Here is a 115,343-nt window from a genome sequence, read left to right as displayed (position 1 = left end):
AAAAGACAGGCGAAACGATTTTGATGCGTGTCAAAGAAGGTTCGGATGACTACCGTTATTTCCCGGAACCGGATCTTGTCGACATTCATATCGATGATGAGTGGAAAGAACGTATCAGAAAGACGATTCCTTTATTGCCGGATGCACTGAAAAAGAAGTATATCGAAGATTATAAACTGCCTGAATACGATGCAGAAATCTTAACTTTACGAAAAGAAACTTCAGACTTCTTTAATGAAATGGTTGAAAGCCACGGTGCGGATGCGAAGCTTGCATCGAACTGGGTGATGGGCAACGTCAATGAGTATTTGAATAAAAACCAGGTTGAACTTGCAGATGTCGAATTGACGCCGAAAAATCTGACAGATATGATTGCTCTGATCGAAGACGGCACCATCTCGAGCAAGCAGGCGAAAAAAGTATTCACTGAACTGGTTAAAAATGGCGGAGATGCTAAAAAGGTCGTCAAAGACCTGGGTATGGAACAGATTTCCGACCCTGCAGTACTGACTGAAATGGTCACTGAAGTGCTGGACGATAATCCGCAGTCTGTCGAAGACTATAAAAACGGTAAAGACCGCGCAATCGGATTTTTAGTCGGACAGATCATGAAAAAATCCAAAGGCCAGGCCAACCCTAAAATGGTCAACCAAATTTTAATAGAAGAGATTGGCAAAAGATATCATGCTAAATGACAGACTCTGTTGATGAGTCTGTCTTTTTATTTTATGAAATATACTTTCAGGGGAGGTGTGGAGATGAAGACTGAGGATCATATAAAAAAGTTCGACAGACAGGTGGATGTATATGTACGGATGCGGGATAACGATAAATTTTCTAAATACCGCAGCAGATTATTCCATAAGGCTTCAGGAGATGTACTGGAAGTCGGGGTCGGAACCGGCTTGAATTTCCCGTATTTTAATGAAGTGGAAAAACTGACCGCAGTGGATTTCAGTGAACCGATGATTGCGGAAGCGGAAAAAGAGGCGGTAAAATATCCATTTCCAGCCGACTTCATCCGGGTAGACGCAGAAGATGCAGAATTCGAGGATGATTCATTTGATACGATCGTTTCTTCATTAAGTTTCTGCTCATACAATCATCCTGTGGAATTGTTGAACAAATTCAATCTGTGGTGCAAAGAGGGTGGCAGAATATTATTGTTTGAGCATGGTCTCGTTAAAAATAAAGTGCTCCAGACAGTGCAGAAGGCAGTCGATCCGCTGACGATGAGTGCGATCGGCTGCCATCAGAACAGAGATATTGAGGCACTCGCAGAAAGTTCCGATCTTAAAATAGTGGAGGTCAAAAGGTACGTGCTTGGAGCGCTTTATTTAATTGAGGCAAAACCGCTGAAATGAGAGGGGGATAAGTTGACAGAAAATTTAGATTCAATTAGAATATATTTGACGTATACTGTAAGCGCATACAACGATGAATATACTATAACCCATACGCCAAAAACGAACAATAGACCATTAGGAGGTTTAACATGGCTGGAAACCGTGGAGTTGTTTATCAAGGTAAGGGCATTGTAGAAGTGAAGGATATCGATTATCCGGATTTAGTTTTGCGCGAAGGACCTGGTGTTCCGAAATCCAACGTCGGACGGAAGTGTGAACACGGGGTGGTATTAAAAGTCATTACAACGAATATCTGTGGCAGTGACCAGCATATGGTCCGGGGCAGAACGACGGCGCCTGAAGGACTCGTGCTGGGACATGAAATTACAGGAGAAGTTGTTGAAGTGGGAAGAGATGTCGAATTCGTCAAAAAAGGCGACATCGCCTCTGTTCCGTTCAATATCGCATGTGGACGCTGTGTCATGTGCCGTGAACAAAAGACGCATATCTGTCTGAACGTCAACCCTGAAAGACCGGGCGGCGCATACGGCTACGTAGATATGGGCGGCTGGGTAGGCGGCCAGTCGGAATATGTCATGGTACCTTATGCAGACTTCCAGCTGCTGGTATTCCCGGACCGTGACCAGGCGATGGAGAAAATTCTTGATTTGACGATGTTATCGGATATTTTCCCGACAGGCTATCATGGTGCAGTGTCTGCAGGTGTTAAAACCGGTTCAACCGTATATGTTGCCGGCGCAGGTCCTGTAGGGCTCGCAGCCGCACACTCGGCACAGCTGCTCGGTGCTTCTGTCGTCATTGTCGGAGATATGCAGGAGGAACGTCTGAAACAGGCGGAGAGCTTCGGTTGTGAGACGGTCAACCTGGCCATGCATGACAATCTCGGCGAGCAGATTGAACAGATTTTAGGCGAACCGATCGTCGACTGTTCCATCGATGCGGTCGGTTTTGAAGCATCCGGACACGGCGAAGGTGCAGAAGAACAACCGGCTGTCGTGCTGAATACGATCATGGACGTTACAAAAGCAGGCGGCAGTCTCGGTATTCCGGGGCTTTACGTCACAGAAGACCCGGGGGCGGCCGACGAAGACGCCAAGACCGGCTCGTTGAAAGTGAGATTCGGACAGGGCTGGGCGAAAGCACATACATTCGTCACCGGCCAGACACCGGCGATGCTGTACAACAGAGACCTGATGAAAGCCATATTGTCAGGCAGAGCCAATATCGCGAAAGCCGTGAACGCCACAGTCATCGGACTCGACGACGCACCACAAGGCTACAGCGACTTTGACAAAGGTGCTTCCAAAAAGTTTATCATCGACCCGCACGGCTCATTGAAATAAAAACCGATACATGAATGACCGGGCCCGGCATCTCAAGATGCCGGGTTTTTTGGTGCCGTCGTTTAACTGCTTAATTCGGTCACTCAGCGCTCCCAGTGACCGACAACCCGCTTAATTCAGTCACCCAGCGCTCTCAGTGACCGACAACCCGCTTAATTCAGTCACTCAGCATCCCCAGTGACCGACAAACCGCTGAATTCGGTCACTCAGCGTTCCCAGTGACTGACAACCCACATAATTCAGTCACTCAGCGCTCCCAGTGACCGACAACCCGCTTAATTCAGTCACTCAGCATCCCCAGTGACCGACAACCCGCTTAATTCAGTCACCCAGCACTCCCAGTGACTGACAAACCACATAATTCAGTCACTCAGCGCTCCCAGTGACCGATAAACTGCTTAATTCAGTCACTCAGCATCCCCAGTGACCGACAAACCGCTTCATTCAGTCACTCAGCGCTCTCAGTGACCGACAACCGCTTTAAACTCCAATCCAAAACAAAAACTGCCGGGCATGCGCCCGGCAGTTCATAAATCTTATTCACTTATTAAAAAGCTGTGGATGTTAGCGATAACTTCGTCTTCAACGTCGCTTGTCATGACATCGTTGTCGTAGTCGTAATATTCATCTTCGACGCTGACTTCCTGGTTGTCGATGTAGTAATAGTCGTTTTCGGTGAAGTAGGCTGCATCCTCATCCAATACATTCGCCAGGTTTTCGTGTTCATGAACGTTCGCGTTTCCTAAAAGAATCACAACTTTGTCACTGTTATACAAATTCATGTAGGCTGTCGTCAATGCATCCACATCACGTTCCGGGAGTACTTCGTCATTGTAGTCCATGATCTGCAGCGCATCGATTATGACGGCGTCGCTGTTGTCATTGACGCTTAATTCATTTAGAGTGGTGGTGTTACTCGATATATCGAGTGTGTTGAACTGAATTGTGTCCGTATCGAACCGGTCTTCCAGATTGGTCATGAAATCTTCTGTGTAATAGCCCGGCAGTAAAACGTCAACAATCAGTGTTTCGTTGTTTTCAACAGCCTGATTGTACAATTCATTCAGGTTTTCCTGGTTGAACGAAATCTGGCTTTCATCTTCTGAAGGTTCCGGGTTTTCTTCTTCGGTATCGGCTGTTTCGTTTTCATCGTCTGCATTTTCACTTTCATCATCGGCTGCATCGCTTGTGGCATCTGTGTCTACGTTGTCTGCTGTCTCATCTGAAGTGTCTGTTTCATTCATCAGAGAAGCTTGTTCTGTGGATGGGTTCATCGCAAAGTTGACATATAACCCACCGGCAAATAAGATTAAAGCTACAATCAATAATACCTTTTTCATAGAGGCCTCCAAAAAATCATGTATATTATTCATAACATTCTGTGTTATAATATGACAAATATAGAAGATATCATTCTATATTATACACTATTTTTTTGGTTTGATAATATATAGGAATGATTAATTATGAATGAATATTATAAAATGGCAAAAGCGCATTACATGGAAGCGTCCATGCAGATGCTTGAGCATTTCAAAAAGAATGTCATAGAGCTGCATCATATAGGATCCACGAGCATCAAAAATCTTAACAGTTCCAAAGGTATCGATGTCCTTGTTATACTTAAGACGGTTACAGAAGTTTCCGAGCTGAAGGATATTCTGATCGCGGAAGGTTATTACGTGGTCCACGAGTTCAACGATTTCTTTGAGGAGGAGTCTGTTTTTCACGGGAAATTTGGCGACTGCGACGTGAATTTCATCTTCATGTCCGACCGGGATAAAAAATCCGAAATACTGCTCTGCAAAGAACTGCTGCTTGAAAATGATGAGTATCTGGATGATTTTCAGAAGTTAAAACAACTACATAATGACTCCATTATCGATAACGATGAATATCATCAAAGAAAAACGGAATTTTTCTCATCATTATTAAAGAAGGCAAAGGACTTTAACATTGTTTAAATTTCTGGCTGCGATTAATCTGATCTTGATATTTACAATGCTGTTCCTTTCGACAACGGATCATACATCGCTCACAAAAGGCGTACAGCTCATTGTTTTCATATTAAGTGTCTATTTATTATTTAATTATTCTAAAAAGAGCAGGAGAAAGAAATGAAAACTGCGAGAATTATTTATAACCCAACATCAGGACGTGAAACATTTAAAACCGGACTGGCGGATGTTTTGATCCAGCTGGAGAAAAACGGTTATATAGCGAGCGCCCATGCGACAACAAAAGGCGGGGACGCAACAAAAGCGGCACAGACAGCATGTGAAATCGGTTTTGATCTTATCATTGCTGTCGGCGGTGACGGCACGGTCAATGAAGTGCTGAACGGGATGGCTGATTTTGAAGAGCGTCCTGTTTTAGGCATCATACCGATGGGCACCGTGAACGACTTTGCATCGGCACTTTATATCGATAATGAAATTGAATCGGCTGTGGACACTATCGTCAACGGCCGGACGATGTTTATCGATATCGGCAAGATGAACAGCAAGTATTTCATGAACATCGCCGGCGGCGGGAAAATCACTGCGGTCTCGTATGAGGCACCGAGCAAGCTGAAGGCGGTCATCGGCACCCTCGCCTATTATGTGAAGGGCATCGAGCTGCTGCCGCAGATTACAAGCACGAACATCAGAATCGAATATGACAAAAATGTGTTCGAAGGCGAAGTCATGCTGTTTTTGATCGGCCTGACAAATTCCATCGGCGGATTTGACAAACTTGTGCCCGATGCAAAATTCAACGACGGCGAGTTCTCCCTGCTTTTTGTTGAAAAAGTGAGCATTCTTGAGCTTGGCCGCATCATGACGATGGCTTCAAGAGGCGAGCACCTGAACCATGACAAAGTGCACTATGCAAAAGCGAGCGATATCAGAGTATCATCGTACGATGATGTGCAGCTTAATCTCGACGGCGAGTTCGGCGGCGTACTGCCGGCACGCTTCGTCAACTACCAGCAGCACGTCGCTTTTCGCGTGCCTGAAAAGTTTTATGAAGAACAAATGCATAATTGATGATATGGACAACACAGTGATATTTCACTGTGTTGTTTAGTATTTAATCTACAGGAGGGTAATATGAAGCTCACTATTTTCGCGACGACAGACGTCCACGGCGCCATCTATCCATATAACTACTTTGACCGTCATCCCGTCAACCACGGCCTGATCAATTTAAAATCATATATCGAGCAGTATAAAAAAGAGCATCCTGACGAGATTGTGCTGACAGTGGATAATGGTGATCTGCTCCAGGGGGATGTGTGGAGTGATTATGACGTCGCTCACAGCAGTGCACCGCTGATTGCGGGAATTCTGAACGACATGTACGACGTGATCGGCCTCGGCAACCATGAATTTAATTTTGGGCTGGATTACTTGAATGACATTTACGGCAAGGTGGATATCCCGGTCATCAATTCCAATATTGATTTTCTGGACAATCCATTGAAAGATAAGATCGACAGACATGCGATCATTCCATGCGACACGCCGGACGGCAGGCTCGACGTCGGCTTTGTCAGTGCCGTGCCGACACAGATCATGAAATGGGATAAATATAATCTTGAAGGCAATGTGGAAGTGTCATCGATGAAGGAGTCGATTGACGCGGAAGTGCAGGTGCTGAAGGAGAACGGGGCGGACCTTGTGATTCTGCTGTCGCATTCCGGGATGAGCCGGGCGAAGGAAGATATGGAGCGGTTCGGTGAAAACCAGACGTTTTTAATGACGTTCCTTAAAGACATCGACGGCATCGTCTTCGGCCATACACACGAACTGTTTCCGCATGACGGCTATGAAATCGATGTGAGCACGCTCGATATCGTCAAAGGCACGGTGAACGGCGTACCGATGGTGCAGCCGGGTGTGCAGGCGAGCCATCTCGGCAAGCTGACTCTTGAAATCGATATGAACGAAGGCGCCCTGATTACAGATTCCAAGGCCCAGCTGATCGATGCCGAATCGATTGAACTCACGCCGGAATACTTATCCCGCTATGAAACTCAGCATAATGAAGTGCTCAAATATTTGAGCACTGAATTCGGGGAAATAAAAACCCCGTGGCACTCTTATTTTTCAAGGGTCGCGCCGTCATATTCAGTGCAGGCTGTGGCTGAAGCGGTGAAAGCATACACTTTTAAGATCGAAGATGACATCGATCTGCCGGATCTGCCTGTCCTTGCATTTTCTTCTGCAGTCAAGTCCGGACGCGACGGGGCGACAGATTTCACAGTAATTGAAAAAGGGACGCTCACTTTGAGCGATGCCATCGATATTTATAAGCATGCCAACAGTTTCATGATCATCAAGGTGACGGGGGATATACTGACGGAATGGCTCGAGTGGGCTGCCTCACAGTTTACATCGGATAAAGACGAAAATATCCTCTCGCCGAACCGTTCGCGTGCGGGTTTCCCCGGATATAACTTCGATGTGTTCGTCGATCTGGAGTATACGATTGATATTTCACAGCCACCGAGATACTCAAGTTCAGCCAAAAAGATCAGCGATTCAAAGCGGATCGTTTCGGTCACATATAATGGCAGGGAAGTCAGGTCGGATGATGAGTTCATCGTCCCGGCACACAATTACCGTGTGGCGTATACACCGTTTTTAAGAGATCAGGAAATACTGCACGAATCGGATAAGTCGATACGCGACATCGTCATAGAGTACATGAAATCTGAACCGGCGTTTGAACTGAAAAACCCGATAACGGTCATACCTTCCGGCAGATATTACTTTATTACCGCGACAAAGGCGCGTGATTACATCAAAGATGAACCGATCAGGCATATCAGAACGATGGACGATGGTTTCAGCTGGTACGAAATTGAAATGTAAGAGGGATATAAATGACACAACCCGTTAAGAATGAATATTATACAAGTACAGTATTGGATTATACGCACCAGGGACTCGGCGTAGTGAAGATCGACAACTATCCGATTTTTGTCCAGGACGTGCTGAAAGATGAAAAGATAGAGTTCAAAGTGATCAAGGCGAATAAAAAGTTTGGCTACGGCAAGATGACAAAGCTGATTGAACCGGCGGCAGAACGCATTGTTCCGCCTTGTGAATACTATTATCAGTGCGGCGGCTGCCAGATACAGCCGCTCAGCTACAATGAGCAGCAAGGGTTCAAAAAAGGCACGGTCGAGGCAAACATCAACCGCCAGGCGAAACTCGGTGTGGACGTGCACGATACGATTGGCATGGCATCACCGGACCATTACCGCAACAAATCACAGATTCCGGTGCAAAAAGTGGACGGGGAACTGAAGCTCGGGCTGTACAGGCCGAGAAGCCATGACATCATTGATATCAAACACTGCATGATTCAAAAGAATATTCATAACGACATTATGAATGATGTCCGTGAGCTGCTTAAAATGTTCAATATTTCCATTTATGATGAACGCAGGCATAAAGGGCTGCTCCGTCATCTGATCATCCGTTCGAACCATGATGATTCTGAAGTCCAGGTGGGCTTTATTACGAACGGTCATAAAAATCCGTTCGGCGATATCATCAAGATACTGGTCGAAAAATTCCCGGTGATTACGAGCGTCGTCCAGAATATCAATATGGACAAGACGAATGTCATTTACGGTTCAAAGACGAAAGTGCTGCACGGTGCTGAATACATCACTGATGAGCTGCTCGGCAAAAAGTTCAATATCCGTTCGCGTTCCTTTTATCAGGTGAACCATGAACAGACGGAAAAACTTTATACGGAAGCCCTGAAAATTGCTGACCTGAAAGGTGACGAGACGATCATCGATACGTACTGCGGCATCGGAACCATCGGCCAGGTGGCGGCGGACCATGTGAAGAAAATCATCGGCATCGAAGTCGTCGACTCGGCAGTGGAAGACGCACGTGAGAACGCGAAACTGAACGGCATCGATAATGCGGAATATCATCTGGGCAAATCCGAAGTCGTTATGAAACAGCTGGTGGCAGACGGGGTGAAGCCGGACGTGGTATTTGTCGACCCGCCGAGAAAAGGCTGCCACCAGGACTTCCTCGACAGCCTGGTTGAAGTCGCGCCGGAAAAAATCGTCTATATTTCATGCAACCCGAGCACGCTGCAGCGGGATCTGAAGATTTTGCATGAACAGGGCGGATATTCCGTCAGCCCTGTCACACCGGTCGACCTGTTCCCGCAGACGAACCATGTGGAAGCTGTGACGATGCTGACGAAAGATTGACTGATAAAGGTTGAAGTATCCGGATATCATCGGTATATTGGAACCATAAACCGAATACGTTCCTGCTGGGGGCAGTCTGAAAGGCTTGAGAAGTACCCTTTGAACCTGAACCGGTTAATACCGGCGTAGGGAAGTGGATGAATTTATTGTTGAATGAAGATCATATCAATATATAAAAGCATCAATCCCTTTCCTCCTTCAGTCGGAACAACAAACAGGAGGAATTTTTTTATGCGTTTTTCAGAACAGTTGAGAGAAAAGACTAAAAGCAGCTGGGATAAGAGCCTGAACCATCCGTTTGTAAGAGGAATTGCAGAAGGTGGCCTGCCGCTTGAAACTTTCAAAAATTACATCATGCAGGATATCTACTATTTGAAGCATTACGGGAAAGTCCACGCATTCGCAGCTGCGCATGCGGATGACTTCAGTGTTTCTGCGAGTCTGGCCGAAAAAGCGAAGAACACCGCAGAAGCGGAGCTGACCGTCCATAAGGAACATGCGGAAATATTGAATATCACTGATGAAGATATCGAAAACTTCAAACCGGCGCCGACTGCCTATGCCTATACGTCACATTTGTACAGGGCATCGTTATCCGGCAGCCTCGCCCAGATTATCGCAGCGATACTGCCGTGCTACTGGCTGTATGCGGATATCGGGATGAAGTATAAAGACGCGGATCCCGACGAGGAAATTTACCGCAACTGGATTGGAATGTATGCGAGTGACTGGTTCCAGGAATCGACTCAGGAAATGATCGATCTGATGGATAACCTGGCAGACAAAGCCGGTGAAGATGAAAAGAACAGAATCACCGAACAGTTTGTGATTGCTAAAGATTATGAACTGTCGTTTTGGGAGATGTCATATACCTTTGAGAAGTGGCTGTCGGAAGCGTAATATATGTTTTATCCTTCTGTATGGAGGGAACATGTATGTAAAGCGTATACAATGAAGAGTCTTTTCATTAGAACACAGAAACGCAACTTGAAGAGGGGGCAAAATTTTATGTCTGTAAGAAAAGATATCAGGCGCATTAACGAAAAAGAGGACGATCTCGGTGTACTGACGTTATATTTGAACACGGATGCAAGCAACCCGGATTTGAATAGCGGCGAGTGGAAAATCCACTTGAAAAACGAGATTAAAGAGATGAAGAACTATGCGGATAATACGGCTCAGGAAGATGAGAAGAAAGCTTTGAAAAAACTGCTTAAGAGAATCGAGGACCGGGTAGGCGAGCTGCAGATGGAACTGCAGAAAGGTCTGATGATCACGGCTTCGGCCGATGAACAGCTGTGGGAGGAAAAAATTCTCCAGGTACCGGTCACAACGACACTGCACTGGGAGAAAATACCTGCCACGGGGCAGCTGCAGGCAATGGTCCAGAAGTATCCGAAAGCGGCAGTCATCGTGCTTCAGCAGATGGATGCGCGTTTTATAGAAACGGAACTCGGTTCCATCATTGATGAACTCACTTTCAGCTGGGATTTGAACCGTGAAGACTGGCTGGATTACTCAAGCGGAGCATCTGTCGGCTCAAGGGGTTCCAACCAGGATCATTTCGAACGCCGTTTCGATGAAAATAAAAACCGCTGGTATAAAAATCTCGCGCCGAGACTCGGCAAGGAGATCAAAGACCGCGGTCTGGAAGGCGCGTACCTTGTCGGCAGCAATGAACTGGTGCCAGACCTTGAAGAGCACATGCATGAAGGACACCTGCTCGGCGTACTGACAAAGAATATCGGCATGAAACCGAATCATGAAATAGTCAATGAGATATATCAGGATCTAATTTGATATAAATTGCAATACCTCATTAATACAGACAGGCACCCCGGATTGACCACGGGTGTCTGATTTTTATTTTTAAATCCACCAAAATACAAGGACACCTACAAAGAAACCGAAAATTGAATGGCTCGCTGTCCAATTAAACCAGGAAATCCAGTCTTCATGATCCGGCGGTATCGGGGTCAGGGCGCTCAGGAAATACAAAATGCCGCCGCCAAGTGAAAAAACAAAAATATAAGGCCAGATCGCAAATTCAAGATTAAAAGGAATCAGCAGGTAAAATAAAACCACTGCGCTGGAAATGCATGTTACATAATGAAATATCAACCCTGTGATTTTTTTATCTGCCCACTGTTTAAGGATGGGGATGTAATCCATATTATACAGCAGGATCTCAGCCTTATTGCCTGTAGCCAGACGGACGATCCTCATGACCAGCCCTAAAATGAACCCCGAGATCGCACCGATGAGTATAAGCAGTACAAACGTCTCCATCACATCACTCCCAAAAAATTATTGTCACTTTTTATTTCCTTACCCTCCTAAAACATGCTGAAATCATTTATTTTTTAAATTGATGATTAAAAATGCACACAAAGCGGGTATATAACATTAATCAGGAATGGAGGATGAAAATTATGGCTAATAAGGAAAAGAAGTTATTGAAAAAAGCATGGCAGGAAACGAAGTCGCTCAATGACGGCGAAGTGTTCCTGGTGAAGGATCTGTTCAAAGGTTACAAATGGAACAGGATGCCGACTGAAGAAAGAACGGCACTCGGCAGAATGTTCCTTGAAAAGGCGAACAGCAAAAAGTCAGTCGAAGTGATAGATAAATCGACATCAAACCAGCAACAGTATAAGAAAAAAGGTTAGTATGGAAGAAGGGGTGGCGACACCCCTTTTTTCTTATAGGAAAGTTGGGATTGAATGAAATTCATCGGGATCGATCTCGCATGGACTTATAAAAATGAAACGGGTATCTGTGTGCTGGATGACACCGGCGGGGTAGAATACCTGGATTCAAAAGTCTACTCGAATGAAGATATAGTGGACGTTATAAAACAGCATCACACTGAAAATCTGACCATCGCCGTCGATGCACCGCTTGTTGTACCGAATGATGGCGGTTCACGGGGCGCAGAAGGCGAGATGATGCGGGCGATGATCAACGGGCAGCGTCTCCGGGCCTTCAACGCAAACCGGAACTATTTCACAAAAGTATTCGGGGAAATACGCGGGGAGACACTGATGCACATGATCCAGAGTGAAATTCCGGCTATACAAATCGGATTCGACAAAAGGAAATCATGTATCGTTGAAACATTTCCGACAGGCATCGTGCTCGGACTGTTTCCAGAAGCGGCCCCGATCAAATATAAGATAAAACCAAAAACGACATTTGATGAAACAAAATCAGAAATGGAGCGTCTCTTCACCATATTTGATAAACTTGAACATAAAGATAGGATTATCTCCGGACTGATGCCGAAAATTGATGATGAAGCGGCAACCAAAAAGGCGCATAAACATCTGGAAGATAAGATTGATGCATTTCTGTGTGCCTTCGGAATGTATTCAATTTACGGCGGGCATGCTTCAGACATAATGTTCGGCACAGTGGACAAGGGTTTTATCGTCATACCGGACCGTGCGATGGAGTAAAATTTTATATTCAAATCCTTCTTTCAACGGAAGGATTTTTTATTGCTGAAAATAAACCCTCATGCTATACTACCTATCGGTAGGTAGCCAAAAGAAAGAGGATAAAATTATGACACAGGAGACATCAATCTTTAAAAATAAAACGTTCATGCTGCTGCTTCTGGCAGGTATCTTTGCCGTGACAGGGTTCAGCATGTTTCTGACGACAACATCGTGGTATATCATCCGGACGCTCGACATGCCGGATATGCTCGGCCTGGTGCTCATCGTCATCACCGTACCGAGGCTCGTAATGATGATCTACGGCGGGGTGCTCGCAGACAATTATAAAAAGTCGACGATCATGTTCGGTACGAACATTGTCCAGGCGCTGCTGCTCGGGCTGATCACAATATTCATCTTTACTGATTACATGACGCTCGGCTGGTTCCTGGTGTTCGGCGGCCTGTTCGGCATGCTGGATGCATTTTTCGGACCGGCGAGTACATCGATGATCCCTAAAATTGTCGAGCGCAGGCAGCTGCAGAAAGCGAATGCGTATTTCCAGGGTGTGGACCAGATTTCATTCCTCCTCGGCCCCGTACTTGCCGGGGTGATCATGGAATTCGGTTCGGTGACGATGAGTTTTTTCACTGCCTTCATACTGGTCATATTATCGGCGATATTCGTTTTCCCGCCGCTGATCAAAGAAGGACCGGTTGAAAATACTGTCAGACAGACACCGCTTCAGAATTTCTCTGAAGGGTTCAACTATGTCAGGAAGTCCAACTTTCTGATCATCGGCATCATCGTGCTGGTGACGCTGAACTTCTTCGTGTTCGGCACACTGCACATCGCGGTGCCGTTTTTAACGGATCTTTACGGCGGTACACCGATCAACCTGAGCATCATGGAAATGAGCCTCAGTCTCGGAATGCTGGTCGGGACCGTTGTCCTCGGCAGCTATTACATTAAAAGGAAAGGCCGGACAGCGCTCTACGGGCTTCTCATCACACTGGTCATCTACATCGTCTTCAGCTTTATAGAAAGCCTCGCGATATTACCGGTACTGCTCTTCATGATCGGGCTGGCGATGGCATTCGTCTTCATCCCGTTCTTCACCGCAACACAGGAAATTACCGAAAACAGGATGATGGGCAGAGTCATGAGCCTGATATTTCTCGCCATGAATGGCTTCGATCCGATCGCATATGCGATTGTCAGCACCATGACATCCGCCGGCATATCGATACAGCTGGTGCTGCTCGGATTCGGGACGATCGGCATGATCATTGCACTGATCATATTATTCAAGGCAAAAGGATTCCAGAAACTTGAAACTTAAGGAGTGTGCGCATTGAGTACCAAAGATAAAATTTTAACAGTCAGCAAATCACATTTCGCACAGAACGGCTACGAAGGCACGACGATGTCGATGATCGCAGAAGACGTCGGCATCAGAAAACCGTCGCTGTACTCCCATTACAGCAGCAAGTCGGATATATTCAAAGACGTCCTGACATTCGAATTCGACTCGTACCTTTCATTTGTCAGAGAGATTTTAAGCGATAAAAACCAGTCCGCCGTTGAAAAGTTGTCGACACTTTTCATAGAGCATCTGCCGCGTGATGAAAAGAAGGAAATGGACAATGAATTCTACTACCGGTTCATCAAATATCCACCGGTGGAAATTGAAGAATACACCCTCAGCCATTACCGGGAGATGGAACGAACAATGTTTCAGATGTTTGACGCCGTGGTGAAGGAAGGTAAGGAAGAAGGGGACATTGATGCTTCGCTGTCCAGCCGCCAGATCTACGACACGTACTTTATCATGATTGACGGAATTGATACGATGAAAGGGCTGTACAGTTTTGAACATGTCAAAAAAAGCAGTGAAAATGTCTGGCAGGTTTTCTACCGGGGAATAAAAGCCTGAATCGGTTATAATGGAATCAACACAGCAATAGGAGGAACAAGATGAATTCGATTACGTTAATGGATGCATATGCGATAGAGAATTTGAGAAGTTACGGCTACAGTAATGATCAGATTCTGTCGAAGGTGCAGGCGAAAGATATTGAAGAATTTAAAAAGGTGAAAGACAATCTCGATTTCAGTCTGCTGATCGATATGGACGAGTCCGTCGGGCTCGGGACACTGCTTGAAGACGGCTATAAGGTCAAGTTTCTGACGTTCAACGGACTGAAAAACCTGATTAAATTGAAATTCGGTAAAATTGCCGAAGAAGATTACAAGGTGGATGGATATACTTTATCCGGACTGAAGCTGGATGACAGCCAGGCGCTCGATCTCGGCAATGCCTTGTCGGCGAACTGGCAGATGATTGAAACTGAGGGCGGCTACAAAGTACAACCGGTAAAATAATTCATTTCAAGGAGGATTTATTTCATGAAAGCAGTATATCATCAAGGTGAACAGAGTTTAAAAGGCGTGAAATATGGCGAAGTTGAAGTTGACGAATTAAAAGAAACGGATGTCAAAGTGAGATTGAAGACGGCGGGTCTGAACCACAGAGATCTGTTCATACCGGCACGTCACGATGAAAATGACCCGGCACTCGTGCTCGGTTCAGACGGAGCGGGCATTGTCGAGGAAGTCGGCAGCGGTGTCGGCAGTGTCAAAGCCGGCGACGAAGTGATCATCAACCCTTCATTGGGCTGGCCGGCAAATGACGTGGCACCGCCGGAAGGCTTTGAAATTGTCGGATTCCCGTTCAACGGTACATTTTCAGAGTACATCGTCCTGCCGGCGGAAAACGTGCTGCCGAAGCCCGGACATCTGAACTTCGAGGAAGCAGGCGTCCTCGCACTGTCCGCAATGACGGCGTACAGGGCTTTATTTACAAGAGCGCAGGTGAAAGAGGGCATGACGGTGCTGATCCCTGGTGCGACCGGCGGTGCCGGCACATTCCTGCTGCAATTCGCAAAAGCTGCAGGCGCAGAAGTATTCGTGACTTCCCGTTCGGCTGAAAAACGTGAGGCGGCACTCGAACTTGGCGCGGATAAGGCGTTTGACAGTGAGTCGGACTGGAACGAAGCGCTGGACGGCGAGAAAGTTGACGTCGTCATTGAGAGCGTCGGAGCGGTGACATTCAACAAATCCGTCGACCAGCTGAAGCGCGGCGGCACATTAGTCGCATTCGGTGCATCCGCAGGTGACACGGTTGACTTCAACCTCCGTAAATTCTTCTACGGCCAGTACAATCTACTCGGATCGACGATGGCGAGCACGGAAGAACTGGAAGAAATGCTCGAATTCATCGGGAAACACGATATCAAGCCGGTCATGGATAAGAGCTTTCCGCTGGATGAGTTCGAAGCGGCATTCGAAAGACTCGAAAAAGCGGGCATGATGGGTAAAATCGTGTTTACGATATAAAATTTAGTTTGGCACAGGAGCAGGAGCCCTTTCAGTGAGGTTCCTGTTTTTGTCTTTGTTTGGAAGTCTGCTGTGCAGATAGCGTGAACAGCATCTGTATCTGCACGGCAACAGGTCTGAAATGTGCAGATAGCATGGAAAGCATCTGTATCTACACGGAAACGGGTCTGGAATGTACAGATAGGACTAAAATATATCTCAACTAAACGGCTGCCTGCTCACCTGAGCCTGAAAAACAAGCCAAGTGAGCAGGCACCAGCAAAAATTGCTCACTCAGCCTGAAAATCGAAGCCAAGTGAGCAGCCAAGCAGTTTATTTTTCACGAATCTCCAATGAATATTTCAGCTGGGAGATTATCATAATGACACCGATCAGAATGATGGAGAATATTTGTGATTCACCCGTAATGATCGAGTAGAAAATGAGCAGGATGATGCCGGTGAACAGGGCGACCTGCATCAGATTGTATGACTTGTACAATCCGTTCAAAATGATGTGGCGCTCTCCTTCATCACTCGCAGCGAGGAGTTTCTCGGCATAATCTTTATCTCCTGCTTTGGGGAGGTCCCTGTCCGGGTAGAGTTTTCGCATAATACCGGAACTTTTAATGGCGAGCCATACGGTGAACAGGTAAACAATTCCCGCTGCCGCAACCAGAATCAGGCTGGTCTCGAGGACGATGAGGATTGCTACAGCTATCGCAGCCGATATGAGCGAAAATGTGTTCGCGACCTGAAGGTCGTTGAACTTGTTGTAACGATAGATATCATAGGCATCCATGTCCATATATTTCGTGTAGTCGCCTGAAACCGTCATGAGCGTCCTGTACATATAAATACTGACAACAATCATAATGATCGATAACAGAAGGGCAGCTATCCCAATCCAGAAGTATATCTCATCCATCCGGAAACCGTCGTTTCTGACTGCGATTGCACTGACTGAGAGTCCTGTAATTGCGCCTAATATGGCATACATCAATAATCTCAATATACGTTTCATCTTATAATTCCTCCTCTTCGAAAATAAAAATCTCCTCAATCGGCTCATCAAATATTTTTGCCAGACGTTTTGCTATCAACAGTGAGGGGATGTAGTCTTCACGCTCAATCAGGCTGATCGTCTGTCTCGAAACTTTCGCAAGTTTTGCAAGCTCCGTCTGATTGAGCCGTTCTCTTGCACGGAGTTCACGAAGTCTTGTTTTCATGACAATCATCCTTTTCCGTTTCAATTTTCCTGATTCCAAAAATGACGGCTGCAATGGCACCCATCCAGAACACGTGTGCATCTGCCAATAAAGGGATGATAAGCAGCGCTGCGGCCATGATCAAAAAAGTGTAGTCGATATGATAATTTCCAAATTTCATTGTCAACCCCTCCATTCATTCGAAGTGTAACATAAAGTTTTCATAATGACAAATATAATTGTCAAAATGACGCTTATAATTGAATAATGTCTATGTTTAAATAATAAGCCTATATTGACAGAACTATTTGAAAATGGTTTAATCATCTTGAAAACGCTTTCCTATGAAAGTGGTGTATCGCTGTAAGTACTTTACAATCAGGAATGTTTATCACTTTAAAAAGAGAGGTGTACCGTGACAGAAAAGAAAGGTTTTGTAGCTAAAGCGCTTGATATCATTGAACGCATCGGCAACAAGCTGCCGGATCCGTTCGTCCTGTTCGTCCTGCTTGCGGTATTCATGATTCTTCTGTCGTACATATTCAGCGTGGCAGGTGCTTCGGTCGTCCATCCGGGTACAGGGGAAGAACTGCCCATACAGAATCTCCTGTCCGGAGAGGGTCTGCAGTTCATTCTCACTTCCATGCTTGAAAACTTTACAGGGTTTGCGCCGCTTGGACTGGTTCTTGCGATGATGCTCGGTATCGGTCTTGCAGAAAAAGTGGGTCTCTTGGATTATGCCTTCCGTAAGTCGATACTCAAATCACCGCCGGCACTCTTGACTTATACATTGGTATTTGTCGGAATCATGGGGAACATTGCATCTGATGCAGCGATGGTCATCATTCCGCCGCTTGGTGCACTGGTTTTCTACAAAGTCGGCAGACATCCGCTTGCAGGGCTTGCCGCCGGTTATGCCGGTGCGGGTGCGGGTTTCACTGCGAACCTGTTCGTCGCAGGTACGGACGCGCTTCTAGCGGGTATATCCACAGAAGCGGCAGCGATCATTGATGACACGATGGTCGTGACACCGGTGGACAACTGGTACTTTAATATTGCGTCTGTGTTCGTACTGACAATCGTCGGTGGACTGCTGACCTCAAAACTTGTTGAGCCAAGGCTCGGTAAGTATAAAGGGGATGAAGTGGAAGATGCCGATACAGAATAGCTGCCCAATGCAAAAAAAGGATTTTTCGCAGCAGCCGGTGCCGGTCTGTTGTACTGGGTGATCATTTTCGGTGTCATCATGATGCCGGGCAGTCCGCTCAGGGGTGAAGGGGGCACCATTGTGCCATCGCCGTTCCTTGATGGCATCGTACCGATCATACTGTTCTTCTTCATCATCATCGGCGTGGTCTTCGGTATCGTTACCGGCAAGGTGAAATCCGGTAAAGATGTGACGCATTACATGACAGAATCCATTAAGGATCTGGCGGGATATATTGTACTTGTATTCGCAATCGCTCAGTTTATTGCCTACTTTACATGGTCCAATCTCGGCACATGGATTGCTGTGAACGGGGCAGAATTTCTGCAGGACATAGAATTTACAGGATTTGGCCTTGTTGTCGGCTATATACTTCTTACATCCCTGCTGAACTTCCTGATCACATCAGGTTCAGCCAAGTGGGCGATCGAGGCGCCGATATTTGTGCCGATGTTCATGCAGCTCGGCTATCATCCGGGATTCACCCAGGTGGCATACCGTATCGGGGACTCTTCGGTGAATATCATCACCCCGTTGTTTCCGTACATGGTCATCGTCCTTGCGTTCATGCAGCGCTACGATAAAAATGCAAGCATCGGTACATACATCTCACTGATGCTGCCGTATTCCATCGCGTTCCTTATCACATGGATCATAATGCTCGCGATTTTCTACTTCACAGGACTGCCTTACGGTCCGGGTGTCGGAACTTACCTTGAAGGCGGACAATAATCCATATAATATTAGAAAAATGGGGGCGTCCGCCCTGTAAGGATATATCAGATAATCTGATATATACCATTGCTAAAAAGATACAAAGGGGATGCAGGATGTCCATAAAAGAAACGATTCAAACATCCAGTGGCCAATTCGAGATATTGAAGAAGAAGAGAAATTTAAGGCGTTTATTGCGAGTACAATTTAAAAGGGGAGGACGATCATGAAAGCGTTGCTGGTCATTGATGTACAGAAAGGGTTTTTGGAAGGAAGAGAAGTGCTGGTGGATAAAATCAGCCGGCTCATGCAGTATTTCAAAATGAATGACGACAAGGTCATTGCATTCCAACATATTGATGAAGACGCCGGGAGTCCGATTGAAAAGGGGACAGAAGGTGCGGAAATACCTGATGAGATACTGGAACATACAGATGAACTTTTGGAAAAGCGTTATCCGATTTCATTCAAAGAGACAGATCTGGATAAAATTTTGAAAGAGTACGGTATCGATGAAGTATACATCACTGGTTTCAATATGGAGTTCTGCATTTTATTCACATCGATTGCTGCAGCGGACCGGGGATATAAAGTCACTGTCATAGAGGATTTGTGCGGTACGGAGAATGACGGGGGCACTTATGAAATGGACGGCCTGGATATTGTTGATTTTATAGGCACGGTCATCGACTGGTCGGGAGTGATAGAGAATAAGTATCTGGAAGAAACTGAGTTTCGTATATAAATGTAAAACCGGAAAATCCGTCCTGGATTTTCCGGTTTCCTTTTCAGTCTATATTCCTTTTACCGCTTCATTCACATCCGTATCGCCGTGATTGATATCGAACGACTTATTGATGGCATTATCGTGGTCGAGTGCGGCGACAATCACATTGGCCACATCTTCACGCGGGATTTCAAGCTTGTCATCGCTTTTTTCAAGCCGGTCGGTGACATGGACTTTTCTTGTGCCCGGTTCATTCAACAACAGTGGCGGCCGGATCACTGTATAATCGAGCCCTGAGTTTTCGAGCCATACATCGGCATAATGTTTTGCTGCATAGTAGTAGCCGCCTGTTGACGGTTCGTTCGTACCATATGACCAGAATTCACGTCTGTTCGAATAAAGTGCGCTGACGATGACGTAACGTTTGATGCCGGCATTTTTTGCGGCTTCAATTGATTTGACGGCACCGTCAAGGTCGACCATCGCAGTTTTGTCCGCGCCGGTCTTGCCGCCGGAGCCGGCTGAAAATACGACGGCTTCGACGTTTTCCATCGCTTTCTCCATGTCTTCGATCGAACCTTCAAGGTCGATGAAGCGGGATTTTATACCATCATTTTCATAAGCCTGCTTCTGATCTTCCTTGCGGACGCCTGCAATGACATCATGCGCTGCGTGATCCTTCAGTTTATCAACGACAATCCGGCCGATCTGGCCGTTTGCTCCGATTACTAGAACTTTCATCATACCGCTCCTTATCATATTTTATTATCATTCATTTAATATGTTAAAGACATGAAAGTGTAAGTTCAACTTATAAGCACCACTTCGGAAGTATATGCAGAATGAGTTTAGTTCAACCGTCCAGAGGGTATTTATTATAAATGTAAGGTCATTTAAACATTAAAATTACCGAATAATATAAATCAGGAGATGTATATAAATGGGTAACTCAAACTTGAACAATCCACGCGAGATGTATCATACGGGTAAATTCCCGGATCAGGAGCAGGGTACACCGGCGCTTCAGAGCAAGATGGATCCGGTGCCGGATTGTGGAGAAGAATCCTATAAAGGTCATAACCGTCTGGAAGGGCGTAATGCCTTAATCACTGGCGGCGATTCAGGTATCGGCCGTGCGGCGGCAATCGCCTATGCACGTGAAGGTGCGAATGTGGCCGTTCATTTCCTTCCAGGCGAAGAGGAAGACGCCAATGAAGTAAAAGAACTGATTGAAAAAGAAGGCAGAAAAGCATTGCTGCTGCCATATGATTTACGTGAAGACAAGGCAGCGAGTGAAATTGTAGATAAAACGGTCGAAGAATTCGGCGCACTCGATATTCTTGTGCTGAATGCGGCGCAGCAGATTGCGCAGACCGAACTTAAAGATATCTCTATCAAGCAAGTGGAGGATACGTTTAAAGTGAACATCATCAGCATGTTCGAAACGGTCAAAGCTGCGGAGCAACATCTGGAACCGGGCAGTGCGATTGTGATGACATCATCAGTCAACAACTTCGACCCGAGTCCGGCGATGATGGACTATGCGGCGACAAATGGCGCTGTCGGTAACCTGACAGTATCACTGTCCAAATACTTTTCCGAAAAAGGCGTCCGTGTAAACGGCGTGGCACCGGGACCAATCTGGACGCCGCTTCAGATGGATAACGGCCAGCCGGAAGGTAAAATTCCTGAATTCGGCCAGGCGACGCCGCTCGGACGTGCAGGTCAGCCTGTGGAACTCGCGCCGACGTACGTGTTGCTTGCTTCAGACGAAGGCAGCTATATTACAGGACAAATATTTGGAATTACAGGCGGTATGCCGACAGATCTATAAAAGTAATGAAAAAGCACCTCAATATTGAGGTGCTTTTTTCGTACATACATATAGAGTTAACGGATGTTCGTTTTCTGATCGAAGCTCTGTTGGAGCGCTATCGGCGCTTCGAAATGAGATCGAAGCGGCGTTAAGAAAATAAAAACCTTATCCTTTTAAAAAGTCATTCTCAATTTCGTTTTTACGTACCTCGCGTTTGAACAGATACTCGCCGTTACGCACCGAGGACAGTACTTCTGCACGTTCACGCACGGCTTCGTAGGCATCAAAGGCATCGAGCACGATGAAGTTTGCAGGTTTACCCGCTTCAACACCGTAACCGCCGTAATCTTCATCGATTCTCATGACGCCGGCACCGTTCACCGTAATCAGATCGAGTGACTTATTGATCTCGTCAATATGCGTGTAGTGGGCGAGGTGGATGCCGTTATCGAGAATATTCATCATATTGCCGTTGCCGAGCGGATACCAGTAGTCGGCGATTGAATCCTGGGCGAATGCAACGGTATTGCCGTTTTCAAGCAGTTCCTTCACGCGTGTCAGGCCGCGGCGTTTCGGATAGTTGTCGCCGCGTCCCTGCAGGTGGGCGTTCTCGGTTGGACACGAAATAAAATTGATCTTCGACGCTTTGAAGAGACCCATCATTTTATTTGCATATGAATTTTCAACGGCGCCGAAACTGCATGTATGTGAAGCGGTCGTCTTTTCACCGTAGTCTTTTTCCATGACAAGGGCGTTGAGAACTTCTAAAAACCGGCTGTTCGGGTCGTCGTTTTCATCACAGTGGATGTCGATCATCACATCAAACTCGAGTGCAAAATCGACAATGCGTCTCAGTGACTCGACGCCGTGTTCATACGAAATTTCGAAATGCGGGATGCCGCCGACGACGTCCGCGCCCATTTCAAGCGCCTTGCGCACGAGCGCTTCGCCGCCTTCATAACGGAAGAAACCTTCCTGCGGGAAAGCGACAAGCTGCAGCGTGACGATATCCTTCAGTTCCTCGCGCAGTTTGATGAGGGCCTTCATGCCCGTCAGGTCCGGGTCCGTCACATCGACATGTGTGCGGATATACTGCACGCCGTGGCCCACTTCCTTGCGGATGCCCTCGAGTGCGCGTTCGCGGACTTTTTCTTCGGTCAGCTCTTTTTTATTGTCACTCCAGAGCTGAATGCCTTCGAATAAAGTCCCGGAAATGTTGGCATTGCCTTCACCGAGGCCGGAGAAGATATAATCGAGGTGCAGATGCGGATCGACATAGGGCGGAAGGACCAGCCTGCCCTCGAGATCGATCACCTCATCCGCTTCTCCAAGATCATTGCCGATAGCCTTGAAGCGGCCGTCTTCGACCAGAATCTCAGTCGATTCAGCGTCGCCGAATATATTTGCATTAACAAACTTCTTCATATAATTGACTCCTTTTAAATGGTAAATGATCTACAACGCTATTATATCAGAGGACAATTTCATCAGTGTGAATAAGACCATGCTATAATTTTAAAGCGTATTTGGATATAATGGATGAAACTGAAGGGGGATGAGACGGTGAAGTATTTCTTACTGTCCATACTGCTGTCGATTGAACTGACCGGATGTACGGCGGTGGGGCAGTCAGGTGTGGAAGAGATGGATGTGAACGAACTGGACAACGAGCTTAAGGAGTATATAGAGACCGAAGAGGTCAATAATATCATGCATGTCGAAGCGGAAGACGGCAACAGCGACTATGTCGTATTTTATGCACCCGGCGCGACAGAACTGACAGCGGAAGAAACGGATGACGGATTTCTGGATATAAAGATGGATAAGCCCGATGATGCACAGGACGAAATCCTTCATGTCTATGAACTGAGTATAGGAAACGATATCGAGACGCTCAGGTATTATATCAACGATACTGAAACCCATGTCGAAGCACTGATCAAATAAAAAGGTCACCGGAGGAATAAATCCGGTGACCTTTTACTTTATACATATGTAAAAATGAATGATATATAATACAATAACTATAATCACACCGGATTTTGAGGGGAGGCAGTGAAATCATGACCGAGTACGGAGATTACATCACATTATTCAACCTGGACCATATCATTTACATCATTGGACTGATTATTATCGGTGCCGCGCTTTTCATAAAAAGGGATACCGTGAAAGAACACCGACGGAAAATCACTGTGGTGATACTGATCGTCAGCATCTTCCAGCAGATTCTTCTGTACAGCTCATATTACTTCATTCTGGATTTCGACCTCGGCGAATCACTGCCGCTGCAGATCAGCCGCGTCAACACGATACTCGGCATCATCTTCCTGATTACGGGAAACGACAAAGTCTTCCGGGTGCTGGCACTGTTCGGACTGTTTGCATACTTGAGCTTCCTGTACCCGAGCCGGGTGTACGGCATCACTCATCCGATCGGCTGGAGCTTCTCATCAACCATGCCGTCACACTGCTGCTGCCGTTCTACGGCATCATCGCCTATAATATGAAAATAAAAACCATGGACAGCCTGAAAGTTTTCCCATGGTTTGTGATGTACGTTGCCGTCGCTTATTTCGTCAATATGCTGACGGACGGCAATTACTTCTATTTGAAACATAAGCCGATTTTTGCCTCGCTGCACGACATTTTCTACATACCGGTATCGCTATTGTTCACTTATGTGCTGTTTCTATTAGGGGAATGGATGTACAAAAAAGTGCAGAAAAAAGTTGCGGGTGCCGGAATCGCATGACTGAGAGTAAAATGAGTGGATCGTGCGGAAAATGCAGTTGTATTCGTACGATCCAGCACAAAAGCACTTATGACGTGCGTTTTTAGTGGATGAATCCGCACGATGGCCTCGCTATTGAGTCAAATCATGTGAATCATGACCTGATCATCGCACGACCTCAATCAAGCATTGCAACATCGTGCAAACGCTCAAACTAAAATAACGGACAGAGTCAATACTGAGCTATTTTTTACATAGATAAATAATTCTGAGTCATATTGATACACTCTTCAATCACAGGTTCCGGACAATTTCAATATGAAAATCGAGTTTACAAAGTCCTATTATTAGGGTATGATATCCGAGTCTTTATTTTAAAGTAGGAGAATAATCAATGAGCAGACATAAAAATATATTGAATAATATAGAATCCATAGGCAATAAACTTCCGCATCCGGTGACGATTTTCCTGTTGTTCACACTGGCAGTGATAGTGATTTCCCACATTCTGTACTTACTTGATGTCAGCGTCAGTTTTACAGGAGTGAACAGCGAGACCGGCAACAGGGAGGAGATGGATGTCAGTGCGATCAGTCTTTTGACGGGTGACGGCATCGCGTACATTTTTACATCAGTTACGGAAAACTTTACATCTTTCGTTGCACTCGGTCCGGTACTGGTCGCCATGCTCGGTGTCGGGGTGGCTGAAAAAAGTGGCTATATCAGTGCACTCATGACCAATACCGTCACGAAGGCACCGAAAAAATTCGTCACACCGATCGTCGTTTTCATGGGTGTCATGAGCAACGTTGCTGCATCCGTCGGCTATGTTGTTCTCGTACCGCTCGGAGCAATCATTTTTCTCGGATTCAGAAGGCACCCTCTAGCAGGACTTGCTGCGGCATTTGCCGGGGTTGCCGGCGGGTACTCCGCCAACCTGCTGATCGGTACGAACGATCCTTTGCTTGCGGGCATTACGACTGAATCTGCGGCGATACTTGATGCCAATTATATCGTCAATGCGACGGACAACTGGTACTTCATGGTCGCTTCGACGTTCCTTGTCGCCATCTTCGGTACACTGATCACAGATAAGATCGTTGAACCGCGCCTCGGTGAGTACGAAGGGTTCAATGAATTCGACGATACTGAAAACGGCATCGATGCCACACAGAAAAAAGCGCTGCGTTATGCAAACATATCAGCACTTTTAACAGTCATCGGCATACTTGCACTTGTCGCCTGGCCGGGTGCGCCACTGCTCGGTGAGGATAACAACATCATCGGTTCCCCGTTCATTTCTTCCATCATATTCATCATGATGCTGATCTTTTTAATTCCGGGCATCGTCTATGGTGCCGTCGTCGGCAAAGTCAGAAATGACAAAGATGTCGTTGAACTGATGGATGGTTCCATCGCGACGATGGCGGGGTTCATCGTATTGATATTTTTCGCGGCGCAGTTTGTCGCGTTCTTCAATTATTCAAATCTCGGAACGATCATTGCGGTAAGCGGGGCGGGCCTGCTTGAAGCACTGAATATCAACAGCTATGTCATCCTTGTGTTATTCATCTTCATCGCTGCAGTCATCAACTTGTTCATCGCCGCCGATTCGGCCAAGTGGGCGATCATGGCACCGATTTTTGTGCCGATGTTCATGCAGCTCGGCATTGCGCCGGAAATTTCACAGATTGCATACAGGGTGGGGGATTCATCGACGAATATCATCTCTCCGCTCATGCCGTTCTTTCCGCTGGTTGTCGCATTTACACAAAGATACGGTAAAGAGTACGGCATAGGGACGGTAATATCACTGATGCTGCCTTACTCTGTCATTTTCATCATTAGCTGGAGCATACTGTTTGTCGTATGGCTGCTGCTCGGCATACCGGTCGGTCCGGGCACATCAATTGCATATTAATATCAGGAACCGTGGGAATGAAACTCCTGCGGTTTTTATTTGTCCGAATTGCCAATATCAACAATATTTAAATTTTAGCAAATAATTAGAAAATTATATTGGTAATAACCATTAGTTGTGGTAAAGTGTTAAATATAATATGTAAAGGCTTTCTATTATAATTATGGAAAGTTCTGTATATATAAAAATTATATAGGGGGAAAACAAATGAGAAAATATTTAATGCTCTCATTGATGGGTGTGCTGATTTTAGTGCTCGCGGCATGTGCAGATGATTCTGATGTCGATGAGCAGGCTGCAGAAGACGGTGGGGACGACGGTGCTGCAACCGAAGAATCAGCTTCCGGTGATATTGTTGTGGCCATGCAGGATGATGCTGTATCACTGGACCCGCACGGCAGTAACGACTCTGCATCTTCACAGGTCCGCCAGAATATTTACGAAAGTCTCGTATCCCAGGATACTGACATGGAACTGGTGCCGGGACTTGCTGAAGAGTGGGAATCTGTTGAAGAAGACGTCTGGAATTTCAAATTGAGAGAAGGCACGACATTCCACAGCGGTGAGGAGTTTACTGCCGAAGATGTCAAAGCGACACTTGAAAGAGTGAGCGATGAAGCGGTGGCTTCAGAAGTGGCATTCCTGTTTGAAATGATTACGGAAGTTGAAGTCGTGGGGGATTACGAAGTCAACATCCATACCGAATATCCATTCGCGCCGCTGCCAAGCCATTTGGCGCATAACACAGGCGGTATCATGAGCAAGTCAATAATTGATGAAGACTACCAGAACGCTTTGGATGAAGCGGGCGTCGACATGACTGCTGATGAGTACTATGAACTCCGTGCAGAAGGCGGCGGTGAATATGAAGAAGTGATGGATCAGATTTCTGAAAATGTCGGTAATGTCATCGCTTCGAATCCCGACGGTACGGACCACGGCATGCTTGAAAACCGTGAACCCGGCCAGGAGACTGTTCTGACGAAGTTTGAGGACTTCCAGGGCGGTGAAAGAAACTTTGACTCGATTACATTCCGTGTCATTCCGGAAGTGAGTGCAAGACTTGCCGAGCTTGAAACAGGCGGCATCCAGGTTGCACACAACATTGATGCTTCCAACGCGAACCGTGTTACAGAAGGTGAGAACACTGAACTGATCGAGCAGGAATCACTGCGTACGGATTACCTTGGATTCAATGTTCAAAAAGAACCTTTCGATGATGTGAAAGTCAGACAGGCGATTGCGCATGCAATTGACAGAGAAGCAATTGTTGAAGGTGTGTATGAAGGAATGGGTATTTCTGCAACACACCCGATTCCGCCGGATGTCTGGGGTTATGACGACAGCCTGGAAGGGCAGCAGTTTGATATGGAAAGAGCACAGGAATTACTTGCTGAAAGTGATTATCCTGACGGATTCTCAGCCGAACTATGGGTGAGAGATGACCAGATGATCGTTGATACGGCACTTTATATCCAGGAAAGCTTAAGCGAACTGGGTATTGATTTATCAGTTGAACGTATGGAATGGGGCGCGTTCCTGGACAGAACCGGCCAGGGCGACCAGGAAATGTATCTGCTTGGCTGGACGACTGTAACAGCGGATGCTGACTATGGGCTGTATGCACTTCACCATTCAGACAACTTCGGTGCAGTCGGCAACCGTTCTTTCTTTGGAAATGACGAATTGGATGAAGCACTGGATAACGGCAGAACCGAATCTGATGAAGATGCCCGTGCAGATGCTTATTCCACTGCACAGGAAATCATCACTGAGGAAGCACCGATTGCACCAATCGTGCATTCGAACTTCTCAATCGGTGTGGATACTTCACAGGTTGAAGGTGTCGAACTCGATGCACTTGGTGACGTGCGTCTGGAAAATGTTACATTCAATGAGTAATACAGTGAAAATTTCATTATAATAGCAATCCGCAGCCGAGGATTTTTAAAACCTGACTGCGGGTTTTATTATAAATTAAAAAGTACAGGTGGTGTCGGTGTGAAGAGTGATGCGCATTTATATGCAAAAATTTCGAATGAAATCAGACATCAGATTGACAGCGGCAAATATCTGAGCGGAGACAGACTGCCGCCGGAACGAAAACTGTGCGAAGAATTCGGTGTCAGCCGCATAACGATCAGACAGGCACTGGATACGCTCGAAGACTTAAATATCATCGCAAGGAAGCAGGGGAAAGGCACCTACATACTGCCGTTTGAATACGGACGGCTGCCTGAAATAATCTCCAGGTTTACAGAAGGGGTAGAGAATCCTGAGACGAGACTGCTGGACTTGACACGCATGAATTCAGATATGTACATACAACAAAAAATGGGATTGGCAGTCGATACACCGATTTATAAACTTTCGAGATTAACGATGGCAGACGGGCGGCCTTTACTATTGGAATATAGTTTTATACCTTATACCGTCGCGCCGGATCTGGACAAGTTCAACTTTGGAAAACTGTCATTGTATCAAGTGCTGGAACAGTATTATTCGGTCAAAATCGACCATGCATTTGAAACACTCAATCCAATTTCCCTGAATAAAAAAGACGCCGCACTGCTTGAAAAGCCGGAAGATACAGTTGCGATGAACCTGGAGAGATTTGCCTGCGCAAATGACCGGGTGATTGAGTTCACCAGCAGTCTTATGGCTGATGATGAATATAAATATACGGTGGATTTGATATAGTGAGAACTTTAAGTTTGCATGAAGATTCATATTGATTGTAAATAGTATACTACCGGCCGAAGTCTGCTTTATAAAAAATGAATTAGATGAATATATATAAATGATAGTTTATCCTAGAATAGACAAAATTATTAAGGGGATGAAGTATGATTGAAGAAGTAATCGAACAACTGGTAAGTCAGCAGTCTACAAAGAATATCTCTTACGTCATCGAGCATGAGGATGAAGTGATCCAGTATCAGGAAAATAAAATCTACCGTTCGGCGAGTGTCATCAAAATTCCGCTTTGTCTGGCAGCGTTGAAAAAGGCGCATGAAGCGGGCAGGAATGATCTCATGATTGTGAAGGATAAAGTGGATGGATCAGGTGTCCTTTATTCGCTGAATGATGTGGAAGTCCTGCCGGTGAGAGATGTCGTCGTGCTTGCGATGATTGTGTCGGATAATACCGCGTCCAATATGCTGATGGACTATGTCGGTTTCGATAAATTGGCTGAATGGTTCAAAGAGTGGGGCATCAATGACTCGGCGCTGGAGCGCCATTTCATGGACATGTCGGGTGATACATCGAAGATGTATAACATCGCGACCGCAAAGGATATGATGACGGCGCTCAATCTTGTTTACGAAGAAAATGATTTCCTACCTCAGGAAGTGCGGGAGGATATGCAGAAGCATATGCGGGATTCACAGTTCAACGACCGCGTCGGCGGGGCACTGAATGACGGCGGAGATGAAGATCATATCACGGTATCCAACAAGACAGGCACCATCAACAACCTTGAACATGATATCGGTGTCTTCCAGTCGAAGGACAAGACGGTGAAGTTTTCAGTGCTGTCTTCAGAATGGAACAGTAACCTGGAAGCGAGGCATTTTCTGAATGACCTGGGTAAAGTGCTGCTGTCATATTTTGAATGACAAAAGAGGCTGCTTTGCAGCCTCTTTTTACTTTTTAGGCATTTCATGCAAATAATTCCATCCACAGACCGGCAATCTAATTCAAAATATTCCTGATGAACTGCCCGACTAACCTGACCGCTACAAATATGAGTTCAATGGATGCATCAATTATGCCGCTCCTGTTCAGGTTTTTCTTCTGCTTCTTTTCAGGTTCCAAAAGTAAATCCCTCTCTTCAAAGACATCTGTAATTCTTATTACTATCAATTTAACACATCAGAATCAAATAAGACCACCCATCAGGGTGGTCTTTATTTTACTGCTCGACCGGTTCTATCTCAAACCCGAAAGCTGCACCATTTCTGTTTTCATCGGTTGCGCCTGTGTAGGTGCCGTCTTCCTGATTGTACATGATACTGTTCACGTTACCGATCGGTGCAGGTTCTTCCGTAAATCCGTGACCCATGTCGTTGAGTTCTGAAATAATATCTTCAGAAATGCCTTCTTCATATGAATAGTTGTCAGGTCCGTTTGTGAATATTCTCGGTTCGTTCAATGCGTCTTCAAGGGGCAGATCATATTCATACGTGTTCAAAATCGTCTGGAGTACGGATGTGATGATCGTCTGTCCGCCCGGTGAGCCGACGGTCAATACCGGCTGTCCGTCATTGAAGACGATGGTCGGCGTCATGCTGCTGAGCGGGCGTTTATTTGGCTGGACTTCGTTCGCACCGCCGGGTTCTGCATCAAAGTCCGTCAGTTCGTTGTTGAGCATAAATCCATATTCCGGAACCATGATGCCTGAACCGAATACCTGCTCGATCGTCGTAGTGTATGATACCACGTTGACGTACTGGTCAATGACGGAGTAGTGTGTCGTCTGGCCGTCGACTTTGTCGCCCGGCTGCTCTACGGCACCTTTTCTTTCAAAACCTTCCTGGTAAGGCGTGACATCTCCCGCTTCCGGTTCTCCGATGACGGAATCGAGACTGATCAGATCGCGTCTTTCATCAAGATAGTCCGGGTGAAGGAGTCCTTCTATCGGCACGTCGACGAATTCAGGGTCACCTGCGTATTCTGCCCTGTCCGCATATGCGAGATGCATCGTTTCTGCATAGAGGTGGTATTTCTCAACAGACTGGATATCATATTGTGATAAGTCGAAGCCATCCAGAATGCCGAGCATCTGAAGGAGGAATATTCCGCCCGAACTCGGCGGCGGCATCGTTGCGATATCGTAATCTTTATACTGGCCCCAGACCGGTTCGTCTACTGTCACATCATACCCTTGCATATCCTCCTTCGTCATCGTGCCGTCAAACTCCTGAACAGTATTTGCGAGGGCATCGGCAATTTCACCATTATAGAAATAATCCGTGCCGTTCTCACTGATCAAACTTAATGTATTTGCAAGGTCTTCCTGGACGAGCATATCCCCTTCAGAAAGCGGTGCACCGTCATTGAAGAAGACTTCACTTGCTGCGCTTCTTTCGAGTTTTTCTGCATTTTCTTCGATCTGATAGGCCATGAAGTCGTCTATCGGGAAACCTTCTTCTGCAAGTGCGATAGCCGGAGCAATCAGCTCAGGCATTGCGATTGTACCCCACATATCATGACTGGTCTGAAGGCCTGCCGGTGTCCCCGGAACACCGACCGAGTTGCCGTGAATGACGCGGTCCTCAAATTCCATCGCTTCACCGTCATCCTTTAAAAACATATCCGGTTCGGCGCCGGCAGGTGCGCGCTCCCTGCTGTTGATGATCGTCGTTTCTTCTGTGTTTGCATCATATACCATCATGAAGCCGCCGCCCCCGATGCCTGACATCATCGGTTCGGTCACTGTCAGCGCGTACTGCATGGCAATCGCAGCATCCACTGCATTACCCCCTTCATTCAATATATCGAGTCCGACTTCCGACGCGAGCGGGTGGGCGGAAACCACCATCCCATCATTTGCTGTAGCGATATTGTTCTCTGTGCCATAATCCGGTTCAAACGACGCTGCGTACAAGCCTTGTGACAAAGTGACAACCGTCAACAATAAAACACCAAACATTATGCTAATACGTCTGAGCAAAGATTTCATAGTACATGCCCCCCTTATAGTAGTTTAATGTGTACTCGAGTCTTAAATACTGGAAGTTCCGTCTAATTCAATATTTCTGCGTCGTCTTTAAAGCTGGTTACGTCCGGCACAAACAATATCTAAATTTTCAGATATCATTAATGTAATAATACCATAAGGCATGAAAGACATAAAGAACTATTACGGGATTCGTAATAAAAAGATGATCTCCTCATATGAAATATTTAATGTTAAAGCCTATGCCGGATGATAGAATATACATACTATAAAAAATTAGGAGCGTGCATATGAACCAGCAAAGTAAGATGATCGGTGCAGTGGCAAATTTCAAGCAGTTGGATAAGGCAGTGAAGTACAAGGATAAACTGGCATGTGTTTTCGTTCTTTTCGGCAATATCAGCAATATCAAAATGATTGTAGACCAGTTGAAAGAAGAGGGGATTGAATGCTATATCCACATAGAAAAGATTGAAAGCCTGAAAGTGGATGACTATGCTTTTAAATTCATCAGAAACAATGTAGGCGCGGACGGCATAGTCACGACAAAAGCCGGTTATATAAAAAAGGCGAAAAATGTTGGCTTGAAAGTGGTACAGAGATCATTCGTCGTTGATAACAGAATGAAGGAAATGGTGCTTGATGGACTGAAGAGACAGCAGCCTGATTACCTTGAAATCATGCCGGCCATCACCTCTTATCTGATTCCGGAGATAAAGAAGGAACATGATATCGATATTATCGCCGGTGGTCTGGTCGATGATATGAAAGTTTTTAACGAAGCGGTGTCGGACGGTGCTTCATTGGTTTCCACTTCAAATGTTGAGATATGGAAACAATACTTTAACAATGATTTATAATAAATTAACCGTAAATTTACAAACCGCTGATATAGTTATAATTGAAAAGTGAATAGGAAACGGTGCGCTAGAGAGACCGGTATTGGTTAATGCTGCCAATACCGGTCTCTTTATTTTGAAGAAAGGAGGATTATTTTATAGAGCACTGCACTTTAATATCTTACTGGAGGATTATTGCGGTGAATGATGTATTGATTTTTGATATGGACGGTACACTTTATCACACTGATAATTTTGTCGGCGAATACATAGAGATGCTGACAGATGAAGTCGGTATACAGCAGAAAATGAAAAACGACTATCGTTCAATAATGGAAGAGTTCTCATCTGAAGAATTGGAACATTTTCATAAGGATGATATGCCCCTCGGAGATGTCTGGCAGATTGTCAGATTCATTTCATCGAAACAGGACATTGCCATCGATTATCAATTTGATGTCTTTCTGAAAATCAGGGAGAAGATGGTAGAAGAAAAAATGATTGAAGTGGATGACAAGCTGATCCATACAATTAAACAGCTGAAAAATCCAATGGTTCTGATGACCAACTCACCTGAGGAGAGTGCAACACCTTTCATCGAGTATCTGGATTTGAACAATATATTTGACCATCATATTTACGATGCTAAAAAACCGTTCAATATGGAAAGTCATATCAGTGAAATCAGGAAAATATATCCTGATCACAACATTTACAAAATCGGCGATAATCTGACGAACGATATCGATTCATCGAAGGCACTCGGATTAAAGACGATTTATATCAACCATTACAATACGAATGCTCTGAACGATGTGACGGTTTTCAGTCTGGAAGAACTGAACGAATATTTATATAAAAATTTTGTGGAGGCTTAAATAATGAAGAAGATATATTTGATGATGATACTCACCCTGATCACGGTGGTGCTTGCAGCATGCGGCGGTGCCGAAGGTTCATCTGAAGAAGGCAGTGATGAAGGTGAAGCTTCTGGTGAAAAGACACAGATAGAATACTGGCATGTCAACGCAGAAACGCAGGGCGGCGAATCAGTGGACAAGCTGGTCGAGGATTTCAACGCACAGAGCGATACGGTTGAAGTTGTTGCGCGGTATAACCCCGATATGTATGCAGGACTGATGTCAAACCTGCAGGCGGATGTTGCAGCAGGAAATTCACCGGCAGTCGTACAGGTCGGATGGGCATTTTTGGACTATTTCTCTGAAAACTTCCATTACATGGAACCTCAGGAAGTGATTGAACAGCATCACGAAGAAGATGCGGATTTTCTTGAAGAAAACTTTTTACCGAACATACTCGATCTTGCTGTGAACTCGGAAGGCAGCCAGGTTGGTGTACCATATTCACTGAGTACGCCAGTTCTTTATTTGAACGAAGACGTGCTTGAAGAAGCGGGTCTTGATCCGGCAGGCCCTGAAACATGGGAAGAAGTGAGAGAATACGCAAAGGCAATTAAAGATGAGACGGACAATTACGGCATCTATATCCAGGAGCCTGCAGATACTTGGGGCCAGCAGGCGATGGTTGAAAGCAACGGTGCGAACTTCATAGAAGACGGTCAGGCGGCATTTGCTTCAGAAGAAGGTATCGAAGTGTTCGAATATTATCAGGATCTGGTCATTGAAGATGAATCAGCTTTACACATCGGATGGGACCAGGGTATTCAGAGTTTCATCGATGGCAATGTCGGCATGCTGTTTACAACGATAGCACAACGAAATAATGTTCAAAGCAACTCTGAATTCAACATAAGTGCGATAGAATCCCCAGGCTGGGAAGGTGAAGAGAGACGTCTGCCTGCAGGTGGTGCAATGCTTGCAATTACTGCGGAGGAAGAAGACCAGCAGTCAGCAGCATGGGAATTCATGCGCTATTTATACAGTGTTGAAGGTATCAGCGAGTGGACGAAAGGTACCGGATATGTACCGCCTCGTGAAGGTGTAGCAGACAACCCGGACGGACTTCAGGATTTCCTTGAGGAAAATGAAATGATGCAGCCGGCTATCGATCAGATGGATTCTGTCGTACCATGGGCATCATTCCCTGGAGATGCAGGACTTGAAGCGGAACAGAAGCTGCTTGATATGAGAGATGTAATACTCGGCAGCGATGTGGACGTTGAAGAGACTGTAACGAACACTGAAGACGAGATTAATCAATTGCTTGATTAACCTTCATACAGAAGGCCGGAATTTTCGGCCTTCTGTCATTCTTTTGAAAGCGAGTGTGAAAGTTGGGTAAAAAATATACTAACTACTTATTGTTAGCACCGGCATTGATATTACTGGCGATATTTACAATCGGCCCGTTAATTTATACTATCTATTTAAGTTTTTTTGACTGGAATATGATTTCTCCTACGAAAACATTTGTAGGTTTTGATAACTACACGGAACTTTTTCAAAGTGAAACGTTCAGGAAAATCATTTTTCAGACCTTTCAGTACATCATTCTATTCGTACTGCTGAATACAGTGGTCACTTATATTTTCGCATATATCATCTCTCACCTGATCGACAGGTGGAAACCGATTTATAAAGCTGCTATTTTCACGCCTTCAGTCATATCACTGGTCGTCGGCTCAATGTTATTTCTGTGGATTTTAAATCCTGTTTCCGGACCTGTTGCTACAGTGCTTGGATGGGTGGGGCTGTCGATACCGAACTGGACAGTGACAGAAGGGACGGTCATCGTCGTTCTGAGTCTCATTGTCGCATGGAAGGTATTCGGCTATAACTTTATCGTTCTTTACTCCGGCATCGTCGGCATACCGAATGAAATCATAGAGGCGGCAAAGCTGGATAAAATATCAAAGTTCAGAATCTTCACTGACATTATCATACCGATGAGCTCAGCCACTGGATTTTATATACTGATTATGACGATTGTCCAGGGTCTGCAGTATGTTTTCACACCGATCCGTGTCGTGACACAGGGCGGACCAAACTATTTAAGCAGCAACTTAATATATCATTCATATCAGGAAGCTTTCGACTTGTTCAATACAGGTGTATCAGCGGCGAGTTCCGTCATTACACTGGTCATATTCGTAGTATTGCTTGCGCTTCAGTTCCTGTTTGTAGAAAGGAATGTATACTATGAAAATTAACAAGTATATATTTCACCTGATCATCATTGTATTCATACTTCTTGCGCTGTATCCGATACTTTTTGCAGTTTCAAACTCGTTCAAACATCTGTCGGATGCATATTCATCGACGATCAGTCTGATACCGAATCCATTTACACTTGAGAACTATGTGGATCTAGAGGATACGATCCCTTTATTCCGCATTACACTGAACACGTTCATCATAGCGAGTGTCATCACTGCATTCAAAATGGTCACATCATTCCTGGCAGCATTTGCATTGACCTATTTCCATTTCAAATTCAAAAAGGCCACATACTTCCTGTTGATCAGTACGATATTCATCCCGTTCACGGTAACGATGATACCGAACTACCTGATCATCTCTGAGTTTGATTTGATCGACAGTGTGTGGGGGGTCATTCTGCCGCAGCTGGCAGATGCAATCGGCATATTCATGCTGACCCAGGCGATGCGCAACATACCGAAGCCTCTGATTGAAGCGGCGCAGATTGACGGCATATCGACATTCAACATCATGAAGGACCATGTGCTGCCGATCGTCAGACCGGCTATTACATCTACAGCTATATGGTTTTTTATACTGGCATGGAACGACTACGTATGGCCGCTGTTGATGCTGAGGTCACGTGATAGTTATACGCTGCCGCTGGCCCTTCAGCTGTTCGTCAGCTCGGAAGGCGGAACGAATTTCACGATCGCCATGGCTTTATCAGTGATTACAATGGCCATACCATTGATTTTATATCTGGTTTTCCAGAGATATATCATTAATACTTTCTCTTCAAGTGGTATTAAATAGGGAGCGCTTATATAAATGAAAAATATTACATTGAAAAATATAGAAAAGAGTTACGGTGACACGACAGTCATCAAAGATTTGAATCTGGAAATAAAAGCCGGTGAAAGAATTATATTCCTCGGTCCGTCAGGCTGCGGGAAATCGACGATTTTAAGAATGATTGCCGGCCTTGAACCGGTGACGTCTGGTGAGGTACATCTTGGAGAGCGGGAAGTGACACATCTGCCGTCCGGAGACCGGGATGTAGCGATGGTTTTCCAAAACTATGCATTGTATCCGCATATGACCGTTGAAAACAACATTACTTATGCTTTGAAAAGAAATGGCATCAATAAGTCTGACAGACAAGACAGGCTGACTAAGGTGCTCGGCATGCTGGAGCTCGATCAGTTTAGAAAAAGAATGCCGAAAGATCTTTCCGGCGGACAGCGTCAAAGAGTCGCTCTGGCAAGAGCGACCGTAAAGAAATCCGATTATTTCCTGCTCGATGAACCGCTGTCCAACCTGGATGCGAAACTGCGCGTGACGGCGCGCCGTGAACTTCTCAAATTACACAAGGAGTTCAAGCAGACGTTCGTCTATGTGACGCATGACCAGGTGGAAGCGATGGCGCTGGGAGACAGGATTGTTGTGTTGAACAAAGGTGCCATCCAGATGGTGGATACCCCGGAAAATGTCTATCACCATCCGAGAAACATCTTTGTGGCAAAATTCATCGGTGCTCCGCCCATGAATATTCTGAGCGGTATCATCAAAGATTCGAGGTTCCATTATGAGGATCAGAATATTGATATATCAGACGTTTCGACATTCAGTGGTGATCTGGATAATACGGAGGTGTATCTGGGCATCCGTCCGGAAAACATGGAACTCGCGACAGATGACGATTACGATATTAAAGGCAAAGTGATTTTTACCGAGAATTTCGGTGCAGAAGTTGCACATACGATAAAAATCGCGGATGAAGAAATTGTCGTCATGGCACCTGAAGTCATAGACCGTAAAGAAATCGGAATCAAGTTCGACAGAAAGCATGTGCACATTTTTAATAAGGAAACAGAACTAAACTATAAATATATGGAGAAGTGATCATGAATATTCTACTGAGTACAAATACTTTCATCGAATCAGGACTTAAACCTTTGGAAGAAGTAATGAATAAGGAAACGGCAATCAATTTCGGTCTGGAGATTTTTCCGAATTGGGAGAACGAGGCGTTCAACAGAGATATCGAAGCACTTAAACCATTGATTGAAAACAGGCACCTTACAGTGCACGGACCGTACTTCAATGTTGAACACAGTGCAACGAAAGGTACTGAAAGCTACGATTACTCTATGAAACAGATTGATAAGACGCTGGAACTGTGCAAAGCACTCGGTATCCATCATCTCGTATTCCATCATAACAACAAGAAAATTAATAAAGAAAACAAGGCTGATTCGATTGAACAGAGCACTAAAAATCTGCACGAACTGAATGAAATCTGTAAAGAAGCGGATGTTGAAATTCTCATTGAAAATGCAGGTGTCAAAAGCAAGGAAAATATGCTGTTTGATGAAGAGGAATTCATCGCCATGGCTAAAATCGAAGAGAATAACGTGCTGATTGATATCGGTCACGTCCATGCAAACGGCTGGGACATGGAGAATATCATCGTTTCCCTGGCTGATAAAATCACACATTTCCACCTCCATAACAACGACGGTTTCCATGACGATCATAATAGAATCAATGACGGATCACTGGATTTCGATGAATTCATCAAACTGCATCAAAAACATACGCCGGATGCCGATCTTGTGTTGGAGTATAATTACGATATCGGCTACGACACGGACAAAATCGCAGAAGATATCAATTACTTGAAAGAAAAATTCAAACTGTAATTCCTCCAATTTAATAATATAGAAGCCCAATTCATACTAAAAAAACCTGAACACCATTTGTTCAGGTTTTTATCATTTCTGCATACTGGCTTTCCTGCTCTGTGCTTTTTCCGGTGTTATGGACTTGTACCAGTGGAAACAGAGGATGACGATCAGTATGAGATCGACGATATCACCGCCGTAATACATCAGCATGGCACCGGACCGGCCTTCATCCACCGGCACCATTGCCGGCGGGCTCTGGTAGATGAGCTTCGACAGTGCTTTATGGAATCCGAGGGCGACGACAAGCGCAATCGCACGGTACCAGTAGGCATATCTGTGAGAAGTGACATCCACGTAGATCAGACTGATAGTAAACAGGTAGCCGGCGAGGAACACATGCAGGTGGACAATGATGAATAACAGAATACTCACATGCATCCAAACATACAGTCCTGTCTGATAAATCAGAAACAGACCGCCGATGTTGAGCACTGAAGCGACAAAAGGATTGGTGATCATTTTGGCGTAATTCGTATTGAGCAGACGGCTCACCTTTTTGGCATATTCCGTAGGCAGTGCCCGTAGCAGCAGCGTCATCGGCTTGCTGCAGGCGAGGAATATCGGCGCAAGCATGCCGAGCAGCAGGTGGCCCGCCATATGGGCGATGAAATTCTCATGTGACATATTGCCGATTGGCCCGGCAAAAGCACCGGCTGCCGTCGCAACCCCCAATACCCATAATAATAAACGTCTTACCGGCCATGATGTGAACTTCCGTGCTGAAACCGCCATCGCACCGATGTAGCCGATGATTGAAAGGACAGCGAGCATGATGACGGTATTTTGTATCAGCGGAAAATATTCATGGATCGCATGATAATGCTCCATATTTTAGCCACCCGCCTTTCGCGCTGTGTGTGTTCTTGTTTTAAGCCACATGACGATGCCGATAATGAGAAGAAGGACCGCCGAAACATTCCATGCGATGTCGTACGGCAGAATATCCACACCGTAACGGATCTGATGGATGCCGAGCACTTTATGGCTGACGATGCCGTCAAACAGCTGGAAAGCGCCGAGGCCTGTGAAAATCCCTGCCCACCATCTTAATGGAGAGTAGCTGTAAAGCTTCGTTACATGCGCAAAAAGGAAAATGCCTGCGACGATGGCGAACAGGGCAAATGCGTTCAACAGGCCGTCTGAGAAAATGCCGAACTGCATCGTATTGAAATCGAAGAAATGATGCCACTGCAGCAGCTGGTGGAATATGATTTCATCTATGAGTGCCATGGTGCCGATACCGATCAGTACACCGGACAGAAGAATTTTATTGCCGGCAGATTGCATCGTATTTTTCCGTGTCATTTTAACATCCCCTTCATCTATATGTATATTACATCCATTACCCTTTATCATGTCGCTGTAAATAAAATTTCAGAGATTTTTTGTTTATGAATAATATGAAGGGGTAGATATTAAATACATGCGAAGAGCATACACCATGAACGGACGAGCATATGAATTTAATCACCAAAAATAGTTTGGATAAAGATTGAAATTAAATGGAGGTTTTAATTATGCGTAAGATTGAAACATTTGCGGCTGAAGAGGAACTGCTTAGAAGAATCGAGCAATTGAAAGCGGAAGGTGTAATGGAAAACGCGATGACTGTCGTTGCAGACAAAGAACTTGCAGGAGATTCATTGAACTATACAGAAGTTAATTTTAAGGCGGCCGACGGCAGTGCCTGGGACAAGATCGCTTCATGGTTCACGGAAGACGAGCCTGAAGACCGGGTGATGTCAGAGCTTGAACTTGATGCAGAGGAAGAAGCGACGTACAGAAGTGCACTCGACAGAGGAGATTTCCTGCTTTATGTGAACAACAGGACAGCGGACACGGCGACTTATGCAGGCAATGACGGTTCGATAGAAAAAGATGAATTTGGCAAGGATGTTAATAGAGATGCAGCTCCGGGACAGGAGAATTACGGTGTCGGCACAACTCAGCCGGTGGATATGGAAGACGAGACGAGGGCGCGGAGTAATGTCGATAATCGGGCACTTGAGGATGATGCTCCAGGACGCAGTGACCAGTTCGTACCTGACTCCGACCGTGAAAATGCACTGGGTGAACGTGAAGGTGCATATGGCATCGATGAAGAAGTACGGGACGATAATTATGGTATGACAGACGACGAATGGAATGACCTATCTGAAGAAGAAAGACTCCAGCTCCGGGAAGAACGTCTGAAAGTCGATAAGGAAAATGTCAGAACCGGTGAAGTCAATGTAGATAAACATGTAGAAACAGACCGTCAGGAATTTGATGTACCGGTTGAACGCGATGAAGTCACAATTGAAAGAAGACCTGTCGACGGCGAACGGAGAGCCGGCGGCATGGATGAAAATCTGACGGATGAAGACTCGATTCATATCCCGGTTTCAGAAGAACGGGTGAATGTGGATAAGGAAAGTGTCGTCGATGAGGAAATCGTCGTCAGAAAAGATAAAGTCCAGGACACTGAACATGTTTCAGAAGATGTCCGCCGTGAAGAAGTGGACATCGATGAAACGGATAACGGCGAACGTGAAAGAAGGAACAGAGAATCAGACAATGATCCTGATTATCCGGGCCAGGACAGAGACAGACTATAATTCAGTCAAGGAAGCGGGGCACAAATCTGTGTCCCGCTTTTTCAGGTCTCGAATATCGTTAAAATAAAACCGGTCATAAAGGTTGAGTCATCTTAGAGAATTCTATATCATACCAACAAGGGATGATTTTATATTCTGAAAATTCGAGGAGGCAGAAATATGTCACAGGAAAGTTTATATCAAAAATCCAATATCAACAGATTATCAGAGTTTGCCGAACTCGCACCGGATGCTTTTAAAAGTTTTGCGGCATTCGATAAGGCGGCAGTCGCGGACGGTGTGATTCCACAGAAGACGAAAGAACTGATCGCGGTCGCAGTCGCCCATGTCACCGGCTGCCCGTACTGCATCGACATTCATGTGAATAATGCGAAGAAACTGGGCGTTTCAAAAGAGGAACTGGCTGAATCGATAATGGTCGCAACGGGTCTGAAAGCGGGCTCCGCGATGGCACACGGTGTCAATGCACTGCAGGCATATGACGGTAAAAACGACGGCAGCCTGTATGAAAAGTCCAATATAGACAGACTGGGTGAATTTGCGAAACTCGCACCGGATGCGTTCAAGGCATTCGTCCAGCTGGATAAAGAAGCGGTGAAAGCGGGCGAAATTTCAGGAAAAGATAAAGAACTCATCGCCGTTGCGGTTGCCCACGTTACCGGCTGTCCGTACTGCATCGAGATTCATACGAACAATGCCAAGAAACTTGATGTTTCAAAAGAAGAAATGTCAGAAGCGATACTGGTTGCCACTGCTCTGAAAGCAGGATCGGCAATGGCGCACGGTGTCAACGCACTGAATGCGTATGAAGAGAAGTAAATCATGAAAAGAACCGGACAGGATGCGTACTGCACGTCATCCTGTCCGGTTTTTTCTGAATACCTGCCTATGAATAATGATTCCTTGTCATCTGGTCCAGTCTGATTTTTCGGAGCATGTCACTCGGCACGAGGAACGTGACGGTGACGACGCCAGGGTTTCTTCCGATGTCGATCGAACCGGTGATGGTCGCTCTGTTCATCACTTCAGGCACTTCGATGCCGAGCAGTTTGGCTGCTCTCTCCAATCCATTTTGAGTGGCATCATTCAAAGTCGCACCTGTGCCGACAAATGATAACGGATAGGATTCTTCAAGCTTTTCGATACCCCATTGTTCTCTGAGCTTTTCGGCTTTTTCCATCTCTTCGTTGGAGTAGGGTTTCGCAACAGCCGGCAGGTCCTCCGCAATAGGGAGGAGAATCGGTCCGTCGACTTCAAGATCCTTCAGGACTCTGACACTGAGATCGACAATGCCGGCAACATCCGTCGTATGTCCGGCGATTTCACCGTTGCCCTGCATGGCGTGCATGTCCCCGAGATACACACCGCCGCCTTCGACTTTGACCGGGCAGATTAAAATGGCACCCGCGCGGACTTTGTTGATGTCCATATGGCCGTCGGTCCGGTCTTCAAGCTCTTCGACAGTTTTCTTATAGTCATGCGGTGCATCGAGCAGAAACTGACCGAAGTCCCCGGCGTTGTGAGAATCCGGGAAAGCACTTGCCGGCACTGTGCCGAGCTGGCCTAAAAATGGAATGACTCTCGCAATGGCGCCGACAATATCATGCGGGGCGAACGTCACGACCGGGTTTTGGATGGAATGTTCCGGTGTGCACATATAGTCTTTGGCTTCATGTGCAATCTTTTCAGCAGCATCCCTGTTCAGTGTAATCCCCATACTTCTATCCTCATTGAATCCCATCGTATAAGCATTGGTAAAAGTGAACGGTGTGACATCCTCATCACACTCTGCACACCGTACCGCCCCCTGGCCGATGCCTTTGACGACAGTCTTCGGGTTTTTGGCACCGCAGTTCGGACAGATGCCCGCAACGAACGGGTCGCCCGTAAATCTGCCTTCCATCGGCTGGTCATGGCCGGAAGCGGTCGCGACCGATGTGACACGGATCGAATTGATCTTGATTGCGATCGCATCACCGACTTCCGCCCCTTCGACGAATACCGGCTGGGTCACTTCATTACCGCCTTTTAATTCAGGCGTGATCATGGGCCCCCAGCAGCCAGGCGTCGTATTTGCGATGATATTCCCCTTGTCTTTTACGTGATAGGACATTTCAACATTTGGATCGAGCGTGCCGTCTGTGAAACGGTTGACATAGACAGTCTGTTTGAAACTTTGATTACCCATCTTATCATCTACTCTTGACTCCATTATATTCTAAAAATGCTTTGAATACATCAAAGTCGACTGGCATGCTCCAATGAAATTAGTCGGGAACGTTTAACGCTTTTTTTAAACGGTTAAAAGTGTTGTATGTAGATAACATCCATTTCAGGGAAATAAAAACCATGAATGATGAAAGGAAGTATTCAAATGGCGGTAAAAGAAGAAGTGATTGATGATCATCTGGAACATATCATCAACTTCAGAAGAAGACTGCATAAAGAGCCCGAACTGAGTTTCAAGGAATACGAGACGACGAAACTGGTGCAAAATGGCCTTGAAGATACGAAGATAAAGTTTTATGAACTGAGTGAAAAAACCGGTGTGATCGGCATATTGGAAAAAGACCCGAAATTTGAATATGTCGGAGTCCGTGCCGATATGGATGCACTGCCGCTCACAGAAAGGACCGGTCTTGATTATAAATCAGAAAACGAAGGGGTCATGCATGCATGCGGTCATGATGTCCATACAAGCATCATGTACGGTTTCGCGAAAGTGATCAATGACATGTATGACGATTTGAAGTACAACATCGTATTCATCTTCCAGCCGGCGGAGGAGACGCTGGAAGGTGCCAAATATATGAAGGAAGAGCTAGAGCGGCTTGAAGTGCCTGTGGATAAGATTGTCATGTACCATACATGGCCGAAATTGAATGAGGGGCTGATCGGTTACAGAAAAGAACAGTTCTGTGCAGGCTCGACCGGATTCAATGCGAAAGTGACGGCGAAGGGCGGTCATGCCGCCCATCCGGATACGACTGCCGACCCGATCTACCTTGCATCCAACATCATCCAGTTCATACAGGGTATCGCCTCAAGGTTCAACAACCCTTCAACACCTGTCGTCATTACCGTCGGACAGATTCATGCAGGGGAGGCGAACAACGTCATCCCGGATGAATGTTCATTCGGCGGCACAATCAGAAGTTTTTCGGAAGACTCGATCAAACTTGCGAAGGAAATGATTGAGAACTATATCGGCGGATTGACAGGAATGTCAGATGCCGACTGTAAACTTGAATACACCAATTACTGCCCGCCGGTCATCAACAATCCTGAACTCGTCGACGCGTTCGTCAATGCAGGCGATGACCACGATTCCAAATTCCATGAACTGAAAGAGCCGTCCATGGGATCAGAAGATTTCGCATTTTATATGCAGGACTACGTCGGTGCCGCATTCCGCATCGGTACAAGAATGGAAGACATCGAAGAAAGCGGCTATTCACTGCACAGTCCCGAAATCATCTTCTCGGAAAAGAGCATTAAAACAGGCATAGAAGCCCTGGTCAACTTTGCGACGAGGGCGAGGTAGGTAAAGAATTTTACAATCACATTTTCAAATGATATAATAATGGTAACAAGTAAAGTGCTGTACATGAATCACCAATCCCCTGACCTATGCTAGTAGGTCAGGGGATTTTTTGGTGGTATTGGCGGCCATCTAGTTACTTCTTACCATTGTTCAGCCAATAAACGAACAATGCGATAGTTACACCAACTATGATTGGTGCAACTAATAATTCAAGTAAGTTACCGTACATGATGCCACCTCCTTCCATGCTAACAGCACGGAAGTGCACTAGATGACTTTAATAATTTTACCACAAATTCTAAAATTCGCGATAAGAATTAGATATTAAAACAGGAATAGAAGCCCTGGTTAATTTTGCGACCAAGGCGAGGTAAGATATAGAAATACAAAATCCCGTCACATTAATAATGGTATGGCGGGATTTTTCATTAAGGTGGTTTTATCTTCTATTCTGGGTTAATTTTATATGAAAAGTTTTGTTTGGAGCAATTCTCATAAGTTCCAAAAGCTGTTCACTCATAAACTCTGGTTCATATTTATACCCAGCGCGGACCCACTCTGTGATAAGTCCAACTATAGCGTATGACAGATAACTTGCGATGAAATCACTTCGTATCATACGGTCATTCACTTTAAGTTCTTCAATATTAATTTTCTTGATGGATTCAACCATTTGATTTTCAGCGATAGAAGCAATATCGGAATTTAAAATAGTCGTATAAAAATCTGCATTTTTGAAGATATGATTGAATATTTGTATTTCGGGAGGAGAGAACCTGTTTATAATGAATGGTCTATTTTTTAAAATCGGTTCCTTATAAGCATGAATCAGTTCCTTATTCTTTTCTGATAACAGTGTACTCAGAAGGTCATCTTTATCGGAATAATGATTATAAAATGAAGTTCTGGTAACATTTGCTGCCTTAACAAGATTTGTCACACTGATTTCGTTAAATCGTTTGTCTTTTAACAGTAGGAGGAGGGCGTGATCAGAAACTGCAAAGATGCCGATGCGGTAATCTGTGAATATGAACCGTTTACAAAAAGGGTGATCGATGCGCTGCCGAACTTGAAACTTATCGCATTCGGCACCATCGGTTTCAATTATGCGGATGTGGAATATGCGAGATCCAAAGGCATCGCCGTCTCCCATATATCGAAATACTGCATCACGGAAGTCGCGGATTATACTGTAGGCATGATACTCATGCTGAACCGCGGCATCCATTCATTTCATCACCAGGTTAAAAAGAATCGAAAATGGGATTTTGAGCCTGTAATGAACATGAGAAGACTGGGTACACAGACAGTTGGGCTCCTCGGTTTCGGCAATATTCCGAAACTGATCGCTGAAAAACTGAAACCTTTCGGGGTGAAAGTCATCGCATACGATCCATTTGTCGATAAAGAAGAAGCGAAAGAGAAGTATGGTACCGACATCCTCTCCTTTGATGAAGTACTGGCAGAAGCGGATATTTTGAGCCTCCACCTGCCGGCAAGTAAAGACACTGAACACATCATTGATGACACGAGCATTCAGAAGATGAAAGACGGTGTGACAGTCCTCAACTCCGCAAGAGGGCAGCTGGTGAACGAATTATCGATTGTGCAAGCAATCGAATCCGGTAAAATCGGCTACTATGCAGCAGATGTACTCGGGGATGAAAAACCAGACTTGAGTTCACATCCATTCATGGAGTATGAAAATATCATCCTGACACCGCATATCGCCTTTTACTCTGAAGAATCCGTGAGAGAAGCGACAGTCGAAACCGCGACGAACGTCAAAAATTTCTTTGAAGGTAATTATGAAGATGCACAAATAGTGAATGGCGTAAACCTATAAAAGTTTAACCCCCGTATTTTGAGTGAAGAGCCACTCGGAATACGGGGTGTTTGTATAAGTATTAATTTTTATTGTTCGGCATGCTCCTCCTCACTTACACCTTTCGTGATCTTCACGGTATTTATCTTTCTCTCCTCAGCATCGACAATTTCAAATGTCATGTTGCCATGTGTGATGGTGTCACCGACTTCAGGGATGTCTTCAAATTCACTGAGTATGAATCCTGCGAGGTTGTCTTCCTCCTCGGGAATATGTGTGTTGAATGTATTGTTCAGGAAGTGAAGCGGGATTTTACTGTCACATATGATTTCATCACGTGTCTGTTTTTTGATGAGAATGCCGTCGACATCCGTTTCATCCTGGATATCCTGGCCGATGAGTGTTTCTATCAATTCTTCATTGGTGATGATTCCTTCAGTGCCGCCGAATTCATCAAGGACGATCGCCATATGCTTGTTTTCTTTCAGCATCCTCTGAAAGACGGTTTTGATCGGCTGGAACTCATAGACGGTCATCGGGTTCAAGTCGGTGAATTCTTTTATGGATTTCTCCGGATGATCCGTCCATGCAACGAAAAACTTGGCATGGAAGATGCCGATGATATTATCCAGGTCGCCATCGTACACGGGATACCGGCTGAACCGTGAGTTGAGCAATGTATCTTTTGCTTCATCGAAAGTGGTATCCACACTCAATCCGTCAAGTTGTATACGCGGGGTCTGAAGTACATCGGCGACATTCAGATTGGAGAAATCAAGAACACCTTTCAAACCGTATACTTCATCATTTTCAAAAGTGCCTTCTGTATGTCCGATATCCACCATCGCCCGCATGTCAGACCGGGTGATGGTCGTATTTCTGTCAGCATCTTTGCCGAGCAGTCTGATGGTTGTACGTGTCAGCAGGTTCAACAGCCAAATAAAAGGTCTTAAAACAAATAAAATCGCCACAGTCGGATAGTAGACAATGTGGGAAAATCTTTCCGGGAAAGCCGCTGCCACAGATTTTGGCAAGACTTCAGCAAAAATGATGATCAGAACTGTAAGTATCGCTGTCACAATACCAACACTCCAACCGAATTCGAGGGCCACAATGGTCACGAGTGACGGCAGTATGATATTCGGCAGGTTGTTGGCAATCAAGATCCCGGGGATGAAAATGGTTGGGTTATCTACCAGCTTCAACAGCCGCGCTGCCTTCTTATCCCCGGCGCTTGCTTTCATGCGCAGCTTCATCTCGTTCGTCGCAGTAAGTGCAGTTTCACTGCCGGAAAAATAACCTGAGGCCATAAAAAGTAAAATGATTGCTATGAATAATCCAGTCAAAATTGATTCATCCTTTAATTTCAAGTTTTGAATTTTTAAAATGGTAATGATAGATAAATTATATCAAAATATCGCGGATATTCTAATGATTATGGTCAGAAAAGGAAGAGGTAAAGAGAGGGGATGAAAGATTCAGATAAAAAAAGAGACCCTGCCGTCGGCAGAGTCATTATGAATATCTTATACGGTGTTCAACGTACTGTCCCTTGCAGTTTCCGACATAGTGTAATTCAACATGCTGTTGATATGCTGTGCCGCGGTGAATCCTGTCTGTATCGCGGTTTCTGTGTAAAGGGTGCCGAGGTAGTCACCGGCAAGGAACAATCTGTCATCATGGCCGGTCAATGTCGTCTGTATCTTCGCACGCCCCGGATAGATATAGGCGGAACCATAAGGGAATTTCCTGACATGCACTTCTTTGACATGGCTGCTGAAGCCGGGGAATATGGAATCCAGGTCCTTCAGATACAGGTCGGTGATCTCCTCCTCGCTCTTGTCCATGAGCGCTCTGCCGCGTCCTGCAGGTGAAAAAGTCATGAAAGAGCTGCCCTGTTTCCTTTGCACTTTCTGTGAATGCGTCAAATTGGAACAGTGGATCAGTATGTCGAATGATTTCTTCGGCGTTGCGAAAGAATACACATCATCCCATACTTGCGGTTCTGTTTCGTCGGTCAGTATCGCTGCACTGACGTGCGGGCCGTATTTGATTTCACCGAGTGCGTCAGAAAGCTTCTGATCCATGTTCACCGCAATTTTCCTGGTGATTGGTGCCGGGGTTGCGAGCACTGCATATCTTGCATCTTCCACATGTGTGATTCCGTCTTTGACATATGTGACGGTTACATGGTCCTCATGCTGCACAACCTCTGTCACTTCAGTGTTGAGAGATACACTGCCGGCAATGATCGAAGCGATGGTATCGGTGAGTGTCGACGGGCCGCCAAGGACATTACGGGACAATCCGGAGCTCTTATCCCAAATCGTATGGAAATATCCGACTCCCGCTCCAGCGGAAATCTCTTCAGGGTCGCCTGTAGACCGGCTAACGGTAGGCCTGAAGATTGCATCAGCATCTTCTGGGAGTATGCCTGTATACTCGGAAAAAGTCTTGTTGTTCATGAACTCGAGTATGCGCTGCTGTCTGGAAGCATAGTCCTCGTGAGGTTTCCTTTTGGCGATACTTCCGTAGCGCAGCACACTCGCCTTCACTTTTGCACCCGCTTTCACAAGAGCCAGTCTCGACTCCCATGACATCGGCACACGGAAAGGATACGATTCGACCGGACCTTTCTTCAGCAATGTGCCATTCAGTGACATGGCTGTCAGTATGCCAGGCACCGGCAGTGAGGAAACACCGACTGATTTGAACAGTTCATCGGTTGCAGACCCTTCTCCGGCATAGACATGACCGCCCCAGTTGAGCCAAAAATCGCCGCGACGTTCGGACATGACGCGTCCGCCGATTCGTCCGTCCGATTCAAGCAGCAGTATATCATGATGCTTCAGGCGCCATGCGGCTGACAAACCTGCAAGCCCGCCTCCGACTATTATTACATCTTTCATAAAGACACCTCATTATAGATAATTTTTTCAGTCTGATGGATGCGTTTTCATTTTCGGATAAAAAAATATGCATGATTCTTATCGGAATCGCCGTGTAAAATGTTTGCATGATTGTTTGACTGTAAAAACACCTTACCACCTAAAAGGAATATTGTAAACCATAATTAATAAAAAGGATTAATTATGTTCAATTAATTTGATGCTCACATCTTAGTAAAATATGTTAGATTATTATTGTAAAAGTAAATACGTGCAAGGGGACTGTGTATGGATAAAAACTCTAAGAGACATTTGAAAGAGCACATCATTGATATCAAAGACGGATTGCCCAAAAAACAGAGAGAACTCTGTGACTTCATACTGAAGCATTTTTCCGGTCTTGGACTCGCCACGATCAAAGAGCTGTCAGACCAGGCGGGAGTGGGCATATCTACCGTGATGCGGACGATCAAGGCATTGGGCTATGATAATTATAATGATTTCAGGAAAGATATATACGAAGGTGCGCTGCCGGATGAATCAAAATGGACACTTAAAAATTCAATCGGTACATTATCAGATAATCAGAACAGCGTGGTGAAAGTTTGGGAGGAAAGTGTCAAGCTGCTCGAGTCCTCATTGGATGAAACGTTCATTCAAGCATTTGATGCGGCAATATCACGCATTATTGCTGCCGGTAATATCAGTATCATTGGATCGAGACCATATAAATCAGCAGCAACATACATGGGACAGGTAATGGGGGAGTTCCAAAGCAATGTCCGGACCCTCGACAATGATGCAGAAACATTGTTTGATAAAATTCTGCATATGGAAAAAGGGGAACTGATGATTGTCTTTTCTTTTGAACCGTACACCAGTCTTGTTGTCAATGCTGTGAATGAAGCAAGGGGAAGGGGCGTTGAAATCATTTTGATCACCGATTATGATTCCAACCCGCTTATCAGGGAAGCGGATGTAGTCATCAAACTTTCAATCAATCAGAGCCACTTCACCATCCTGCCCATCATCGCGCTCATCGATGCCATTGTACTCGAAGCAGGCAAACATTCCACCTCGGAAACTGTCGAAAAATTGAAATTGCTGGAAGAAACATTGCTCAAAAATAATATACTCTATGATCGTTGAATCATCTTGATCCGGTGCGGACTCCGCGCCGGATTTTCATATGTTTGGAAAGATTAATCATCACTGTAATTTATGAATATAAAAATTCCTTTTTAAAAAATATGGTTTACAACATTTCTTTTCAATGCTAATCTGTTTATGAAAACGAATACAAAATAGGAAGTGATATACACGTGAGCAGAGTGAACAGAACATCCATCACTTTGGCATTCGCCTACATCAGTTTCATAGTGGGCGCAGGTTTTTCGACAGGTCAGGAAATATTACAGTTTTTCGCGAACCACGGAATATGGGGATATGTAACGGCGGCCACAGCCGGGCTGCTGATCACACTGGTCGGCATGCAGATCTCAAAACTCGGTTTCATACTGGGATCGGAGGATTATGCCATATCACTAAACCAGTTGTTTGGTACACGAATCGGAAAAGTTTTCGACTATTTACTGGTCTTCTTTTTCTATGGACTTTCGGTAATCATGATTGCCGGTACAGGTTCGGCATTTTATGACGGATTCGGGCTTCCGGCCTGGATGGGGACATTGTTTACGGTGGTTCTTTTATTTATAGTGCTGCAGTTTGACTTTACATCTGTGGCAAAAATTCTTGGAATCATCACACCGTTCCTGATTGTGGCGGTATTCATCATCGCTGGTCTGAGCATCATATCGCCCAATGTACCATTGAGTGAAGTCGATCAGCATGCTGATATTGACAGATCTCCAAGCGGCATATGGGTATGGGATGCCATCACTTACGCGGGTCTTGTCATTGCAAACAGCTTCGGCTACCTGGTCATCATGGGTGCGGCAAGCAACAGTCAGATGATTTCAAAAAGAGGCATCATGTTCGGAGGTCTGATTTTCACCACACTTTTGGTGCTGATGACAGCAGGACTGATTGCCAACCTGGAAATTGCAAACGAGGCGGACATGCCGACACTGCTGATGGCGAATGAAATACATCCGGGTCTTAGAATATTGATGACAGTGATCATGGTTGGTGTCATGTTCAACAGTGTCATTGGAGTACTGTATCCGTTCCTGACACGATTTACTAAATCTTATTCGATGAAATATCGTGTAATGCTCGGTGTGTCGCTGATACTTGCATTTATTCTAAGTTTTGTCGGTTTCGTTGATCTGGTCAACTTTTTCTATCCGATATTTGGATATATTGGTATTTTCATCTCGCTGGCATTTTTGGTTCTATGGTTGAGAACAAAATTCACAGGCAAGACCATCGGACAATGAATGATAAAGTTATTGAATAAAAACAATCCCTTTAATGTAATAAGGTTTACTTTTATTCTTATAGGTGATAATCTGATTTCAGAATATTCTTTTTAAGAGGAGGAATGGAAGATGAGTACGGGAGTTTTAAATCTTAAACCGAAAGTGGAAGAATTTTTACAGGAAACGATAGGACTTTATGTAAACGGGGAGTATAAACAATCTATTGACGGTGAGACATTTGATGTCATCAACCCGGCAACGGAAGAGAAATTTGCAGAAGTCTATAAAGGCAGGGCGAATGATGTTGATGATGCGGTTAAAGCAGCAAGAGACGCTTTCGATAATGGTGATTGGACTGATATGGAAGCCCATACAAGAATGCAGCTGATCAATGATTTCGCATCTCTTTTAAAGGAAAATCGTGAAGAGCTTGCACAGCTGGAGTCCATTGATAATGGAAAACCATATGAAGCGGCATTGACCGACGATGTGGACGGTACAATCCAGCAATTCGAATATTATGCAGGGTTTGCGACGAAAATTACGGGGAAGACGACTGAAGTTTCACCGGATTATCTGAACTACACTTTACATGAACCTGTAGGTGTGGTGGGACAGATCATCCCGTGGAACTTCCCGCTTCTGATGGCGTCCTGGAAACTCGGTTCAGCACTTGCAGTCGGCTGCACGGTTGTCATCAAACCGGCATCGGAAACACCGCTGTCATTATTATATATAGGGAAATTGTTTAAGGAAGCCGGTTTCCCGGTCGGTGTTGTAAATATTGTTCCAGGTTCTGGCAGTGATGCGGGTGAGGCAATCATCAAGCATCAGAGTGTTGATAAAGTTTCGTTCACAGGTTCCACAGAAGTTGGGAAAAATGTAATGAGACAGGCAGCAGAACAGGTGAAAAGCGTCACTTTGGAACTTGGCGGAAAATCTCCGGGAATCATTCTGAAGGATGCGGATCTAACAGAAACACTTGACGGCACCCTGTCAGGAACGATGTATAACCATGGACAGAACTGCAGTGCTGTCACAAGAATCTACGTCCAAAGAGAGATTTATGAAGAAGTGATCCAGGGTCTGAAAGAAAGAGCGGAAAAGATCAGGCTCGGTCCGGGCATGGATGAAGAAACCGATATGGGACCGCTTGTATCGAAAAAACAGCAGCAGACCGTGCTGGATTTCATTGAAAAAGGGAAAGAAGAAGGCGCAAGACTCGTCACCGGCGGAACGGCACCTTTTGATAAAGGATTCTATGTCGAACCGACAATTTTTGCGGATGTAGAAGACGATATGACGATTGCAAGAGAAGAGATTTTCGGCCCTGTCATGGCAGTGATGCCGTTCGATACTGTTGAAGAGGCAATCAGCCGTGCCAATGACAGTGATTATGGTCTTGCTGCTAGTGTGTGGACGCAGAACATCAAACTTGGGCATTATATCACGAAAAAACTCCAGGCAGGGACAGTGTGGATCAACGATGTCGGTCTCGAACTGGAAACGATGCCTTTCGGCGGTTACAAGAAATCCGGTGTCGGCCGTGAAATGGGCGGGGAATACGGACTTCAAAATTACACGGAAGTAAAAAGTGTCTACGTCAATATCAAACAATAAATCTTAAGGAGAATGAACATGTATAAACCTTATGGTATGATTCCGGCATTACCAACACCGATGAAAGAAGGCGGTGTGATAGATTATGATGGTTTGGAAAAAGTGATCAACCACGTCATAGAAAATGGTGTTCACGGCGTATTGGTCGGAGGAAGCAACGGTGAATATTCATTGATGACTATGGAAGAGAGAAAAGAAGTCATTAAATTTGTCACAGACAAAACTGACGGCCGTGTTCCTGTTATGGCGGGAACAGGGTGTCACAGGGAAGAAGACACCATCGAGCTGACACAATATGCCGCTGAAGTCGGTGTTAAAAGTGCTCTTGTCATCAATCCGTATTATATGGTCGTACGTGATGAAGATATATACAACTACTACAAAAAGGTCGCAGAAAGTACAGACATCAGCATTATCGTATACAACTATCCGGATGCGACCGGTGTGATGCTCGAACCTGAACTCATCGACCGGATCGGCAGGATTGAAAATGTGACAGGCATCAAAAACACGACGGACGGTGTCCATACTTCGAAATTACTTCAACTGACTGAAGATAATCCGGACTTCAACGTGCTTACCGGCTTTGAAGACCTCATCGTTCCGACACTGGCCCTCGGCGGAGTGGGCGCCATCGGAGTAGTGCACAACCTGGCCCCGGACAAAGTCGTTAAATTATATGATTTGATTGTCAATGACAATAATATCAAAGAAGCGACCGAGCTCAATAAAAAACTGCAGCCGCTTTACAACCTGGTTGAAGAAGAAGTCATCCCCGGCACTGTAAAAGCAGGTCTGGAAGGACTTGGACTGCCGGGCGGTCCGAGCAGATCACCACTGCCTGAAGCGTCTGATGAATTCAAGAAGAAAATCAAGGACTATCTGGAAAAATTAAATGGTTAAAGGATGAAAAGTGCCTGTACCAGCTGATATAAGCTGTGCAGGTATTTTTTATGGAAAACAAATATAGGATGTTCCACCTTCTTATTGCCGATTCACAATGAGTTGTATTTTCTTGAATAGTGATTCTGTAAAAAACTTTTTTGTACACCCGTTGTATGTACGAAAAGAGTTTTTAATGGTATAATGAGAATATAAAAAATGGGGTGATGGCGATGGGCAGATTGAATTTAAGGATTGATGACCAGCTCAAAGAAGATGCTAATGAGTTGTTTAATGAAATGGGGATTGATATGTCTACAGCAATTAAGTTGTTTTTAACACAAAGCGTCCGGGAAGGCAGAGTACCATTTGTGATTGGTGAGCCACTCGAGAGTTTAAAAGCCAGACATGAGATTTTAAATGAGGAAGGTGAAACCTACAGCTCTGTAAAAGAACTTATGGACAACATCAATGAAGATTAGAGTGACCCCCAATGCAGGCGTGATTTAAAACGGTTAAAAAAGAAACACTATCCTCTTAGGGAGTTTGAAAATGTAGTCGAGCTGATTGTAGATCAAAACACAGAAACTTTGATGCAAAAATATCGAGATCATGCATTAAAGGGAAACTGGAAAGGTTTCAGAGAATGCCATATACAGGGTGATTTGTTATTGATGTATAGAGTCAACCGAGCTGAGCAGTTAGTGGAATTGGTTTTAACTCGGACCGGTTCGCATGATGAACTATTTTAAGGGGAGAATTTAGAGTGTTTTTAACCAAAATATGATATCTTAAAAGAAAAGTGCCTGCATCAGCTTTTATGCTGTGCAGGCACTTTTTGTCTCTCTTCATACTCTGTAAGGAATTTTTCATTCATCATCAGTGCCGAGCGTCATCCCGCCGTCCACGACAATTTCTGCACCTGTACAGTAATCACTGTCATCAGAAGCGAGAAATGCCACCGCTTTGGCAATGTCCACCGGCTTGCCGATACGGCCGAGCGGCACGGAATCGTAGTAAGAAAGAGTGTCTTCATTGTCGGGCATCATACCTGTATCGATTGCACCCGGATGCACCATATTTACACGGATACCATGCTGGCCCAATTCAACCGCAGCAGCTTTGGACATGGCAACGACGGCTGATTTGGTCGCGGCATACGCAGACGATCTGCTGATCGGTGCGAATGATGAAATGGAAACATTGTTGATGATGGAACCTTTCCGCTGTTTTTCCATGTGGGGGATGACGGCCTGCATTCCCATAAATACACCTAACTGATTCACATTGATCAATTGCTGGTAATCCTCGAGCGACGTCTCGCTGAATGATTTTCTCTTAAAAACACCGGCATTATTCACCAATACATCAATGCGTCCAAACTGATTGATGATTTTATCCACAGCTGACTTCCAGTCACTTTCTTTGGTCACATCCAATTGGACAGGAAAAGCATGATCTTCACCTATGATATCGGACGTTTCTGCTGCATCATCGTAATCACGGGCGCCAATGCCGACCATGGCGCCGGATGATGCGAGATGTTCAGCAATCGCTTTGCCCTGACCACGGTTCGCGCCTGTGACAAGCACAATCTGGTTGTTTAAGTCTGGCATATGTACACCTCTTATTATTATAGTTTCATTATCACAATGATAACAATAACTGATGAATTTAAGGAATTATTTTGCCATCTTATAAACCATAAGATCTGTAAGCCCGGGAGTTTTAATGGATAAACTCTGTGGGAGTATGGTATGGATGAAGAGACACGGCTTCAGATGTACCATGATGCACAGCAGATAATCATCGATGAACAACCGCTGATACCGGTGTTCCATACGACATTACTGACAGGCATCAATTCGGATCTCGACGGTTATTATCAGTACCCGAGCAGCTTCCCTTATCTCAAAGATCTGGAATAGATCATAAAGAGATTAAAATGTCTGCTTTCATTCAAAAGATACGTGTTATTTACAATAGTTCTATTAAAAGAGGCTGCTTCTGCAGCCTCTTTTTCAATGGATATCATATAGTCATGCGTTTTGACATGGCAACTGGTCCAGGGAGTGGAAATATTGATATAATAATTTTGATGGAATAAACAATTTCGAGTACCGAGAGAAAAATCTTGCTATTATGAAAAACAACTCTTAGGAATCAAAAGTGAGACCAATAATGACGAATTCAGGTAAGTTCCTCTATTATGGTCCGGGACTGACAGGTCAGGAGAAGATTTTAATTGGCAGTCTGGATGACTTATAAGAAATTTGTAAGAAGTATGGTGGAAGATTGCTGTGAAAGAGAAATTTAGATTGGTGGTGCTTTTTTGAATAGATTAATAGATACGAAAAGCTGGTCAATAAAAGATTCGGCTTCGATACTGGGATTTGAAACAGCAGGCAGCGGCCATTGGGCTGAATGGGATAGATATCTCACGATAGAAGGGGAAAAAGCATTTCTTATAGGGAACATATGTGGTACATGTGAATTTTTCTTTGAACGGTTGGATGGTGCAAACCAGGGTGTTTCACCAAGAGAAGTCAGCAGAGCATTACAAAGTGGAGTTTCAAAGCTGGATGTTGATCTGCTTTCGAAGGTGTCATCCATTCTGTCGGTGGGGGATTACGAAGCGTCATTGATAGAAGTGACACCAAAGCTGGTTGAACCCGGAACAGATGAAGATTACTTCACTAATGAACAAGTCCATGTCTGGGGAATTGACCAATTGTTGGGGGTGCCGACAAAGTTTAATTTACTGTATTTAAATATAATATTATGTGTATATAATCTAGGTGTACAATCCTAAATAAATGATTATTTTTCGGTAAAAAACCATCCATTCGCTAGTTCGGATACTTCGATTTTCAATAGGAGTTCGGTGATACTCAATTGGAGTCCAGTAAAAAAACGAGTCATCTTAGTGCCTTGGGGGGGATACTTCAGTTTAATTTCGTATTCTCTTATATTCTTGTCTCCAGTATGAAACCACTCCACATTGTGTACGATGTGTTTTATCATCGCATCCGTATGAACACTGCCACCCAGCTTACTATTGAAGATTTAAAAAAAATCTATAAAATGAAAATAAGGTATGAGAAAAGTAGAGGTGGAAAAGTGAAGGTTAAGCTGTTTCACAAAGCGCAACGTGACTTGGCAGAGTCTATTAAATATGTGAATAATCAGTACTGGACTGATGAGATTGAAGAGAAAAGCTTGGTCGAGTTGATTGAGAGACCATATACAGCTAATACTTCGCAGTTTATAAAGAATTGTACGTACACAACAATACTTAGACAGCTGTGTAGGCAGCGTCTTGAAGTAGTTTAGCAGATTATCAATACATCATATGTAAGCTAATAAGTCAGGAGAAGAACATTAATGGCGTATTCAGCAAGTTTTACTAAAGAGAAATGGGCAGAGCAAGAGATAGGCGTAGTAACTGAACTGATGTTGGAAGGCAAAACACGAAAAGAAGCATTGGATACAGTTACAGAAAGTAATCTTTTCCAACTTAGGAGCCCTGTTAGTGTTAAGAATCGTTTCAATATGGTTTATAAAAGAGCGGAAATGTTTGATGATAAAATAAAGAAGCATTTTATCGCAGCAAGTGATGATGATAAGAAGGCTCTGACACTATACTCATTTCTCAAAGTGTATCAGTTACCTCTCGAGTTTTATTATGAAGTACTTTTATATAAATATGAAACCAATGAAGTTTTATACACTAATGATTTCTTTTATTTTTTTGAAGCTAAAGCAAGCATAAGTGAAAGAGTAGACACATGGCGCACCGTTACAATTAAAAGATTAATTAGTGCGATGACGCTTTTTTTTAGAGAAGCAAAAATCCTTGAGAAAATGAATGATAAAGAGTTTGCTATTCACCCTATATATATAAGTAATGACTTAAAAGCATATGCTAAAGAGCATATGCCCCTCCTATATTCTTTTACAACACTAGAAAGGGGGAACAATGAATGAAATCGACATATGATCGGCTAAGACAAATGGAGAAGCGAATTGTTGAAGATAGCTTTACAACACCTAAAGGCATTGGAAGCGATATTCCTCATTTTGTATTGGATTATCCGCCGCAAGATGAACTCCAGGTAAGAGAATATTTGAAGAATATGTTGAAGAAGACAAAAATTAATATTAAAGAAGTAAATCTCTTTGAATTCCTGCTTTCATTTTTTGAAGAGGAGGAACTGGAGGAACTCTTTGAGATAGCAGAAGAGGAAGGAAGTTATGGCCTGCGAGATGTATTTGGACCTATATTTAATGAAAGTAACACAATGGTACAGCAGTTTGAGGAATGGACAGCCAATAGTGAACTCGTGTTTATAACGGGTGTAGGAGCCGCCCATCCATTCTTAAGGTCAAGCCAACTATTGAAAGCAATTTCCAGCAAAGGGTATAAGAAGCCAATTGTCCTCTTCTATCCAGGGGAGTTCACAGGGTTGAGACTAAAGTTGTTTGGTGTCCTTGACTATGAGGATGACTATCAGCTGTCACGTATTTCATAAGGAGGAGTAGATGATGGAAATTAAAGATTTGTTCAAAAAAGATATATTCCGGCCCATTAACAATGTGGTGCAGGCAGAACAAGTCGATGCAAGTACAGTAGAAAACGAACTGGATGAGTATGTACTCACTGAAGAGAGTGAGAGGTATTTGGAACGTTTTTATCAAAACTATTTGAGTGTATATGCCCAACCTTCAACTAAAGTGGGTGTATGGATTTCCGGCTTCTTCGGTTCAGGTAAATCCCACTTCTTAAAAATCTTATCGTACCTCCTACATAACCAGAGTGTCTCTGGCAAGACACCAGCAGATATTTTTCAACATAAGACAGATAATGAGACACTTCTTGTAATGATGGATACCGTTTCTTCCAAAAATACAGACACAATACTTTTTAATATAGATTCCAAAGCGTCCACTCAAAGTTCTGAGAAAGAACGGATCATTGAAGTATTCCTTAAAGTTTTTAATACACACTTGGGATATTCTGAAACACTTTGGATAGCCGAGATGGAAAGGCAATTGGACGAAGAAGGAAATTATGATCTTTTTAAGCAGACTATTTTAGAGATTACAGGCGAAACTTGGGAAAGCCTTCGTTTGAAGGTAGTGCTTAAACGGAAAAAGGTCATCAAAGCACTGGAAACAATAGGATACGATAATGAAACTGCCAAAACTTTTTTTAACATCAATAGAGAAATGTTCAGTGTGGATGCTGAACAGGTTGCCCAGCGTGTAGCAGATCATTGTCGAAAACAAGGCTCAGACTATCGCTTAGTATTTCTCGCTGATGAAGTGGGTCAGTACATTGGAAATAACACGAGCTTGATGCTTAATCTCCAAACAATCACAGAGAAGTTGGGCGATCTATGTAAAGGGCAGGCCTGGGTTATTGTGACCTCTCAGGAAAAGTTAGAATCGACAGTCCAGGATCTCGACAGCACGAAAGACTTTTCTAAAATCCAAGGTCGTTTTGAAACCAAAATAAATCTCTCCAGCGCGAATACAGATGAAGTCATTAAAAAACGTCTTCTTGAGAAAACAAGCGTAGGAGAACAGACGATAAAAACAATGTACGACCAAGAGGGAAAACTGATTCATAATCGTCTTGCTTTCGATCCAAATACCACACAACTTCAATCAGGGTATCGCAATGTAGATGAGTTTGTTTCATTTTATCCATTTGTCCCTTATCAGATTGAGTTGCTTCAATTGATCTTCACAAAGATACGAAACTTAGGTGAGGGAGGACAACATACTTCCCGTGGAGAACGTTCACTATTGAAGGCATTCCAGGAAGCAGGGCAGCTGAACGCCAGTGAAGATGAAGATAACATGGTAACTATGGCGGAATTTTATCCTTCTATCCAAGATTATTTGGAGTCTTCCATCACTGCCACAATTTCTAGGGCAGAAAAGAAAGCCCAGCGTGGAGAAGGACTGGAAAACTATGATGTCGAAGTCTTAAAGGTACTCTACTTGATCAAAGCAATTGACGAAATAAAAGCCTCTCCTGTTAATATTGCGACTTTAATGCTGGAACGTATTTACGATGAGCGACAACCGTTGGAGACTAAAATTAAAACATCGCTTCATCGCCTCTTAACAGCGAAGTTAATTGAACAGCATGCAGATGGATCCTACTCTTTCCTTTCTGATGAAGAGCAGGAAATTAATAGAGAAATCAATTCAATTGAGTATAACCGTTCAGCTGTTAAAGAGAAGATTGGAGATATGTTCTTTAATAGGATGTATCCTCATCTTAAGTTTACTTATAGAAATCAGTTTGTTACAAAGTTATTTGATTTCAATAAGCGTTTCGATGGTTACACTAAAGGACACATGAACCATTCCTTAACAATGCAGATATATTCAGAGAATAAAACACATTCAGAAGCAGCAATGGAAGCCAATTCTGGTCAATTAATTATACTATTGGATAAAGACTATGTAGCTGAAGCAGAAAAGTCACTTGGTCACATTGAACAGGTGGATAGTTATGTACGCCGTAAACAGTCTAAATCATCCACTCAACAGCAGCGCCGGATATATGAAGCAAAACTGTCTGAAGTAGAAGAGTATAAAAAGAAGGCAGTAGAACTTTTGGCTAAAGCTTGTGACACAGCTGAATTTTATATTCAGGGGCAGCAACGTGATTTCAATGGAAGCTTTGAAAATAGAGCGGATAAGGCGATGGAAATGCTCGTGTCCAGTACATATACAAAACTGGATTACATCGTCGATCAACTTCCTTTCAATGGTTATAAGAAAGAATGGGAAACTATTGCAGAAGGCACTGTTTCTGATATATTCGACCATCCTAATAAAAATGCTATAGACGAAGTAAAGCGTTTTATCGAAGAGCTGGAACGCTCTCATGATCAAAGAACATTGAAAGAACTCATTAATAAATATAAAGAGCAGCCTTTTGGGTGGGAAGAGCGCGATATGATAGGTATTTTGTTGTACTTAATGAATACTGGCAAGTTGAGGATGTCATATGCAGGCGACTCATTCTCTCCAGCATTAGATACATTTTACGATCGGCTCGATAAAGTGAGTGAGCGGGATCGAATTGTTGTGCGACCTATCGTAGAAATGGATTCTCAGGTTAAAAAAGAACTTACAATAATAATCAGAGATTTCTTTTCCATTACGAAAAGTTATGACACGTACGAAGAATATCAGACAATAATTAAAGAAAAATTGAATGAAGACTTCATTGCTCAAGTTAATAGTATTAATGAGAGGCGCCGTCAAAGGTCTCATACTGGGGACTTCTTGTATCCTGGAGAAAGTACTGTTATAAATATAGAAAATAATGTAGAACAATTGTTATCTATCAAAGATGCAGAAAGATTCTGCCGAGAATTTATTCAGTATGAGGATGAACTGGAGGAATGGTATGAAGATCTTGAAGTGTTAATTGACTTTTACCGAGGCACACCGATCCAAAATTTTGACGAAGCAGCAAATACACTTCAGCAACATGAGCATGACTTTCGGGTAATCAGGAGCGAAGAGCTTGAGGATATTAAGTATCAAATCAAAGCAATTTTGATGGAGGAGGAACCCTCTAAAAGCTTAGTTAAATTGCCGCATCTGACACGAGAGTTAAAGGATATCATTGAAGAAGAATCGAATAACTTAAAAAAAGTGGTCTTAAACGAAGCGAAGAAAGAAATGGACCGACTCGATGAGCTGCATCAAACTTATAGTAAATATGAAGGTATTGCTAATATGATTCAATCCAAGATCCTTAAAGGCAATGGATATTATAAGGAAATTGAACATGAGAAACAAATCTCTGCAGCACAATTGATTAATGGACAACTGAGAGATCTTGTTAATCAAACTTCGAAACAGGCTCAAGAAATGCTTGAGGAGCTAAGGGAAAAAGAAGTTGTTAAAGAGAGACAGGCGAAACAACTTACAGGAAAAGACCTGCATGAAAGATTCTTCAGTCATGTATCACGAATTGAATCCGAAGAAGATCTTAATCAAGCGATAAATGCTCTTAAAAGAAGCTTAATACATGAACTTAATGAATATTATATTGTCAAAGAATAAAAAGGAGCAGACAGATCGTCTGCTCTTATACATATAGAGGTGTAATGATGAATAAAGCAGAACTAAAAAAGTTTGCAGTTGAAGCAAGAAGAGAACTAATTGAAAAAGTCTCTTTAAAAGCAGAACAATATGGGATTACGAAGGAATACCAAACATTACTATTTGAAGAAAAGTATGGAGAACTCCTTGTAAATGGTCGTACTTATCCTACAAGCCTTAAAAATGCGTTGAAGGCGATTGAAAGTAAGTTGAAAAAAGTGGGTTACGAGCAACTTATCGAAGAAGTCTCCTATACATGGTTTAATCGTATAACAGCAATACGTTATATGGAAGTGAACGGTCATTTGCCTGAACGTGTTAATGTTTTATCAAGCACTATGGGAAAATCTGAACCTGATATTATTTTTGATCATGAGACAATGGATTTGGATATAGAAATAGATGAAATTCGAAGTTTGTTAAAAGAAGAGCAAACTGAATTCGCTTATCGAAAGTTATTTGTTGCCCAGTGCAATGCTTTGAATAAAATTATGCCATTTTTGTTTGAGCAAATAGAAGATTATACTGAATTATTGTTACCTGATTATTTACTTGATCAGCAATCTATCATTAGGAAAATAACAGAAGAAGTGTCGGAAAGAAACTTTTATGAGATAGAAGAAAATGGTTCTAAAAAGGATAATGTAGAAATATTAGGTTGGCTGTACCAGTATTATATGTCGGAAAAGAAAGAAGAAGTAGGCGGGTTAAAGAATAAATCAGTGAGAAAAGAAGACTTGCCAGTAGTTACTCAATTATTCACGCCTAAATGGATCGTGCAATATATGGTTCAGAATTCACTGGGTAAATTATATGATGAAAAGTACGAGAATAATAATCTTTCAAAACACTGGCAATATTACTTAAAACATGAAGAAAACCATCATCTCTATCCAGAATTTGATTCATTGGAAGAAATGAAAATAATGGACCCAGCATGTGGGTCTGGTCATATTCTCCTGTATGCGTTTGATATACTGTACGATATGTATCAAGAAGCCGGCTACCCATCAAGAAATATTCCTGAATTGATTCTTGCGAATAATCTTTATGGACTGGATATAGACAAACGTGCTCAACAAATAGCTAATTTCGCCCTATTGATGAAAGCAGTAGAAAAACAGCCAAGATTACTAGCAAGGCTGAATAGAAAAAAAGAGCCAATCAAGATTAATGTATATGAAATTGTTGACGCAGATCAATCTTTATCTGAAGAAGCACTTAACTATTTTACTAAATGCGATACTCAAAAAAGAAAAGTAAGGGAAACAATGAGTCAATTCAAAAATGCTAAACAATATGGATCTTTAATATTTCCAATTGACCAACCTTATTTTGAATGGGAAAAGCGTATAACAAAATTGATAAAGAACCCAAGAGATTTATTTGAAGATACTTATTCGAAAGAGTTAAGTGAAAAGCTACTAGATATTACTAAGCAAGCTTCTTTGTTAAGGGAACATTATGACATAGTTATAACTAATCCACCATATCATAGTAAGTATAATAATGATCTTAAGAAATTCATAGTAGAAAATTATAATGATTATAAAATGGACCTATATTCTGCTTTCATTGTGAGAGCAACAAAGATGTTGAAATTCAACGGTTATTCTTCTTTAATGACTCCTTACACATGGATGTTTATATCCTCACACAAAACTTTGAGAAGTTATCTGCTAAAAAACACTACAATATCTAGTTTAGTTCAATTAGAATACTCAGCTTTTGAAGAAGCTACTGTTCCTATTTGCACCTTTACCATACAGAACCAAAGTAGATATACTTTGGGAGAATACATTAGACTAGCTGATTACAAAGGAGCGGATATACAGCCTTTTAAATTACAAGAAGCTGCTATAAATTCTAATATTTGTTATAGATACCATAAATATTCTGATTCATTTGAAAAACTTCCTAACAATCCAGTTGCTTATTGGGCAAGCGAAAAAATATTAAAACTATTTAAAGAAGATGAGACAATAAAAGATTATTTATCCGGTGGTAATGGGATGACTACTGGCGCTAATAATAAATTTTTGAGACTTTGGCATGAAGTGAGTATAAGTAAAACTAAATTCAATGCCCAAGATGAAAATGAAGCCTATTTATCTAATGCTAAATGGTTTCCTTATATAAAAGGGGGGGCGTATCGAAAATGGTATGGAAACTTAGAGTACGTTATTGATTGGCATAAAAATGGAGAAAATATAAAGAACTATGATAAGTGCTTTTTACGAAATAAAAATTATTATTTTAAAGAAGGTATCTCTTGGTCTAAAATTTCTTCAGGCTCATTTTCTGTGAGATATTCACCTCAAGGTGCTTTGTTTGATGTAGCAGGAATTTCTCTTTTTAATAACAGTTCAAGAAGTACTGAAGAATTTCTAGGATTTCTAAATTCAAAAGTAGCTAATCACCTTTTAAAGTATTTAAGTCCTACACTTAACTATGAAGCAGGTACCATAAAATCATTGCCTCTAATTGCTAATGATGAAAATATAGAAAAAATTGTTAATGATCAGATAAGTATCTCAAAAAAAGATTGGGATTTTTATGAAACTTCATGGGATTTTATTAGAAACCCTTTTGTTACGTATAATACCGACTCTATTGAATATGCCTTCGAGAGTTGGCAAGAAGAACTCTTTTCTTTAAGAAATAGATATAAAATTAATGAAGAAAAAATAAACAAAATGTTTATACAATTATATAATTTAGAAGATGAACTCTTACCTGAAATTAGTGAAAAAGAAGTTGTTATTAGTCGGGCAGACCAAGAAAAGGATGCTAAGCATTTCCTTTCTTATTTCATAGGATGTATAGTTGGACGTTATTCTATAAATTCAGAAGGTTTAGCATATGCTGGTGGAGCATTTAATGAAAATAAATACAGTATTTTCAACCCTAATAAAGGTGGTTTAATTCATATTACTGAAAATAAGTATTTTGAAAATGATATTATAGTTCGTTTAAAAGAGTTTTTGGCAGTAACTTTTAGTGGAGATACAATTGATGAAAACATAAACTGGCTCGGAGAGTCTTTAACAATGAGAAAAAATGAATCGTCGGAAGAACGCTTACGCCGTTATTTCATGGATGATTTCTTCAAAGATCACTGCAAAACCTATCAGAAACGTCCTATCTATTGGTTAGTTGACTCAGGTAAGCAGAAGGGATTAAGGACTTTGATCTACATGCATCGTTACCAGCCGGATACTATGGCGACCATTCGTTTTGAGCACCTTCAGGAAATCCAATCGAAATACCAAAATGAAATTGAGGTGCTGGAGATACGTTTATCCAACCCTGATATTTCTGCTTCAGATAGAAAAAACCTTGAAAAATCTAAAGAATCTTATCAAAAAAAGATTGAAGAACTTCAGGAGTTTGATAAGAAGTTGGCTGTTTATGCGAATGAACCGATTGATATTGATCTGGATGATGGGGTTAAAGTGAACTATGCTAAGTTCGATGATGTGCTGGCTAAGATCAAATAGATGAAAGAGGGGCTTCCCTCTTTCTCTTTATATGATGAGGTGGAAGTATGAATGTAATTGAGAAGTTACAACAAAAGATAGATGAAGAGCATAGACAGAAAGGTCGGGCGATTGTATTTTGGTATGATGCTCAAGGACAGCTCGAAGCAGACGAATTAAATAGCCAGCTTAAAGGTATAGAAGTAAGGCAATTGAATGATAATAACTTTTTTCAACTTAAAGTGGAAATTGAGATTCAAAACCCTGAAACTTCCTATCTGATATATTCTGATGAGCCACGACCACGGGATAATGATAATATGCTGCTTGACATGCTCTTCTATAGTGTTGAATTCAAAGCGGATGAAACTGCTTTATTATCGGAGGTCCTTAACGTGGAGGATTTTGTATTAAGACCTTTGATGAAAGAGTATCCTACATTTTTTGCGAGCAAGGAGAGAAAGAATAAGCTTAGCAAGGTGTTACCAGCCAAAGCTGATAGAGGTACTTTTGAACTCAGTATGATGGCAGTACTCACCAAGTCTCCGGCGCATGATATCAAGACCATTACCACTCAAATTTTAATGAAAGGGTTGGATATAGAGACAAATGAATTAATCAAACAGTTGGGAAAAAATTATGCATTGGATAAATCTCTGGAGAAGATTGGCAGATATTTTGGTATCTCTCTAACTGATTCAGAGGAGCCTTTGAGGCAGTTGGTCAACACTTTAATTTACCAGCATTTCAACCAAAATTTCCATGGTGTAGTTGGAAAGTGGGACGACCAATGGAAGTCGACTTCGCCTAACATTTGTGCATTGTACATAGAAGAATGGCTTAATAATCGTCATGCTGAAATGATCGAAAACTATATTGAGATCTGGGAGAAGGAATACGATGTACAAGGTACATTGGATGATTATGATGTTGAACAATATGCAGAGGTAGCGACCTTTCCTAGAGTAGATGTTCTCATCATTGAAAAATGTGTGGATGAATTGGAACACAATACAATATCCCCTGAAAAACGTTTAGCCTTAATAGAAAAAAGGTTGGAAATGCCATGGGCATTGAAGCCTAAGATTAATTGCTCGTATAAGACCCTGTATCACGTAATTAAGCTTGAAAGGTTTAAAAATGAAATTAAGAAAATCAGACACGATGATGATTTATACAGTAAGTATGCTGAAAATGTTTATCGAATCGATCAATCATATCGTCACTTTATGTATTATTACACAAGTCTCGAAGCGAATAGCCGATTACAAGAAACAGCAGAGCGTGTAACAAACTGGTATGAGAATGATTATTTGGATGAGTTGGCGAGTTTAGCGAATGAGAGAATAGAAGCAGGGCGTAAGACAAAAATAATGCAGCAAAGGGCCTTTTTCTCTAAAATGATCAGCCCAATACTAAAAAGGGAGCAGACCCGAGTATTTGTTATCATATCCGATGCACTTCGATATGAGGCAGCTCATGAACTGAATGACAAACTTGCTGAACGTGAGAATGGCAAGTCTCATATCCAGCCAATGGCAGCCAGCTTTCCGACATATACTCAGCTGGGAATGGCTTCATTGCTTCCCCACAATGAATTGTCATTTGATGAAACGAAAGGTGTACTTGTCGATGGCCAACTGACTAGTGGCATAGAAAATAGGCGCAAAATACTGCAAAAAGTAGAGCCGGATACTGAAGTAATGCACCTTAATAAATTACTGGATATGCGTTCTGGTGAAGCCGAACGTTTGCTGAGAGGAAAAAGGCTCATCTATCTCTACCATGATCACATTGATGCAGTGGGGGACTCGGCAAAGTCCGAAGGGGAAACATACAATGCAGTAGATCAGGCAGTTAATGATTTAAACATGGCTGTAGATCGGTTGTCCCGTCTTCAAGCCAAGCGCATCTTTATTACAGCAGACCACGGTTTCCTTTTCCAATTCAATAAAATTCAGGAGCATGGCAAGATAGAGGCTGTGAGAGGGGATGTATTGGAGCGAAGCCGCCGGTTCGCCATAGGACATAACCTTTCTGTGCCTGAAGGTGCAATCAAGCTCTCTGAAAAGCAAAGTGCTCTCCAGGGGGTTGAAGTGGTACTTGCAAAAAGATTGAATCGCTTTAAAACAGGTGGTGGGCTCCAATTCATTCATGGAGGAGTCATGCCTCAAGAAGCAGTCGTACCACTAATAGACTATCGAAGAATTGAACGTGCAGATACTGTTGATATAGCTGTGGCAGTGCATAAGAAAATCATTACTGATTTCCGCGTTCCTGTTTCTTTCTATCAGGAACAGAGTGTATCTGATGAATATACATCAAGAAAAATACGTGCTGCGTTTTATCAAGGGGATGAGCGTATCTCAAATACAGTAGAGCTCGTGTTCAATTTAAAAGGCAATAATTCAGAACGTACACGTAAAGTGAAATTCAGCCTTATTGAAAAGCATTATAAAATTGGTGAACCATGTACGCTGCGATTAGAAAATGTAACCCCAAAAGATACAGAACTCTACCTCGAAGAAGAGTTCATTCTTCGGCTATATGATGCGCTGTATTAAATGATGAGTGAAAGGCGGGAGTCGCATGTTGAAAAAAGGAGATATAGTTGGTGCGGCTTTCTGGCCGGAAACTGTACTGGTCAAGCATGTAGAACCATTGGAAGACGGACTGTTTTTAGTAGAAGCTGTGGGGCGTGAGTCTAATCAATTTTTTGAAAACTATCTGGAGACCTATCAATTCGGAGAAATTGAACAGTACACAGGTAAAACTTCAACTGTAAAATTGAAGGATCATTTTCAGCATTATCTGCAGTATTATGTGTTAAAGACTGAAAAAGAATATTCTCAAGCCAGGGCGCGTGGAAACAGAAATATGATGCCACTCCCACACCAGATAGAAGCAGTGTATGAAAAAATGATTCAAACACCTCAAGTCAGATATCTACTGGCGGATGATCCTGGGGCAGGAAAAACAATTATGTCTGGAATGCTGATTCGTGAAATGAAAGCTCGAAATACAGTGCGCAAAATTTTGATCCTCGTTCCTCCTCTTGTATTGAAGCAGTGGCAGACAGAGCTCAAAGAGAAGTTTGATGAAGACTTTTTGATTATCACCCGAGAATATTTAAATAGCAGTGGTGAAATTAATCCTTTCGATATTCATGACCAAGTGGTGGCTTCTATGTACTGGGCAGTACGGGATGATGTTAAAAGCATGATATTAAATGCGCACTTCGATCTTGTAATTGTAGATGAAGCGCATAAAATGGCTGCCTATACTGTGGGTCGAAAGAAACGTAAAGTGAAACGTACTAAAATGTTCCAGTTGGGCGAGAACTTGTTACGACATACCGAGAATACTTTATTGCTAACAGCTACACCTCATAAAGGAGACAAGGAAAACTTCAGACACCTGATGAGTTTGATCGATCATGATATTTTTTCAAACTTGAATAAGGACGCTTTGATATTCGAAAAAAGTAATCCTTATATTATACGGCGTTTGAAAGAGAAAATGGTGCAATTTGATGGTACACCACTTTTTCCAAAACGTACTACCAAAACATTAGGATTTGATTTGAGTCCGGCAGAAATTGAATTATATGAATCTGTGACTGAGTATGTCAGGGACCATTTCAACCGTGCCAAGCAGAACAGCAATTCAAATGTTGCATTTGCAATGATGATTCTGCAAAGGCGTTTGAGTTCATCAGTAGAAGCAATCTACTGTTCTCTATCCAGAAGAAAAGATAAGTTGGAGCATGTATTGTTGACTGGTGAGAAAATACAACAGAAGCTGCTGGACTATGAAGAGTATGAAGAAAGTGCTTTGGAGGATCAGGAGTTGCTCGAAGCTTATGCGGAAGGGGAGTTTGAAGCGCTTGATTATGATGCATTGCGTACAGAAATTCAAGTGTTGGGGAAATTAATCCGTAAAGCCAATGTCATTCGCCATAGTGAGAATGAGAAGAAATTCATGGAACTCGAAAAAACACTGTTTGGAGCAAGTGGTCTGCTCGCTAAAGGAGAAAAAATATTAATTTTCACTGAATCAAAGGATACTTTGAATTTTTTAGAGAAGCAATTGAGTGCCTATGTATCGAGCATCGCAAAAATCATTGGAGACTATTCAATGGATCGCAGACAGCAGGAAGTGGAAAAGTTCCGAAATGAACTGCAAATTATGTTGGCGACAGATGCAGGTGGAGAATCTATTAACCTTCAGTTCTGTAACCAGATGATCAATTACGATATCCCCTGGAATCCGAACCGTTTGGAGCAGAGAATGGGGCGGATACATAGAATTGGTCAGAAAAATGAAGTATTTGTTTTTAACCTTGTTGCTACAAATACTCGAGAGGGAGATGTACTGGTACGCTTGCTTACAAAGATGGAACAGATGCAGGAAGATCTCGGTCAGGATAATGTCTATGACTTTGTTGGAGAAGTCCTTGAAGATCGTGAAGCAGATCTGCCAAGTGTCATGGAACAGGCAATAATGGGAAGACAGGACCTGGATGAGATTATTGCCAGTATGGAGAAGACGTTGTCAGAAGAACATAAACGTCTTCTCGAATTAACTGAAAAAGAACGTATGGACAACAACTTCAATTTACCGGGTGCCAAAAGATCCTTTGACGAAGTTCTTATAAACAGTATCCCTGCACGTTTTTATGGTCAATTTGTTATTGATGGATTAAAAGAGACCAGAGCGAGAATGACCATTACCAATGATAACTCTTTAGCGCGTATTGATCATTTACCCAAACGGCTTCGAGATTTTGCAAAGGACAATAAGTTGATGTTCAATTTCGAAGATACTATCCGATTTTCACTGAAGCAATCTCAAAATAGTGATGAGATTGCCATGATGGAAAATGACCATCCTTTATTCAATACTGTTATGAAACTCACTTCTAAGGAAGTGCAACAGACAGTGATGCCTCTATATGAAGTGAAGTTGCCAGTTCCAGAAGAAATGATCATGGAGCTGAATCAAATAACAATTGTAGATGGCAATGGCAACGAATTAGAGCAACGGCTCATACTCACAGGCAAACTTTCATCAGAAGATTATGTTGATATTTCACCTTATATATTATTTAAGTATAAGATGGAAATTTTAGAAGAGTACTCTGAAGAAGAACCAGATATACGCCGCCATGTGATAAGAGATTCAAGAAAGCTTTTAAGAACTGCTCAACGGAAACGTGAGTCATATGCAGATAGAAGGAAGATATTTTTAAGAAAATCCTTTGAAGATCAGATGACTACTCTTCAAAATAGGCTAAAAAAATACCAAGCAGAAAACACTGATGGCAAAAATAGTGCATTGCTCAACCAAACTTATACTCAGATAGAAGAAATGGAACAACGAAGTAAACAAAGGCTGCAGGAAATAGAACGTCAACGCTCGATCCAACTCCAGCCTGTGAAAAGAATTGCACAGTTTAGGGCAGTACCTGCCGGACATGAAACAGGTCGAATAATACCTGAGAGATACAAAGAATTCATAGAGGATTATGAGCTTGGAGAAGGACGATTAAATGTTAGGGCACAGGCCGCTTTCGGTCTGGTTGATTTTATTAGTGAAGATCTAGATGGGGAACTCAGGTTTATAATTGTGACACCAAATGTATATCAGTTGAGAGAGCATATAGTGGTGGATGATTATGAAGAGTTTAAAGAGAGGTTGTTTGTTTATGAGGTTGAAGGGAGGGCGATCAAACAGTATTCTAGTGAGTTAATTTGACTTTATATAAGATCTTTTTAGGATATTAAAGCAGTTTAACAATGTACTCAATAGTTTCTATACTCAAATTTTACTACTTGGAAAAGAAAATAATAACCTCGCGTCTTTAAGAGACACACTTCTCCCAAAACTAATGTCGGGAGAAATCGAACTAACAGATGATATGGAGGTGAAAAACCATGCAGAACTTCTTCAGTGAAGATGATTTGGAACATCTGTCCATGGAATGGTTGGAAGAACTGGGCTATGAAATCAGACACGGTAATGATATCAGTCATGTCGGTGTGGCATCGGAACGGGACCACTATGAAGATATCATACTGGATCAACGACTCGGTGCAGCATTGAGGAAAATCAATCCGGATGTCGTAGGTGAAGCCATCCAACAAGCCATTCATATGATTTCAGTCGAGCAATCACCGAGTTTAATTGAAAATAACAGCATATTTCATGAGTATATGACCAACGGTATTGAAGTGGAACACTATAATGCAGAGGGCGAAACGTTAGTCGATCTCATCAACATCTTTGATTTCAAGGTGCCTGAAAACAATGACTTTCAGCTGATCCAGCCAGGCCAGATCTGCCAATTGATTGAATGACTGTTTCTTCAATGTGGTCTGTTCTTGAAGTGAGAAGTCTGCCAATGTCTGATAGACTGGAAACATCGCCCATTTCAACCGTTGCTCAATCTTTTTTTCTCCCCGGCGTTGTTGCTCATATGTCATCACTGAAAGTAGAAATTGGCTATACGATAATTCCTCTGTCTCTGCTTTTTTGACCAGCTCGGGCAACGCTTTGGACGCTTCCACAAGCCGGACGGTCTTCATACGGTCTTGGAGTTCTGTTCAGATGCTCATTCGTTACCCACACCGCCCAGCACCGGCAGATAGGTCTCAATCGCTCGGACAGGGGGCTGAATCTCCAGCACACTACTGACCGCATCATCCAACGGTTTGATGTGTGTGAAGTTAGACTAGAAAATGGACACAGTAAATGCGGACGAATAGTATATAGTAAGATATCAATTTACGGAAGGTGTCCATTATGTCCAGAGGCAACAATTATGATAAACATGTTAAAGAAGAAGCAGTGAGTTTAGTGATTGATTCTGGAAAATCAATTGCCGCAGTATCCCGGGAACTGGATATTGCGAAAAGCACAGTAGGAAATTGGGTCCGTGACTATAAGGATAATGGGACGGAATCGTTTGTTGGCAGCGGCAATTTGAGTCAGGAAAAACAGGCGGATAAGGATTTACAGAAAAGACTGAGAGATTTAGAAGAAGAGAATAAGATATTAAAAAAGGCTATGCGCATCTTTACCAACGACCAGAAGTAATTTACACCTTCATCGTCAACCACCGGCACGAATTCAGTGTGTCAAAGATGTGCAAAACCCTCGGTGTGTCCAGAAGTGGATTTTACCAGTGGCTGAAGCAGACCGAACCGCCACAGAAGCAACGAAAAGCAATCATCAAAGGAAAAATCAGACGGCTTCACAAACAGTCCAAATCACGGTATGGCAGCCCTAAAATCACCGCCTTGTTGCGACAAGAAGGTGTCGTCATTTCCGAACGGACTGTGACCCGCTACATGAAAGAGATGGACATTCGTTCCATCACGGCAAAGAAATATAAGGCCACGACGCATTCAAAACACAATCTGCCCGTGTACCCCAACCTTCTGAATCAGAACTTCACAGTCCGTGGGCGCGGCGAAGTCTGGGCCTCAGACATCACCTATGTCCATACGAAGGCGGGCTGGCTCTATCTGGCGACGGTGATGGACTTATTTTCCAGACGTGTGATTGGCTGGGCTATGTCTTGACAGAGGTCCATTCGTCCGAAAGGGCCGGTCAATCCATTCCATATATTTATAACGGGAATGCGATAATACAAATGCCACGACATACAGCTTGATTTGCTTTCCTTTGGCATTTGTCTGCCAACACTCCCCAAAATCAACTTGGGCCTGGAATCCCATTGGTAATTCCGGTACAGCTTCATACACCCTTGTCTCGATTGTTTTTGGAATGTTGTAAGTGTCTCTTAAGTCATTCACATAGCCGCACATTGTACTTTCAGAGACAGAAAAATCTTTATATTTCTCGTCTAACCGATCGTAAATAATAGCGGCGGAGATATCGGGGTGTTGACGTAGCCACTTTAATATCTCTGTCTGATAGGCATCTAATTTTTTCTTTCTGTTTTTTGTCGATGCCATCCACACGCTCATTTCTTCTGCATCTTTCTTTAAGTATTTCGTGACAGTTGTTCGGGAAATGCCCAACTGTTTCGCAATATTTCTTTCTGAGAAACCATCCTCACTGAACTGTTTAATTTTTAAATACATTTGCCATTTGTCCACCTTTATCACCTGCTGACTGTATGTTAAGAATTGCTTTCTCATCATACTATAATGCAGGTTATTTTTTTGTTGGGTGGCCCATTTTTATTTGGCGAAAATGGTCTACTTTAGTTTATCAGTCACATTGCTTATACATTAAAGTATAAACACCAAACCCCGTTCCGGTTTTCGGAATAGGATTTGGTGTTTTATCTTGTTTCAAAAGGTTAGTTTTACTGATAGTTTTCCGTCAATTTCCCTATACAATCTTTCCGCTTCATCCTGCCCATCCAGTCCATGCACATTCATCCTGCCGTCTTTGAACAGGGTCATGTCATAGCCGTTATAAGTGATAAACTTGACGAACTTGTTCTGTTTAATGATTTCGCCGGATATTTCCTTATGAAAGATGTCATCATCGAATCTCAGTGTATACACACGTCCGCAGTTCGACTGGACGGGTCTGAATGTGTCCTTCTCCAGATGTTCATACTTGTGCTGTCCGCAAACGAGACAATCATGATCTTTTAAAGCATCGATGTTCATCGTCTTATAATTCATGCCGAAAGTGTCGATGGTATTCAGTTTTTTCGAGAATCCTTTGCCGGATAAAAAGCGGATGGCTTCGGAAACTTCAATGCCTGCCGTCTGGGTGATGGCCGGCGGCAGGACGCCGTTGATTTCACAGCTTTCACCGGTTGCCGGCATGGTGTCCATAAGGCATTTCAGACAAGGACCGCTTGAGTCTATCGCGTAAACGCTCCCTTTGCTGCCGACGGCTGCCCCGTATACCCATGGGATATTCAGTTTATGACATGCTTCATTGATCAGAAACCGTATTTCAAAATGGTCCATGCTGTCGATGACCATATCAGGCTTATGCTCTTTTAAAATCTTCAATATATTGTGCGGGGCGAGTTCAGTGTTCAGCGTGATGATTTCAACTTCGGAGTTGATCTGCTGCAGCTTTTCTTTCAAAGCATCGACTTTCGGCTTCATCAGTTTCACATCTTCTTCAGTGTATAAAGTCTGCCGGTGCAGATTGGTCATTTCAATGATGTCCTTGTCGACCGCAATCAGCTTTCCCGCACCCATCCGTGTGAGCAGTTCCGACACCTGGGTACCGAGTGCACCGGCGCCCATGACCATTATATTTGAATTTCTCAAATTTTGCTGGCCGTCTTTGCCGAAGCCTTCAAATTTGACCTGTCTGTCGTATCTGTCCATCACAGGAATCCCAAACCTTCAGCTGGGCTCGAGGCCTGTGCTGTATATCTGACAGGTATGCGGCCGGCCTGATTGCTGAGCATGCCCGCTTCAATGCCGAGCTTCATCGCCTGTGCCATTTTGACAGGGTCTTCCGCTCCTGATATTGCGGTATTCAGAAGTATGGCGTCCGCACCAAGCTCCATCGCATAACAGACATCTTTCGGTGAGCCGATTCCCGCATCGACAATGACTGGGATATTCGCCTGCTCGATAATATATCTCAGATTGAGCGGGTTATTGATGCCGCGTCCGGTCCCGATCGGGGAGGCGAGAGGCATGACGGCATGAACACCGAGTTCTTCCAGTTTTTTAGCGAGTACAACATCATTGGAAATATAAGGGCATACAGTGTAGCCTTTGTCGAGCAGTATTTCACAGGCTTCATACGTTGCGATCGGGTCGGGGAGCAGTGTCCTGTCATCACCAATCACTTCCACCTTGATCATATCGCACACGCCGGCGTGATTTGCGATCTCGGCGATGCGCACCGTCTCTTCGACTGTCGTTGCACCGGCTGTATTCGGGAAGGTGACATAATTTTTCAAATCGATGTTCGCAAGTGGATTCGGCAAATCTTTATCATATAAATTCATGCGTCTCACTGCGAAAGTCAGCACTTCTGTCTCTGACGCCATGATCGCTTTTGTCTGTGTATTTTCATCGGAAAACTTCCCTGTACCGAGAAACAATCTTGAGTCAAATTCAAAATTCCCTATTTTAAACATTTTATCCGCCTCCAACAAATTCTAATAATTCAAGTCTGTCATCACTTCTCACCAGGTGGTGGTCAAATGATTTCTTTCTGAGCAGTTCGCCGTTATGTTCCACTACGATACGTTCTGAGTCAATATTCATATGCTCGAGCAACTTTGAAACCGGTAACTCTTCATCAAACGTATATTTTTCATCATTGATGATGCATTGCATGGGTCTTCATCCTTTCAATAGTAAATTCCTCAAGTATCCGGGGACGTCTGTTTGTCATAATCCACCCGGACATCAGCTCGCCTGTGATGGGGGAGAGCAGTATGCCGTTACGGTAATGTCCGCCGACAACGAAGAGCCCATCCCTGACTTCATCCATGACCGGAGTTTCATCCGGGGTGTACGGGCGTATACCGGACGATTTCATCAGCACTTCCGCATCTTCCAGCATCGGGATGCGTTTCAGTGTTTCCGCCCATAACCATTGCCCGCCGTTTTCCGTAAAGCCCGTCGAAAAGTCATTGAACAGACTGGTTGCACCGATTAAAAACCGGTTCTTTCGTTTCGGGATGATATAACAGCCATTGGTCATGAACAGCGTGTCTTCCAGCTGCACATCCGGATGACCGAGCAGCATGACCTCGCCTTTCACACCGGTAATAAAAGATCTGATGCCGAAAGGCTCCAGCAATTCATGGGACCAGGCACCGGCTGTGATAATCACTTTGGCAGCCGCTATATCCCCCCGGGATGTACTCAGTCTGTAACTTTGTCCTGTGTGGTGTATCGACCGCACTTCCGTGTGACTGATGCGGGTCACACCATGGTTGACTGCTGACTCCGTCAGCGCGCGGGTATATTTGTTTGCGTTCACCTGTCCGTCCCCAGGTATATGCATGGCGAAATGATCGTTCGGCGCAATGAAATCATTACTCATATTACGAACATCATCGTTACTTAATCTTTTTACCTTTTCATTATGGCTGTTTAAAAAGCGGAATTGTTTTCTTAAAATCCCACTATCTTCACCGCTGTCTGCCATCTTAATCAATCCTGTCCCGCTGTACTGGATATCGATGCCGGTGTCCTCCAGCAGTTCATCTCTTAACGGTTTGAAGTGTGTTCTTGAAATTTGAGCCAATTGAAACAACGGGGTGTCGTTAGAGAATTCGTTTTGGGCACCGAGCATTCCACCTGCTTTATAAGACGCATGCCTCTCTTTTTCATCTCGGTCGATGACTGCAACTTTCAAGCCGTTTTTAGCCAGTGCTTTCGCGATGGATAATCCTATCACCCCGGCACCGACAGTAACTACGTCGAATTTGATCCTTTCCACTCCTTTCTGAGCGTTTCAATCATTAATGGATTTGCATTCAGAAAAAATGAAATTGCTGCAATGCCACTGAAACCTCCGGGCAGTTCATGAATCGTCCGGTCATTGATGCCGCCGAGCGCAATTACAGGAATGTCGAATGACAGTGCGTCTGCAACTTCCTGTTCCCGGCGGGGCGGGCGGTCCCTCTTTGAAGCTGTTTCAAAAATGTGACCGAATAGCACAAAATCAAGTCCGTTTGACTGTGCGTTTTTTACTGACAGAGCAGAGTGGGTGGACATGCTGACGGAAACTTCAGGGTGACGTTTTTTATAGTCGAAAGCATTTTCATCATTTTCCCTGAAATGGATGGCTGAGAGGCCGAACTCTTCCAGCAGGTCCGTTCTCGTGTGGATAAGGATTTTATTTCTTGGGAATTCTGATCGGATCAGATTGTCGACGAATGCGGCGGATTCACTGTATGACATCGGTGTGCGGATGAGCAGGTAGTCTATATGGGGTGCGATGCTCATAAAATGATTGATATCTTTTGAATCGAGTGATTTATAATGTGTGATTGCGATGAACATATTTTCACCTCTATAAAAAAATGCGCTATTTTTCATAAAGAAAAATAGCGCAATGTATATTCATATACGTTGACTTGATATCGTTACGCCACTTTCCTACGCCAGTATGATCTGGATCAGGTTCCGGAATCCCAAAGTCGTCACTTCGATCTCAGCCTTTGTAAAAGGCACTTCCAGTGGTCTTACTATTCAGTTTTCTGATGCATGAACTCATCATAACGCGTATTACTTTTCAATACAACTTTAAAATATGGTTGTACATCAATCACTTGTTTAAAATGCTTTTGTATATACGAGATTCTTAAGTGCAAATAAAATTCAGACGCATGTTAAATTTTTAGAAGTCTGGGCAGAAATATTTAAAGTAAAATTACACCCGTGTATTTGAGCAGAATGAATACATCAGATTGTTTAATCCGACTTTTTCTTCACATTACAATTCAGAAATTCAAATGCCTTGGGTTTATGTATATACATAGTTTTTGATTTATACAAACCCATTCATCAGAGAAAGTATTCTGAAAATTGATGAATCACTTTTGCAGAATGTCCTATACTTTCAAACCCGCCATTTATTTCTTTCTTCCGTCATATATCCTGCCATCTTCGTAAAGCAGTTTCGGTTTATTCTTCGAATAGGCCGCCTTCAGATAAGGCACCTGATTTTCCTCGACCACACCAAGGTAGCAGACGGTTTCCTGCCTGACTTTCTTACCATCACGCACAGACTTGACCACAGCTGCATAATAGCTGTCCTTCTTCTTCCATATTCTGACGAACATAACCGCACCCGCTTTCTCACTACTTAAATTTTTAACATGAGCTACATTGAATTGATTAAATAATATCATAACAAATTAAATCCGACTAAAAAACTATAATTTATGGTTGACGGTGAATTTTTTCGATGATAATCTTATGTTCATATTTATTTTCATATTTTTTATAATATTTAAATAATAATTATTTAATTTATGAACAGGGAAAGGTGCTGATATTCATTATGTCTGTGGAAACGCTGAATTACGATAATTTTACGACCGATCCTTTTAAGAGTTTGAATTATGATGATGACACAAAAGGTGCCCTCCGGGTACTGGACTGGGCTTACGGCACATACGGCAATTCGATCGTCTACTCATGCAGCTTCGGTGCTGAGAGTATGGTACTGATTGATCTGATTTCACACGTCAAAGCGGATGCGAAAATAGTATTTCTGGATACCGGCCTGCATTTTGAGGAAACATATGAACTGATCGACAGAGTGAAAGAGCGATATCCGTCACTTGGGATAGAGCTTAAAAAACCAGAATTGACACTGGATGAACAAGCTGAAAAACAAGGCCGGGCTTTATGGGGAAGTGATCCGGGCAAATGCTGCTATATACGTAAAATCAAACCGCTGGAAGATGTTCTGAGTGGTGCAGCAGCCTGGATATCCGGTCTTAGAAGAGAGCAGTCCGAGAGCCGGCAGAATACTGATTTCGTCAATCAGGATGAACGTTTCGAGTCCATTAAAGTCTGTCCTTTAATTCACTGGACTCATGAAGATGTATGGGGATATATCGAGAAAAAAGATTTGCCGTACAATGTACTGCATGATCAGAATTATCCAAGTATCGGCTGTATACCTTGTACATCGCAGGTGTTCGATTCTGAAGATTCCCGTGCAGGCAGATGGTCCGGTTTCGACAAGACTGAATGCGGCTTGCATACTTCTGATGATGATTCCAAATAGTATTTTACCGCCATAACATTATGGCTTTATTTTTAAACATAAAACCTACTTGATTGCTAGGGATAATTTTTTACCATTAACAAAATAAATCACGAGGTGATGAACCTTGATACTGAATGTAACAAACAGTCCGTTTGATAAGGAACAGGCGGAAAAAATAAATACAATTCTATCGACGACAAGCAAGGAGCAGAAGGTCTGGCTAAGCGGTTACCTGACTGCAAATAATCTCCTGGACACTCCGGAAGAGACGGGGGAGAACATTCCTCAATACCAGACAGCGGTCATGACGCCGCGGGAGACAAGGGAAGTGACGATTTTATACGGTTCTGAAACGGGCAATGCACAAATTCTGTCGGAATCGATGGCATCACTGCTGAAAGAAAAAGATTTTCATGTCTCGATTTCAGCCATGAATGATTTCAAATCCAATAAGCTCAAGAAAGTGGAGGACCTGATTATCATATCTGCAACACATGGAGAAGGTACGGCGCCTGAAAATGCGGTCGATTTCTATGAGTTCCTCCACAGCAGAAAAGCACCGAATTTAAAAGATTTACGATTTGCAGTCCTGTCACTGGGTGATGAATCATACGAGTATTTCTGCCAGGCCGGCAAAGATTTTGATCAGCGTCTCGAGGAGCTCGGCGGTGAACGGATCGTCCCAAGAGTGGATTGTGATGTTGATTATGATGATGCGGCAGAAGAATGGATCAACAGTGTCATCAGTTCAATTTTTGAAACCGGCGGACAGAATGTAGATGTTCCAAAAGAAGCTGTTTCAACAGCCGGAGTGACAACAGAATATTCCAGGAAGAATCCATATATGGCTGAAGTACTGGATAACATCAGACTGAACGGTCGTGGCTCGGAGAAAGAAACCCGCCATATTGAATTATCGATTGAAGATTCCGGGTTGACTTTTGAACCCGGGGACTGCATAGGCATATTTCCGAAAAATGACGAAGTATTGGTTGATCAGCTGATCACGCTGCTCGGCTGGGATCCGGATTACCGGGTGAATGCTGGTAAGAATGAAGAGACTGTAACAACGAAAGCGGCACTCCGTACACATTTTGAGATTACAAAGCTGACAAAACCGTTAATGAAAAAGTTATCGGAAGTATTCGGCAATGAGTCGCTCACATCATATCTGGAAGATGATGACCGGATCAGGGAATATATATACGGCAGAGATCTGATCGATCTGATCTCTGATTTTCCACCGGTTGGACTGACCCAGGAAACACTGTTTCCTGTACTTAGAAAAATGCCTGCGCGTGAATATTCAATCGCTTCAAGCTGTGCGGCCAACCCTGATGAAGTTCACCTGACCATCGGTGCGGTCAGATATCATTCAAATAGCAGGGACAGAAACGGCGTCTGTTCGGTTGAGATTGCGGAGCGCATTGAACCTGGTGAACAGATTCCGATTTATGTGCATCGCAATCCGAACTTTAAATTTCCATTTGATGACACGACACCGGTCATCATGATAGGGCCGGGCACAGGTATTGCCCCTTACAGGTCTTTCATCGAAGAGAGGGAAGAGCTCGGTATTGAAGGAAACACATGGCTGTTCTTCGGTGAACAGCGTTTTACCACTGATTTTCTCTACCAGACGGATTGGCAGAACTGGCTGAATGAAGGCACGCTTGGGCGTCTCGATCTGGCATTTTCCCGTGACACGGAAGAAAAAGTATATGTGCAGCATCTCATACAGGAAAGCGGAAAAGATTTTTACCAGTGGATAAAAAGCGGTGCTTCAATCTTCGTTTGCGGTGATGAAAAGAAGATGGCCAAAGATGTGCATGATAGCATTCTGAAGGTTCTGGAAGAAGAAGGAGATATGAGCCGTGACGATGCAGAAATGTATTTAAGCAGTATGAAGAATGAAAAGAGATATCAGCGTGATGTTTATTAGAAGGAGGTTTTCAATTTGACCGAATACGATAAAGAGCTCTTGGAACAGCTGGATGTAATGGAAAAGATAAAACTGGAAAGCAACTATTTGCGAGGATCGATACAGGAGGGGCTGGATGACCGGATCACCGGTTCAATAACTGAAGAGAATACCAAGTTGTTGAAGTTTCACGGAAGTTATCAGCAGGATGACAGGGACCTCCGTGATGAACGGCGCAGACAGAAATTGGAGCCTGCGTACAGTTTCATGATCAGAGTCCGTGTTCCGGGTGGTACAGCAACACCTGAACAGTGGCTGGCCATGGATGCCATTTCGAATGAATATGCGAACGGAACTTTGAAACTGACGACCCGCCAGGCATTTCAGTTCCATGGCATCTTAAAAAGAAATTTGAAAAGTTCGATGCAGAGCATTCACGGTGCATTGATGGATTCACTGGCAGCATGCGGCGATGTGAACCGTAATGTAATGTGCAACCCCAATCCATACCAGTCGGCGGTACATAAAGAGGTTGACCATTTTGCCGGTCAAATCAGTGACCATCTGTCACCGCGTACCGGTGCCTACCACGAAATCTGGCTGGACAAAGAGAAGATTCTGGATACGAAGGAAGAAGAACCGATGTACGGGAAAACTTATCTGCCGCGTAAATTTAAAATCGGTATTGCGGTGCCGCCATCGAATGATATTGATGTTTACAGCCAGGATATCGGCCTGATCGCCATTATCGAAAATGATGAACTGAAAGGCTTTAATATTTCAGTCGGAGGCGGCATGGGAATGACACACGGTAACACATCGACTTATCCTCAGACAGGCAAAGTGATCGGTTATTGCCCGAAGGATGAAGTGACTGAAGTGGCGGAGAAAATTGTCACAATCCAGCGGGATTACGGGGACAGAGAGGACCGCAAACTGGCCAGGTTCAAATATACGGTAGACAGGAAAGGTGTGGACTGGATCACCCGTGAACTGAATGACAGACTGGGCCGTGAGATTGAACAGCCTAGAGCTTACAATTTTGAACATAACGGTGACCGGTACGGATGGACGAAAGGCGACGGCAGATGGCATTATACATTATTCATCCAGAATGGCCGTGTCAAAGATACCGACGAGTATCAGCTGAAAACTGCACTCAAAGAAATTGCAGATATCCATACCGGTGATTTTCGTCTGACACCCAACCAGAATCTGATCATTGCCAATGTGACGAACCATAAGAAAAAACAAATTACTGAAATCATTGAGAAATACGGCATCACGGATGCCGAACATTATTCGGGGCTGAGAAAGAATTCCATGGCATGTGTCGCTTTCCCGACCTGTGGTCTGGCCATGGCGGAATCTGAACGCTATCTGCCGTCACTCATAGACAAGATTGAAGGGATACTGGATGAGGCAGGTCTGAGAGAAGAAGAGATTACCATCCGTATGTCAGGTTGCCCAAATGGATGTTCAAGGCCGGGTCTTGCAGAAATTGCATTCATAGGGAAGGCGCCTGAAAAATATAATATGTATTTGGGCGGCGGCTTTAAAGGAGACAGATTGAACAAGCTGTACAAAGAAAATATCGGCGAAGCGGAAATATTGGAAAGCCTGGAACCGATGCTTATCCAGTATGGGAAAGAGCGTCATGAAGGTGAGCATTTTGGCGACTTTGTCATCCGTAATGAAATTGTGGAAGAAGTATATTCAGAACAGGATTTTCACAGCTGATAAATTAAAAGTGAGGTGGCAAGATGGGGAAAGTTTATTTAGTGGGTGCAGGTCCTGGAGATCCGGACCTGATCACTTTGAAAGGGATCAAAGCTATTCAGGAGGCGGATGTCATTCTTTATGACCGGCTTATTAACGAAAAACTTCTGGAATATAGCAGAGTTTCATGCCAGCTGATCTATTGTGGTAAAAAGCCGGACCATCATTCTCTCAGCCAGCAGGACATCAATTTTCTTATGGTTGATTTTGCACTTCAGGGAAAAACTGTGACGAGACTGAAAGGCGGCGACCCATTCATATTTGGCAGAGGGGGAGAAGAAGCAGTACATTTCTCCGACAATGATATTTCTTTTGAAATTATTCCGGGAATCACTTCAGGAGCTGCAGCTCCGGCGTACGCCGGTATACCGGTGACCCACCGTAATGTCAGCTCCACTGTGACATTTGCCTCAGGTGTTACAGGCAAAGATGTTGATGTCGAGGAGTATTGGAAAAACCTTGCGGCTGTCAATGGTACATTATGCATTTACATGGGTGTAAAAAATTTACCGGATATTTGCAGCAGACTGATCAGATATGGACTTGAATCCACAACGCCTGCTGCTGTCATCCAATCAGGGACAACTTCACATCAGCGGAGTGTCGCAGGCACACTGGACAACATTGCTGAAGTGTCGAAGATGATAGAAAACCCTGCGATGATAGTGATTGGTGATGTTGTACGGTTCAGGGAGAAAATCAGATGGTTTGAAGAAGAAAGTATTCCTGAGCATCTCGCTAAAATATAATCATAACCCGGATGGGAGGATATTATGAGAGGTGTATTGTACGTGAGTCATGGCAGCAGGGTGCGTCATGCAACTGAAGAAGCGGTTGGATTCATCAACCAGGTCATCACACAGGTCGATATAGAACATCAGGAAATATGCTTCCTGGAATTATCTGAACCGGATGTCGAAAAAGGTGTCAGCATATTAGTGGAAAAAGGCGTGACGGAATTGGCAGTGGTGCCGGTGCTTCTTTTAAGTGCCGGACATTATTTCAATGATATTCCGGATAAGATTGAACAGGTGAAAAGTAAGTATCATGACGTGACATTCATATATGGAAAGCCGCTCGGTGTCCAGACACGCATTTCGAACATTTTAAAGGAAAGAATCGCCCAAACAGGCACAGTGCCGGCAAGAGACGCAAAACTACTTGTTGTCGGAAGGGGCAGTTATAACCCTCAGACTGAAATTGATATTTCGAATATTGGAGAATATATGAAAGAAACGACAGATTTTCAAAGTGTCGAAGTATGCTATCTGGCAGTTTGCAGCCCTTCATTTGAAGAAAAGCTGAAAACTTCATTGGAAGAAAGACGTTCACAAATATATATCGCGCCTTATTTATGGTTCACAGGGATACTCGAAAGACATATTGAAAAAACAGTCGGTGAAAGTAACTCTGAAACTGAAATTGTGCTGTGCAGTCACCTGGGAGATCATCCTGATATGCAGACTGCACTTAAAGATAGAGTGTATGAAACATTAAAGGCCGGGCAGCCAATTTAATTTGTATCAGGAGGTGAGGTCAGAATGTCATATATTCCACTGATGGTCGATATGCAGGGAAAAAACATTTACATCATCGGTGGTGGAAATGTTGCAGAGCGCAGAGTTAAAACTTTAATCGGTATTGAAGCCTCACTGATTGTAATAAGTCCGGATATAAATGAGTATCTATACTCATTGTACGAACATGACAGACTGATATGGAGAAGGAAGAAATTTGAAGCGGCAGATGTGAAGGGAGCAGATCTGATCATTGCTGCAACAAATGATAAGCAAGTCAATCAATCAGTCAAAACAGCAACACCTGAGCATTGTGCACTGAACATGACGGACGCGGGGCTGTCAGGGAATGTCATATTCCCTGCAATGTACAGGCGGGGCAAATTGTCTTTCGCAGTATCTACGGAATCTGCCAGCCCCATGCTCGTTTCACAAATTATAAAAGAACTCAAATCACAGTATGATCATCGATATGAGGAATACGTTGACTTTCTGTACACATGCAGAATGGCCATCAAAGAAACTTCATTATCCATGGAAGAGAAGACTTTATTTCTTAAGCAGATACTGTCGAAGAAGTATTTAAACAGTACAAAACAGGAAGAAATTCTTTCCTGGTTGAATGACCAGAATTAAATAAAAGGAAATGAAGGGGGACATCTATGCAAAAGCTGACTATATTTGCACTTGTGGGATTTTTTGCCCAGCTCATTGATGGATCACTTGGCATGGGGTTCGGCGCAACATCTTCATCTTTACTGCTGAGTGCCGGTATTGCACCTGTCATTGCTTCTGCCACCATACACATTTCACAGATTGCCACAACAGCTGCTTCAGGTATTTCTCATTTGAAATTCGGCAATGTCGATAAACCATTGATGTTACGACTTGCCTTGCCCGGTGCTTTGACGTCATTTTTAGGCGCAGCGCTGCTCAGCAGTCTGGACGGTGATACCATCAAACCTTTTATCTCGTTATTTTTACTTACAATGGGATTTTATGTCCTCTATCAATTCCTTTTTAAAAGAGAAATGAAAAATGGCTTCCAGAACAAAAAAGTTTCCGGGCTGTTATCCATCCCGCTGGGTGGAGTGGCTGGATTTCTCGATTCAATCGGAGGCGGCGGCTGGGGTCCGGTAAACACACCTGTACTTTTGTCCAGAAAGAAAATTGAAGCAAGAAAGGTAGTCGGTACGGTTTCAAGCAGTGAGTTTATCGTAACAATTTCTGCCTCGGCAGGATTTTTCATATTTCTCGGTTTCAGTCAGATCAGTTGGGGGCTGGTCATTGCACTTGCGTTGGGCGGGGTGATTGCCGCCCCGTTTGCGGCATGGCTTGTGAAAGTGATTCCTTTGTATTTTTTGGCAGTATTTGTTGGCGGTCTGATTATTTTTACAAACAGTAATATATTATTGGATACATTTTTTCAAAATTCAGCACTCCCAGTGTTCATCAACTCATTGGTTATAGTGATGTGGGGCGGATTACTGGTCTATGCATATCATAAAAATAAAAGGAACTTGGCATTACAGACTCATCAGAACGAAAAAATCAATTTACAGGAGATGAATGAGATATGACTCTGAAAACCAATACTAAAATAAATAACAGTACTATAGATCCACATGGCGGAACCCTGATCAATATGGAATTACAGGGGCAGGAAAGAAAAGAATTGATTGCAGAGTCGGCATCTTTTCCTTCACTGACATTGAATGCATGGAGCATATCCGACCTTGAATTAATAGCGATTGGCGGTTTCAGTCCTTTAAAAGGGTTTATGAGTCAGAAGGACTATTTCAGTGTCATCGAGAAGATGAGACTTGCAAGCGGTCTGATATGGAGCATACCGATTACTTTATCAGTTACAGAAAATGAAGCTGACCAGTTGGATGTAGGATCAAGAGTAGCATTATATGGTGAGGATGGTCACTTATATGGTGTGATGGATCTGGAAGAAAAATATTTTTATGATAAAGCAAAAGAAGCCGAATTGGTTTATGGTACGACTGATACGAATCACCCTGGTGTAAAAAAAGTGTTTGAAAAAGGTGATGTGTACCTGGCTGGACCTATTCATCTGTTGAACCGGCCGGAGCACGGTGAATTCGAGGCGTTTTATCTGGATCCGGCAGAAACAAGACAGCGATTTTACGATTTGGGGTGGGAAACCGTCGTCGGCTTTCAGACGAGGAATCCGGTTCACAGAGCGCATGAATATATTCAAAAGTCCGCTTTGGAAACAGTGGACGGGTTGTTTCTAAACCCATTGGTCGGGGAAACAAAATCAGGCGACATACCTGCAGATATCAGGATGGAAAGTTATCAGGCGATTCTTGAAAACTACTATCCTGAGAATCGTACGACGCTTGTCATCTATCCGGCTGCAATGCGCTATGCCGGACCAAGAGAAGCTATACTGCATGCCCTTGTCCGTAAAAATTACGGATGCACACACTTCATAGTCGGGAGGGATCATGCCGGTGTCGGTGACTATTACGGCACGTATGAAGCACAGGATCTGATTTCCAATTATGAACTTGAAATCGGCATCCAGATTATGAAGTTTGAACATGCATTCTACTGCACGAGTTGTGAAAATATGGCCACGGCAAAAACATGCCCGCATGATGCCGCACACCACGTGCATCTAAGCGGTACGAAAGTGCGTGAAAAACTGCGTAATGGTGAGCAGTTGCCAAAAGAATTTTCAAGAAAAGAAGTCGCAGATGTTTTAATCAGCGGTCTTCAGAAAACCAAGTAGAGAAGGGGTGGGAAGATGAGTACGTCGACCAATATAACGTGGCATGACTCAAAAGTGACAAAACAAGAAAGACAGAAGCGAAATGCACATAAAAGCGCGGTTTTATGGTTTACCGGGCTGTCCGGCTCAGGGAAGTCGACGATTTCGGTCGCTCTTGAAAAAGCTCTGTATGAAACGCATGTTCAGACTTACCGGCTGGACGGGGATAATGTCAGACATGGATTGAATAATAACCTTGGATTCAGCCCGGAAGACAGAACAGAAAATATAAGACGTATCGGTGAAGTGGGGAAATTGATGGTCGATGCCGGACTCATTACTCTGACAGCCTTCATCTCACCATATAAGGAAGACCGTGATCATGCGAGAGACATGGTAGGTCCGGATGAATTCATCGAAATATATACAAAATGCAGTTTGGAAAAATGTGAAATCAGAGATCCGAAAGGACTTTATAAAAAAGCACGACAGGGTGAAATCAAAGAATTCACCGGCATCAATGCACCGTATGAGAGTCCTGTTGATCCTGAAATAATTGTCGATACGGAAAAGCAAACTGTAGAAGAGTCTGTGAATGTAATACTCGATTACCTGAAACGAAATGACTATATATAGGAAGGGAATGAACTGAAACCTATGGGCAGTTCATGAATCATCCGGATAATTTAATACACTTGTATAAGATACCTTTGTCAGAAGAGACAGGGGTATTTTTTTAATTTCACATCCGCTACTGCAGGATGTTTTCCAGTAATTTGGAATTATAATCACTCTGATTTTATTAACCATTTGTAAATTAAATTGTTAAGATTTTATGGAACTTCTTGCTAAAAAGCTGTATAATGGGTTATAATGTTAAACATTGATAAAGTTCGTTAAGAATTTGTAAAAATTTGAGGCAGTAAGTGGAAATATTGAAATTGTCAATATAGGACTCGCAAAGAGGGTGTGACCTCAGCGGAGTGGGGGAGTAACGATCTACATATTGACAATAAGTTACTTTAACCACCGATATTAAAGTGTTTTAATTTCTCTTGCCGTCCGTCACCAGACCCTCAACGTCAACGTTTGAGGGTTTTTATTTTATTTTACTCTATTTTAACCGACTAAGAATAATCGGGATAGCCCCTTATCAATTATTTGAAGTTAAGGAAAAGTAGAGAATCAGGAAGTGAAACTATGTCAAAAATAAAAGAAATATTGAATAAACGCTATGGATTTTTCATCCTATTTCTGTTTTTATTCTGGTTGAAAACGTACATGGCATACTGGATTGAATTTAGTTTAGGTGTGACAGGTATATACCAGCACCTTATATTGCTCATTAACCCGATTGCGACCGGTGTCATACTATTGTCTGTTGCACTGTTCTTCAAGAGCCCGACTTTAAGAAAATGGATGATGTTTACAATACTCATGTTAATGACGGTATTGTTATATGCGAACATATTGTACTATAGAGAGTTCGCTGATTTTCTGACATCAAACATTTTATTGAATTCCAACAATGTGTCTTCTGCACTATTCACCTCAACATTCGAAATGATGAGATTTTGGGATCTGTTATATTGGGTCGATATTGCACTGTTTGGTTATTTATTCTTCTATAAAAAGAAAGAGCCTTTCAAAGAAGGTAAAAGAGAGTACAAAAGATGGACCAAAGCTACAGTTACAGTGTTGGGTGCATTATTGTTGGCAGGTAACTTGATATTGGCAGAGATTGACCGTCCGGAATTATTAACGAGAACTTTTGACAGAAATTATATTGTTAAATATTTAGGTTTGAATTTCTTTTCCGGTTATGATGCTTTTAAAACAACACAAAGCAGTCAATTGCGAGTGAGTGCTGACGAGTCTGATTTATCGAAAGTATTTAACTTTTCAAATGAAAACCATGCAGAGCCAAATCCTGAATATTTCGGTGTGGCAGAAGACCGCAACGTTATAGTGATTGGATTGGAAAGTGTTCAGCAATTTTTAATTGATTATGAACTGGAAGATGAAAATGGACAAAGTCATGAAGTCATGCCGTTTCTTTCGAGCATATATGACAATGAGTCCTCATACAGCTTTGAAAACTTTTTTCATCAGACAGGCCAGGGTAAGTCTTCCGATGGTGAAGTATTAGGCGAGTTATCATTGTATGGTCTGCCACAAGGCAGTGTATTTCAAACATTAGGTTCCACAAACACATTCCATTCTGCACCAAACATTCTGGCACAGCAGGGGGATTATACCTCAGCTGCATTTCACGGAAATGTAGGCTCATTTTGGAATAGAACAGATACGTATCAAAGTTTTGGCTATGACTATTTCTTTGATTCTGAGTTTTATGATGTATCGGGCGAAAGATCGATGGAATATGGCTTGAAGGATAAACTGTTTTTCCATGATTCGGCAGAGTATCTTGAACAGCTGCCGCAGCCATTCTATTCCAAGTTCATTACTGTTTCTCATCATTTCCCTTATCCTTTAGATGAGCAGAACACGGAATTCCCGGCTGCACAGACAAGTGATGATACAATTAATAACTATTTCGTTACAGCGCATTATGCCGATCAGGCGTTGGAAGAATTTTTCAATTACTTGAAAGAAAGCGGCCTGTACGAAGATTCAATCATAGTTATGTATGGTGATCATTATGGTATTTCTGATATGAGAAACCCTACCTTGGCGCCACTAGTCGGTGAAGAGCGTGAGGACTGGAATGCTTATAATGATACTCAAATGCAAAGAGTACCGTATATCGTCCATGTCCCGGGCGTTGATAATGGTGAAGTGTTCGACACATACAGCGGTCAGGTGGATATGCTGCCGACCTTGATGCATTTACTGGGTATGGAAACAGACGGTCATATATTTATGGGTCAGGATATGTTATCAGAGGAACATGATAATACAGTACCACTCAGAAATGGCCGTGTGATTACACCGGAATATACTTTCCTTGAACAGGAAATCTATGATACAGAGACAGGCGAATTACTGAACGAACAATTATCTGAGGAAGAATTGGAAGAACTTTATCAGTATAGAGACGAAGCGAGAGAAGAATTAAGTCATTCAGATGAAGTTCAAATGAAAGATTTACTGCGCTTCTATAACCCTGAACCTCTAGATGAACTAAAAGAAATCGATTATTTATATCGTGATCAATTAGAGGTGCTCGAAGACGATCCTAGAAAAGAGACAAGCCTCATTGAACAACGTGGTGGAGATTCGACTACAGATTTATATGAAACAGATGCACCTGAGTTGCAGGAGCAGGAAGATGGCCTATCAGATGAATATGAGACTTCAACTGAGCAGCCAGAATAAATCAGTCGTTTAGACCGGACTATAAATAAAAGTACAAAAGTTAAAAAGACAGGATATCCATAAATTTGGATATCCTGTCTTTTATTTTTGAACGTCTCATTTACGGGCACTTTAAATCACGTCGACATTTTCTTTATATGGTAAACTATGAAGATAAACTAACAGATTAATTTCTGATTCAGGTGATCAATATGCCATTGGATTATACAAACTCTGTACCATTATATATACAGCTGAAAGACAGAATAGAAGAGAAGGTCTTGCATGGGACATACACAGGCAAAGTGCCGAGTGAACGTGAACTCATGGATGAATACTATATCAGCCGCAGTACGGTCCGTCAGGCCTTCGATGCCCTGACCCGCGAGGGACGCTTGTCAAAAAACCGGGAAAAGGAACTTTTGTCGCTATAAAACCCATTAATGACTGGCTCGGAAGCTTGAGAAGTACTACGGAGACGATTGAGAGTATGGGTATGGAGCCCGGTGCAAAACTGATTAAGACTGAAGTTCTGACTTTACCGGTCTATCTGCAGAAAATCACGGGTATTAAAGATGCGGTTCATATTAAACGTCTGCGGTATGCTGATAATATCCCGATAGGGGTGGAGAATAACTATTATCCTGTTGAGCTCGGTGAGAAGATAAAACAGTATGATCTGAACAAAGTTTCATTATATGACCTGCTGGAGCAGGAACTTGGCATAATGTCGATAGAAGCTGAACAGAAAATCAGATCCAAACAGGTGAAGAAGGGTGATTCAAAGCTTTTAAAAGTCTCGCCGACAACAAGTGTGCTCATTGCCGAGAGGAAGCTGATGGACCTGAACGGTCACTTTGTTGAATACGAACGTGCTGCCTACAGAGCGGATATGTATTCTTTCAATATAAAGCTGTCCAGGAAGAAGTAGAAATTTAATATAGACGATGATTCACCTCTGTCACTTCGGCGGAGGTGATTTTTTATTTCATATTTTAACTGGTACGGACGTTCTGACCATGTTGCCATTTATATGTAGTTCTCATTAATATGGACAGGTAATTGAATTTTGAGAATATATAATCTTTTCATAGATGTAAAAGATGGGAGAAGTGGTTGCATGAGTTTTATGATAGCGTTCGGGCTTGCAAGTGCAATGTTATGTGTTGGATTGATTATCCGGACAAAGGTCGGGTTTATCAAACGCATGCTTGTACCGACTAGTGTCATTGCAGGTATAGTTGGATTTTTTGTAATGAACAGTGGGCTGATTACGGCAATTGATTCTGAAATGTATATTGAAATCGTCACTCTGTTATTTACGGTGACATTCATATCCATCGGGCTGACGAGTAATCCTAAATCCAAGGCCACGGCTTCCAGCGGAAGAGATGTTGCCAAAGGATCGCTCGGCATGGGATTCACATGGAATATACTTTACGCACTGACACCGGTTGTCGATCCGGATATGCTCCATACGATATGGAGTGCAGTCAACAGGATCACAAGGAACGGTGTTCATATCGGACTGGAGGAGAGAGTATCCGTCTACGATGCACTGAAGGCGGTGACCATCAACGCCGCATACGCATACTTTGAAGAGGACAGAAAAGGCAGCATCAAAGAGGGCAAACTTGCCGATCTTGTCATTTTGGACGATAATCCTTTGAAAGTCGATCAGATGGACTTGAGAGACATTAAAGTTCTGGAAACGATTAAAGAGGGAGAAACGATCTACCAGGCAGATATATAGGTTTAAATAGGGGAGAAGTTGAGCTGAGAGGTTATATATAAGCATCAAAAAAGAGGAATCTATGGATTCCTCTTTTTATATGAACAATGCTATGATCGCAATCAAAATACCGGTCAGACCCATTCTGAGCGAGAATCCAATATTCATCCTGGTGATTTTGTAAGGATTGATCTGCATGCTCTGGGCGGTCATGGTCGCATTGACGCCGTAAGGCGCGGCAGCAGATATACCCATGCCGCAGACGACCATGACGATGCCGATCGACAGTGCATTTTCAGCGGTCAGGACAGGGACCAGAACTTCCGACAGTATTGCAAGCGTTGCGACGGGATGGATACCGACCATGGCGAGTCCATATATGAGCCCCATGATCAGAAGCAGTATCAGTATGAGGAACGAATCGACATAGCCGAAGACTTCCTGCATGAGTCCGGGAGCAAAACTGCTGTTGAAACCGCCGGAAAATATGCCGAGCGACAGGAACAGCACTGAAAAGTTCTGCATATGGTTGTTATGGTTCTGCCATGTTTTCCATCCGGTTTTAAGGAATACTGGCAGCCGCTTCATGACGAAAGCCGCAGCGAACGAAAACGGCACGATGATCAGTGCGACTGTCAGGACGAAATCGAGGTCGGAGTTCATGTTGAAAAACATGACGACAGACAGGAAACTGATGAGCAGTATTATCATTTTGATGATGGATTTTTTCAGCGCAGAGCTGTTTATTTCATCAAATTCTGCATTGATTGTGATGCCGTTGAATTCGCGTCTTGTTAAAAATACTTCAATGAGGCCGACAAGAACTGATGTGAGCAGCAGCCAGGGGAGCAGGGTGAAATACGACACGCCTGTCGAGTCGACCGTCAGTCCGACAATGACCTCGAGCGGGCTCCATATGACGGCAAGCGCAAATGCCCTCAACGTGGATTTGATGATGAACTCATTCCTCAAGGATACTTCTGCTTTTTTGAACAGGTCATTCAATACCCTCTGGATGATGTAGATAGCGGATATGTTCAGAAATATTCCGAGGAAGTAGGTGGTGAAGACACTGCTGCCGTATATTTTATCGACCCTGTTCGCACGGTCCTGTATCATATCCGTAATGCTTTCATCGAGTCCACCGACCTTTACGACCGTGCCGATCCACGGCAGCAGACTGAAAAACATCAGGAGCGGCAGGTTGCTCGTCGAGTTGCTGATGATTGCGCCGAAACCCTCACCGGATGTGAGTGTAAATATGACGCCGACTGTGATGAAAAGCCCGCCGATCATCTTGAACAGCCTGGAGCTGTATACCCAGGAGATGATGAGCACACCGATTGCCATGTAGTTTACAAGCACTCCAAGAGCACCGATCCCGCTGAAAAAGTAAATGAGAAAAAGAATGAACAAAGCGGCATATATGTAATAGAAATTCTTTAATAAGGTCTGGTTATGCAGGAGATTCAATGTAACACCCGCTTTCAAGGTGAATGTGTTTGACGAAAAATATATTGATATATTCATCAATTATATGACAGATGACTGTTCTTTAACAGATAAGTTTTACTTTAACAAGCAATCCGGAACGTATACTGTCCAGTACGCTTCAGATAAGCTATCATGAAATCAAAACATCTGTAAGGAAGATACATATGAAAATAAAATTCTTCAGGCCGTTTTTCGTCCTTGGCATGGGGTTCATGTTCCTCGCGTCCCTGTTCGTGGAAATTCCGGGAATGGAAGTCGCGATTGCGGTATTCACTGCACTCGCGCTCATCAGTTATCTGCCTTACTTGAGCAGGGTGCCGCTCACAGTGGTCATCATACTGAATGTGACTGCGGTGATTTTCTATATCATCGGCGGCTCGCTGGCTGATGTCATAGAAGGGCTGCTCATGAATACCGCAGTGCTGATGATATTCATCTTCGTGCCGCTTCTTGCGATACCGATCACTTCACCGAGGTATTTGAAAGATATCACCGGTCTTTTGAAATCATCCTTTAATAATACAAAGCAGTCTTATAATGCCCTGAAACTTGGGACGTTTTCCATCGGTTCAGTACTGAATGTGGGCACGCTGCCGATACTGTATTATCTGACGGACACGGATCAGTTCAAAGATCACAAGGTGATGCGGATGGCAGCACTGAACCGCGGGTTTGCACTCGCTTTTGCCTGGTCGCCGTACTTCATTTCCATAGCGGTCATATTATCGTATTTTGAAGTCCAGTGGCTGGCGATCGCTGCTTTCGGTTTGACAATGTCTGTGATCAGCCTTATCGGCGAATGGTTTTTATTCAATGACAAGAAATATCGTGAAATGCCGGAATCACCGCCCGTGTACTACAGCAGGCGGCGGATTGCTGAGCTGGGTGTAATCATGCTCCTCATGACGGGACTGATCATCATACTTGATATGTTTAGCGGTTTTGCGATCGTCAACATCATCCCGATTGTCGCAATCGTGCTGTTTATCGTATGGAGTGTCGCGATCGGCGGTGTGGAAAAGGTCGTGAAAGGTTTGAAGAGCTATACTCAGGAACGGATTCCGAACATGGGTAATGAGCTCCTCGTCTTCATCAGTGCCGGCGTATTCGGAACGTCGCTCCTTGTCATCGGGTTCGATACGTTTCTGATCAACATGCTGGAGGCGGCAGGGGTCAATCATGTGCTGCTGCTCATTCCGATCTTTGCGGTACTCATCATCGGACTGTCATTTTTCAGCGTGCATCCGATCATTACGATCACTGTCGCTGCGCTCTCCGTCCTCAGCATGGATATGGATGTAAGCGAACATTATTATATGGCGATCGTCCTGCTCTTAAACTGGGCAGTCACTGTCAATCTGTCACCATTCACAGGCATCAACCTGCTGATGTCGAGTCTTGCGAATAAGAGCATCTTCACTATGCCGAAGCATAATGCGCTGTATGGACTGTGTCTCTGGTTCGCCGGTTACGCAATCATTGCATTCCTGTACTTTGTGTAATTGCCTCTCAGCAGTTATAATAAGAAATTATGACAGGAGGCACAATGATGAAATACGTGGCACTCGATATAGAAACAGCCAACAGAGAAAGAAGTTCAATCTGTTCCATCGGCATGGTCAAGTTTGAATCCGGTGAGATCATCGATGAGTTTTATTCGCTGATCGATCCGGAAGTGGATTACTTTTCCTATATGAATATAGATATACACGGCATCACGGAAGCTGATGTTGCGGGAAAGCCGACACTGCCCGAACTGCAGGGAGACCTGGAGACGTTCATCGGCAATGATATCATGGTGGCGCATTTTTCCCAGTTTGATATGTACGGCATCCAGGATGCCTACAATAAGTACAGGCTGGAAATCCCGCCGCTCAATTATATATGCTCATACCGGCTTTCAAAATCCTTGTACCAGTTCCCGTCACATAAGCTTGTGCAGATGGCGGAATATTTCAATGTAAAGACGGACAACCATCACAACGCGCTGGCAGATGCCAGGATGGCCGGTCACATCACATATAATATTTTGAAGGAACACAATATGAGCATCGAAGATTTCAACACAAATTATAATTATCAGCTGGGCACACTCGGCAGAAACGGCTACACGAAAAAGCGCAGATCAAGATCCTGATGAGTAAAATAAAAACCGTTCAATCCGGCCATCGCACCTCCTGGTGAATGATGGCCGCTTTTTGTTTGTGACAGGTTTCCACCATAATTACTTTAAATGGTTTGAGCATGGTAAAATTGAATGAAAGTGTAAGAAAAGCACGTGTCTTCCGGGAGGTGTATGGATGGATCAGTGGTACAGGATAGATAATACGGGAAAGATATTTCATGCGGTGTCGGATGCGACGAACTCGTCGGTGTTCAGAGTGTCGATGATACTGAATGAAAAGATAGAACCGAAATATTTGCAGGATGCACTGGATATTGTCGCGGTGCGTTTTCCCACACTGACAGTCCGGGTGCGTAAAGGACTGTTCTGGGACTTCATGGAACACAATGACGAACAGCTGATCGTTAAAAAAGAAAAAGAACATCCATGTACACCGATCGACAGGAAGGAGAACAATGCCTATCTGATACGGGTCCTTTATTTTGAAAAGCGGATATCGGTCGAAATATTTCACTCGCTCACTGACGGGGGCGGGGCGGTGGAATTTTTGAAAACGCTGATATTCCAATATCTGAAGGAGAAAGGCAGTGAAGTGGAGACTGAAGGGCTGGTGCTCAGTCCGGATGATTCGCCGAAGCCTGAAGAGATGGAGGACAGCTTTGAAAAACATGCGACGTCTCATGCGGTGACGCGTCCCGGCAAGCGGCCGGGAAAGGCATATCAGATCCAGGGAACGGCATTCGACCCGCCGGGCATCAACGTCATCCACGGCGTGGTGGATGCAGGTGAGCTCAATGCTTTTGCCAAAAGCGAGGGGACGACACTGACCGGATTTCTGACGAGTCTGTTGATTCAGGTGGTCCATGATGAAAGGATGACGAGGGATTTGACCGACGGCCAGGTGTCGATTGCGCTGCCGATCAGTCTGCGCCGGCAGTTCCCATCGACGACACTCAGGAATTTCTTTTCTGTCGCGAACATCGGCGTACAGATGGACGGCTACATGCATCTGGAAGATATTATTACAGACGTGACCGGCCAGCTGATTAAGAAGACTGATAAGGACACGCTCCAGACCGGCATCAACCGTTTCGTCTCGCTTCAGAAAAGTTTGTGGATCAGGGGCGTGCCGGTGTTCATTAAATATCCTTTGATGAAATTCGGCTTCAACCAGATTGGCGAGCGGGCGAAGACAATGACGCTGTCGAACCTCGGCAACACCAGGCTGCCGGAATCGATGAAGCGGTATGTGGACCGGATGGAAGTCATATTGTATCCGACACGGAAGAGTCCGATCAACTGCGGGCTCGGGACGGTGAATGACAAGCTCACGATTACATTTGCCCGGTCGATCGCGGAACGGGAAATCATTCAGGCGTTTTTCAGGCGGATGAGAACAATAACGGGGCTGGAAATTACAGTCTATTCGAACGAATGGGGTGAGGATGAATGAATCAATGCCCGAATTGTGATATCACGACGAGTCAGAGCAGATGCCCGTTGTGCCGCACGAAACTGGCCGATGCGGAAGCGTCCAAAATGACGGTATGGTATCCGGAGTATGATATTAAAGAACAGAAAATACGGACGCGCATTTCAAGGCTTGCGATACTGCTCGGGTCTCTTGCGGTACTGATCTGTTTTGCGATCAACCTGATTGTCATCCCCCAGTTTTTATGGGTGTTCTACGTCGCTGTTGCGGTATTTTATGTACTCGTGTCGCTGAGCCATACAATACTGTCGGCGTCACATATCGGCGGCAAGATTACTGCACAGGTCATCAGTCTGACCATATTGCTTCTGGTCATCGATTTCATGTCAGGCAATCTCCAGTGGTCGGTCGATTATGTCGTGCCGTTTCTGATTATCGCAGGCATACTCGTTCTGTCCATCAGCATCCTCCGGGTGCGTCTGAACTGGACGGGGTATTTCAGCTTTCTTATGATGATGCTTCTGATGGGTTTTGTACCGCTCATATTTTATATTACCGGAGTGGCGACCGTGCTCTGGCCGAGTGTGACGGCAGGGTCATTCGCCGTGACGATATTTGCGCTGCTTGTCGTATTTGCCAAACAGACGTTTATGACACAGCTCGGCAGACGGTTCCATTTATAATATGGGGATTGAAAGGAATGATTGGATGAAACATGCAGTTAAAACTTCTCTGCTTTTGGCCGGTGCCGGTGCACTTGTCTATGCGGGACGTGCCAGATTTGTGGAAAAACGGAGTATCGGCAGCAAGATTGTTGAAGACTTGATCAGAATTGTCAACTTCGACCTTGAAGAAGTGGATTCTAAAATGCTTGCGAGAAATTTCAAGGAGAACCGTAAAGAGCATAAAATACGTGAAAATCTCATGCGGTCTGAAGTTGAACATTATTATGATGCAGAGATGAAAGTGTACCGGATCATTCCAGGGGATAAAGAAAGCAGAAGACGCGTCCTGTATCTGCACGGCGGCGGATATATCCATCAGCCTTCCCCGTTCCACTGGCTGTTCATAGATAAGATGGTCCAGGATACCGGACAGGAATTCATCGTGCCGATCTACCCGAAAACACCGGAATTCTCCTATGATAAGGCGTATGATGCTGTGGAGCAGTTATACAGAAATCTCATGGCGGAGAATGATGAAGAGATGGTCATCGTCGGGGATTCTGCCGGCGGTGGGCTTGCGATCGGCTTTTCACAGTGGCTTGCGACGACCGATCTGCCTAAACCGAAAGGGCTTATCGTCATTTCTCCGTGGCTCGATGTCAGTCTGAGTCATCCGGAAATGGAGAAATATGCAAAGATGGACCCGATGCTTAAGCCCGATAATTTAAAAATCATCGGCCGCATATGGGCAGGAAATTCTGCACTCGATTACTATAAAGTGTCGCCGATTCACGGTGAACTGACGGGACTGCCGAAATTTTACATGTTCGTCGGCGAACGGGAAATCTGTCTGCCGGATACGCGGAAGTTTGCCGGCATGCTGGACGCAGCCGGCGTGGAAAACGAGTATTACGAATACCCGATGATGAACCATGTATTTCCGCAGTATCCGATACTGGAAGGTGCGAAAGCGAGAAGGCAGATTAAGGAAATATTGGAGACTCTGGAGTAGTGGACACAGGATAAGGTTTGCAACGGGAACTCTTTTGCCGGGCTTGCGGCGGGGAGTTCTTTTATTTTATAAAAAATTCATACTAACTTTATAAAGATATGCTAATCTATATTTAAAGATCAAAATTTTCAATAATCTTAAAACTTAATGGAGTGAAACAACATGACGATAAAAATTATACCTTCATTCGAAGAAATCGAAAATTTCCGCGTGCCTCTGACCGCGGGTGAGAAGGAATGTCTGAAGCATCTTGAAGTTTATTTGAAAGAGAGTCATCCTGAACGTGATTTTGAAATTTATACCCAGCCCAACTTGTTTTTCAGTAAACCGGACATCATGGTGCTCGAACCGAACAGGAGCGTATGGATCATAGAAGTGAAGGATTATAGTTTTGAAGCGTATTATATCAGTTTCAATGACAAAAAAGATTATTGGAAAGTAAAAAATCGTGGGAATGCAAATATTACTTCGCCATTTAAAATTCTGGAAGATTATAAATTTAATCTGATGGATTACGCAAACAGTAATCTCAGTGAAGCTGCGGAGGACAACAATAAAATCAAATTAAACAGAATTGTAAAAACTGCCGCTTATTTCAAGAACTTCAAAGAAAATCATTTAAGAGAATTTGAAGCACATACGAATGAATATCATCAATTCAGGTATTCGACAATTTTACTGTCTTCCGACTTCAAGGCGAAGTCGGAAAAATTGGACATGCTGTTTGAAGAGACCAGGTATAAAAGTTACCAGTTAGACGAGTGTGATACAGCCGACTTAAGAGCACTGATTAATCCGGGTGAGAATGGCAGGAATCTTGCACAGCCTGATTTTCAAACTACTAAATATGCGTCCCTCGCAAAAAGCCGCCAGCAGCAGCAAAAAATCAGAGGAAAGGCGGGTTCCGCGAAAACGACGCTGCTTGCCAAAAGGGTTGCTGATGCGGTCATCCGTTTGGAAGAACCGGTGCTGGTCGCCTGTTATAATATCACGATGACGAATTATCTGCATGATAAGGTCAGGTCCGAACTGGCAGTCCGGGGAAGGGGCAATCTGACTGCAGAAGGCGTGGATATTTTCAATTATCATTCGTTATATCATTGGAGTGGAAATTCAGAGGGTACATACAATCAGGGCAATCCGAAGGAAGACCGAAGATATGGCGCTATTTTCATCGATGAAGGACAGGATTTTGAAAAAGAGTGGTTCAACAGTCTGAAGAAAGATTATTTGAAATATGATAACAGTGAATTCGTTATTTTTGCGGATGAGAACCAAAATATTTACGATCGTGAAACCGGGATGGAAGAAGATGACACCAATCACTCAAAAAATCTGCCGATTACACCGGTCAGGGGCAGATGGAACGTACTGAACAAGGATTTCAGAAATAAAAACCAGGGCATCAATAAACTTCTCAACAGATTTTCAAAACATTTCTTCGATGAAGATTACATAGAGCAGCCGGAACTTGAGTTATCCGAACCCGGCCGCATGAAATATACGGCGATTGATGACTTTTCTTTGGATAACGTTTGTGAGAAAGTGGCTTCATACGTAAAGTTTTTAACTGAGCAGGGGGAGTCCGTCAATGATATATGTGTACTGTCAAACAGCGAATCACTCATTTCAGATGTGGAAGTGCAGCTAAGGCTGAACAGTTCCAAGCATAAAGCGTTCAGAGAAAATGCGACGACTTTCAGACCGAAGGCCGATGTCGGTGTGGAAAGCAGTACAGGTGAGGTAGGCAAACGTGCAGCAAAAATGCGGTTTTACAGAAACAGTGGACCTGTCAAATTCTCTACGATACACAGTTTTAAAGGCTGGGAGACTAGAAATGTCATTCTGGTATTGACTGATAAGTGGGCAGAAGGTGTCACTGACACAGTCAGACACCGCCTCGTCTACACCGGCCTGTCAAGAGCAAACAACAACATGATTATCATAAACGATGCGGGTAACAGTGATTATGATGAATTTTTTGAAGGGTTGAAGCATAAGAAATAAAAAACAGCGGATCCCTCTTATTATGAAGGAATCCGCTGTTTTAATATGTCTTTACAACTGATAGTGCCCGCTGAACGCATCCAGTTCTTCCAAAGTCGTAATGTCGTGCGGCAGAAGCGGGATATGGATTTTCCGCTGATTCGGAAATGTCTCTTCTATATCTTGCAAATACTGTTTCTCATGCCGGCGCCGTTGTGCGAGGAAAGAACCGTCCACTTCAGCCGGCAGGACTTTATTGACAAAGACGGTGTTTACATGAAGATGGTACTGGTCGAGCAGGTCGATGGCTTTCTTAGTTTCAAGAATCGGCAGCCGTTCCGGGTTGAGTACAAAGATGAATCCTGTCTTATCCGACTCAAGCAGTATTTCACGTGCTTGTTTAAATCGGTTCTGACGCTCAAGCAATACTTCATAAATCGGGTCTTCAACCGGTTCACCGTCATTCAGCAGTTGTGTGTAGTTCTCGTTGGTCTTCCTGCGCTTTTTCAGGAGACCCTCTATCCATACACCCATCAGTTCAGGCAGTGTCAGGAGCCGGATGGTGTGGCCGGTCGGTGCCGTGTCGAAAACGAGGTGGTCGTATGCCGGCTCTTCTTCGATAATGATGGAAATCAGCTTATCGAACAGTGCCGATTCATCAGCGCCGGGTGAAGCTTTCGCGGTATCCAGCTGACGGTTCACTTCATCGATCATACTGGACTGGACCGTGCCTTTGACGTTTTCTTTTACAGAATTGATATACTTCGTCGTTTCAGTTTCAGGATCGATCTCCAAAGCATACAGATTATCTGTTATTTTCTGTGTTTCCCCGCCGATCTTCTGAGAGAAAATGTCCCCCAGATTATGCGCAGGGTCCGTTGAGATGAGAAGCGTCTTTTTGTTCTCTTTGGCAAGCTTCCATGCGACGGCAGCCGCGGAAGTCGATTTGCCGACACCGCCTTTACCGCCGATGAACAGTATTTTATTTAAGTGTTCTGCCATGTGAATATGCTCCTTTTATTATGTTAACAGCAGCGTATGCCTGTCAGTGGTGATTTTTCCATGCCCATCCGGAGATGCCAGTCATGGAAATCTTCGATGATATGCGGATATAGTTCAAGCGTATAATAGTAGACCGGATTCGGTATGCCGATCATTTCGGAGTAGAGGAGCAGCAGGAAGAGGTCATCCTCATCCCGAAGCTCCCTCGCCACCTCCGTCCTGTGCGGCATTTCCAGCACTTCTTCATAATAGCGGATCAGCTTTTTTACACTTTCCAACATTCATATCACCATCCTGTATATTACTGTTCATCATGCTTTTTAAGTTCATCATCAAACTTGCCGCTGAGTGCCTGAATGGCGGTGACAATAATCCACACCGCAAAGACGAAGATGATCGATCCGAGTACGAACAGCAGAGTGTTCGAGTCATTGCCGAACCATGACCACTCCAGGAAAACCTGTGTGAACATGGCATACAATGTCATGAACATCAGGAAAATCATCGGTATCAGGGTCACAGCGTAATTGATGCCTCGCTTTTTCAGCCATATGGAAATCAGAAGCAGACTGATGCCGGCAAGCAGCTGGTTGGATGTACCGAACAGCGGCCAGATCAGATATCCTCCGGAACCGAAGCCCTGCGGCCCTTCAGGCAGCAGTACGAGTGCTGCGGACGCACCGACTGTGATTGTTGTTGCAACATGTTTGTTCGTCAGGGCGTTGATGTTATATTCCACACCGATTTCTGAAACGATGTAGCGCATCAGACGCACTGATGTATCGAGTGAAGTTGCTGCGAAACTGACCACGATGATTGCGACGATCGTCGTTGCGATATGCGGTGCAATGCCGAGACCGCCCGCAAGGAGTGCCGCACCTTCGACGAAGTTGTTCAATCCGCCGGCACTGGCATCGGCAAAGCTGCCGTAGGCGGCATTGAAATCTGCCGTGCTGTTGAACAGTGTCACCACCGCAATTATGGAGATCAGGGCAAGAATACCTTCCCCGACGGCACCGAAGTAACCGACGAAGCGTGCATCCGTTTCCTTATCCAGCTGTTTTGATGATGTTCCTGACGATACTAGACCGTGGAATCCTGAAATTGCACCACATGCGATGGTGATGAATAACAGCGGCAGCCAGGAGACGTCGGCATCAGGATTCGTAATCGGTGCCGTAATCTCAGGATTCGTGAATAACAGACCGGCATACAGTATGAGCAGTCCGACCGACAGCTGGTGGGAGTTGATGAAGTCCCTCGGCTGAAGCAGTTTCCAGACCGGCAGCGTCGATGCGAAATACACATAGATCAGAAGTATCATGATCCAGATGAAGAAAGCACTGGATACGGCACCGAGACCAAATATTCCGGCACCGTCTTCACCGCCCATGTACTGAACGAGGTCGATCTGGAGCACCGGCACTTCTGCTGCCAGAATCGCAGCACCGTACATGATCGCGAGTGCAATCAATGAAGGGATCAGCATTTTCATGTTACGTTTGTATGCTGAATACCCGATCAATATCGCAAGCGGAATCTGGATGAATACCGGAATGACACTTGCAGGGTAGGAAATGAACAAGTTGGCGATCACCCATGCAAATACTGCGTTCACCATTAAAAGTAATGTAAGTATGATAAATAAGAATAGAATCTTTCCGCGTTTACCGATAAATTTCTCCGCGATGGTACCGATGGACTGTCCTTTGTTACGGACGGACAACGCCAGTGTACCGAAGTCATGCACCCCCGCAGCAAGCACCGTTCCAAGGATGACCCATAAAAATGCAGGACCCCAGCCCCAGTAGACTGCGATGGCAGGACCCAAAATAGGTGCTGCACCGGCGACTGAAGAAAAGTGGTGGCCCCAGAGTACAAACTTATTCGTCGGGACGAAATCGACACCGTCATTATACTTGTGTGCCGGTGTGACATAATTCGGATCCAGCCTGAATATCCGCTCGGCTACAAATTTTGAATAATAACGGTAGCCGAGCGCAAAAACTGCGATACCGGCAATCGCTACTAATATTGCGTTCATAAAATTCCCCCTCTAAGATGATATGGGGATAATCATAACGAATATTCTAATAATTGTAAATACTTTTTAAACAGTATTGATAAAAGTAGTTTTAAAAATAAAACCAGTACGCTTATAGCGAACAAATGACTTTTGAATATGCGTTCTGACTAGTAACATATAATGTAGAAACTATATTCGGAGGTTGTATTATGAAAGTGGCAATTTTAGGCGCAGCCGGACGGATCAGCAGAATGCTGACCGATAATCTGAGAAATGAAACAGATCATGACATTGTACTGTTTGCCAGAAATGCGAGCGGACGGCTGGAAGCTGCCGATGCTGACAAGGAAACGGTGATTGATGGTGATTTTAAAGACCGTGATGTCCTGAAGCGGGCCATTTCCGGGGCGGACGTCGTTTATTTGAATGAGATGGCAGACACAAACGGAATCGAAAATATTATTGAAGTGATGGAAGAGACAGAAGTGAGTCGGCTGGTGGCGGCCTCGGTACTCGATATTTACGATGATGTTGCCGGGGAATTCGGGCGCTGGAATGACAACATCATCGGGAATCTGCCCGTCATGCAGGTGCATAAGGAAAATGCACAGTCAGTAGAGGATTCCGGTCTGGACTACACTTTGCTCAGGCTGACATGGCTGTATGATGACGCTGAAAAAGAGTCGTACAGCACGACGGACAAAGGCGAGCCGTTCGTCGGCGCTCAAGTGACACGGAACGCGGTGGCAAGAATGGTCATGGATATCATCCAGGACCCTTCGAAGTTCAGCCGGGAAAGCCCGGGTGTCTTTGAACCGGGGTCCGAAGAGATGGTCAAACCGGATTTTTATTAGAGATAAGAAGAGCCTGTACTTTTGAGTGAAGTACAGGCTTTTTCTGTGAATTAATCTTCCCAGTAATTGAAGAGCGGGCCGGATGTGCCGAAAATGGGGTCGGCCTCAGGCATGGGAACATGTTTGATATTTTCAAGTTTTTCAGGTCTTTCATCTTCTTTTCCGTAACACATGTCAAAGCTCCTGCCGTTCGGGTAGGCGCCGTAGTTCTGGTAGTCATCGCTCGATTCAATCATCTTATGGCCGTAGCCGGCAGGAAGAATGATGACATCTCCTTTTTCCACGTTGACGGTTTCTCCAAGTTCACCGCCGAGCTGGATTGTGGCTGTGCCGCTGTCTGCTGCGAGCACTTCGTGGGTGTTGCTGTGGTAGTGATGGTACGGATGGACTGAGCCGAGCCATTCACCGGACCAGTTGTTAGAGTTCAGTATCGCTACCGCATCATCATCTTCGTCCAATACGTTTTTATAGATCAGAAGCGGCAGCTTCCAGTGGTTCGGTATTCTGCCGTCGTCTTCGATGTTCAGCTGTATGATTTCTGTAGCTTTGGCATCTTTCATAATTTATCATCCCTTTATTCATATTGCTTATCAATTACCTTTTATCGGTGGTTCTAATCATTGTCGGGTAGGAAGTATAGTAAGTCTTACAGGTGCGTGATATACTTTTATTTATAAAATTTTTAAGAAAAGGCTGCTGTCATGAATACATATATTAATAATAAAAGTGTTGATAAATATTGGATAGTCATTCTTCTCGGGGCACTGACCGCAATCGGTCCGATTTCGATGGATATGTATCTGCCGGCACTCCCGGTTGTGGCTGATGACTTAAGTACAACCGCATCACTTGTACAGATGAGTTTGACGACATGTCTGATCGGGCTCGCGACGGGTCAGCTGATGTTCGGGCCATTGAGTGATATCAGGGGCAGGAAGAAACCGTTAATGTTCAGCCTGGCCATCTATGCAGTGGCGTCACTGTCATTGGCGTTCACAACGAGCATCGGAATCTTTATTTTACTCCGTTTCATCCAAGGGTTCACTGGTGCAGCGGGCATTGTCATCGCACGCGCGGCGGCACGTGATATTTATTCCGGCAATGAACTGACGAAAGCATTTGCGCTGCTCGCTCTGGTGAGCGGGGCGGCACCGATACTGGCACCGATTTCCGGCGGCTTTGTACTCAATTTTGGTTCATGGCCGATTGTGTTTTATATTATCGCAGTGATCGGCATTCTGCTGCTGTTATCGGTGACATTCTTCTACAATGAGACACACCCGCCTCTGGCCAGGTCGGAGGGTTCGATTTTTGCGGTTGTGAAAACATTCGGGGAGCTTCTGAAAGATAAAGTATTCCTCGGCATTTCATTTACTCAGAGTCTGATCATGTCGAGCATGTTTGCCTACATCGCGGGCTCTCCATTCATTCTTCAAAACATTTATGAAGTGACCCCTCAGCAGTTTTCACTGATATTCGCACTGAATGGTCTTGGAATCATCATCGCTGCGCAGATTTCGGGGAGAATTGCGGCTAAAGTGGATGAAGTGAAAATTATGATGTTCGGTGTCATGCAGTCACTGACAGGCAGTCTGCTGCTGATTGTTGTGGTGATGGCGGACTTACCACTGCCGGTAATCATCATCGCGCTGTTCCTGGTCGTTTCAAGCGTTGGATTCGTCTCGCCGACCGCATTTTCACTGGGACTTAAAAATCAGAAGAAGTCGGCAGGAAGTGCTTCGGCATTTTTAGGACTGCTGCCATTTATCGGCGGGGCGATCGTGTCACCGCTTGTCGGACTCGGCGGCGAGCAAATCGCATGGCCGCTCGCTCTCGTTACGATTATATGCAGTGTCTCCGCACTCACTATATTTATGACATTTGTCTGGAGAAAAGAAGTTCAGAGCAATTAAATATATGATTTGCCACTGGAAATATATTATTTTCAGTGGTTTTTTTGTGACGAATACCTGTTAAATGTTCTGCAGGCACTCGTGAATTTTACGACGGCATGTTAAACATTGTGACCTTGTTTTAAGCACGGGTATTGACGGGGAAACGATCACCTGTTATTATAATTAAAGCTAATGCGGACAATGATTGTCCTGTTTATAACAAATACAATGAAAAGCGGTGTGAATGATGCAGATGAAAACAGGTGTGGAACAGTCGGTATATGCGGTGATGCTGCTCAATATGCTGCCGGAGCGTGCGGTGCTGCACAGTGAAGTGATCAGTGAACAGCTGAGGGCGTCGCCGACGTATTTTCAAAAGCTGCTCAGAAAGCTGGTTGCTGCAGATATCATCAAATCTGTGCCCGGTGTCAAAGGCGGCTTCAAGCTGAATAAAGACCCCGAAGATATTCGGGTATACGATATTTATGTTGCGATTGAAGGTCAGCAGTCATTGTACAGTCCAAGCGGGATACTGGATGACATGCTGGAACTTGAGAAAGACGACAGATGCTGCGTTCTGGAAGAATTGATGGATGAAGCGGAAGCGGCCTGGAAGAAAGTATTGAAGCGGGAAACAATCGCTTCTTTATCTGAAGATATCAACTCGAGACGTTTTACAGATAATATTACCGACCTTAAAAAATGGGTGGAAGAGAAGATGGTTGTGTAATTTACATAGAAAGAAGGTGAAGATATGAATCAGTTTAAAAATCATAAGGGTTTCAAAAGAACATTCAAAGAAAATAAAATGACGCTCGGGCTGATGTTTCCGCTGGAATCCTATACAGGCAGTTTTCCGGAAATGAATCTCGAGGAACAGATCAGACTGGCAAAAATGGCTGAGGATTATGGCTTCGCCTCATTGTTTGTCAGGGATGCGCCGATCTATGATCCGAACTTCGGAGATGTCGGCGGCCTGTATGACCCGTTCATGTTTTTAAGTTACGTTGCGGCGCATACGAAAGATATCGCACTCGGCACCGGCAGCATCGTGACGACTTTGCGCCACCCGATTCATACTGCGAAATCGGCGGCCACACTAGAGCACCTTTCCGGCGGGCGGTTTTTATTCGGCGCAGCGAGCGGAGACCGGCCGATTGAATTCCGGCCTTTAAGACAGATATAGAAAATAAGGGTGAACTGTTCAGGGAATCGATCGAAGTGATGAAACAGATGTGGAGTGAAGCGTTCCCTGAAATCCAGTCGGAGCGGGTGAACTTGACGGAAGGCGATGTTGTGCCGAAACCGGCAATGTCCGGGGTCCCTGTTTTCGGCACGGGCTACAGCGGCCAGACGATGGAGTGGCTGGCAGAACACACGGACGGCTGGTTATTCTACCCGCAGGACCTGCAGGGACAGAAGAAACTGGTCAATCAGTGGCGCGGGGCAACAGAAACGTTCAAACCGTTTGCGCAGCCGCTCGCAATCGACTTGTCCGAACGGCCGGGCGAGGTTGCAAAGCCACTGCCAATCGGATTCAGGTCAGGACACAATTTCCTGATTGATTATTTGAATGCCTACCAGGAGGCGGGTGTGAATCATGTGATGATTGCACTCAAGCAGAATAAACGCCCGGCTGAAGAAGTCATTCAGGAGCTCGGAGAATATGTCGTACCGAAGTTTCCGGCAATTATCGAATCGAAATACAGCTTTTTAAATTTTAAATGAAATGAGGAAATATAATGATAGTAGGATTGGATAGAATTAACAAACTTGCGAAAATACAGAAAACCGTCGGATTGACAGATGCAGAAAGAGAAGAACAAAAAGAGTTGAGAGAGAATTATTTGAAACAGATCAGAGGCCAGGTGCTTGATTCCTTCTCAGGAATGACTGTCGTTGACCCGTTGGGTAATGATGTCACGCCGGAAAAGCTGAAAAGGGAACAGGAACTGGGTAATATATAATTTTTTTCAGAACAGCCATCTTTGACGGATGGCTGTTTTTACTATGGTAAAGTTTAATGTGCAGACGTAGAATATGAAGAGAGGGGAGTATTTGTCATGGAGATGGTTTTATTTCTTATCATTATATTATTTGCGACTGTACTCCAGACCAGTACAGGCTTCGGTTTTTCTACGCTGGCGACACCTCTGCTGCTGTTTTTATTCGGACCGGCCGAAGCGATCCAGATCAATTTGATTTTATCGCTTGTGCTCTCGCTGTCTCTTATAAAATCAATCAGGGAGTCCATTGATTTTGGTATGTTGAAGCGGTACATACTCGGGAGCAGCGCAGGTGTCTTTATCGGAATCATCTTTTTCATATGGATTGATATCAACAGCTTGAAGATGTTTGTCGGACTCGTTGTTTTAATGCTTTCAGTATTGCTGATTTTTAAATTCACCATTACAAAAAGCACAAGAAAAGAAGGGATTGTCGGGGTGATTTCAGGGGCGCTCACCACCAGCATCGGCATGCCGGGTCCGCCGCTTCTGTTATATTTTTCAGGCACCGACCATAAAAAGGAAGTCGTCAGAAGTACCACACTCGCTTACTATCTGTTCATATATTTAATCAGTCTGAATGTTCAGGTCGCCTTCGCCGGGACGAGTGAAACGACTTGGATATCGAGCCTGTGGGCATTGCCCGTCGTATTTATCGGGTTGTATCTTGGCCAGATGCTGTTTAAATGGATCAGTCAAAAGGTCTTCCAGATCATCATTTATATTATTTTATTTGCGACCGGCATCTCACTGTTGATGAACAGCTTAGGCTGGCTGTAGAAAATAAACCCCTCCTGACACTGGAAAAAGTTGTGTCAGGAGGGGTTTTAAATGTATTCTATTTTTTCATATACTGGCGGGCACCCTTTAAAACACCGAGTACACTGCCGCTTGAATTTTTCACTTTAGAAGTCAGCACGTTAAACGTGATCTTCTTATCTCTGCTGATATGGTAGAGGATGAAATCATCTTCTGCCAGCTGATCACGTTCAGAGGAAGGGATTTCGACAATTTCATTTTCTCTGATATATTTATTCAGCACTCTGTAGTTCAAATCATCGTCGAATAATATATGGTTCCGTTCCCAGTCCTCGATGGTCGTGTGCGCAGTTTTCGGCGGGGCGACGACGTTGACATTTTTAACACCGAATTCTTCGCTGAGCACATTGAAGGCCAGGTTGTTGAACGTGAATGAACGTGTCAGAAGCAGACACTTGTCAAAGCGGGTCATATCCTGGAACATGCGCTCGGATTCCGCCAGCAGACTGCCGGAAATCTTTTCAATGCCGTAATCTTCAATATTGTACCTCTGGTTTGCGAGGACGTCTGAAATGGCGACAGGAATGTTATGTTCCTGTAGACGGATGGCGAGCTGAATCGCAAAATAACTTTCTCCAACTATGATGACACCCGGCGGCTTTCTGCTTGAAAGGTCGAGCGCCTTACTGAGCGGCTTGAATCCGAAACCGTAAACAACGACGGTGATGAACACGAGTGCGAACGTCACAGGGACGATCATTTCGGCCATATCGGTGTTCATTTCATTGAACAGACCGCCGAAAAAACCGGCAACGGTCAGTGCAACGATACCGCGCGGGGCGACACCGCTGACGAACAGTTTTTCACGGAATGTGAGCTCCGTATTGATCGTTGACAATAATACTGAAGCCGGACGGACGATAAGAATCATGACCAGGCAGAATAAAAGCACTTCCCAGGCGATAACGACACTGAGCATTTCCATCGTCAGTGACGAGGTGATCAGTATGAATACGGTGGATACACTGATCATCGACAGATCGTCGATGAAATGATCCGATTCCTGGAAGATCAGATGCTGGTTTTTCAGCTGGGCCATGACGAAACCGAATATTGTAATGGCAAGAAGTCCCGATTCATGCAGTATCGTATCACTGATGCTGAATATTAAAATGATGAACACAAACTGGATCGGCGTCATCAAGTGCTGCGGCAGAATATCCGACGTCAGCATCAGTCTGAACAACAGCGCACCGCCATAGCCGAGAGCGGCTGCAGCGGAAAATCCGATGATGTAGTCCATTACGAGTCCCATCTGGAATCCATCAGCGACAAATTGGAACATATAAAATGCCAGCAGAGCGATCATCGGACCGACAGGGTCCAGGATGATACTTTCCCAGCGCAGTATCGAATCGACGGAACGTTTCACTTTAGCCTGTTTCAGCAAAGGCTGTATGACCGTCGGTCCCGTTACGATGAAGAGACCGGATAGGACGAGGGAAATGGACAGCGGGAAACCGATGATGAAATACATCGCCAGTGTACCGAGCGTCCATCCGATCAGTGCATTCAATGTGAGGATTCTGCGCATTGCGATCGATATCCCTTTAATTTCACGGGCATTGAGATTACTGCTGCCCTCAAACAAAATGATTGCGACTGCGAGGGAGATGACGGTGCTGAACAGTTCACTGCCGAGCATTTCCTCGGGATTCGTCAGGCCGAATACCGGGCCGATCAACAGACCGACGATTGACATGATGACGATCGGAGGAAATTTGAGCAGTCCTGCCACCCATTGGCTGAGAATGCCGAGGCTGATGAAAATCGCAACGACAAGGAGAGTCGGTAAAGTAAAATCCATTGCGCATACCTCATTTTCATCTATTCGTTTATTATAGAGATTTTTTATTTATATAAGCTAAATCCGTATATTAAAGTCTTCTCACGTAAAAAGCAAGGGGAGAATTAAAATCATCCAACAGTTTTTTCTAAAAAATGAAATGAAAAATGAAGACCAGTCAAAGACGTTGGTCTTCATCAATATTGTCACCTGTATTTATCCAGCCACTCGAGTGCGGCTTCTTTTGTTTTTATTTCCCCGTTCAACACGGCCACATCAAGCTCCATTAAAATTTCCCTGAATTGTCTGCCCGGTTTCAACCCCTGCTGGATAAGGTCCTCGCCGGTCAAAATAGGCGGGATGTCATGGCGTTTTTCCACGTAGCTCACGATGATGTCTTCATTTTCAAAGTGCTCTTTTGATATGAAAAATAAAATCGCATCATCCGTAAAATCTTTCAGGAAGCGGTGGAAATCACCGACACCTTCTGTCTTCTCCCAGCCGTCAATTTCTGTGAGGTCTCTGATGTCCTGGAGAAATTTATTATTTTGTCTGGTCAGTGCGAAAGTCTTCGCCAGATGCGACTTTCCGCTGTGATAGAAGGGGATGACGAAATAGTCGAACCAGCTGATTTTATTACTCTGGAAATGTGGGTGTCTGTCATACACCATATCCATGCGGCTCGCGTGGACGAAACTTTCTTCACGGATATCATCATCGGCACCGAACTGCTGCCAGAACTGCAGTTCGAACAATCTTCTGATCGTCTCCGGCGGTTTTTCATCTTTGAACATCCGCTTCATCTCTTCGACGATGCGGTGGGCCGACAGGTCTTTCATCCTGGCCATCGAATTCAGGGCGAGGCTTTCGGTCTGCTTATCCATCAGGAAATTGAAACGTGTTTCAAAGCGGACCGCACGGAGGATTCTTGTCGGGTCTTCGATGAAACTCAAGTTGTGCAGCACTTTGATCGTTTTGCTCCGAAGGTCGGACTGGCCTTTGAAAGGATCAACCAGGTCGCCGAAAATATCAGGGTTCAGACAGAGTGCCATCGAATTGATGGTGAAATCCCTGCGGTATAGATCTTCATTGAGTGTCGACAGTTCGACATCCGGCAGTGAAGCGGGGCGGTCGTAATACTCGACCCTCGCTGAAGTGACATCGATGGACAGTTTTGATGGGTGATGCCATGTTGCGGTACCGAAATTTTCATGGATTTTAACGCTGCCGCCGTAATCCGCCTGCAGGTGATTGGCAAAATCGATGCCGCTGCCCTCAACGACGATGTCGATATCTTCATTCGGACGCTCCAAAAAGAGATCCCTGACGATGCCGCCGATCAGATAGACGGGGACGCCGGCATGTTCGGCCGTCCTGCTGATATCATCCAGCATGGAATATGTGCGTGCGGGCAATTGTCTTTTCATCTCGTTCTTCAAATTTCTCACCTCAGGCTGCCGAAGTCGATCACTCAATTTCTGACTGTGCAAAACTTCGATGATATTCGTCCTTGTGACGATACCGACAGGCTCACCGTCTTCCATGACAGGCAACCGGCCGATATTGTTGTCTATAATCAGTTTCTGCATCTCTTCAATCGTCGTTTCAGGTCTGATCGTGACAGGATTGCGGCTCATATATGCCTTGATCGGCGCATGACCGAGACCGTGATGGTTGGCCTTGTCGAGGTCACGTCTTGTTATGATGCCGATCAATTTGCCGTCTTCGACGACAGGGTATCCCGAATGGCCGTAACGGTACATCATCCGGCCGGCTTCTTCGATTTTCGTATCAGGCGGAATCATCTTTACCGGACTGGTCATGATATCTTCAGCGGTAATCGCCGGTTTCAGGATCAAATCGAGATGACGATTCACCTGTTCGACAACATCATCCAGCCCGCTTCGTTTAACCGTCGCTGATCCTGCCTGCGGGTGACCGCCGCCGTCAAACTTTTTCAAAAGGGGGGTGAGGTCGATCCTTTCTGAATTGCCCCGTCCGACGATGTGCACATTCTTTTCCATCTTGACGACTGTCACGACAGTATCGGCGCCGCTGATATCCAGCAGTTTATCCGTAATGGTCGCGAGTTCCCTCAAATAAACGTCAATCTGACAGGCACTGACAATGAACTTCAAACCGTCCTTATGGAAAGTCTTTGCCCTGCGGAACAGCTGGTTCAATAAGTTCTGCTGGTCGGGCGTCAGTTTGTAGTCGGCAAAGCGCTGGATTATTTCCAGGTTCATGTTGTTTTTCATCAGGAAACTCGCCGCCTGAAAATCCCTGTCGGTCGTATTCGGAAATGTGAAGGAACCGGTATCCGTGTATATGCCGAGACCGAAGAGCGTTGCCTCGAAAGAAGAGACCGGAATCTTCTGCTCAATCATTTTCTCGATCAATAAAGTCACCGTCGCCCCGACGGGTTCAACAACTCGTTTATCCGCGTCGGCATCATTGCTGCCCGGCGGGTGATGATCGTACACCGTGATATTCAGCTTATCCTGGTTCAGCTTCTTCGTATAGTTGCCGAGCCTTGAAAGAGAGGCGGTATCCACAAGAATCAGATCCGTCACTTCCTCCCATTCAATCTGATGGTCTTCGGTGAGGTCGAAAGTATCTCTGTATATCGTTAAAAACTGCCTGACAGGTGCAGTCTGTTCATTCGGAATGACAACCCTTGCATCAGGGTAGAGCTTTTTCGCCGCTATCAAAGAAGACAGCGCATCAAAATCAGTATTCACATGCGACATAATGATCTGCAAAGTAATCATCCTCGTTTAAATTATTTATGAATTTTAATGATGAAGTATTCACTCTAATCATACAACAAAATCGGGTGGAATTAATGTTGAAATCATCATGATTTGTTAATAGTAAAATGGTCCCCTGTGTGGTACCATTTATAAGTGATAGGGAGGTGAATTATGGCAGGAGTGGATAAATTGGTTGAGAAGATGAAACGTCAGCCAAATAATATAAAATTCTCTGAAGCTGAAAAAGTATTGAGAGCATATGGTTATGAGTTGACCAGAATAAAAGGCAGTCATCATATATTTAAAAATAAAATTTCGGGTGACCGATGGCCGCTTCCGTTCCAAAAGCCATTAAAGCCGTATCTCATTAAACAGCTTTTAAAAAGAATTGAAGAAGAATGATTCCACTGTTTTGCCATGAATATTATGAATACAGCTGAAAAAAGTATGTTGGAAAAGTATCTTATGAAGCCTTATAATATTATCATTAAGCCTGTAACAGACGAGGCTGGTAATTATTTTTCAGCAAGAGTATTAGAATTCGATGGTTGTATTGCAGCCGGCGAGACCAAGGAAGAAGCACATGATAATATCTATGAAGTCTTGGAAGGTTTTATAGAAGATATGATAGAAAAAGGGGAAGAGATACCTGAGCCGATAGGTGACGAACATTTCAGCGGCAACCTCCGTGTGCGCTTGCCAAAAAGTCTCCATAAAAGTTTGAGTCGGGCAGCAAAGCTTGAAGAAGTATCCCTGAATCAATATATTGTTCATAAATTGAGCAAATAATATTAAGGTTTATATGATTGAAGAAGATGACAAGATTATATGAAAATAGCCATCCCTGCAGAAGTGAACCGCCACCCGTCAAGTAGACACTAAAATAATAAAACAGTTATGCAGCAGCCTGTGCCCGAAATTCTACCGGTGCCAGGCTGTTTAATTGTG

At 43.9% G+C, this 115,343-nt stretch carries 107 protein-coding genes, 4 pseudogenes and 2 riboswitches (1 of these 113 running past the window's edge); of the genes and pseudogenes, 79 read left to right on the top strand and 32 right to left on the bottom strand.

Annotated elements, in window-relative coordinates:
• From gatB to fdhA, 3 genes are all read left to right on the top strand, one after another.
• Positions 1 to 695 carry the final stretch of an Asp-tRNA(Asn)/Glu-tRNA(Gln) amidotransferase subunit GatB gene (gene gatB / locus BLR15_RS02040; protein WP_092984175.1) on the top strand. 748 nt of this gene lie to the left of the window's left edge, so 695 of the gene's 1,443 nt are visible here — the last part of the coding sequence; its start codon lies beyond the left edge, outside the window; the stop codon is at positions 693 to 695.
• Positions 696 to 758: 63 nt separating this feature from the next.
• Entirely contained in the window at positions 759 to 1,364 is a 606-nt protein-coding gene (locus BLR15_RS02035; RefSeq protein WP_176754027.1) for a class I SAM-dependent methyltransferase, read from the top strand.
• 131 nt (positions 1,365 to 1,495) lie between these two features.
• On the top strand, positions 1,496 to 2,710 hold the full coding sequence (fdhA, locus tag BLR15_RS02030) for a formaldehyde dehydrogenase, glutathione-independent (protein WP_092984171.1): 1,215 nt from the start codon (positions 1,496 to 1,498) through the stop codon (positions 2,708 to 2,710).
• Between the two features lie 536 nt (positions 2,711 to 3,246).
• Here the strand turns inward: fdhA and BLR15_RS02025 are convergent.
• A complete protein-coding gene (locus BLR15_RS02025) occupies positions 3,247 to 4,050 on the bottom strand; it encodes a hypothetical protein (RefSeq protein WP_092984169.1) in 804 nt (267 codons plus the stop codon).
• 126 nt (positions 4,051 to 4,176) lie between these two features.
• On the opposite strand from BLR15_RS02025, the gene BLR15_RS02020 reads away from it, so the two are divergent.
• From BLR15_RS02020 to BLR15_RS01995, 6 genes are all read left to right on the top strand, one after another.
• Positions 4,177 to 4,674 (top strand): GrpB family protein, encoded by a 498-nt coding sequence (locus tag BLR15_RS02020; protein ID WP_092984167.1) that lies wholly within the window; start codon positions 4,177 to 4,179, stop codon positions 4,672 to 4,674.
• 153 nt (positions 4,675 to 4,827) lie between these two features.
• Positions 4,828 to 5,739, top strand: a complete 912-nt coding sequence (locus tag BLR15_RS02015; RefSeq protein ID WP_092984164.1) for a diacylglycerol kinase — start codon at positions 4,828 to 4,830, stop codon at positions 5,737 to 5,739.
• Positions 5,740 to 5,802: 63 nt separating this feature from the next.
• The gene (locus BLR15_RS02010) at positions 5,803 to 7,569 is read left to right on the top strand and encodes a 5'-nucleotidase C-terminal domain-containing protein (protein WP_092984162.1); all 1,767 of its coding nucleotides are present in this window, start codon (positions 5,803 to 5,805) and stop codon (positions 7,567 to 7,569) included.
• An 11-nt stretch (positions 7,570 to 7,580) separates the two neighbouring features.
• Positions 7,581 to 8,939: a 23S rRNA (uracil(1939)-C(5))-methyltransferase RlmD gene (gene rlmD, locus BLR15_RS02005; protein ID WP_092984160.1), complete on the top strand. Its 1,359-nt coding sequence runs from the start codon at positions 7,581 to 7,583 to the stop codon at positions 8,937 to 8,939.
• 57 nt (positions 8,940 to 8,996) lie between these two features.
• A riboswitch (TPP riboswitch) is annotated at positions 8,997 to 9,088 on the top strand.
• A gap of 82 nt (positions 9,089 to 9,170) precedes the next feature.
• Positions 9,171 to 9,839, top strand: coding sequence for a thiaminase II (gene tenA / locus BLR15_RS02000; protein WP_092984158.1), 669 nt, complete (start codon positions 9,171 to 9,173; stop codon positions 9,837 to 9,839).
• Positions 9,840 to 9,947: 108 nt separating this feature from the next.
• Entirely contained in the window at positions 9,948 to 10,739 is a 792-nt protein-coding gene (locus tag BLR15_RS01995; protein ID WP_092984156.1) for a VLRF1 family aeRF1-type release factor, read from the top strand.
• Between the two features lie 69 nt (positions 10,740 to 10,808).
• On the opposite strand, the gene BLR15_RS01990 is transcribed toward BLR15_RS01995, so the two are convergent.
• The gene (locus BLR15_RS01990) at positions 10,809 to 11,228 is read right to left on the bottom strand and encodes a hypothetical protein (RefSeq protein ID WP_092984154.1); all 420 of its coding nucleotides are present in this window, start codon (positions 11,226 to 11,228) and stop codon (positions 10,809 to 10,811) included.
• Positions 11,229 to 11,371: 143 nt separating this feature from the next.
• On the opposite strand from BLR15_RS01990, the gene BLR15_RS01985 reads away from it, so the two are divergent.
• The 6 genes from BLR15_RS01985 to BLR15_RS01960 all read left to right on the top strand — a co-directional run bounded on the left by BLR15_RS01985 (position 11,372) and on the right by BLR15_RS01960 (position 15,778).
• Complete coding sequence (locus BLR15_RS01985) at positions 11,372 to 11,608, top strand: DUF1413 domain-containing protein (RefSeq protein ID WP_092984152.1); 237 nt, start codon at positions 11,372 to 11,374, stop codon at positions 11,606 to 11,608.
• Positions 11,609 to 11,662: 54 nt separating this feature from the next.
• Positions 11,663 to 12,397, top strand: a complete 735-nt coding sequence (locus tag BLR15_RS01980; protein WP_092984150.1) for a DUF429 domain-containing protein — start codon at positions 11,663 to 11,665, stop codon at positions 12,395 to 12,397.
• A gap of 109 nt (positions 12,398 to 12,506) precedes the next feature.
• Positions 12,507 to 13,721, top strand: a complete 1,215-nt coding sequence (locus BLR15_RS01975) for an MFS transporter (RefSeq protein WP_176754026.1) — start codon at positions 12,507 to 12,509, stop codon at positions 13,719 to 13,721.
• Between the two features lie 12 nt (positions 13,722 to 13,733).
• Positions 13,734 to 14,315 (top strand): TetR/AcrR family transcriptional regulator, encoded by a 582-nt coding sequence (locus BLR15_RS01970; RefSeq protein WP_176754025.1) that lies wholly within the window; start codon positions 13,734 to 13,736, stop codon positions 14,313 to 14,315.
• Positions 14,316 to 14,356: 41 nt separating this feature from the next.
• Entirely contained in the window at positions 14,357 to 14,764 is a 408-nt protein-coding gene (locus BLR15_RS01965) for a hypothetical protein (RefSeq protein WP_092984146.1), read from the top strand.
• Positions 14,765 to 14,788: 24 nt separating this feature from the next.
• Positions 14,789 to 15,778, top strand: a complete 990-nt coding sequence (locus BLR15_RS01960; RefSeq protein WP_092984144.1) for a zinc-binding dehydrogenase — start codon at positions 14,789 to 14,791, stop codon at positions 15,776 to 15,778.
• Between the two features lie 312 nt (positions 15,779 to 16,090).
• Here the strand turns inward: BLR15_RS01960 and BLR15_RS01955 are convergent, their stop codons facing one another.
• Genes BLR15_RS01955 through BLR15_RS01945 form a run of 3 tightly spaced genes read right to left on the bottom strand, consistent with a single transcriptional unit; the run spans position 16,091 to position 17,145 of the window.
• Positions 16,091 to 16,780 (bottom strand): DUF3169 family protein, encoded by a 690-nt coding sequence (locus BLR15_RS01955; protein WP_176754024.1) that lies wholly within the window; start codon positions 16,778 to 16,780, stop codon positions 16,091 to 16,093.
• A 1-nt stretch (position 16,781) separates the two neighbouring features.
• Positions 16,782 to 16,985: a helix-turn-helix transcriptional regulator gene (locus tag BLR15_RS01950; RefSeq protein WP_092984140.1), complete on the bottom strand. Its 204-nt coding sequence runs from the start codon at positions 16,983 to 16,985 to the stop codon at positions 16,782 to 16,784.
• Positions 16,966 to 17,145, bottom strand: a complete 180-nt coding sequence (locus tag BLR15_RS01945) for a hypothetical protein (RefSeq protein ID WP_092984138.1) — start codon at positions 17,143 to 17,145, stop codon at positions 16,966 to 16,968. Before BLR15_RS01945 ends, BLR15_RS01950 begins: the two co-directional genes overlap by 20 nt.
• A gap of 234 nt (positions 17,146 to 17,379) precedes the next feature.
• Between BLR15_RS01945 and BLR15_RS01940 the strand changes: the two are divergent.
• A pseudogene (locus tag BLR15_RS01940) lies at positions 17,380 to 18,903 on the top strand (AbgT family transporter).
• Positions 18,904 to 19,111: 208 nt separating this feature from the next.
• Entirely contained in the window at positions 19,112 to 19,630 is a 519-nt protein-coding gene (locus BLR15_RS01935; RefSeq protein WP_092984136.1) for an isochorismatase family protein, read from the top strand.
• Between the two features lie 48 nt (positions 19,631 to 19,678).
• On the opposite strand, the gene BLR15_RS01930 is transcribed toward BLR15_RS01935, so the two are convergent.
• Positions 19,679 to 20,353: an SDR family oxidoreductase gene (locus BLR15_RS01930; protein ID WP_092984134.1), complete on the bottom strand. Its 675-nt coding sequence runs from the start codon at positions 20,351 to 20,353 to the stop codon at positions 19,679 to 19,681.
• 199 nt (positions 20,354 to 20,552) lie between these two features.
• On the opposite strand from BLR15_RS01930, the gene BLR15_RS01925 reads away from it, so the two are divergent.
• On the top strand, positions 20,553 to 21,446 hold the full coding sequence (locus BLR15_RS01925; RefSeq protein ID WP_092984132.1) for an SDR family oxidoreductase: 894 nt from the start codon (positions 20,553 to 20,555) through the stop codon (positions 21,444 to 21,446).
• Positions 21,447 to 21,593: 147 nt separating this feature from the next.
• On the opposite strand, the gene BLR15_RS01920 is transcribed toward BLR15_RS01925, so the two are convergent.
• A complete protein-coding gene (locus tag BLR15_RS01920) occupies positions 21,594 to 22,853 on the bottom strand; it encodes an amidohydrolase family protein (RefSeq protein WP_092984130.1) in 1,260 nt (419 codons plus the stop codon).
• A gap of 114 nt (positions 22,854 to 22,967) precedes the next feature.
• Between BLR15_RS01920 and BLR15_RS01915 the strand changes: the two genes are divergently transcribed.
• The 6 genes and pseudogenes from BLR15_RS01915 (at position 22,968) to BLR15_RS01890 (ending at position 29,703) form a co-directional block, all read left to right on the top strand.
• Entirely contained in the window at positions 22,968 to 23,375 is a 408-nt protein-coding gene (locus BLR15_RS01915) for a hypothetical protein (RefSeq protein WP_092984128.1), read from the top strand.
• A gap of 116 nt (positions 23,376 to 23,491) precedes the next feature.
• Positions 23,492 to 24,183: pseudogene (locus BLR15_RS14505) on the top strand (TMEM164-related integral membrane acyltransferase).
• Between the two features lie 373 nt (positions 24,184 to 24,556).
• A complete protein-coding gene (locus BLR15_RS01905) occupies positions 24,557 to 26,083 on the top strand; it encodes an AbgT family transporter (RefSeq protein WP_092984124.1) in 1,527 nt (508 codons plus the stop codon).
• Positions 26,084 to 26,290: 207 nt separating this feature from the next.
• Positions 26,291 to 27,985 carry a glutathione ABC transporter substrate-binding protein gene (locus tag BLR15_RS01900; protein ID WP_092984122.1) on the top strand — a complete coding sequence of 565 codons (1,695 nt, stop codon included), beginning with the start codon at positions 26,291 to 26,293 and terminating at the stop codon, positions 27,983 to 27,985.
• 99 nt (positions 27,986 to 28,084) lie between these two features.
• Positions 28,085 to 28,783, top strand: a complete 699-nt coding sequence (locus BLR15_RS01895; protein ID WP_092984120.1) for a GntR family transcriptional regulator — start codon at positions 28,085 to 28,087, stop codon at positions 28,781 to 28,783.
• A 146-nt stretch (positions 28,784 to 28,929) separates the two neighbouring features.
• Positions 28,930 to 29,703: a serine hydrolase gene (locus BLR15_RS01890; RefSeq protein ID WP_092984118.1), complete on the top strand. Its 774-nt coding sequence runs from the start codon at positions 28,930 to 28,932 to the stop codon at positions 29,701 to 29,703.
• 76 nt (positions 29,704 to 29,779) lie between these two features.
• Here the strand turns inward: BLR15_RS01890 and BLR15_RS13950 are convergent, their stop codons facing one another.
• Together BLR15_RS13950 and ggt are read right to left on the bottom strand one after the other, a co-directional pair.
• Positions 29,780 to 29,950, bottom strand: a complete 171-nt coding sequence (locus tag BLR15_RS13950; protein WP_176754023.1) for a hypothetical protein — start codon at positions 29,948 to 29,950, stop codon at positions 29,780 to 29,782.
• 49 nt (positions 29,951 to 29,999) lie between these two features.
• The gene (gene ggt, locus BLR15_RS01885; RefSeq protein ID WP_092984116.1) at positions 30,000 to 31,769 is read right to left on the bottom strand and encodes a gamma-glutamyltransferase; all 1,770 of its coding nucleotides are present in this window, start codon (positions 31,767 to 31,769) and stop codon (positions 30,000 to 30,002) included.
• Positions 31,770 to 32,056: 287 nt separating this feature from the next.
• On the opposite strand from ggt, the gene BLR15_RS01880 reads away from it, so the two are divergent.
• The 7 genes from BLR15_RS01880 to BLR15_RS01850 all read left to right on the top strand — a co-directional run bounded on the left by BLR15_RS01880 (position 32,057) and on the right by BLR15_RS01850 (position 38,429).
• The gene (locus tag BLR15_RS01880; protein WP_092984114.1) at positions 32,057 to 32,626 is read left to right on the top strand and encodes a glycerol-3-phosphate responsive antiterminator; all 570 of its coding nucleotides are present in this window, start codon (positions 32,057 to 32,059) and stop codon (positions 32,624 to 32,626) included.
• Positions 32,627 to 32,805: 179 nt separating this feature from the next.
• Positions 32,806 to 33,483 carry an HAD family hydrolase gene (locus BLR15_RS01875; protein WP_092984112.1) on the top strand — a complete coding sequence of 226 codons (678 nt, stop codon included), beginning with the start codon at positions 32,806 to 32,808 and terminating at the stop codon, positions 33,481 to 33,483.
• 3 nt (positions 33,484 to 33,486) lie between these two features.
• Positions 33,487 to 34,797: an ABC transporter substrate-binding protein gene (locus BLR15_RS01870; protein ID WP_092984110.1), complete on the top strand. Its 1,311-nt coding sequence runs from the start codon at positions 33,487 to 33,489 to the stop codon at positions 34,795 to 34,797.
• 62 nt (positions 34,798 to 34,859) lie between these two features.
• Positions 34,860 to 35,735, top strand: a complete 876-nt coding sequence (locus BLR15_RS01865) for a carbohydrate ABC transporter permease (RefSeq protein WP_092984108.1) — start codon at positions 34,860 to 34,862, stop codon at positions 35,733 to 35,735.
• Positions 35,725 to 36,540 (top strand): carbohydrate ABC transporter permease, encoded by an 816-nt coding sequence (locus BLR15_RS01860; protein ID WP_092984106.1) that lies wholly within the window; start codon positions 35,725 to 35,727, stop codon positions 36,538 to 36,540. The genes BLR15_RS01865 and BLR15_RS01860 overlap by 11 nt, the downstream gene beginning before the upstream one ends.
• Positions 36,541 to 36,555: 15 nt before the next feature.
• Positions 36,556 to 37,629 (top strand): ABC transporter ATP-binding protein, encoded by a 1,074-nt coding sequence (locus BLR15_RS01855; RefSeq protein ID WP_092984104.1) that lies wholly within the window; start codon positions 36,556 to 36,558, stop codon positions 37,627 to 37,629.
• A gap of 2 nt (positions 37,630 to 37,631) precedes the next feature.
• Positions 37,632 to 38,429 carry a sugar phosphate isomerase/epimerase family protein gene (locus tag BLR15_RS01850; protein ID WP_092984102.1) on the top strand — a complete coding sequence of 266 codons (798 nt, stop codon included), beginning with the start codon at positions 37,632 to 37,634 and terminating at the stop codon, positions 38,427 to 38,429.
• Between the two features lie 72 nt (positions 38,430 to 38,501).
• On the opposite strand, the gene BLR15_RS01845 is transcribed toward BLR15_RS01850, so the two are convergent.
• Both BLR15_RS01845 and BLR15_RS01840 read right to left on the bottom strand, forming a co-directional pair.
• The gene (locus BLR15_RS01845; RefSeq protein WP_092984100.1) at positions 38,502 to 39,302 is read right to left on the bottom strand and encodes a cytochrome c oxidase assembly protein; all 801 of its coding nucleotides are present in this window, start codon (positions 39,300 to 39,302) and stop codon (positions 38,502 to 38,504) included.
• A gap of 3 nt (positions 39,303 to 39,305) precedes the next feature.
• Entirely contained in the window at positions 39,306 to 39,779 is a 474-nt protein-coding gene (locus BLR15_RS01840; protein WP_092984098.1) for a DUF2243 domain-containing protein, read from the bottom strand.
• Positions 39,780 to 39,991: 212 nt separating this feature from the next.
• On the opposite strand from BLR15_RS01840, the gene BLR15_RS01835 reads away from it, so the two are divergent.
• Positions 39,992 to 41,071 (top strand): YsnF/AvaK domain-containing protein, encoded by a 1,080-nt coding sequence (locus BLR15_RS01835; RefSeq protein WP_245696476.1) that lies wholly within the window; start codon positions 39,992 to 39,994, stop codon positions 41,069 to 41,071.
• 159 nt (positions 41,072 to 41,230) lie between these two features.
• Positions 41,231 to 41,890: a carboxymuconolactone decarboxylase family protein gene (locus BLR15_RS01830; RefSeq protein WP_092984096.1), complete on the top strand. Its 660-nt coding sequence runs from the start codon at positions 41,231 to 41,233 to the stop codon at positions 41,888 to 41,890.
• A gap of 67 nt (positions 41,891 to 41,957) precedes the next feature.
• Here the strand turns inward: BLR15_RS01830 and BLR15_RS01825 are convergent, their stop codons facing one another.
• Positions 41,958 to 43,283 carry an acetamidase/formamidase family protein gene (locus BLR15_RS01825; protein ID WP_245696475.1) on the bottom strand — a complete coding sequence of 442 codons (1,326 nt, stop codon included), beginning with the start codon at positions 43,281 to 43,283 and terminating at the stop codon, positions 41,958 to 41,960.
• A 162-nt stretch (positions 43,284 to 43,445) separates the two neighbouring features.
• Between BLR15_RS01825 and BLR15_RS01820 the strand changes: the two genes are divergently transcribed.
• Entirely contained in the window at positions 43,446 to 44,615 is a 1,170-nt protein-coding gene (locus BLR15_RS01820) for a M20 metallopeptidase family protein (protein WP_176754022.1), read from the top strand.
• Between the two features lie 133 nt (positions 44,616 to 44,748).
• Here BLR15_RS01820 and BLR15_RS13815 read toward each other — a convergent pair whose 3' ends face one another.
• Positions 44,749 to 44,844: a type I toxin-antitoxin system Fst family toxin gene (locus BLR15_RS13815; protein ID WP_143003911.1), complete on the bottom strand. Its 96-nt coding sequence runs from the start codon at positions 44,842 to 44,844 to the stop codon at positions 44,749 to 44,751.
• Between the two features lie 210 nt (positions 44,845 to 45,054).
• Complete coding sequence (locus BLR15_RS01815; protein ID WP_176754021.1) at positions 45,055 to 45,555, bottom strand: TetR-like C-terminal domain-containing protein; 501 nt, start codon at positions 45,553 to 45,555, stop codon at positions 45,055 to 45,057.
• A 45-nt stretch (positions 45,556 to 45,600) separates the two neighbouring features.
• Between BLR15_RS01815 and BLR15_RS01810 the strand changes: the two genes are divergently transcribed.
• Positions 45,601 to 46,461, top strand: coding sequence for a C-terminal binding protein (locus BLR15_RS01810; RefSeq protein WP_092984088.1), 861 nt, complete (start codon positions 45,601 to 45,603; stop codon positions 46,459 to 46,461).
• 68 nt (positions 46,462 to 46,529) lie between these two features.
• On the opposite strand, the gene BLR15_RS01805 is transcribed toward BLR15_RS01810, so the two are convergent.
• Entirely contained in the window at positions 46,530 to 47,786 is a 1,257-nt protein-coding gene (locus BLR15_RS01805) for a hemolysin family protein (protein ID WP_092984086.1), read from the bottom strand.
• Between the two features lie 180 nt (positions 47,787 to 47,966).
• Positions 47,967 to 49,349 carry an NAD(P)/FAD-dependent oxidoreductase gene (locus BLR15_RS01800; protein ID WP_092984084.1) on the bottom strand — a complete coding sequence of 461 codons (1,383 nt, stop codon included), beginning with the start codon at positions 49,347 to 49,349 and terminating at the stop codon, positions 47,967 to 47,969.
• 267 nt (positions 49,350 to 49,616) lie between these two features.
• On the opposite strand from BLR15_RS01800, the gene BLR15_RS01795 reads away from it, so the two are divergent.
• The 6 genes and pseudogenes from BLR15_RS01795 to BLR15_RS14465 form a co-directional block, all read left to right on the top strand.
• The gene (locus BLR15_RS01795; protein WP_092984082.1) at positions 49,617 to 50,477 is read left to right on the top strand and encodes a MurR/RpiR family transcriptional regulator; all 861 of its coding nucleotides are present in this window, start codon (positions 49,617 to 49,619) and stop codon (positions 50,475 to 50,477) included.
• A gap of 173 nt (positions 50,478 to 50,650) precedes the next feature.
• On the top strand, positions 50,651 to 51,727 hold the full coding sequence (locus BLR15_RS01790; protein WP_092984080.1) for a YkvI family membrane protein: 1,077 nt from the start codon (positions 50,651 to 50,653) through the stop codon (positions 51,725 to 51,727).
• A gap of 111 nt (positions 51,728 to 51,838) precedes the next feature.
• Entirely contained in the window at positions 51,839 to 53,329 is a 1,491-nt protein-coding gene (locus BLR15_RS01785; RefSeq protein ID WP_092984078.1) for an aldehyde dehydrogenase family protein, read from the top strand.
• Between the two features lie 18 nt (positions 53,330 to 53,347).
• Positions 53,348 to 54,232, top strand: a complete 885-nt coding sequence (dapA, locus tag BLR15_RS01780) for a 4-hydroxy-tetrahydrodipicolinate synthase (protein ID WP_092984076.1) — start codon at positions 53,348 to 53,350, stop codon at positions 54,230 to 54,232.
• Between the two features lie 212 nt (positions 54,233 to 54,444).
• Positions 54,445 to 54,693 carry a type II toxin-antitoxin system RelB/DinJ family antitoxin gene (locus tag BLR15_RS01775; RefSeq protein ID WP_092984074.1) on the top strand — a complete coding sequence of 83 codons (249 nt, stop codon included), beginning with the start codon at positions 54,445 to 54,447 and terminating at the stop codon, positions 54,691 to 54,693.
• 15 nt (positions 54,694 to 54,708) lie between these two features.
• A pseudogene (locus tag BLR15_RS14465) lies at positions 54,709 to 54,963 on the top strand (type II toxin-antitoxin system YafQ family toxin); the annotation flags it as partial.
• Positions 54,964 to 55,080: 117 nt separating this feature from the next.
• Here BLR15_RS14465 and BLR15_RS01765 read toward each other — a convergent pair.
• Entirely contained in the window at positions 55,081 to 55,827 is a 747-nt protein-coding gene (locus BLR15_RS01765) for an SDR family NAD(P)-dependent oxidoreductase (RefSeq protein WP_092984072.1), read from the bottom strand.
• A gap of 141 nt (positions 55,828 to 55,968) precedes the next feature.
• On the opposite strand from BLR15_RS01765, the gene BLR15_RS13940 reads away from it, so the two are divergent.
• From BLR15_RS13940 to BLR15_RS01720, 9 genes are all read left to right on the top strand, one after another.
• A complete protein-coding gene (locus BLR15_RS13940) occupies positions 55,969 to 56,139 on the top strand; it encodes a hypothetical protein (protein ID WP_176754020.1) in 171 nt (56 codons plus the stop codon).
• 404 nt (positions 56,140 to 56,543) lie between these two features.
• On the top strand, positions 56,544 to 57,023 hold the full coding sequence (locus BLR15_RS01760) for a hypothetical protein (protein ID WP_092984070.1): 480 nt from the start codon (positions 56,544 to 56,546) through the stop codon (positions 57,021 to 57,023).
• Between the two features lie 572 nt (positions 57,024 to 57,595).
• Complete coding sequence (locus BLR15_RS01750; RefSeq protein WP_092984066.1) at positions 57,596 to 58,198, top strand: DUF1819 family protein; 603 nt, start codon at positions 57,596 to 57,598, stop codon at positions 58,196 to 58,198.
• The gene (locus BLR15_RS01745; RefSeq protein ID WP_092984064.1) at positions 58,195 to 58,743 is read left to right on the top strand and encodes a BREX protein BrxB domain-containing protein; all 549 of its coding nucleotides are present in this window, start codon (positions 58,195 to 58,197) and stop codon (positions 58,741 to 58,743) included. The genes BLR15_RS01750 and BLR15_RS01745 overlap by 4 nt, the downstream gene beginning before the upstream one ends.
• Positions 58,744 to 58,756: 13 nt before the next feature.
• A complete protein-coding gene (gene brxC / locus BLR15_RS01740) occupies positions 58,757 to 62,311 on the top strand; it encodes a BREX system P-loop protein BrxC (protein ID WP_092984062.1) in 3,555 nt (1,184 codons plus the stop codon).
• A gap of 47 nt (positions 62,312 to 62,358) precedes the next feature.
• A complete protein-coding gene (pglX, locus tag BLR15_RS01735) occupies positions 62,359 to 65,850 on the top strand; it encodes a BREX-1 system adenine-specific DNA-methyltransferase PglX (RefSeq protein ID WP_092984060.1) in 3,492 nt (1,163 codons plus the stop codon).
• Positions 65,851 to 65,897: 47 nt separating this feature from the next.
• Positions 65,898 to 68,393, top strand: a complete 2,496-nt coding sequence (gene pglZ / locus BLR15_RS01730) for a BREX-1 system phosphatase PglZ type A (RefSeq protein ID WP_092984058.1) — start codon at positions 65,898 to 65,900, stop codon at positions 68,391 to 68,393.
• A gap of 25 nt (positions 68,394 to 68,418) precedes the next feature.
• Complete coding sequence (locus tag BLR15_RS01725) at positions 68,419 to 71,586, top strand: DEAD/DEAH box helicase (protein WP_092984056.1); 3,168 nt, start codon at positions 68,419 to 68,421, stop codon at positions 71,584 to 71,586.
• A 179-nt stretch (positions 71,587 to 71,765) separates the two neighbouring features.
• The gene (locus tag BLR15_RS01720; protein ID WP_092984054.1) at positions 71,766 to 72,188 is read left to right on the top strand and encodes a type I restriction endonuclease; all 423 of its coding nucleotides are present in this window, start codon (positions 71,766 to 71,768) and stop codon (positions 72,186 to 72,188) included.
• On the opposite strand, the gene BLR15_RS13805 is transcribed toward BLR15_RS01720, so the two are convergent.
• Positions 72,093 to 72,416: an ATP-binding protein gene (locus tag BLR15_RS13805; protein WP_143003909.1), complete on the bottom strand. Its 324-nt coding sequence runs from the start codon at positions 72,414 to 72,416 to the stop codon at positions 72,093 to 72,095. The two genes, BLR15_RS01720 and BLR15_RS13805, sit on opposite strands and share 96 nt — an antisense overlap.
• 217 nt (positions 72,417 to 72,633) lie before the next feature.
• On the opposite strand from BLR15_RS13805, the gene BLR15_RS01715 reads away from it, so the two are divergent.
• Positions 72,634 to 72,927 carry a transposase gene (locus tag BLR15_RS01715; protein ID WP_092984052.1) on the top strand — a complete coding sequence of 98 codons (294 nt, stop codon included), beginning with the start codon at positions 72,634 to 72,636 and terminating at the stop codon, positions 72,925 to 72,927.
• Positions 72,885 to 73,415 (top strand): IS3 family transposase, encoded by a 531-nt coding sequence (locus BLR15_RS01710; RefSeq protein WP_143003908.1) that lies wholly within the window; start codon positions 72,885 to 72,887, stop codon positions 73,413 to 73,415. The genes BLR15_RS01715 and BLR15_RS01710 overlap by 43 nt, the downstream gene beginning before the upstream one ends.
• Here BLR15_RS01710 and BLR15_RS01705 read toward each other — a convergent pair.
• The 7 genes from BLR15_RS01705 to BLR15_RS01675 form a co-directional block, all read right to left on the bottom strand.
• Entirely contained in the window at positions 73,377 to 74,000 is a 624-nt protein-coding gene (locus BLR15_RS01705; protein WP_176754019.1) for a transposase, read from the bottom strand. The two genes, BLR15_RS01710 and BLR15_RS01705, sit on opposite strands and share 39 nt — an antisense overlap.
• 153 nt (positions 74,001 to 74,153) lie before the next feature.
• The gene (locus tag BLR15_RS01700) at positions 74,154 to 75,161 is read right to left on the bottom strand and encodes a HesA/MoeB/ThiF family protein (RefSeq protein ID WP_092984046.1); all 1,008 of its coding nucleotides are present in this window, start codon (positions 75,159 to 75,161) and stop codon (positions 74,154 to 74,156) included.
• Positions 75,161 to 75,928, bottom strand: a complete 768-nt coding sequence (locus BLR15_RS01695; protein ID WP_092984044.1) for a thiazole synthase — start codon at positions 75,926 to 75,928, stop codon at positions 75,161 to 75,163. The genes BLR15_RS01700 and BLR15_RS01695 overlap by 1 nt, the downstream gene beginning before the upstream one ends.
• A gap of 1 nt (position 75,929) precedes the next feature.
• A complete protein-coding gene (gene thiS, locus BLR15_RS01690) occupies positions 75,930 to 76,130 on the bottom strand; it encodes a sulfur carrier protein ThiS (protein WP_092984042.1) in 201 nt (66 codons plus the stop codon).
• On the bottom strand, positions 76,111 to 77,244 hold the full coding sequence (thiO, locus tag BLR15_RS01685; RefSeq protein ID WP_245696474.1) for a glycine oxidase ThiO: 1,134 nt from the start codon (positions 77,242 to 77,244) through the stop codon (positions 76,111 to 76,113). Before thiO ends, thiS begins: the two co-directional genes overlap by 20 nt.
• A complete protein-coding gene (locus BLR15_RS01680) occupies positions 77,220 to 77,810 on the bottom strand; it encodes a thiamine phosphate synthase (protein ID WP_092984040.1) in 591 nt (196 codons plus the stop codon). The genes thiO and BLR15_RS01680 overlap by 25 nt, the downstream gene beginning before the upstream one ends.
• Positions 77,811 to 77,886: 76 nt before the next feature.
• Positions 77,887 to 77,995: riboswitch (TPP riboswitch) on the bottom strand.
• A gap of 387 nt (positions 77,996 to 78,382) precedes the next feature.
• Positions 78,383 to 78,592: a 2-C-methyl-D-erythritol 4-phosphate cytidylyltransferase gene (locus tag BLR15_RS01675; RefSeq protein ID WP_092984038.1), complete on the bottom strand. Its 210-nt coding sequence runs from the start codon at positions 78,590 to 78,592 to the stop codon at positions 78,383 to 78,385.
• Positions 78,593 to 78,813: 221 nt separating this feature from the next.
• Between BLR15_RS01675 and BLR15_RS01670 the strand changes: the two genes are divergently transcribed.
• The 13 genes from BLR15_RS01670 (at position 78,814) to BLR15_RS01615 (ending at position 92,561) form a co-directional block, all read left to right on the top strand.
• Complete coding sequence (locus BLR15_RS01670) at positions 78,814 to 79,548, top strand: phosphoadenylyl-sulfate reductase (RefSeq protein WP_092984036.1); 735 nt, start codon at positions 78,814 to 78,816, stop codon at positions 79,546 to 79,548.
• Between the two features lie 106 nt (positions 79,549 to 79,654).
• Entirely contained in the window at positions 79,655 to 81,472 is a 1,818-nt protein-coding gene (locus tag BLR15_RS01665) for an assimilatory sulfite reductase (NADPH) flavoprotein subunit (protein ID WP_092984034.1), read from the top strand.
• A gap of 15 nt (positions 81,473 to 81,487) precedes the next feature.
• Positions 81,488 to 83,191, top strand: coding sequence for an NADPH-dependent assimilatory sulfite reductase hemoprotein subunit (locus tag BLR15_RS01660; protein WP_281182344.1), 1,704 nt, complete (start codon positions 81,488 to 81,490; stop codon positions 83,189 to 83,191).
• A 23-nt stretch (positions 83,192 to 83,214) separates the two neighbouring features.
• The gene (cobA, locus tag BLR15_RS01655) at positions 83,215 to 83,979 is read left to right on the top strand and encodes a uroporphyrinogen-III C-methyltransferase (protein ID WP_092984032.1); all 765 of its coding nucleotides are present in this window, start codon (positions 83,215 to 83,217) and stop codon (positions 83,977 to 83,979) included.
• 24 nt (positions 83,980 to 84,003) lie between these two features.
• Positions 84,004 to 84,747, top strand: a complete 744-nt coding sequence (locus tag BLR15_RS01650) for a sirohydrochlorin chelatase (RefSeq protein WP_092984030.1) — start codon at positions 84,004 to 84,006, stop codon at positions 84,745 to 84,747.
• A gap of 24 nt (positions 84,748 to 84,771) precedes the next feature.
• Positions 84,772 to 85,383 carry an NAD(P)-binding protein gene (locus BLR15_RS01645; RefSeq protein WP_092984028.1) on the top strand — a complete coding sequence of 204 codons (612 nt, stop codon included), beginning with the start codon at positions 84,772 to 84,774 and terminating at the stop codon, positions 85,381 to 85,383.
• A 26-nt stretch (positions 85,384 to 85,409) separates the two neighbouring features.
• Positions 85,410 to 86,327, top strand: a complete 918-nt coding sequence (locus tag BLR15_RS01640) for a sulfite exporter TauE/SafE family protein (RefSeq protein ID WP_092984026.1) — start codon at positions 85,410 to 85,412, stop codon at positions 86,325 to 86,327.
• Positions 86,324 to 87,511 (top strand): sulfate adenylyltransferase, encoded by a 1,188-nt coding sequence (gene sat, locus BLR15_RS01635; RefSeq protein ID WP_092984024.1) that lies wholly within the window; start codon positions 86,324 to 86,326, stop codon positions 87,509 to 87,511. Before BLR15_RS01640 ends, sat begins: the two co-directional genes overlap by 4 nt.
• 15 nt (positions 87,512 to 87,526) lie before the next feature.
• On the top strand, positions 87,527 to 88,126 hold the full coding sequence (gene cysC, locus BLR15_RS01630) for an adenylyl-sulfate kinase (RefSeq protein WP_092984022.1): 600 nt from the start codon (positions 87,527 to 87,529) through the stop codon (positions 88,124 to 88,126).
• Positions 88,127 to 88,690: 564 nt separating this feature from the next.
• The gene (locus tag BLR15_RS01625; protein WP_092984020.1) at positions 88,691 to 90,829 is read left to right on the top strand and encodes an LTA synthase family protein; all 2,139 of its coding nucleotides are present in this window, start codon (positions 88,691 to 88,693) and stop codon (positions 90,827 to 90,829) included.
• Between the two features lie 191 nt (positions 90,830 to 91,020).
• Positions 91,021 to 91,242 carry a GntR family transcriptional regulator gene (locus tag BLR15_RS14195; RefSeq protein ID WP_245696473.1) on the top strand — a complete coding sequence of 74 codons (222 nt, stop codon included), beginning with the start codon at positions 91,021 to 91,023 and terminating at the stop codon, positions 91,240 to 91,242.
• 26 nt (positions 91,243 to 91,268) lie between these two features.
• Positions 91,269 to 91,739 (top strand): GntR family transcriptional regulator, encoded by a 471-nt coding sequence (locus BLR15_RS01620; protein WP_245696465.1) that lies wholly within the window; start codon positions 91,269 to 91,271, stop codon positions 91,737 to 91,739.
• 189 nt (positions 91,740 to 91,928) lie between these two features.
• Complete coding sequence (locus BLR15_RS01615; protein ID WP_176754018.1) at positions 91,929 to 92,561, top strand: amidohydrolase family protein; 633 nt, start codon at positions 91,929 to 91,931, stop codon at positions 92,559 to 92,561.
• Positions 92,562 to 92,636: 75 nt separating this feature from the next.
• Here BLR15_RS01615 and BLR15_RS01610 read toward each other — a convergent pair whose 3' ends face one another.
• On the bottom strand, positions 92,637 to 93,905 hold the full coding sequence (locus tag BLR15_RS01610; RefSeq protein WP_245696463.1) for a hypothetical protein: 1,269 nt from the start codon (positions 93,903 to 93,905) through the stop codon (positions 92,637 to 92,639).
• 293 nt (positions 93,906 to 94,198) lie between these two features.
• Between BLR15_RS01610 and BLR15_RS01605 the strand changes: the two genes are divergently transcribed.
• The 6 genes from BLR15_RS01605 (at position 94,199) to BLR15_RS01580 (ending at position 101,275) form a co-directional block, all read left to right on the top strand.
• Positions 94,199 to 95,536: a hypothetical protein gene (locus BLR15_RS01605; RefSeq protein WP_092984016.1), complete on the top strand. Its 1,338-nt coding sequence runs from the start codon at positions 94,199 to 94,201 to the stop codon at positions 95,534 to 95,536.
• A 47-nt stretch (positions 95,537 to 95,583) separates the two neighbouring features.
• Positions 95,584 to 96,171: a 3'-5' exonuclease gene (locus BLR15_RS01600; RefSeq protein WP_176754017.1), complete on the top strand. Its 588-nt coding sequence runs from the start codon at positions 95,584 to 95,586 to the stop codon at positions 96,169 to 96,171.
• A gap of 163 nt (positions 96,172 to 96,334) precedes the next feature.
• On the top strand, positions 96,335 to 97,612 hold the full coding sequence (locus tag BLR15_RS01595; protein WP_092984012.1) for an alcohol acetyltransferase: 1,278 nt from the start codon (positions 96,335 to 96,337) through the stop codon (positions 97,610 to 97,612).
• Positions 97,609 to 98,274, top strand: coding sequence for a DUF6320 domain-containing protein (locus tag BLR15_RS01590; RefSeq protein ID WP_092984010.1), 666 nt, complete (start codon positions 97,609 to 97,611; stop codon positions 98,272 to 98,274). Before BLR15_RS01595 ends, BLR15_RS01590 begins: the two co-directional genes overlap by 4 nt.
• A gap of 25 nt (positions 98,275 to 98,299) precedes the next feature.
• Positions 98,300 to 99,268 (top strand): alpha/beta hydrolase fold domain-containing protein, encoded by a 969-nt coding sequence (locus BLR15_RS01585; protein ID WP_176754016.1) that lies wholly within the window; start codon positions 98,300 to 98,302, stop codon positions 99,266 to 99,268.
• Positions 99,269 to 99,430: 162 nt separating this feature from the next.
• Entirely contained in the window at positions 99,431 to 101,275 is a 1,845-nt protein-coding gene (locus tag BLR15_RS01580; RefSeq protein ID WP_092984006.1) for an ATP-binding domain-containing protein, read from the top strand.
• Between the two features lie 51 nt (positions 101,276 to 101,326).
• Here the strand turns inward: BLR15_RS01580 and BLR15_RS01575 are convergent, their stop codons facing one another.
• Genes BLR15_RS01575 through BLR15_RS01565 form a run of 3 tightly spaced genes read right to left on the bottom strand, consistent with a single transcriptional unit; the run spans position 101,327 to position 104,300 of the window.
• Positions 101,327 to 102,256, bottom strand: a complete 930-nt coding sequence (locus tag BLR15_RS01575) for an ArsA family ATPase (RefSeq protein WP_092984004.1) — start codon at positions 102,254 to 102,256, stop codon at positions 101,327 to 101,329.
• 23 nt (positions 102,257 to 102,279) lie between these two features.
• Positions 102,280 to 102,537 carry a cory-CC-star protein gene (locus BLR15_RS01570; RefSeq protein ID WP_092984002.1) on the bottom strand — a complete coding sequence of 86 codons (258 nt, stop codon included), beginning with the start codon at positions 102,535 to 102,537 and terminating at the stop codon, positions 102,280 to 102,282.
• 20 nt (positions 102,538 to 102,557) lie between these two features.
• On the bottom strand, positions 102,558 to 104,300 hold the full coding sequence (locus tag BLR15_RS01565) for a carbon starvation CstA family protein (RefSeq protein ID WP_092984000.1): 1,743 nt from the start codon (positions 104,298 to 104,300) through the stop codon (positions 102,558 to 102,560).
• Between the two features lie 191 nt (positions 104,301 to 104,491).
• Here BLR15_RS01565 and BLR15_RS01560 point away from each other — a divergent pair, with 191 nt between their 5' ends.
• Complete coding sequence (locus tag BLR15_RS01560) at positions 104,492 to 105,136, top strand: NAD(P)H-binding protein (RefSeq protein WP_092983998.1); 645 nt, start codon at positions 104,492 to 104,494, stop codon at positions 105,134 to 105,136.
• A 50-nt stretch (positions 105,137 to 105,186) separates the two neighbouring features.
• On the opposite strand, the gene BLR15_RS01555 is transcribed toward BLR15_RS01560, so the two are convergent.
• Entirely contained in the window at positions 105,187 to 105,696 is a 510-nt protein-coding gene (locus BLR15_RS01555; protein ID WP_092983996.1) for a cupin domain-containing protein, read from the bottom strand.
• A 141-nt stretch (positions 105,697 to 105,837) separates the two neighbouring features.
• Here BLR15_RS01555 and BLR15_RS01550 point away from each other — a divergent pair, with 141 nt between their 5' ends.
• The 5 genes and pseudogenes from BLR15_RS01550 to BLR15_RS01530 all read left to right on the top strand — a co-directional run bounded on the left by BLR15_RS01550 (position 105,838) and on the right by BLR15_RS01530 (position 109,817).
• On the top strand, positions 105,838 to 107,049 hold the full coding sequence (locus BLR15_RS01550; protein WP_092983994.1) for a multidrug effflux MFS transporter: 1,212 nt from the start codon (positions 105,838 to 105,840) through the stop codon (positions 107,047 to 107,049).
• Between the two features lie 229 nt (positions 107,050 to 107,278).
• Positions 107,279 to 107,761: an RrF2 family transcriptional regulator gene (locus BLR15_RS01545; protein WP_092983992.1), complete on the top strand. Its 483-nt coding sequence runs from the start codon at positions 107,279 to 107,281 to the stop codon at positions 107,759 to 107,761.
• A gap of 24 nt (positions 107,762 to 107,785) precedes the next feature.
• Positions 107,786 to 108,759: pseudogene (locus tag BLR15_RS01540) on the top strand (LLM class oxidoreductase).
• A 14-nt stretch (positions 108,760 to 108,773) separates the two neighbouring features.
• On the top strand, positions 108,774 to 108,998 hold the full coding sequence (locus BLR15_RS01535; protein ID WP_092983990.1) for a DUF896 domain-containing protein: 225 nt from the start codon (positions 108,774 to 108,776) through the stop codon (positions 108,996 to 108,998).
• A 96-nt stretch (positions 108,999 to 109,094) separates the two neighbouring features.
• Entirely contained in the window at positions 109,095 to 109,817 is a 723-nt protein-coding gene (locus BLR15_RS01530) for a sulfite exporter TauE/SafE family protein (protein ID WP_092983988.1), read from the top strand.
• Positions 109,818 to 109,875: 58 nt separating this feature from the next.
• Here the strand turns inward: BLR15_RS01530 and BLR15_RS01525 are convergent, their stop codons facing one another.
• The gene (locus BLR15_RS01525; protein WP_092983986.1) at positions 109,876 to 111,663 is read right to left on the bottom strand and encodes a cation:proton antiporter; all 1,788 of its coding nucleotides are present in this window, start codon (positions 111,661 to 111,663) and stop codon (positions 109,876 to 109,878) included.
• A gap of 185 nt (positions 111,664 to 111,848) precedes the next feature.
• The gene (locus tag BLR15_RS01520; RefSeq protein WP_176754015.1) at positions 111,849 to 114,392 is read right to left on the bottom strand and encodes a CBS domain-containing protein; all 2,544 of its coding nucleotides are present in this window, start codon (positions 114,390 to 114,392) and stop codon (positions 111,849 to 111,851) included.
• A gap of 174 nt (positions 114,393 to 114,566) precedes the next feature.
• Between BLR15_RS01520 and BLR15_RS01515 the strand changes: the two genes are divergently transcribed.
• Positions 114,567 to 114,797: a type II toxin-antitoxin system HicA family toxin gene (locus BLR15_RS01515; protein ID WP_092983982.1), complete on the top strand. Its 231-nt coding sequence runs from the start codon at positions 114,567 to 114,569 to the stop codon at positions 114,795 to 114,797.
• Positions 114,798 to 114,821: 24 nt separating this feature from the next.
• Positions 114,822 to 115,184, top strand: coding sequence for a toxin-antitoxin system HicB family antitoxin (locus BLR15_RS01510; RefSeq protein ID WP_092984312.1), 363 nt, complete (start codon positions 114,822 to 114,824; stop codon positions 115,182 to 115,184).
• Positions 115,185 to 115,343: the final 159 nt, after the last annotated feature.

The sequence above is a fragment of the Lacicoccus qingdaonensis genome (genome assembly GCF_900101075.1).
Classification (GTDB): Bacteria; Bacillota; Bacilli; order Staphylococcales; family Salinicoccaceae; genus Lacicoccus; species Lacicoccus qingdaonensis.
Note: the sequence above shows the minus strand (reverse complement) of the source record. Positions and strands in the feature narration are given on the sequence as shown.

Coding starts and splice junctions, on each gene's coding strand:
- ggt (WP_092984116.1), bottom strand. CDS start 31,769: ATGAAATCTTTGCTCAGACGTATTAGCATAATGTTTGGTGTTTTATTG.
- BLR15_RS01935 (WP_092984136.1), top strand. CDS start 19,112: ATGAAAGCGTTGCTGGTCATTGATGTACAGAAAGGGTTTTTGGAAGGA.
- BLR15_RS01545 (WP_092983992.1), top strand. CDS start 107,279: ATGCAGATGAAAACAGGTGTGGAACAGTCGGTATATGCGGTGATGCTG.
- BLR15_RS01515 (WP_092983982.1), top strand. CDS start 114,567: ATGGCAGGAGTGGATAAATTGGTTGAGAAGATGAAACGTCAGCCAAAT.
- BLR15_RS01715 (WP_092984052.1), top strand. CDS start 72,634: ATGTCCAGAGGCAACAATTATGATAAACATGTTAAAGAAGAAGCAGTG.
- BLR15_RS01840 (WP_092984098.1), bottom strand. CDS start 39,779: ATGACACGGAAAAATACGATGCAATCTGCCGGCAATAAAATTCTTCTG.
- pglZ (WP_092984058.1), top strand. CDS start 65,898: ATGAATGTAATTGAGAAGTTACAACAAAAGATAGATGAAGAGCATAGA.
- BLR15_RS01530 (WP_092983988.1), top strand. CDS start 109,095: ATGGAGATGGTTTTATTTCTTATCATTATATTATTTGCGACTGTACTC.
- BLR15_RS14195 (WP_245696473.1), top strand. CDS start 91,021: ATGCCATTGGATTATACAAACTCTGTACCATTATATATACAGCTGAAA.
- BLR15_RS01765 (WP_092984072.1), bottom strand. CDS start 55,827: ATGCCAGACTTAAACAACCAGATTGTGCTTGTCACAGGCGCGAACCGT.
- BLR15_RS01525 (WP_092983986.1), bottom strand. CDS start 111,663: ATGGATTTTACTTTACCGACTCTCCTTGTCGTTGCGATTTTCATCAGC.
- BLR15_RS01510 (WP_092984312.1), top strand. CDS start 114,822: ATGAATACAGCTGAAAAAAGTATGTTGGAAAAGTATCTTATGAAGCCT.
- BLR15_RS01580 (WP_092984006.1), top strand. CDS start 99,431: ATGACGATAAAAATTATACCTTCATTCGAAGAAATCGAAAATTTCCGC.
- rlmD (WP_092984160.1), top strand. CDS start 7,581: ATGACACAACCCGTTAAGAATGAATATTATACAAGTACAGTATTGGAT.
- BLR15_RS01850 (WP_092984102.1), top strand. CDS start 37,632: ATGAATATTCTACTGAGTACAAATACTTTCATCGAATCAGGACTTAAA.
- BLR15_RS01700 (WP_092984046.1), bottom strand. CDS start 75,161: ATGGACAGATACGACAGACAGGTCAAATTTGAAGGCTTCGGCAAAGAC.
- BLR15_RS13815 (WP_143003911.1), bottom strand. CDS start 44,844: ATGTACGGTAACTTACTTGAATTATTAGTTGCACCAATCATAGTTGGT.
- BLR15_RS01750 (WP_092984066.1), top strand. CDS start 57,596: ATGGCGTATTCAGCAAGTTTTACTAAAGAGAAATGGGCAGAGCAAGAG.
- BLR15_RS01625 (WP_092984020.1), top strand. CDS start 88,691: ATGTCAAAAATAAAAGAAATATTGAATAAACGCTATGGATTTTTCATC.
- BLR15_RS13805 (WP_143003909.1), bottom strand. CDS start 72,416: ATGAAGACCGTCCGGCTTGTGGAAGCGTCCAAAGCGTTGCCCGAGCTG.
- BLR15_RS01555 (WP_092983996.1), bottom strand. CDS start 105,696: ATGAAAGATGCCAAAGCTACAGAAATCATACAGCTGAACATCGAAGAC.
- cysC (WP_092984022.1), top strand. CDS start 87,527: ATGAGTACGTCGACCAATATAACGTGGCATGACTCAAAAGTGACAAAA.
- BLR15_RS01560 (WP_092983998.1), top strand. CDS start 104,492: ATGAAAGTGGCAATTTTAGGCGCAGCCGGACGGATCAGCAGAATGCTG.
- BLR15_RS01725 (WP_092984056.1), top strand. CDS start 68,419: ATGTTGAAAAAAGGAGATATAGTTGGTGCGGCTTTCTGGCCGGAAACT.
- BLR15_RS01920 (WP_092984130.1), bottom strand. CDS start 22,853: ATGAAGAAGTTTGTTAATGCAAATATATTCGGCGACGCTGAATCGACT.
- BLR15_RS01745 (WP_092984064.1), top strand. CDS start 58,195: ATGAAATCGACATATGATCGGCTAAGACAAATGGAGAAGCGAATTGTT.
- BLR15_RS01600 (WP_176754017.1), top strand. CDS start 95,584: ATGAAATACGTGGCACTCGATATAGAAACAGCCAACAGAGAAAGAAGT.
- BLR15_RS01915 (WP_092984128.1), top strand. CDS start 22,968: ATGAAACTGAAGGGGGATGAGACGGTGAAGTATTTCTTACTGTCCATA.
- BLR15_RS01880 (WP_092984114.1), top strand. CDS start 32,057: ATGAACCAGCAAAGTAAGATGATCGGTGCAGTGGCAAATTTCAAGCAG.
- BLR15_RS01830 (WP_092984096.1), top strand. CDS start 41,231: ATGTCACAGGAAAGTTTATATCAAAAATCCAATATCAACAGATTATCA.
- BLR15_RS01855 (WP_092984104.1), top strand. CDS start 36,556: ATGAAAAATATTACATTGAAAAATATAGAAAAGAGTTACGGTGACACG.
- BLR15_RS01705 (WP_176754019.1), bottom strand. CDS start 74,000: ATGATGAGAAAGCAATTCTTAACATACAGTCAGCAGGTGATAAAGGTG.
- BLR15_RS01800 (WP_092984084.1), bottom strand. CDS start 49,349: ATGAAAGATGTAATAATAGTCGGAGGCGGGCTTGCAGGTTTGTCAGCC.
- BLR15_RS01650 (WP_092984030.1), top strand. CDS start 84,004: ATGAGAGGTGTATTGTACGTGAGTCATGGCAGCAGGGTGCGTCATGCA.
- BLR15_RS01925 (WP_092984132.1), top strand. CDS start 20,553: ATGGGTAACTCAAACTTGAACAATCCACGCGAGATGTATCATACGGGT.
- BLR15_RS01720 (WP_092984054.1), top strand. CDS start 71,766: ATGCAGAACTTCTTCAGTGAAGATGATTTGGAACATCTGTCCATGGAA.
- BLR15_RS01990 (WP_092984154.1), bottom strand. CDS start 11,228: ATGGAGACGTTTGTACTGCTTATACTCATCGGTGCGATCTCGGGGTTC.
- BLR15_RS01550 (WP_092983994.1), top strand. CDS start 105,838: ATGAATACATATATTAATAATAAAAGTGTTGATAAATATTGGATAGTC.
- dapA (WP_092984076.1), top strand. CDS start 53,348: ATGTATAAACCTTATGGTATGATTCCGGCATTACCAACACCGATGAAA.
- BLR15_RS13940 (WP_176754020.1), top strand. CDS start 55,969: ATGGATGAAGAGACACGGCTTCAGATGTACCATGATGCACAGCAGATA.
- BLR15_RS01820 (WP_176754022.1), top strand. CDS start 43,446: ATGGCGGTAAAAGAAGAAGTGATTGATGATCATCTGGAACATATCATC.
- BLR15_RS01945 (WP_092984138.1), bottom strand. CDS start 17,145: ATGAAATTTGGAAATTATCATATCGACTACACTTTTTTGATCATGGCC.
- BLR15_RS01670 (WP_092984036.1), top strand. CDS start 78,814: ATGTCTGTGGAAACGCTGAATTACGATAATTTTACGACCGATCCTTTT.
- BLR15_RS02025 (WP_092984169.1), bottom strand. CDS start 4,050: ATGAAAAAGGTATTATTGATTGTAGCTTTAATCTTATTTGCCGGTGGG.
- sat (WP_092984024.1), top strand. CDS start 86,324: ATGACTCTGAAAACCAATACTAAAATAAATAACAGTACTATAGATCCA.
- BLR15_RS01900 (WP_092984122.1), top strand. CDS start 26,291: ATGAGAAAATATTTAATGCTCTCATTGATGGGTGTGCTGATTTTAGTG.
- BLR15_RS01930 (WP_092984134.1), bottom strand. CDS start 20,353: ATGAAAGTTCTAGTAATCGGAGCAAACGGCCAGATCGGCCGGATTGTC.
- BLR15_RS01950 (WP_092984140.1), bottom strand. CDS start 16,985: ATGAAAACAAGACTTCGTGAACTCCGTGCAAGAGAACGGCTCAATCAG.
- BLR15_RS01695 (WP_092984044.1), bottom strand. CDS start 75,928: ATGTTTAAAATAGGGAATTTTGAATTTGACTCAAGATTGTTTCTCGGT.
- BLR15_RS01535 (WP_092983990.1), top strand. CDS start 108,774: ATGATAGTAGGATTGGATAGAATTAACAAACTTGCGAAAATACAGAAA.
- BLR15_RS01795 (WP_092984082.1), top strand. CDS start 49,617: ATGGATAAAAACTCTAAGAGACATTTGAAAGAGCACATCATTGATATC.
- BLR15_RS01905 (WP_092984124.1), top strand. CDS start 24,557: ATGAGCAGACATAAAAATATATTGAATAATATAGAATCCATAGGCAAT.
- BLR15_RS01785 (WP_092984078.1), top strand. CDS start 51,839: ATGAGTACGGGAGTTTTAAATCTTAAACCGAAAGTGGAAGAATTTTTA.
- BLR15_RS02035 (WP_176754027.1), top strand. CDS start 759: ATGAAGACTGAGGATCATATAAAAAAGTTCGACAGACAGGTGGATGTA.
- BLR15_RS01825 (WP_245696475.1), bottom strand. CDS start 43,283: ATGGAGTCAAGAGTAGATGATAAGATGGGTAATCAAAGTTTCAAACAG.
- BLR15_RS01645 (WP_092984028.1), top strand. CDS start 84,772: ATGTCATATATTCCACTGATGGTCGATATGCAGGGAAAAAACATTTAC.
- BLR15_RS01965 (WP_092984146.1), top strand. CDS start 14,357: ATGAATTCGATTACGTTAATGGATGCATATGCGATAGAGAATTTGAGA.
- BLR15_RS01595 (WP_092984012.1), top strand. CDS start 96,335: ATGGATCAGTGGTACAGGATAGATAATACGGGAAAGATATTTCATGCG.
- BLR15_RS01520 (WP_176754015.1), bottom strand. CDS start 114,392: ATGTCGCATGTGAATACTGATTTTGATGCGCTGTCTTCTTTGATAGCG.
- BLR15_RS01955 (WP_176754024.1), bottom strand. CDS start 16,780: ATGAAACGTATATTGAGATTATTGATGTATGCCATATTAGGCGCAATT.
- brxC (WP_092984062.1), top strand. CDS start 58,757: ATGGAAATTAAAGATTTGTTCAAAAAAGATATATTCCGGCCCATTAAC.
- BLR15_RS01860 (WP_092984106.1), top strand. CDS start 35,725: ATGAAAATTAACAAGTATATATTTCACCTGATCATCATTGTATTCATA.
- BLR15_RS01570 (WP_092984002.1), bottom strand. CDS start 102,537: ATGTTGGAAAGTGTAAAAAAGCTGATCCGCTATTATGAAGAAGTGCTG.
- BLR15_RS01775 (WP_092984074.1), top strand. CDS start 54,445: ATGGGCAGATTGAATTTAAGGATTGATGACCAGCTCAAAGAAGATGCT.
- BLR15_RS01890 (WP_092984118.1), top strand. CDS start 28,930: ATGATTGAAGAAGTAATCGAACAACTGGTAAGTCAGCAGTCTACAAAG.
- BLR15_RS01565 (WP_092984000.1), bottom strand. CDS start 104,300: ATGAACGCAATATTAGTAGCGATTGCCGGTATCGCAGTTTTTGCGCTC.
- BLR15_RS01575 (WP_092984004.1), bottom strand. CDS start 102,256: ATGGCAGAACACTTAAATAAAATACTGTTCATCGGCGGTAAAGGCGGT.
- thiS (WP_092984042.1), bottom strand. CDS start 76,130: ATGCAATGCATCATCAATGATGAAAAATATACGTTTGATGAAGAGTTA.
- BLR15_RS01640 (WP_092984026.1), top strand. CDS start 85,410: ATGCAAAAGCTGACTATATTTGCACTTGTGGGATTTTTTGCCCAGCTC.
- BLR15_RS01590 (WP_092984010.1), top strand. CDS start 97,609: ATGAATCAATGCCCGAATTGTGATATCACGACGAGTCAGAGCAGATGC.
- BLR15_RS01835 (WP_245696476.1), top strand. CDS start 39,992: ATGCGTAAGATTGAAACATTTGCGGCTGAAGAGGAACTGCTTAGAAGA.
- BLR15_RS01980 (WP_092984150.1), top strand. CDS start 11,663: ATGAAATTCATCGGGATCGATCTCGCATGGACTTATAAAAATGAAACG.
- BLR15_RS02010 (WP_092984162.1), top strand. CDS start 5,803: ATGAAGCTCACTATTTTCGCGACGACAGACGTCCACGGCGCCATCTAT.
- BLR15_RS01680 (WP_092984040.1), bottom strand. CDS start 77,810: ATGTTCATCGCAATCACACATTATAAATCACTCGATTCAAAAGATATC.
- BLR15_RS01585 (WP_176754016.1), top strand. CDS start 98,300: ATGAAACATGCAGTTAAAACTTCTCTGCTTTTGGCCGGTGCCGGTGCA.
- fdhA (WP_092984171.1), top strand. CDS start 1,496: ATGGCTGGAAACCGTGGAGTTGTTTATCAAGGTAAGGGCATTGTAGAA.
- pglX (WP_092984060.1), top strand. CDS start 62,359: ATGAATAAAGCAGAACTAAAAAAGTTTGCAGTTGAAGCAAGAAGAGAA.
- BLR15_RS02020 (WP_092984167.1), top strand. CDS start 4,177: ATGAATGAATATTATAAAATGGCAAAAGCGCATTACATGGAAGCGTCC.
- BLR15_RS01960 (WP_092984144.1), top strand. CDS start 14,789: ATGAAAGCAGTATATCATCAAGGTGAACAGAGTTTAAAAGGCGTGAAA.
- BLR15_RS01870 (WP_092984110.1), top strand. CDS start 33,487: ATGAAGAAGATATATTTGATGATGATACTCACCCTGATCACGGTGGTG.
- cobA (WP_092984032.1), top strand. CDS start 83,215: ATGGGGAAAGTTTATTTAGTGGGTGCAGGTCCTGGAGATCCGGACCTG.
- BLR15_RS01675 (WP_092984038.1), bottom strand. CDS start 78,592: ATGTTCGTCAGAATATGGAAGAAGAAGGACAGCTATTATGCAGCTGTG.
- BLR15_RS02015 (WP_092984164.1), top strand. CDS start 4,828: ATGAAAACTGCGAGAATTATTTATAACCCAACATCAGGACGTGAAACA.
- BLR15_RS01605 (WP_092984016.1), top strand. CDS start 94,199: ATGAAAATAAAATTCTTCAGGCCGTTTTTCGTCCTTGGCATGGGGTTC.
- BLR15_RS01995 (WP_092984156.1), top strand. CDS start 9,948: ATGTCTGTAAGAAAAGATATCAGGCGCATTAACGAAAAAGAGGACGAT.
- BLR15_RS01615 (WP_176754018.1), top strand. CDS start 91,929: ATGAGTTTTATGATAGCGTTCGGGCTTGCAAGTGCAATGTTATGTGTT.
- tenA (WP_092984158.1), top strand. CDS start 9,171: ATGCGTTTTTCAGAACAGTTGAGAGAAAAGACTAAAAGCAGCTGGGAT.
- BLR15_RS01985 (WP_092984152.1), top strand. CDS start 11,372: ATGGCTAATAAGGAAAAGAAGTTATTGAAAAAAGCATGGCAGGAAACG.
- BLR15_RS01975 (WP_176754026.1), top strand. CDS start 12,507: ATGACACAGGAGACATCAATCTTTAAAAATAAAACGTTCATGCTGCTG.
- BLR15_RS01845 (WP_092984100.1), bottom strand. CDS start 39,302: ATGGAGCATTATCATGCGATCCATGAATATTTTCCGCTGATACAAAAT.